The organism is Tamaricihabitans halophyticus, assembly GCF_004340875.1.
Taxonomy (GTDB): domain Bacteria; phylum Actinomycetota; class Actinomycetes; order Mycobacteriales; family Pseudonocardiaceae; genus Tamaricihabitans; species Tamaricihabitans halophyticus.
On the sequence record NZ_SLXQ01000003.1, the window covers coordinates 111,293 to 221,630 of the forward strand.

General features: G+C 66.4%; 118 protein-coding genes and 2 tRNA genes (1 of these 120 only partly in view). 60 read left to right on the forward strand and 60 right to left on the reverse strand.

Annotated features, from left to right (window positions below; translation table 11 throughout):
- Positions 1-270, forward strand: partial view of an amino acid deaminase/aldolase gene (locus EV191_RS10860; protein WP_132876854.1) — the 3' portion only. Its footprint begins 939 nt before the window's first position; the window shows 270 of its 1,209 coding nt (coding positions 940-1,209); the start codon falls outside the window, past its left edge; it ends in the stop codon at positions 268-270.
- On the opposite strand, the gene EV191_RS10865 is transcribed toward EV191_RS10860, so the two are convergent.
- Genes EV191_RS10865 through EV191_RS10875 form a run of 3 tightly spaced genes read right to left on the reverse strand, consistent with a single transcriptional unit; the run spans position 267 to position 1,805 of the window.
- Positions 267-908 (reverse strand): anti-sigma factor family protein, encoded by a 642-nt coding sequence (locus EV191_RS10865; RefSeq protein ID WP_132876855.1) that lies wholly within the window; start codon positions 906-908, stop codon positions 267-269. The genes EV191_RS10860 and EV191_RS10865 overlap by 4 nt on opposite strands.
- Positions 905-1,405: a sigma-70 family RNA polymerase sigma factor gene (locus EV191_RS10870; RefSeq protein ID WP_279388418.1), complete on the reverse strand. Its 501-nt coding sequence runs from the start codon at positions 1,403-1,405 to the stop codon at positions 905-907. Before EV191_RS10870 ends, EV191_RS10865 begins: the two co-directional genes overlap by 4 nt.
- Positions 1,406-1,418: 13 nt before the next feature.
- Positions 1,419-1,805, reverse strand: coding sequence for a hypothetical protein (locus EV191_RS10875; protein ID WP_132876857.1), 387 nt, complete (start codon positions 1,803-1,805; stop codon positions 1,419-1,421).
- A 106-nt stretch (positions 1,806-1,911) separates the two neighbouring features.
- On the opposite strand from EV191_RS10875, the gene EV191_RS10880 reads away from it, so the two are divergent.
- Complete coding sequence (locus EV191_RS10880) at positions 1,912-2,352, forward strand: QcrA and Rieske domain-containing protein (protein WP_132876858.1); 441 nt, start codon at positions 1,912-1,914, stop codon at positions 2,350-2,352.
- A gap of 40 nt (positions 2,353-2,392) precedes the next feature.
- On the opposite strand, the gene EV191_RS10885 is transcribed toward EV191_RS10880, so the two are convergent.
- The 4 genes from EV191_RS10885 to EV191_RS30955 form a co-directional block, all read right to left on the reverse strand.
- Complete coding sequence (locus EV191_RS10885) at positions 2,393-3,604, reverse strand: cytochrome P450 (RefSeq protein ID WP_165912910.1); 1,212 nt, start codon at positions 3,602-3,604, stop codon at positions 2,393-2,395.
- A 125-nt stretch (positions 3,605-3,729) separates the two neighbouring features.
- Positions 3,730-4,350, reverse strand: coding sequence for a TetR/AcrR family transcriptional regulator (locus tag EV191_RS10890; RefSeq protein WP_243658883.1), 621 nt, complete (start codon positions 4,348-4,350; stop codon positions 3,730-3,732).
- A 455-nt stretch (positions 4,351-4,805) separates the two neighbouring features.
- Entirely contained in the window at positions 4,806-5,180 is a 375-nt protein-coding gene (locus EV191_RS10895; protein WP_424565448.1) for a hypothetical protein, read from the reverse strand.
- The gene (locus EV191_RS30955) at positions 5,158-5,421 is read right to left on the reverse strand and encodes a hypothetical protein (protein ID WP_132877133.1); all 264 of its coding nucleotides are present in this window, start codon (positions 5,419-5,421) and stop codon (positions 5,158-5,160) included. Before EV191_RS30955 ends, EV191_RS10895 begins: the two co-directional genes overlap by 23 nt.
- A 444-nt stretch (positions 5,422-5,865) precedes the next feature.
- Between EV191_RS30955 and EV191_RS10905 the strand changes: the two genes are divergently transcribed.
- From EV191_RS10905 to EV191_RS10915, 3 genes are all read left to right on the forward strand, one after another.
- A complete protein-coding gene (locus EV191_RS10905; protein ID WP_132877134.1) occupies positions 5,866-7,179 on the forward strand; it encodes a helix-turn-helix domain-containing protein in 1,314 nt (437 codons plus the stop codon).
- Between the two features lie 32 nt (positions 7,180-7,211).
- A complete protein-coding gene (locus tag EV191_RS10910; protein ID WP_132876860.1) occupies positions 7,212-8,135 on the forward strand; it encodes a phosphotransferase family protein in 924 nt (307 codons plus the stop codon).
- 82 nt (positions 8,136-8,217) lie between these two features.
- The gene (locus tag EV191_RS10915; RefSeq protein WP_207894498.1) at positions 8,218-8,511 is read left to right on the forward strand and encodes a hypothetical protein; all 294 of its coding nucleotides are present in this window, start codon (positions 8,218-8,220) and stop codon (positions 8,509-8,511) included.
- Here EV191_RS10915 and EV191_RS10920 read toward each other — a convergent pair.
- The 4 genes from EV191_RS10920 to EV191_RS10935 form a co-directional block, all read right to left on the reverse strand.
- Positions 8,508-9,548: a copper resistance D family protein gene (locus EV191_RS10920; protein ID WP_132876861.1), complete on the reverse strand. Its 1,041-nt coding sequence runs from the start codon at positions 9,546-9,548 to the stop codon at positions 8,508-8,510. The genes EV191_RS10915 and EV191_RS10920 overlap by 4 nt on opposite strands.
- Positions 9,549-9,551: 3 nt before the next feature.
- Positions 9,552-10,109 (reverse strand): copper resistance CopC family protein, encoded by a 558-nt coding sequence (locus EV191_RS10925; RefSeq protein ID WP_132876862.1) that lies wholly within the window; start codon positions 10,107-10,109, stop codon positions 9,552-9,554.
- Positions 10,106-10,918, reverse strand: a complete 813-nt coding sequence (locus EV191_RS10930; RefSeq protein WP_132876863.1) for a YcnI family copper-binding membrane protein — start codon at positions 10,916-10,918, stop codon at positions 10,106-10,108. Before EV191_RS10930 ends, EV191_RS10925 begins: the two co-directional genes overlap by 4 nt.
- Before the next feature lie 64 nt (positions 10,919-10,982).
- Complete coding sequence (locus tag EV191_RS10935) at positions 10,983-11,525, reverse strand: hypothetical protein (protein WP_132876864.1); 543 nt, start codon at positions 11,523-11,525, stop codon at positions 10,983-10,985.
- A 411-nt stretch (positions 11,526-11,936) separates the two neighbouring features.
- Here EV191_RS10935 and EV191_RS10940 point away from each other — a divergent pair, with 411 nt between their 5' ends.
- The 4 genes from EV191_RS10940 to EV191_RS10955 are packed head-to-tail and all read left to right on the forward strand — an operon-like array spanning position 11,937 to position 15,508.
- The gene (locus EV191_RS10940; protein WP_132876865.1) at positions 11,937-12,584 is read left to right on the forward strand and encodes an ABC transporter permease; all 648 of its coding nucleotides are present in this window, start codon (positions 11,937-11,939) and stop codon (positions 12,582-12,584) included.
- The gene (locus tag EV191_RS10945; protein ID WP_424565449.1) at positions 12,577-13,770 is read left to right on the forward strand and encodes an ABC transporter ATP-binding protein; all 1,194 of its coding nucleotides are present in this window, start codon (positions 12,577-12,579) and stop codon (positions 13,768-13,770) included. The genes EV191_RS10940 and EV191_RS10945 overlap by 8 nt, the downstream gene beginning before the upstream one ends.
- Positions 13,767-14,528: an ABC transporter permease gene (locus EV191_RS10950; RefSeq protein WP_132876866.1), complete on the forward strand. Its 762-nt coding sequence runs from the start codon at positions 13,767-13,769 to the stop codon at positions 14,526-14,528. The genes EV191_RS10945 and EV191_RS10950 overlap by 4 nt, the downstream gene beginning before the upstream one ends.
- Positions 14,525-15,508 (forward strand): glycine betaine ABC transporter substrate-binding protein, encoded by a 984-nt coding sequence (locus tag EV191_RS10955; RefSeq protein WP_132876867.1) that lies wholly within the window; start codon positions 14,525-14,527, stop codon positions 15,506-15,508. The genes EV191_RS10950 and EV191_RS10955 overlap by 4 nt, the downstream gene beginning before the upstream one ends.
- Before the next feature lie 74 nt (positions 15,509-15,582).
- Here the strand turns inward: EV191_RS10955 and EV191_RS10960 are convergent, their stop codons facing one another.
- Positions 15,583-16,053 (reverse strand): DUF6474 family protein, encoded by a 471-nt coding sequence (locus EV191_RS10960; RefSeq protein WP_132876868.1) that lies wholly within the window; start codon positions 16,051-16,053, stop codon positions 15,583-15,585.
- A gap of 126 nt (positions 16,054-16,179) precedes the next feature.
- Here EV191_RS10960 and EV191_RS10965 point away from each other — a divergent pair, with 126 nt between their 5' ends.
- Positions 16,180-17,811, forward strand: a complete 1,632-nt coding sequence (locus EV191_RS10965) for a TM0106 family RecB-like putative nuclease (RefSeq protein ID WP_132876869.1) — start codon at positions 16,180-16,182, stop codon at positions 17,809-17,811.
- A gap of 44 nt (positions 17,812-17,855) precedes the next feature.
- On the opposite strand, the gene EV191_RS10970 is transcribed toward EV191_RS10965, so the two are convergent.
- Positions 17,856-18,995 carry an alpha/beta hydrolase family protein gene (locus EV191_RS10970; protein WP_132876870.1) on the reverse strand — a complete coding sequence of 380 codons (1,140 nt, stop codon included), beginning with the start codon at positions 18,993-18,995 and terminating at the stop codon, positions 17,856-17,858.
- A 53-nt stretch (positions 18,996-19,048) separates the two neighbouring features.
- The gene (locus EV191_RS10975) at positions 19,049-19,807 is read right to left on the reverse strand and encodes an SDR family NAD(P)-dependent oxidoreductase (protein ID WP_132876871.1); all 759 of its coding nucleotides are present in this window, start codon (positions 19,805-19,807) and stop codon (positions 19,049-19,051) included.
- 127 nt (positions 19,808-19,934) lie between these two features.
- Between EV191_RS10975 and EV191_RS10980 the strand changes: the two genes are divergently transcribed.
- Together EV191_RS10980 and EV191_RS10985 are read left to right on the forward strand one after the other, a co-directional pair.
- Positions 19,935-21,716 carry a gamma-glutamyltransferase family protein gene (locus EV191_RS10980; protein WP_132876872.1) on the forward strand — a complete coding sequence of 594 codons (1,782 nt, stop codon included), beginning with the start codon at positions 19,935-19,937 and terminating at the stop codon, positions 21,714-21,716.
- A gap of 23 nt (positions 21,717-21,739) precedes the next feature.
- The gene (locus EV191_RS10985) at positions 21,740-22,627 is read left to right on the forward strand and encodes an esterase/lipase family protein (RefSeq protein ID WP_132876873.1); all 888 of its coding nucleotides are present in this window, start codon (positions 21,740-21,742) and stop codon (positions 22,625-22,627) included.
- Between the two features lie 79 nt (positions 22,628-22,706).
- Here EV191_RS10985 and EV191_RS10990 read toward each other — a convergent pair whose 3' ends face one another.
- Positions 22,707-22,913, reverse strand: a complete 207-nt coding sequence (locus EV191_RS10990; protein WP_132876874.1) for an RGCVC family protein — start codon at positions 22,911-22,913, stop codon at positions 22,707-22,709.
- A 177-nt stretch (positions 22,914-23,090) separates the two neighbouring features.
- On the opposite strand from EV191_RS10990, the gene EV191_RS10995 reads away from it, so the two are divergent.
- The 5 genes from EV191_RS10995 to EV191_RS11015 are packed head-to-tail and all read left to right on the forward strand — an operon-like array spanning position 23,091 to position 27,258.
- A complete protein-coding gene (locus EV191_RS10995) occupies positions 23,091-23,660 on the forward strand; it encodes an RNA polymerase sigma factor (RefSeq protein ID WP_243658885.1) in 570 nt (189 codons plus the stop codon).
- Positions 23,657-24,451, forward strand: coding sequence for a cupin domain-containing protein (locus tag EV191_RS11000; protein WP_132876875.1), 795 nt, complete (start codon positions 23,657-23,659; stop codon positions 24,449-24,451). Before EV191_RS10995 ends, EV191_RS11000 begins: the two co-directional genes overlap by 4 nt.
- Before the next feature lie 28 nt (positions 24,452-24,479).
- A complete protein-coding gene (locus EV191_RS11005; RefSeq protein WP_132876876.1) occupies positions 24,480-25,274 on the forward strand; it encodes an ABC transporter ATP-binding protein in 795 nt (264 codons plus the stop codon).
- Positions 25,271-26,686: a hypothetical protein gene (locus EV191_RS11010; RefSeq protein WP_132876877.1), complete on the forward strand. Its 1,416-nt coding sequence runs from the start codon at positions 25,271-25,273 to the stop codon at positions 26,684-26,686. The genes EV191_RS11005 and EV191_RS11010 overlap by 4 nt, the downstream gene beginning before the upstream one ends.
- A complete protein-coding gene (locus tag EV191_RS11015; RefSeq protein ID WP_132876878.1) occupies positions 26,683-27,258 on the forward strand; it encodes a hypothetical protein in 576 nt (191 codons plus the stop codon). Before EV191_RS11010 ends, EV191_RS11015 begins: the two co-directional genes overlap by 4 nt.
- Here the strand turns inward: EV191_RS11015 and EV191_RS11020 are convergent.
- The 3 genes from EV191_RS11020 to EV191_RS11030 all read right to left on the reverse strand — a co-directional run bounded on the left by EV191_RS11020 (position 27,255) and on the right by EV191_RS11030 (position 29,777).
- Positions 27,255-28,070 carry a class I SAM-dependent methyltransferase gene (locus EV191_RS11020; protein WP_165912911.1) on the reverse strand — a complete coding sequence of 272 codons (816 nt, stop codon included), beginning with the start codon at positions 28,068-28,070 and terminating at the stop codon, positions 27,255-27,257. The genes EV191_RS11015 and EV191_RS11020 overlap by 4 nt on opposite strands.
- Positions 28,071-28,263: 193 nt before the next feature.
- Positions 28,264-29,226, reverse strand: coding sequence for an alpha/beta hydrolase (locus EV191_RS11025; protein WP_132876880.1), 963 nt, complete (start codon positions 29,224-29,226; stop codon positions 28,264-28,266).
- Positions 29,223-29,777, reverse strand: coding sequence for a TetR/AcrR family transcriptional regulator (locus EV191_RS11030; protein ID WP_132876881.1), 555 nt, complete (start codon positions 29,775-29,777; stop codon positions 29,223-29,225). Before EV191_RS11030 ends, EV191_RS11025 begins: the two co-directional genes overlap by 4 nt.
- 70 nt (positions 29,778-29,847) lie before the next feature.
- On the opposite strand from EV191_RS11030, the gene EV191_RS11035 reads away from it, so the two are divergent.
- Entirely contained in the window at positions 29,848-31,395 is a 1,548-nt protein-coding gene (locus tag EV191_RS11035) for an MFS transporter (protein WP_132876882.1), read from the forward strand.
- Positions 31,392-32,792, forward strand: coding sequence for an FAD-binding oxidoreductase (locus EV191_RS11040; RefSeq protein ID WP_132876883.1), 1,401 nt, complete (start codon positions 31,392-31,394; stop codon positions 32,790-32,792). The genes EV191_RS11035 and EV191_RS11040 overlap by 4 nt, the downstream gene beginning before the upstream one ends.
- 60 nt (positions 32,793-32,852) lie before the next feature.
- Here the strand turns inward: EV191_RS11040 and EV191_RS30825 are convergent, their stop codons facing one another.
- The 3 genes from EV191_RS30825 to EV191_RS11050 all read right to left on the reverse strand — a co-directional run bounded on the left by EV191_RS30825 (position 32,853) and on the right by EV191_RS11050 (position 34,568).
- Positions 32,853-32,984, reverse strand: coding sequence for a hypothetical protein (locus EV191_RS30825; protein ID WP_279388420.1), 132 nt, complete (start codon positions 32,982-32,984; stop codon positions 32,853-32,855).
- A gap of 46 nt (positions 32,985-33,030) precedes the next feature.
- Positions 33,031-33,675, reverse strand: coding sequence for a class I SAM-dependent methyltransferase (locus tag EV191_RS11045; protein ID WP_243658886.1), 645 nt, complete (start codon positions 33,673-33,675; stop codon positions 33,031-33,033).
- 71 nt (positions 33,676-33,746) lie between these two features.
- Positions 33,747-34,568 carry a class I SAM-dependent methyltransferase gene (locus tag EV191_RS11050; protein WP_132876884.1) on the reverse strand — a complete coding sequence of 274 codons (822 nt, stop codon included), beginning with the start codon at positions 34,566-34,568 and terminating at the stop codon, positions 33,747-33,749.
- 121 nt (positions 34,569-34,689) lie between these two features.
- Between EV191_RS11050 and EV191_RS11055 the strand changes: the two genes are divergently transcribed.
- Positions 34,690-36,423: an outer membrane protein assembly factor BamB family protein gene (locus tag EV191_RS11055; protein WP_165912912.1), complete on the forward strand. Its 1,734-nt coding sequence runs from the start codon at positions 34,690-34,692 to the stop codon at positions 36,421-36,423.
- On the opposite strand, the gene EV191_RS11060 is transcribed toward EV191_RS11055, so the two are convergent.
- Complete coding sequence (locus EV191_RS11060; protein WP_165912913.1) at positions 36,420-36,722, reverse strand: hypothetical protein; 303 nt, start codon at positions 36,720-36,722, stop codon at positions 36,420-36,422. The two genes, EV191_RS11055 and EV191_RS11060, sit on opposite strands and share 4 nt — an antisense overlap.
- A gap of 90 nt (positions 36,723-36,812) precedes the next feature.
- Here EV191_RS11060 and EV191_RS11065 point away from each other — a divergent pair, with 90 nt between their 5' ends.
- From EV191_RS11065 to EV191_RS11075, 3 genes are all read left to right on the forward strand, one after another.
- Entirely contained in the window at positions 36,813-37,664 is an 852-nt protein-coding gene (locus EV191_RS11065; RefSeq protein ID WP_165912914.1) for a helix-turn-helix domain-containing protein, read from the forward strand.
- A gap of 25 nt (positions 37,665-37,689) precedes the next feature.
- Entirely contained in the window at positions 37,690-37,872 is a 183-nt protein-coding gene (locus tag EV191_RS11070; protein WP_132876888.1) for a DUF397 domain-containing protein, read from the forward strand.
- 85 nt (positions 37,873-37,957) lie between these two features.
- On the forward strand, positions 37,958-38,557 hold the full coding sequence (locus EV191_RS11075; protein ID WP_132876889.1) for a dihydrofolate reductase family protein: 600 nt from the start codon (positions 37,958-37,960) through the stop codon (positions 38,555-38,557).
- Positions 38,558-38,588: 31 nt separating this feature from the next.
- Here EV191_RS11075 and EV191_RS11080 read toward each other — a convergent pair whose 3' ends face one another.
- From EV191_RS11080 to EV191_RS11095, 4 genes are all read right to left on the reverse strand, one after another.
- The gene (locus EV191_RS11080; protein WP_132876890.1) at positions 38,589-38,894 is read right to left on the reverse strand and encodes a hypothetical protein; all 306 of its coding nucleotides are present in this window, start codon (positions 38,892-38,894) and stop codon (positions 38,589-38,591) included.
- 22 nt (positions 38,895-38,916) lie between these two features.
- On the reverse strand, positions 38,917-39,567 hold the full coding sequence (locus EV191_RS11085; protein WP_132876891.1) for a DedA family protein: 651 nt from the start codon (positions 39,565-39,567) through the stop codon (positions 38,917-38,919).
- 61 nt (positions 39,568-39,628) lie between these two features.
- On the reverse strand, positions 39,629-40,786 hold the full coding sequence (gene nagA, locus EV191_RS11090; RefSeq protein WP_132876892.1) for an N-acetylglucosamine-6-phosphate deacetylase: 1,158 nt from the start codon (positions 40,784-40,786) through the stop codon (positions 39,629-39,631).
- A gap of 104 nt (positions 40,787-40,890) precedes the next feature.
- On the reverse strand, positions 40,891-41,517 hold the full coding sequence (locus tag EV191_RS11095) for an RNA polymerase sigma factor (protein ID WP_132876893.1): 627 nt from the start codon (positions 41,515-41,517) through the stop codon (positions 40,891-40,893).
- Between the two features lie 71 nt (positions 41,518-41,588).
- On the opposite strand from EV191_RS11095, the gene EV191_RS11100 reads away from it, so the two are divergent.
- Positions 41,589-41,870 (forward strand): YciI family protein, encoded by a 282-nt coding sequence (locus tag EV191_RS11100; protein ID WP_132876894.1) that lies wholly within the window; start codon positions 41,589-41,591, stop codon positions 41,868-41,870.
- Between the two features lie 11 nt (positions 41,871-41,881).
- Here the strand turns inward: EV191_RS11100 and mftF are convergent, their stop codons facing one another.
- The 12 genes from mftF to mftA are packed head-to-tail and all read right to left on the reverse strand — an operon-like array spanning position 41,882 to position 53,688.
- Entirely contained in the window at positions 41,882-43,333 is a 1,452-nt protein-coding gene (mftF, locus tag EV191_RS11105; RefSeq protein ID WP_132876895.1) for a mycofactocin biosynthesis glycosyltransferase MftF, read from the reverse strand.
- Positions 43,330-44,115 (reverse strand): mycofactocin-coupled SDR family oxidoreductase, encoded by a 786-nt coding sequence (locus tag EV191_RS11110; RefSeq protein ID WP_132876896.1) that lies wholly within the window; start codon positions 44,113-44,115, stop codon positions 43,330-43,332. The genes mftF and EV191_RS11110 overlap by 4 nt, the downstream gene beginning before the upstream one ends.
- Positions 44,112-44,789 carry a mycofactocin biosynthesis peptidyl-dipeptidase MftE gene (gene mftE, locus EV191_RS11115; protein ID WP_132876897.1) on the reverse strand — a complete coding sequence of 226 codons (678 nt, stop codon included), beginning with the start codon at positions 44,787-44,789 and terminating at the stop codon, positions 44,112-44,114. The genes EV191_RS11110 and mftE overlap by 4 nt, the downstream gene beginning before the upstream one ends.
- On the reverse strand, positions 44,786-45,625 hold the full coding sequence (locus tag EV191_RS11120) for a mycofactocin-associated electron transfer flavoprotein beta subunit (RefSeq protein ID WP_132876898.1): 840 nt from the start codon (positions 45,623-45,625) through the stop codon (positions 44,786-44,788). Before EV191_RS11120 ends, mftE begins: the two co-directional genes overlap by 4 nt.
- A gap of 4 nt (positions 45,626-45,629) precedes the next feature.
- Positions 45,630-45,923, reverse strand: coding sequence for a ferredoxin family protein (locus EV191_RS11125; protein WP_132877137.1), 294 nt, complete (start codon positions 45,921-45,923; stop codon positions 45,630-45,632).
- 4 nt (positions 45,924-45,927) lie between these two features.
- Complete coding sequence (locus EV191_RS11130) at positions 45,928-47,280, reverse strand: FAD-dependent oxidoreductase (RefSeq protein ID WP_132876899.1); 1,353 nt, start codon at positions 47,278-47,280, stop codon at positions 45,928-45,930.
- The gene (locus tag EV191_RS11135) at positions 47,273-48,196 is read right to left on the reverse strand and encodes a mycofactocin-associated electron transfer flavoprotein alpha subunit (RefSeq protein WP_132876900.1); all 924 of its coding nucleotides are present in this window, start codon (positions 48,194-48,196) and stop codon (positions 47,273-47,275) included. The genes EV191_RS11130 and EV191_RS11135 overlap by 8 nt, the downstream gene beginning before the upstream one ends.
- Positions 48,193-50,154 carry a mycofactocin system FadH/OYE family oxidoreductase 2 gene (locus EV191_RS11140; RefSeq protein ID WP_132876901.1) on the reverse strand — a complete coding sequence of 654 codons (1,962 nt, stop codon included), beginning with the start codon at positions 50,152-50,154 and terminating at the stop codon, positions 48,193-48,195. The genes EV191_RS11135 and EV191_RS11140 overlap by 4 nt, the downstream gene beginning before the upstream one ends.
- Complete coding sequence (locus EV191_RS11145; protein ID WP_132876902.1) at positions 50,151-52,103, reverse strand: mycofactocin system FadH/OYE family oxidoreductase 1; 1,953 nt, start codon at positions 52,101-52,103, stop codon at positions 50,151-50,153. Before EV191_RS11145 ends, EV191_RS11140 begins: the two co-directional genes overlap by 4 nt.
- Positions 52,100-53,290, reverse strand: coding sequence for a mycofactocin radical SAM maturase (gene mftC, locus EV191_RS11150; RefSeq protein WP_132876903.1), 1,191 nt, complete (start codon positions 53,288-53,290; stop codon positions 52,100-52,102). The genes EV191_RS11145 and mftC overlap by 4 nt, the downstream gene beginning before the upstream one ends.
- Entirely contained in the window at positions 53,287-53,568 is a 282-nt protein-coding gene (gene mftB, locus EV191_RS11155) for a mycofactocin biosynthesis chaperone MftB (protein ID WP_132876904.1), read from the reverse strand. Before mftB ends, mftC begins: the two co-directional genes overlap by 4 nt.
- A gap of 6 nt (positions 53,569-53,574) precedes the next feature.
- Complete coding sequence (gene mftA, locus EV191_RS11160; RefSeq protein ID WP_132876905.1) at positions 53,575-53,688, reverse strand: mycofactocin precursor MftA; 114 nt, start codon at positions 53,686-53,688, stop codon at positions 53,575-53,577.
- Positions 53,689-53,772: 84 nt separating this feature from the next.
- Between mftA and mftR the strand changes: the two genes are divergently transcribed.
- The gene (gene mftR, locus EV191_RS11165; RefSeq protein WP_132876906.1) at positions 53,773-54,372 is read left to right on the forward strand and encodes a mycofactocin system transcriptional regulator; all 600 of its coding nucleotides are present in this window, start codon (positions 53,773-53,775) and stop codon (positions 54,370-54,372) included.
- 9 nt (positions 54,373-54,381) lie between these two features.
- Here mftR and EV191_RS11170 read toward each other — a convergent pair whose 3' ends face one another.
- From EV191_RS11170 to EV191_RS11210, 9 genes are all read right to left on the reverse strand, one after another.
- On the reverse strand, positions 54,382-55,494 hold the full coding sequence (locus EV191_RS11170) for an NDMA-dependent alcohol dehydrogenase (RefSeq protein ID WP_132876907.1): 1,113 nt from the start codon (positions 55,492-55,494) through the stop codon (positions 54,382-54,384).
- Positions 55,495-55,620: 126 nt separating this feature from the next.
- The gene (locus EV191_RS11175) at positions 55,621-57,267 is read right to left on the reverse strand and encodes a sigma-54-dependent Fis family transcriptional regulator (protein ID WP_132876908.1); all 1,647 of its coding nucleotides are present in this window, start codon (positions 57,265-57,267) and stop codon (positions 55,621-55,623) included.
- A gap of 106 nt (positions 57,268-57,373) precedes the next feature.
- Positions 57,374-57,838: a pyridoxamine 5'-phosphate oxidase family protein gene (locus EV191_RS11180; protein WP_132876909.1), complete on the reverse strand. Its 465-nt coding sequence runs from the start codon at positions 57,836-57,838 to the stop codon at positions 57,374-57,376.
- 80 nt (positions 57,839-57,918) lie between these two features.
- Positions 57,919-59,082, reverse strand: coding sequence for a thiolase family protein (locus EV191_RS11185; protein ID WP_132876910.1), 1,164 nt, complete (start codon positions 59,080-59,082; stop codon positions 57,919-57,921).
- Positions 59,069-59,521, reverse strand: a complete 453-nt coding sequence (locus tag EV191_RS11190) for a Zn-ribbon domain-containing OB-fold protein (protein WP_132876911.1) — start codon at positions 59,519-59,521, stop codon at positions 59,069-59,071. Before EV191_RS11190 ends, EV191_RS11185 begins: the two co-directional genes overlap by 14 nt.
- Positions 59,521-59,892, reverse strand: coding sequence for a hypothetical protein (locus EV191_RS11195; RefSeq protein WP_132876912.1), 372 nt, complete (start codon positions 59,890-59,892; stop codon positions 59,521-59,523). Before EV191_RS11195 ends, EV191_RS11190 begins: the two co-directional genes overlap by 1 nt.
- Complete coding sequence (locus EV191_RS11200; protein ID WP_132876913.1) at positions 59,892-61,487, reverse strand: AMP-binding protein; 1,596 nt, start codon at positions 61,485-61,487, stop codon at positions 59,892-59,894. Before EV191_RS11200 ends, EV191_RS11195 begins: the two co-directional genes overlap by 1 nt.
- A gap of 257 nt (positions 61,488-61,744) precedes the next feature.
- Positions 61,745-63,595, reverse strand: coding sequence for a hydantoinase B/oxoprolinase family protein (locus tag EV191_RS11205; RefSeq protein WP_132876914.1), 1,851 nt, complete (start codon positions 63,593-63,595; stop codon positions 61,745-61,747).
- Positions 63,592-65,634, reverse strand: coding sequence for a hydantoinase/oxoprolinase family protein (locus EV191_RS11210; protein WP_165912915.1), 2,043 nt, complete (start codon positions 65,632-65,634; stop codon positions 63,592-63,594). Before EV191_RS11210 ends, EV191_RS11205 begins: the two co-directional genes overlap by 4 nt.
- A gap of 278 nt (positions 65,635-65,912) precedes the next feature.
- Between EV191_RS11210 and EV191_RS11215 the strand changes: the two genes are divergently transcribed.
- Positions 65,913-66,860 (forward strand): AraC family transcriptional regulator, encoded by a 948-nt coding sequence (locus tag EV191_RS11215; protein ID WP_132876916.1) that lies wholly within the window; start codon positions 65,913-65,915, stop codon positions 66,858-66,860.
- Positions 66,861-66,878: 18 nt separating this feature from the next.
- Here the strand turns inward: EV191_RS11215 and EV191_RS11220 are convergent, their stop codons facing one another.
- Positions 66,879-67,802 (reverse strand): short-chain dehydrogenase/reductase, encoded by a 924-nt coding sequence (locus tag EV191_RS11220; RefSeq protein WP_132876917.1) that lies wholly within the window; start codon positions 67,800-67,802, stop codon positions 66,879-66,881.
- A 134-nt stretch (positions 67,803-67,936) separates the two neighbouring features.
- On the opposite strand from EV191_RS11220, the gene EV191_RS11225 reads away from it, so the two are divergent.
- The 5 genes from EV191_RS11225 to EV191_RS11245 all read left to right on the forward strand — a co-directional run bounded on the left by EV191_RS11225 (position 67,937) and on the right by EV191_RS11245 (position 72,211).
- Entirely contained in the window at positions 67,937-68,812 is an 876-nt protein-coding gene (locus EV191_RS11225; RefSeq protein WP_243658888.1) for an LLM class F420-dependent oxidoreductase, read from the forward strand.
- Between the two features lie 70 nt (positions 68,813-68,882).
- The gene (gene fbaA, locus EV191_RS11230) at positions 68,883-69,914 is read left to right on the forward strand and encodes a class II fructose-bisphosphate aldolase (RefSeq protein ID WP_132876918.1); all 1,032 of its coding nucleotides are present in this window, start codon (positions 68,883-68,885) and stop codon (positions 69,912-69,914) included.
- 55 nt (positions 69,915-69,969) lie between these two features.
- Positions 69,970-70,794, forward strand: a complete 825-nt coding sequence (locus EV191_RS11235) for a hypothetical protein (RefSeq protein WP_132876919.1) — start codon at positions 69,970-69,972, stop codon at positions 70,792-70,794.
- 185 nt (positions 70,795-70,979) lie between these two features.
- Entirely contained in the window at positions 70,980-71,396 is a 417-nt protein-coding gene (locus EV191_RS11240) for a DUF3151 domain-containing protein (protein ID WP_132876920.1), read from the forward strand.
- A complete protein-coding gene (locus EV191_RS11245) occupies positions 71,393-72,211 on the forward strand; it encodes an alpha/beta fold hydrolase (RefSeq protein ID WP_243658889.1) in 819 nt (272 codons plus the stop codon). The genes EV191_RS11240 and EV191_RS11245 overlap by 4 nt, the downstream gene beginning before the upstream one ends.
- Here the strand turns inward: EV191_RS11245 and EV191_RS11250 are convergent.
- Entirely contained in the window at positions 72,208-72,846 is a 639-nt protein-coding gene (locus tag EV191_RS11250) for an HNH endonuclease family protein (protein ID WP_132876921.1), read from the reverse strand. The genes EV191_RS11245 and EV191_RS11250 overlap by 4 nt on opposite strands.
- 234 nt (positions 72,847-73,080) lie before the next feature.
- Entirely contained in the window at positions 73,081-73,755 is a 675-nt protein-coding gene (locus EV191_RS11255; RefSeq protein ID WP_424565450.1) for a hypothetical protein, read from the reverse strand.
- A gap of 145 nt (positions 73,756-73,900) precedes the next feature.
- Here EV191_RS11255 and EV191_RS11260 point away from each other — a divergent pair, with 145 nt between their 5' ends.
- Positions 73,901-75,187, forward strand: a complete 1,287-nt coding sequence (locus tag EV191_RS11260) for an adenylosuccinate synthase (protein ID WP_132876922.1) — start codon at positions 73,901-73,903, stop codon at positions 75,185-75,187.
- A gap of 16 nt (positions 75,188-75,203) precedes the next feature.
- Here EV191_RS11260 and EV191_RS11265 read toward each other — a convergent pair whose 3' ends face one another.
- Positions 75,204-75,854, reverse strand: a complete 651-nt coding sequence (locus EV191_RS11265; RefSeq protein WP_132876923.1) for a zf-HC2 domain-containing protein — start codon at positions 75,852-75,854, stop codon at positions 75,204-75,206.
- 74 nt (positions 75,855-75,928) lie between these two features.
- A complete protein-coding gene (locus EV191_RS11270) occupies positions 75,929-77,050 on the reverse strand; it encodes a glycerophosphodiester phosphodiesterase (RefSeq protein WP_132876924.1) in 1,122 nt (373 codons plus the stop codon).
- 235 nt (positions 77,051-77,285) lie between these two features.
- Between EV191_RS11270 and purD the strand changes: the two genes are divergently transcribed.
- The 14 genes from purD to EV191_RS30075 all read left to right on the forward strand — a co-directional run bounded on the left by purD (position 77,286) and on the right by EV191_RS30075 (position 89,293).
- Entirely contained in the window at positions 77,286-78,551 is a 1,266-nt protein-coding gene (gene purD / locus EV191_RS11275; RefSeq protein WP_132877141.1) for a phosphoribosylamine--glycine ligase, read from the forward strand.
- A gap of 146 nt (positions 78,552-78,697) precedes the next feature.
- Positions 78,698-79,159, forward strand: coding sequence for a hypothetical protein (locus tag EV191_RS11280; RefSeq protein ID WP_132876925.1), 462 nt, complete (start codon positions 78,698-78,700; stop codon positions 79,157-79,159).
- The gene (locus tag EV191_RS11285; protein ID WP_165912916.1) at positions 79,152-79,736 is read left to right on the forward strand and encodes a DUF3558 domain-containing protein; all 585 of its coding nucleotides are present in this window, start codon (positions 79,152-79,154) and stop codon (positions 79,734-79,736) included. The genes EV191_RS11280 and EV191_RS11285 overlap by 8 nt, the downstream gene beginning before the upstream one ends.
- Positions 79,737-79,744: 8 nt before the next feature.
- Complete coding sequence (locus tag EV191_RS11290) at positions 79,745-81,214, forward strand: hypothetical protein (protein WP_165912917.1); 1,470 nt, start codon at positions 79,745-79,747, stop codon at positions 81,212-81,214.
- A 2-nt stretch (positions 81,215-81,216) separates the two neighbouring features.
- Complete coding sequence (locus tag EV191_RS11295; protein WP_165912918.1) at positions 81,217-81,990, forward strand: ESX secretion-associated protein EspG; 774 nt, start codon at positions 81,217-81,219, stop codon at positions 81,988-81,990.
- 68 nt (positions 81,991-82,058) lie between these two features.
- Positions 82,059-82,814, forward strand: a complete 756-nt coding sequence (locus EV191_RS11300) for an ESX secretion-associated protein EspG (RefSeq protein ID WP_165912919.1) — start codon at positions 82,059-82,061, stop codon at positions 82,812-82,814.
- Positions 82,815-82,979: 165 nt separating this feature from the next.
- Positions 82,980-83,414: a hypothetical protein gene (locus EV191_RS11305; RefSeq protein WP_132876929.1), complete on the forward strand. Its 435-nt coding sequence runs from the start codon at positions 82,980-82,982 to the stop codon at positions 83,412-83,414.
- A 6-nt stretch (positions 83,415-83,420) separates the two neighbouring features.
- Positions 83,421-83,996 carry a DUF3558 domain-containing protein gene (locus EV191_RS11310; protein ID WP_132876930.1) on the forward strand — a complete coding sequence of 192 codons (576 nt, stop codon included), beginning with the start codon at positions 83,421-83,423 and terminating at the stop codon, positions 83,994-83,996.
- Positions 83,997-84,062: 66 nt separating this feature from the next.
- Positions 84,063-84,584, forward strand: coding sequence for a DUF3558 domain-containing protein (locus EV191_RS11315; RefSeq protein WP_279388425.1), 522 nt, complete (start codon positions 84,063-84,065; stop codon positions 84,582-84,584).
- On the forward strand, positions 84,584-86,242 hold the full coding sequence (locus EV191_RS11320) for a hypothetical protein (RefSeq protein ID WP_132876932.1): 1,659 nt from the start codon (positions 84,584-84,586) through the stop codon (positions 86,240-86,242). The genes EV191_RS11315 and EV191_RS11320 overlap by 1 nt, the downstream gene beginning before the upstream one ends.
- A gap of 76 nt (positions 86,243-86,318) precedes the next feature.
- Positions 86,319-86,624, forward strand: coding sequence for a hypothetical protein (locus EV191_RS11325; protein WP_132876933.1), 306 nt, complete (start codon positions 86,319-86,321; stop codon positions 86,622-86,624).
- 14 nt (positions 86,625-86,638) lie between these two features.
- Entirely contained in the window at positions 86,639-87,793 is a 1,155-nt protein-coding gene (locus tag EV191_RS11330) for a transglycosylase SLT domain-containing protein (protein WP_132876934.1), read from the forward strand.
- 34 nt (positions 87,794-87,827) lie between these two features.
- Positions 87,828-89,030 carry a pyridoxal phosphate-dependent aminotransferase gene (locus tag EV191_RS11335; RefSeq protein WP_132876935.1) on the forward strand — a complete coding sequence of 401 codons (1,203 nt, stop codon included), beginning with the start codon at positions 87,828-87,830 and terminating at the stop codon, positions 89,028-89,030.
- 86 nt (positions 89,031-89,116) lie between these two features.
- On the forward strand, positions 89,117-89,293 hold the full coding sequence (locus EV191_RS30075) for a hypothetical protein (RefSeq protein WP_165912920.1): 177 nt from the start codon (positions 89,117-89,119) through the stop codon (positions 89,291-89,293).
- Here the strand turns inward: EV191_RS30075 and EV191_RS11340 are convergent.
- On the reverse strand, positions 89,262-89,903 hold the full coding sequence (locus tag EV191_RS11340; RefSeq protein ID WP_132876936.1) for an HAD-IA family hydrolase: 642 nt from the start codon (positions 89,901-89,903) through the stop codon (positions 89,262-89,264). The two genes, EV191_RS30075 and EV191_RS11340, sit on opposite strands and share 32 nt — an antisense overlap.
- Before the next feature lies 1 nt (position 89,904).
- Positions 89,905-90,867 carry a GntG family PLP-dependent aldolase gene (locus tag EV191_RS11345; protein WP_132877143.1) on the reverse strand — a complete coding sequence of 321 codons (963 nt, stop codon included), beginning with the start codon at positions 90,865-90,867 and terminating at the stop codon, positions 89,905-89,907.
- A gap of 296 nt (positions 90,868-91,163) precedes the next feature.
- Here EV191_RS11345 and EV191_RS11350 point away from each other — a divergent pair, with 296 nt between their 5' ends.
- The 8 genes from EV191_RS11350 to EV191_RS11385 all read left to right on the forward strand — a co-directional run bounded on the left by EV191_RS11350 (position 91,164) and on the right by EV191_RS11385 (position 97,007).
- The gene (locus EV191_RS11350; RefSeq protein ID WP_132876937.1) at positions 91,164-91,688 is read left to right on the forward strand and encodes a SigE family RNA polymerase sigma factor; all 525 of its coding nucleotides are present in this window, start codon (positions 91,164-91,166) and stop codon (positions 91,686-91,688) included.
- 54 nt (positions 91,689-91,742) lie between these two features.
- Complete coding sequence (locus EV191_RS11355; RefSeq protein ID WP_132876938.1) at positions 91,743-92,462, forward strand: hypothetical protein; 720 nt, start codon at positions 91,743-91,745, stop codon at positions 92,460-92,462.
- A gap of 111 nt (positions 92,463-92,573) precedes the next feature.
- The gene (locus EV191_RS11360) at positions 92,574-92,897 is read left to right on the forward strand and encodes a DMT family transporter (protein WP_132876939.1); all 324 of its coding nucleotides are present in this window, start codon (positions 92,574-92,576) and stop codon (positions 92,895-92,897) included.
- 20 nt (positions 92,898-92,917) lie between these two features.
- A complete protein-coding gene (locus EV191_RS11365; RefSeq protein ID WP_132876940.1) occupies positions 92,918-93,517 on the forward strand; it encodes a TetR/AcrR family transcriptional regulator in 600 nt (199 codons plus the stop codon).
- A gap of 47 nt (positions 93,518-93,564) precedes the next feature.
- On the forward strand, positions 93,565-94,611 hold the full coding sequence (locus EV191_RS11370; RefSeq protein ID WP_132876941.1) for a tartrate dehydrogenase: 1,047 nt from the start codon (positions 93,565-93,567) through the stop codon (positions 94,609-94,611).
- Between the two features lie 97 nt (positions 94,612-94,708).
- Positions 94,709-96,682 (forward strand): acetoacetate--CoA ligase, encoded by a 1,974-nt coding sequence (locus tag EV191_RS11375; protein ID WP_424565451.1) that lies wholly within the window; start codon positions 94,709-94,711, stop codon positions 96,680-96,682.
- 78 nt (positions 96,683-96,760) lie between these two features.
- Positions 96,761-96,849, forward strand: a tRNA-Ser gene (locus EV191_RS11380).
- An 85-nt stretch (positions 96,850-96,934) separates the two neighbouring features.
- Positions 96,935-97,007: transfer RNA gene (locus EV191_RS11385), tRNA-Arg, on the forward strand.
- A gap of 418 nt (positions 97,008-97,425) precedes the next feature.
- Here the strand turns inward: EV191_RS11385 and EV191_RS11390 are convergent.
- Positions 97,426-97,803 (reverse strand): VOC family protein, encoded by a 378-nt coding sequence (locus tag EV191_RS11390; RefSeq protein ID WP_132876943.1) that lies wholly within the window; start codon positions 97,801-97,803, stop codon positions 97,426-97,428.
- 40 nt (positions 97,804-97,843) lie between these two features.
- Positions 97,844-98,410, reverse strand: a complete 567-nt coding sequence (locus tag EV191_RS11395; protein ID WP_132876944.1) for a TetR/AcrR family transcriptional regulator — start codon at positions 98,408-98,410, stop codon at positions 97,844-97,846.
- A gap of 71 nt (positions 98,411-98,481) precedes the next feature.
- Between EV191_RS11395 and EV191_RS11400 the strand changes: the two genes are divergently transcribed.
- A complete protein-coding gene (locus tag EV191_RS11400; protein WP_132876945.1) occupies positions 98,482-100,728 on the forward strand; it encodes a glycoside hydrolase family 2 protein in 2,247 nt (748 codons plus the stop codon).
- A 1-nt stretch (position 100,729) separates the two neighbouring features.
- Complete coding sequence (locus EV191_RS11405) at positions 100,730-102,082, forward strand: sugar porter family MFS transporter (protein ID WP_132876946.1); 1,353 nt, start codon at positions 100,730-100,732, stop codon at positions 102,080-102,082.
- Between the two features lie 24 nt (positions 102,083-102,106).
- Here the strand turns inward: EV191_RS11405 and EV191_RS11410 are convergent, their stop codons facing one another.
- Positions 102,107-102,577: a CD225/dispanin family protein gene (locus EV191_RS11410; RefSeq protein WP_132876947.1), complete on the reverse strand. Its 471-nt coding sequence runs from the start codon at positions 102,575-102,577 to the stop codon at positions 102,107-102,109.
- A gap of 342 nt (positions 102,578-102,919) precedes the next feature.
- Positions 102,920-103,447 carry a hypothetical protein gene (locus EV191_RS11415; RefSeq protein WP_132876948.1) on the reverse strand — a complete coding sequence of 176 codons (528 nt, stop codon included), beginning with the start codon at positions 103,445-103,447 and terminating at the stop codon, positions 102,920-102,922.
- 201 nt (positions 103,448-103,648) lie between these two features.
- Between EV191_RS11415 and EV191_RS11420 the strand changes: the two genes are divergently transcribed.
- The 4 genes from EV191_RS11420 (at position 103,649) to EV191_RS11435 (ending at position 109,202) form a co-directional block, all read left to right on the forward strand.
- Positions 103,649-105,496 carry a prolyl oligopeptidase family serine peptidase gene (locus tag EV191_RS11420; RefSeq protein WP_132876949.1) on the forward strand — a complete coding sequence of 616 codons (1,848 nt, stop codon included), beginning with the start codon at positions 103,649-103,651 and terminating at the stop codon, positions 105,494-105,496.
- Positions 105,497-105,614: 118 nt separating this feature from the next.
- Positions 105,615-106,439, forward strand: coding sequence for an MBL fold metallo-hydrolase (locus tag EV191_RS11425; protein ID WP_132877144.1), 825 nt, complete (start codon positions 105,615-105,617; stop codon positions 106,437-106,439).
- Positions 106,436-107,098 (forward strand): DedA family protein, encoded by a 663-nt coding sequence (locus EV191_RS11430; RefSeq protein ID WP_132876950.1) that lies wholly within the window; start codon positions 106,436-106,438, stop codon positions 107,096-107,098. The genes EV191_RS11425 and EV191_RS11430 overlap by 4 nt, the downstream gene beginning before the upstream one ends.
- Positions 107,085-109,202 (forward strand): phage holin family protein, encoded by a 2,118-nt coding sequence (locus EV191_RS11435; RefSeq protein ID WP_132876951.1) that lies wholly within the window; start codon positions 107,085-107,087, stop codon positions 109,200-109,202. The genes EV191_RS11430 and EV191_RS11435 overlap by 14 nt, the downstream gene beginning before the upstream one ends.
- Before the next feature lie 8 nt (positions 109,203-109,210).
- Here the strand turns inward: EV191_RS11435 and EV191_RS11440 are convergent, their stop codons facing one another.
- Complete coding sequence (locus EV191_RS11440) at positions 109,211-109,690, reverse strand: Dps family protein (RefSeq protein WP_132876952.1); 480 nt, start codon at positions 109,688-109,690, stop codon at positions 109,211-109,213.
- Between the two features lie 39 nt (positions 109,691-109,729).
- Entirely contained in the window at positions 109,730-110,290 is a 561-nt protein-coding gene (locus tag EV191_RS11445) for an NADPH-dependent FMN reductase (RefSeq protein ID WP_132876953.1), read from the reverse strand.
- Between the last annotated feature and the right edge of the window lie 48 nt (positions 110,291-110,338).

Genomic DNA, 110,338 nt, shown 5'->3' on the forward strand with positions numbered 1-110,338 from the left:
CTCGCCTCCGGGGTGGCGCGTGGCGACCGGCTGCCAGCGCCGTACCTGCCCGCTGGACTGCGGCTGACCGGCGCGGAAGGCGCGGGCGAGGTACAAACGCCGGTGCGCGGGACGGCGGCGCGTGGCTTACGGGTCGGCGATACGGTCTGGCTGCGGCACGCCAAGGCTGGCGAGCTGGCCGAACACTTCACCGACTACCACCTGGTGCGTGGCAACGAGATCATCCAGCGGGTGAGCACCTATCGCGGCGATGGGCAGTGTTTCGGCTAGGTATCGAGCGTGAGGACGGCGGCGCCGGTTGGCAGGCGTACTTCCAGGCGGTCGATATCCGCCTTGGCCAGCTTGGTGCCCAGTGCGATCCGTGCGGTATCGCCGGGGATCGCGTACCAGGTGGCCAGCGTCTGCTCGGTGCCATTGGTGCGGACCGCGACGAGCAGGTACTCGCCGCCGCCCCCGCCCGTGTAGCTACACGTCATGTCCACTTTGGTCATCCCGGCTCGCGTGTTGCTGATCGCCACCGCACCGGTAACCCGGGAAGTGTCCACACTGCTCATCGTGGCGCGGGCGACGCCGGGAATCTCCGTGGTGCCAAGGAGTGGACCAAGCAGCAGCACCGCGAGACAGGCGGCGGCCGCGGCAGCGACGGATGCGGCCAGCCGGGTACGGCGCCGGCGGGTTTTGCGCACCGTGGCGAGTAAACCGGTCAACAGTTCCGGTTCGGGTGCTTGCGGTAGCTGATCTGGTTGGGGCAGCTGGGAAAGCAAGCCCGGTAGCCCGGCAAGTTCACGGACCGCGGCGGTGCAGTCCGGGCAGCTTGGCAGGTGTTCCTCGTAGGCTTGCCGGTCTTCAGCGGAGAGCGCGCCGAGCACATAGGGGCCGTCAAAGTGGACGAACGGATCGGTACTCATACCACCACCCCGCGTTCTTCGAGGGCGATGCGCAGCGCGCGAAGTGCGTAGTGGGTGCGCGATTTGACTGTACCTTCCGCGACGCCGAGGCGGGCGGCGGCTTCGGCCACCGAATAGCCGTGGAAGAAGCACAACAGTACAACCTCGCGATGCCGGTCGGACAGCTCGGCGAGTGCATCGGCGACCAACCAGCCCTGCAGCGCGCGATCAGTCTCGTCCGCGACGGGCAGTTCGGGCGGCGCTTCGCTGGCTACTTCGCTACGCGCGGCCGCCGATCGCCAGCCATCGATGGCTACGTGTTTGGCCACCGTATACAGCCATGCCCTGCCTTGCGGCTCGGCCGTGTTCCGCAGCTGCCGCCAGGCGCGCAGCAGCGTTTCCTGCACGATGTCCTCCGCGCGCGCCCGATCTCCGCCGGTCAACCGCAGCGCATAGGACCACAGCGCCGCCGCGTGTTCCTCGTGCAGCGCGCGCATCAGGTGTTCCTCTGTGGTCACCGCCGGCCCAGGTTCATCGGCTGGCCACCCCGGCCCTTTCCGTGCTACGCAGCATCACCACCCCGGCGAGTCCGAAGACGATGCAACCGAGTTCGGCCACGGCGGCCAGGATCGGCTCGGCCTGCCAGTACAGTTCGTTCTGCATCCCGAACAGGCCGACCGTGACGGAGAGCAGGTAGCCGCCGAGGGTGGCTAGGCCGAAACCGACCGCGCCGAGCAATGGCAGCCAATGCCGCCACACCAGTACCGCGATCGCAAGCACCGCCCCGGCGATCACGTTCACCAGGAACAACGGGCCAATCGTGTCGATATCTCGATAGCCAAGCTGCCACAGGTCGAAGTGGATCCATGCGGAACCGAGTAGTCCCAGCACCACCAGCAGGCGAAGTACCGTTGCCATAGCTCACTCCCGTCGGCTCATCTATTACACGATGCATCGGGGTGCCTGGTTCAAAATTCTGCCGGGAAATGTGAACCGGCCGGCGCTCCGGCCCGTAGTACGAGGCATGACTGCCGAATTGACGAACCGACGTACCGCACTGGCGACGGGCGCGCTCGCGATCGGCGCGGTTGCCGCCGTGGCCGCCTGTGACACCGAGGACGGCGCCGATTCCGCGCCAGCTGGCACTACTGGCGCGGCTCCCGAACCGGGCGATGGCGCACTTGCGCAGCTGGGCGACATCGAGGTTGGCGGGGCGATCAAAACCGAGGGCGCGGACGGTGCGGAGATCATCATCTCCCGGCCGAGCGAGACCGAGGTGGTGGCGTTCAGCGCCACCTGTACCCACCAGGGCTGCAAGGTGCAACCCGAGGAGGCGGAGCTGCATTGCCCATGCCACGGATCCGCCTTCGACAAGCAGACCGGCGCGGTGCGCAACGGACCGGCGACCGAACCGCTACCGGAGGTCGCGGTCCGGATCGACGGCGAGCGCGTCGTCCCGGCCTAGCCGAAACCACGCTAACCCTGGAGAACGCGATCACCCGGCGTCACCATGCGATGGGCAGCGCGGCCAGCCCCCAGAAGTAGAAGGCGGGGTAGTGACTCAACTCCTCGGTCGCGGTACGCGGGAGCGGTAGCCGGGAGGTGAGTGCTTCCAGCGCCACCCGCCCTTCGGCCCTGGCCAGCGGGGCGCCCACACAGCGGTGGATGCCGTGGCCAAACGCGAGATGATCCCGCATGTTCTCCCGCTGGCCTGGCACGAACGCATCTGGATCGCCGAAGATCGCGGGATCCCGGTTGGCCGCCCCGAGCATCGGGAGCACCTTGGCGCCCGCCGGTAGCTCCACCCCGGCGAGCCGTACCGGCTCGGTCGTCACCCTGAGCAGGCCCCGGTGTGGCGCATCGCGTCGTAGCGTTTCCTCGAGCAGACCCCTTGCCATGGATGGGTTTTCCTTGGCCTCGGTCCAGTGCGTAGCGCTGCCCAGCAGCGCGAACACCGTGGAGGTGATCGCATCGCAGGTGGTGTGAATACCGCCCGCGTAAAGGCCTTTCACGAACATCCGAGCGTCCGGCTCGGGCAGCGGTGGGCCAGTGACCAGATCCGAGATCATGTCGTCGCCCGGATTGGCACGCTTTTCGGCAAGCAGTTCGCCGATCGCGAGCTCGTACTCGACGAACTTGTGTGCCGCGACCACCTTCTGCTCGAGCGTGGCTGTCGGTGTCATCAACAGCAGGAATGCCTCGTTGCCCTCGGCCATCAGCGGCGCGCGATCGTCGGGCACGCCCGCGATACTGGAGAGAACCGTTTGTACGTAGGGCAGTGCGAACTGGGCTACCAGGTCGGCCGTGCCGCTCGGCAGGAACTGATCGATCAGCTTGTCCGCCGTCTCGCGCATAAACGGGATCGTGTTGTTGATTCGTTTGCCGTGGAAAAGCCCCTGGGCGATCGAGCGCATTGCCGCGTGATCCGGCGGATCGGTTTGCACCACGTGATTGCCCGGTTCGCCCGATTTAATAAGAATTTGCAGAATTTCGGGTTCCAGTACCTTGTCGAGTGGCGGCGCGGCATAAGCGGAGGAGTACCGCGCAGGATCTTCCAGAACCTCGACACAGTCCGAATATCTAGTCAGCATCCAGGTATCGATTTCCGCTACATAACACACCGGCGCATCGTTGCGGAGCTGCGCAAACACCTCGAACGGATGCTCGCCAAGCAGGTCCGCGACTGGCACGCTCGTTTCGCCCGACTGCTGAATCACCATTGATCCTTCCGACTGAAAGCGGATTCAGCGCGCACAGTAAGGCCGGTGTGCAACCCATCCGGGATCGCGAATTCCGAGTTTCCGCGAACCGCAAGATCCCCAAAGAACGCGGTTACGGTGAGTTAGCCGGGTAGGCGGGCAGCCAGGTATCCCTTGATCATCGCTTTCGCTTCGTCCACTACGCGCTGATCACCCTGCGGATCGTGCCGGAAGGCGAACTTCAGCACGGCGTCGGCCGCTTCCACGGCTACCGCGATAGGCAGCTCGTACTCGCTCGGATCGATCTCCATCTTGCCGCGCAATAGCTCCCCGAGCTTGGCGGAGATCACCGCGTTGTTGTCCATCCGATCGTCAAGCAGCCGCAGATCAATGACATCGCCGAAGTGCAGCTGGCTGAACGCGGGCACGGTGCGGTGCATATCCAAGTAGATATCGAAGATCGCATCGGCCACCTGCCACCAGTGCTGTTCGTCCAGTGTGGTCAGCTGGGCATCGATGGCCCCGATGAAGTGATCAAGGTTGCGCTGGGTGATGGCCTGCGCGACCGCGCGCTTGTCCGGGAAAAACTGGTACAGCGAACCAACCGCGACGCCGGCGCGCTTCGCGATCATCGTCGTCGTCACGCCGTCGTAGCCATGTTCGTGGATCAGTTCCGCGCAGGCACTGAGCATCCGTTCGACCCGCGCCGCGCTGCGTTGCTGCACAGGAACACGGCGCAGCGGTGCTTGCCTTGCCCCGGTCACCTCGTTGCCTCCGCGGGCGCGTCAACGAACGGCACAGGACGGCGGGATCTCAACGGCTGCTCCTCGCGAATATGTGGGGTATGTCTATCTTGCCCGGAAAGCTTTCGTGGCACGCGGCGGGTAACCCAGTTGTGCCAATGTTGATCATTTTCGCACCGAAAGTAACCAAGCGAGGTTGCAACCGTCTAACGCCCTGGCAAGCAAATGGAGCGGCCCGGCCCCACCTGCGGGAGGAAGGTGGGACCGGGCCGTGTTGGGGCCGCGAGCCGATGCCGGTCGGGGGAGGGGATGCAACGGCACCGGCTCGCGGGGTTCTTGGGAGATGCATATGGAGTTGTAGGTCGCGGAGGTGAGTCCGTCGGGGTCGAACCCACCTCCGCGCTGGGCGAGTGGGGCCATCGGTGTCTCACACGGTCGGGGGAAGCGTGAGCGTCCTTGGCCTGGCCTCGCCGGTCTCAGTGGGCTTGGGCGACCGCTCCACGTGGCTCGCGGTTCTGCAGCATGTGCCTACCCTGCTGTTGCGGGGCGAGGGCGCCGGCGACCAGATGTTCGTGCGCGGCGCGCCAGACCGAACAGGGCGCCTTCTGTCGGCGCCACCTGGTCGAACAGCTCGGGCAGTCGCCCCGGTTGTCTGGCTCATGCTCGGTGAGCAGGCTCCGCCAGCCATCGGTGAGCTTGGGCAGCTCGGAGCGGGCAACGGAAACCAAGGACGGCGCGTCAGCGCGGTCCGCGAGTTCGGTCAGCATGTTCAGCCGTTCCCATACGGCATCGCGCAGAACTCGGCCGAGGATCTCGTCCACCGGACGTTCACCGCCACTCGGGTTGGTCATTGACCTTGCGGTCGTTCCTGGCGCCCTTGCTCGCTTCCCAGGCTTCGTTCAACGCGTGCCGTAGTTCACCGAGCTGGCCAGCGGACAGTCGCGCGGTTTCGCCGGGCGGGCCGACCAGGACGACGTTCCCATCTTCGACCAGCACGGTCAGGCACCGGTCGCGGTTGATCACATCGCCACACTGCACGCGCCAGACCTGCTGGTCCTTGGCTGCTGCCGGGCTACCGCTCGGCGAAGGCACCGCGGTGAGCCGGCTCGCCGCGCCCGCATGCGCCGCCGCGGCGGGATTCGTACGGTTCGCGTGTGGGCCGTCAAGGACAGCACTGCCAGCGACGCTGCCGACCCGGCCGGCATCACCCCTGCTGATGGTGCCGTCACTACCGGACTGCGTGAACTCCACGGCTGCTCCCCTCCGTGCTCGTACGCTTACTAAATCTAGATTGCGACGAGTTGGCCTCGAAGTGGGCGGTACAGCGGCGACCGGTAAGAGTTCCACGTTAAGCGGTCGCTGATGTTCACTAGGACCGATCAGGCTTATCGATCCGCACTTCTCGGGCGGGGTGGACTAGTCGTAGTCTCTTACTGACGCCCAGTGGACCGTTAGGGGGCGCAAGTGACTTTCACCGAGGACCAGGGCTCGGGCGCGACACCGGCCGTCCCAACCGAGGTATGGGACCGCTCGGAGATGCGTGCTGCCCTGGCCAACCGCGAAGTCAGCGCGGTGTACCGGCAACTTCGCAAGGTTGGTATCTCGCAGCGACAGATCGCCGCGATGACCGGCCAGTCGCAGTCCGAGGTATCCGAGATCCTCAAAGGCAGGCAGGTCATGGCCTATGACGTGCTCGCCCGCATCGCGGAGGGCCTCGGTGTCCCGAGGGGATACATGGGGCTCGCCTACGACCCGGCCACCGCGGTACAGGTGGCTGGCGCGGACAACGGCGCCCAAGCCGAGGAGGACGAGACGGCGAAGCGGCGGCGGTTCCTCTCGCACGCCGCTTCGGTGACCATGGGTGCCACCGTATTCGACGAGGACACCGGCGCATGGGCTGCTGGCCCGAGCCAGACCCCGGCGCCCGGCCGGATCGGGATGACCGATGTTCGCCAGGTGGAAGCGGCGACCAGGGCACTGCGCGCGCTCGACTACCAGTACGGCGGCGGCTTCTGCCGGGATGCGGTGGTCGCGCAGCTTTCCTGGGGTCAGCAGATGGTGCACTCCTCGGGGTCCGAGACGGTGAAGTCACGGCTCTACGTCGCGCTCGCGGATCTGCACAACCTCGCCGGCTGGACCTCCTTTGACGTGGGGCTGAACGATTCCGCCCGCGGGCATTTCGCGAAGGCGCTCGAGCTGGCCAAACAGGGCAACAGTGACCAGCTGGTCGCCAACGTGCTCTACCGGATGGGCCGCGTCTACCTGCACCAGGAAGAGGCGAACGACGCGCTGAAGCTGTTCCAGCTCGGCCAGCTTGCCGCGCAGGAGTCCGGCTCCGAGCTCGCGGTTGCCGTGTTGTGTGCGAACGAGGCCTGGGCCTACGCCTTGCTCGGCAAGGGCGAGCAGTCGATGAAGTTGCTCGGTAGGACGCGAGATGAGTTCGCCCGGGCCGATCTGGCCAGCGCCGAGGCATGGGTGCGGTTTTTCACCGATACCGATGTGTACGCGATGATCGGCACCGTGCACACCGTGCTCGCGCAGTCTGATCCGTCCCACACCAAGTACGCGATCCCCGCGCTGAGCAGGGCAATCGACTCCTATGGCGACGATATGTCGCGGAGCAAGTCGTTCAACCTCAGCGCATTGGCGACCAACCATTTGCTCGAAGGCGATATCGACCATGGTGCCCGGGTCGGCCGGCAGGCAATCGACCTTGCTGAGCAGGTGAAGTCCGGTCGGATCAAGCGGCGGATGGAGCCGCTGCGAGAGGAAGCCGAAAAGCGCAAGAACAACCCGGATGCGCGGGATCTCGCCGAACGTATCAACGAGTTCTACCTGTCCCTGCCCTGACCAGTCCCGGTAACTTGCCGCAGAACCATGCAATGAAAGCCCCATCGGCGCCGGCTGCCGGCAGATTCACCGAGCAGAGGTTGTGGACCGCGCTCGCCGAGCTCTGCGCCACGGTTGGCGTGGCGCACGAAGGTGCGCGGCTCCTGCGGTTCACCAACAACGCGGTCTATCGGCTCGCGCGGGATCCGATCGTGGTGCGGATCGTCGGCTCGCGGGCACTTCGGCATCGTGCGGACAAGGTCGTCTGGTTCGCCAACCGGCTCGCTGACCAAGAGGTTCCGGCCACCCGGTTGTTGCCGGGAATCGCCCAGCCAGTGCGGGTCGGCGAGTTCGTGGCCACGTTCTGGTTGGCCGAATCGAGCTTGCCGGGCAGGGCGCGAACCACGCAGCTGGCCGCCCTGTTGCGGCGGTTGCACGCGCTGCCGGTGCTGGACTCGGATGGCGGCAAGCTGCCCGACTGGGATCCGCTTGCCGATGTGCGCGCCAGGTTGGCCGATGCCGAGGAGGGCTTGGCCGACGCTGAGCTGCGCTACCTGGCCGAGGAGTGCGCGGAGCTGTCCGCGGCCCTCGCTGAGCTGGCTCTCCCACATCGCGGGTCCCTGGTGCACGGCGATGCGCACCTGGGTAACGTGATCAACAGTGCCGTTGGACCGGTGCTCTGTGATTTCGATTCGGCCTGTCTGGGGCCACCGGAGTGGGATCTGACCCCACTTGCGGTCGGGGTGCGGCGATTCGGCGAGTCACGGCGCGGGTACCGACGGTTTGTTCATGAGTACGGGTTCGATGTGACCGATTGGAACGGGTTTTCGGTGCTGCGCCGGGTGCGGGAACTGAAACTGACTACCAGTGTTTTGCCGATTCTGCGGAGTAAGCCAGAGGTCACGGGGGAGTTGCGGAGACGGTTGCGCGATCTACGCAAAGGTAACGATCGGGCACATTGGCGACGTTTCCGCTAACCGAATTGCTTTCACTCTATTCGGTGAGCAGTTACGCTGAGTGGATAGTTGTCCGCGGTGGAGGGGCGTCGGGGTGGTCGTCATGACGCGTATGAACCTTGCCCGCAGCCGGCGGCACGCCCGGCGCGCAGCCTGCGTACTCGACGAACTGGTGGAGTCGCAGGTCGAATTGCTGCCGAGGCTGCCGGAGCACCGGCGCGCGGTTGCGGCCGAGTATCTGGCCGAGTTGGCGATGCTCGCCGATGCATACCGTTACTACGGTCAGCGCTGGATTGACCGCGAGGAGTTGGAGCGCCGCGGGCATTCCGCCATCGATCGGCTGGACACCCTGCAGACCATGCAGGAACGCCAGCGCGAATACACCGACCTCGACTAGCTGAACGGGGTCCGGCTGAGCACGGTGGCCACGCCGAACGCCAGGCCGAGCACGGTCAGCTCGAGCGTGACCCAACCGGCAAGGGCGGTGCGCTTATGCCGTTCGATCGCGGGCAGCAGGCGGACCCGGATATTCGCCGCGAGTGCCGCGATCACCAGCACACAGCCGAGTTTCAGCAACACCAGCTGGCCGTAACCCGTGCCGAACAGCGCTGCCCAGAACTCCCGCGTTGGCGTGGTCAGCAGTTCGGTACCGCCGTTCACCACACCGGTGAGCGTGACCACGGCCAGGCAGGCGGCGGCCAGCCGGGAAAACCGCGGCAGGGTGTGCGCGAGCAACGTCCGGTTGTTGGCCAGGAACACCGCGACGGCAGCCAGCCCGCCGGCCCACGCCACCGCGGCGAGCACGTGTAGCTCGATGGACACGAGCGTGATGTCCTGCCATTCGGAGCTCGCGGCATGCCCGGTGACCGGCAGCGGCAGCAGCGCGAACACGCCAAGCCCAGCACGTAACTCGGCGGGTATCCGCTCGCCCCTGCGCACCGCGAGCACGCCAAGCACCGTATGCAGCAAGGCGAGCGCCACCACGGCAACCAGCGCCTTGCCTGCGTTCACCTCGGCTACATAGGTGCCGATCGCGGCAAGGTCGAGCTGGCTCGATCGGTAGAGCTCGGCCGCCTGCAGCACCAGCGTGATCAGCGCGGCGACCGCCCAGACCGCACTGGCCACGGCGGCGATCGGGCGGACCTTGCGCAGCACCGGTTCCGCCGCCTGCGCCCGGTCCAGGCCAATCAGCAGCGGTAGCAGGCTCAGCCCCACGGCGGCCACCGCGGCCGCATGCAGCACGGCGCTTGCCGCCGGCCGGCCGAAGTGCACCAGTGGCTCCGGCTCGAAAACCCCGCCGCTCGGGGCGATCGTCAGTGCGACGAACACCCCGAGCAGCACGGCGATCCCGAAGCCAAGCGAGACGGTGTAGCGGGGCGCCGGCGCGCCCCGCCCCGTGCCGCTGCCGCGAACCACGCCGTCCTCGTCGCTCATCGGCTAGTCATTGCTGGACCGGCCGCCGCGCAGCGCGAAGAACAGTCCGGCGCCGAGTAGCAACACCGCACCGCCGATCCACACCCACAGCGGCACGCCGCCACTTTCCTCCGTGTCACCCTCGCCGGCCGGTTGGGCATCCGGCGAATCGGCCGGAGCCTGCTGCGGCGCCGATGGCGCGGGCGTTCCGGTACCGGCCTTGGTCAGCTCGAAGCGCGTTTGCCCCTCAACCGGATGCCCGTCCGCGGACAGGATTCGATAGCCGATGGTGTACTCCCCGGCTGGGCCGAGCGAGAGCACCCTTGCGCTCACCTTGTTGCTGTCCACGGTGGCCGTACCGTCCACCCAGGAGTCGCCATCCGGACCGGTTACCGCGATCTGGTTGAAATCGCCCGGCTGTACTGGTTGGTCGAAGGTCAACGTCACCTCGGCCGGACTGCTCTGCACCGTGGCGCCGTCCGCCGGATCGCTTTCGATGAGCTGGTTATGCGCGAGCGCCGGGCCGGCCGAGCCGAGTAGTGCCAATCCGGTCAACATCGCGAGTACGAGCGCGCGCCTCATGCCGGGTTCTCCTTCGAGTCGTCGCCCGAACCGCCGGCTGGCGTGGCCGAGCTGGCCGTACCCGAACCGCTCGCGCGGCGAGCCCGCAGGGTGGCCCCGATGCCGAGGCCGAGGCCGAGCGCGCCAACCGCGAGCCCGGCGCCGCCGAGCCAGCGCGCGGTGTCATCCGTTCCGTCCGCGGTCGTCGAACCCGCTCCGGCGTCGCTGGCACCGCCGTGTTCACCGCCGTGCCCATCGCCGGTGGCGGCGACCAGGTCGACGGTCGGGGCCGGGTGCTGCGGTTCCTCTGGGCCGTCCGGCCGTGGCGGGGTGGTCCATTCGGCGACCACGTCGTTGTCGTAGTACTGCTTGGTGGGAAACACCATCAGGTCGGTGTTGTCCGGCATGGCCATCGAGACGTCGAACTCGCCGTACTCGTCCGGCCCGATGCCGGCGTTATCGCCAGCGGTCCAGACGATCCTGGTGACGGCTTCGGTGACCTTGGTGCCGTTTTCCAGCGTGACCGGTTCCGGTAGCTCGTCCTTCTCGACCTCGGCGCGCCAGCCCGGGACGGGTTTGGTCTGTGCCGAGCTCACCGGGGTGCCCTTGGGGAACTCGACCTCGAGCCGCACGGTGTCCGCGTCCTGTTCCTCATTGGGAACCCGGAAGGTGACCGCGGCATGCCCGCCGCGCTCGGCGGATTCGCCGCCGGTGTTCGCACTGACGTGCGCGCTCGCGGTGCCGGTGCCAACCAGCAGCAGTACCCCGCCCACCGCGGTGATCGTGCCTGCCCTGCGCAAGGCAGCGCGGGTAGATAGATTTGTCGACATATAGCTAAAGCTCCTGATCAGTAATCGCGGCTTGTTTCGGCTTCGCCGCGGGTGTCATTGCTGTTCAGGTGCTTAAAGGCGGTCCGCGCAGCGGGCAGACCGTGCGGAGCCGTGATATGACGCGCGCCGAAGTGCGGTCCACTCGGGGCAGTGCGGTGGCCGGCGCGTCTGGTACCGGCGCGGGTAGCCAGCTGATCGGCAGCAGCAGCCGGACCGTGGCGGCCGCGGCGAACAGCGCGTCCTCCGCGTGGGCAAGTACCACCGTGGTGAGCAGTGTCGCGCCGGTATGCGCGGCGAGCATCTGCCAGCCGCTGATCTGGCCAGGCGGGTACCCACTGTGCGGGTGGATCAGCAGGCCAAGCATCAGGTGCAGCACGAGCTGGGCACTACCGAGTACGGCGAGGATCGGCAGCGGACCCTGCACCCGATCCGCCAGTGCGGTGCCCAGCCAGGCGAGCAGGATGGTGAGCAGCACGGTCAGGCCGGTATCCGGCGCCCCGCCGCCGGCGAGCGCATGTGCGGATACCGCAAGACAAGATGCGGTCACTGCGAGTAGGCAGCCACGTAGCGCGCGTGCCGGCGTACCGGGCGTACTACGTCTGCTCACGGCCCGATCCTAGTGTTACCCGCGCCCGCGCCCAGAATTCGGGAATCCCTCGTCGTGGCCGACAAATCAAGAATGCGGATCTCAGCGATCAAAGATTGATATCTATTCACCCTCGCGCTATTTGAGCTTCCTAACAGAAAATTTGTCCGCAGTGACCGGGTTAACGTCCCGAACAGCCTCGTCACGGTGTGTTATCACGAAAGGTGGCTGGTTCGGTGCACACAGTTAGGTGGCTATCTGTGCACAATCAGCTGGCAGCGCTTGAGATTGCCAGCGAAATACGTAACGGTTATGCACCCGCAAGGGTGAGCGGTTCCACGGGTGAAACGTGAGGAAACAGTTGCAAGAAAGAACGTTGGGTAGCGCATCCAGGTGGCTCGGGGAACGGGCACGACCGCGGGAGCGACAACTATGAATCTGTTCGAGTACGTCGCGGACCGGTGGGGCAGCCTGTCCCTACAGGGCCTGTTGCACGCGAGCGCCGTTGTACAGTGCACGATCATCGCGGCGGTCATCGGAGTGCTCGTCGGCATTGCGGTTTACCGCAGCCCGCTGGGCTCTGCGCTGGCTACCGCGCTGGCGAGCGCGATTCTCACGGTGCCGTCGTTCGCGCTGATCGGGTTGCTGATCCCGATCCTCGGGCTCGGTGTCGAGCCGTCGGTCACCGCGCTGGTGCTTTACGGGCTGCTGCCGATCGTGCGAAACACCATCGTCGGGCTTGGCGGAGTCGATCCATCGATTACCGATGCCGCTAAGGGAATCGGAATGAGCCGGCTCGGCGTGCTGAGTCGAGTGGAGCTTCGGCTCGCCTGGCCAGCGATTCTCGCCGGAATGCGCGTCGCCACTCAGCTGATGATGGGAATTCTCGCGATCGCGGCCTATGCGAAAGGGCCCGGCCTCGGTTCCGAGATCTTCTCCGGGCTTGTTCGAGCGGGCAGCGCGAACTCGCTGAACCAAGCACTCGCCGGCACGCTCGGGGTCGTCATCCTCGCATTGCTGCTGGACGGCATCTACGCGTTGATCGGGCGCTACACGACTTCGAGGGGTATCCGTGGCTGAAAACGTAACCACCACACCACTGGACAATGCCGATGGCGACGCCGTCAGCGGGGTAGAGATCCAGCTCAACGAGGTAACCAAACGCTACTCAGGGCAACGGGAACCGGCCGTGGACAGCTTCACGATGACCGTTCCCGCGGGCAATATCGTGGTCTTCGTCGGTCCGTCCGGCTGCGGTAAGACCACCACGATGCGGATGATCAACCGGTTGATCGAACCAACCTCCGGAAAGATCACGATCGGTGGCGAGGACGCGCTTTCGCTCGATCCCGACCAGCTGCGCCGGCGGGTCGGCTACGCGATCCAGCAAGCAGGGTTGTTCCCGCATTTCACCGTCACGCAGAACATCGCGGTGGTTCCCGGGCTGCTTGGCTGGGACAAGAAGAAGATCAGCGACCGGGTCGAGGAGATGATGGACCTGGTCGGGCTAGACCCGAGCGTGTTCCGGGACCGCTTCCCGCGCCAGCTCTCCGGTGGCCAGCAGCAGCGCGTCGGGGTAGCAAGGGCGCTGGCGGCGGACCCGCCGGTGCTGCTGATGGACGAGCCGTTCGGCGCGGTTGACCCGATTACCCGAGGCAACCTGCAGGACGAGCTGCTTCGGCTGCAGGAGGAGCTGCACAAGACGATCGTGTTCGTCACGCACGACTTCGACGAGGCGGTCAAGCTCGGCGACCGGATCGCGGTGCTCGGCAACCAGTCCAAGATCCTGCAGTACGACACTCCCGACGCGATCCTGGCGAACCCCGCCGATGACACCGTCGCCGGCTTTGTTGGCGCGGGTGCCTCGCTGAAGCAGCTGACCCTGCTGCGGGTGCACGAGGTGGAGATGACCCAGGCGGTCACCGCCAAGACCTCGGAATCCGTCGAGGAGATGCGCAAGCGGATCGACGCACGCGGCGGCCGGCCGTTCGGTCTGGTACTCGACGAGCGCGGGCGCCCACTGCGCTGGGTGCACAAACGTGACCTCGCCAGCGGGCGCCGGCTTTCCGAGGCTGGGCGCCCGGTTGGCGACCTAGTCAGCAAGCAGTCCACGCTGCAGGACGCGTTGGAGGCGATGCTCACCGAGGGCGGCGGTGTCGCGGTGACCGGCGGGCGCGGCGAGTACGCCGGCGTGCTCGAGATGGAAACCGTGATGAACAAGATTCGGGAGCTGCGCGAAGAACACGGCGACGGGGCGGACGAATGAGCGCTTTTACCGCGGAATCCGGCTCGCGTTCGGCGGAGCGCGGCCGACTTTTCGCCCAGCCGGTCGCCGTGCTGCTCATCGTGGCCGCGGTACTGGTCTGGGCGTTTACCACTGATCTGGACACCGTTGAACAAGAGAGCATCAACGCCTCGTCGATCCTGACGTATACCTGGCAGCATCTGGTGCTTTCCGTGGTGATCACCATCCTCGTTCTGGTGATCGCGTTGCCGTTGGGCGTAATGCTCACCAGGCGCTGGGCAAAACCAGCCGCGCCGGTCTTCCTGGCGATCGCGAATATCGGGCAGGCCGCGCCGGCCGTCGGTGTACTGGTGCTGTTCTTCCTGTGGACCGGGCTGGAAGGGGTCGCGGCAGCCGCGCCGCCGATCGCCTTCTATGCCTTGCTTCCCGTGCTGCGCAACACGATCGTCGGCATCCAGCAGGTGGATCCGGCGCTTGTGGACGCTGGCAGGGGGATCGGCATGTCCTCCGGCGCGGTGTTGCGGCGAATCGAGCTACCACTGGCGATCCCGTTGATTCTGGCCGGTTTGCGGACCTCGTTGGTGCTCGCGGTGGGTACTGCCACGCTGGCGCAGTTCGTGAACGGCGGTGGACTCGGCGAGATGATCGACACCGGGTACAAGCTGGACCGGGTCTCGGTGCTCACCGTCGGCGCGGTGCTCGCCGTTGCGCTCGCATTGCTGGTGGACTGGCTGGGCGCGGTGGCCGAACGCTACTTTGGACCGAAGGGGATCGGATGAGGTTGCCACGACTGAAAACCCGGCTCGCGGCGCTCGCACTGGCCGGTTCGGCGTTCGCGGTGTCCGCCTGTGGACTCGAGGCCACCGCCGCGCTGCCGTTCTCCGTCGAGCCGGGCAGCATCAAGCATCAACCCGAGCTGGAAGGCGTGCAGATCACCGTGGCGTCCAAGGACTTCACGGAGCAGATAATCCTGTCGTACATCACGCAGCTGGCGCTGCAGGCCGCGGGCGCCGATGTGGTGGACTTCAGCAATATCGCCGGTTCGGCAAGTGCCCGGCAGGCGCTGGAAAAGGGCGAGGTCGACGTCACCTGGGAGTACACCGGCACCGGTTGGCTGAACTACCTTGGCCAGGACGAGCAGATCCCGGACGAGCAGGAGATGTACGACCGGGTCAAGGCAGCCGACCTGCGGGAGAACGGCATCGTCTGGCTGGACTATTCGGAACTGAACAACACCTACGCATTCGCGCTGAGCAAGAAGTCGGCGAAGCAGTTGGATGTGGACACGGTTTCCGAGTTGGCTGAGGAGCTGCGGAAGCGGCCGAATCAGGCGGTGTACTGCCTGGAGACGGAGTTCGCCTCCCGGCCGGACGGCATGCCGGGCGCGGTGAACACCTACGACCTGCCGGTCACCGAGACCAAGAACTTCGGGACCGGTGCGGTGTACGCGGCGCTCAACGATGGCAACTGCCAGGTCGGCGAGGTGTTCACCACCGACGGCCGGATCCTGGCGCTCGGGTTGAAGGTACTCGAGGACGACAAGCAGTTCTTCCCGCAGTACAACGCGGCGCCGACGCTGCGCGAGGACTTCTACCAGGAGAATCCGAAGATCGCCGAAGTGCTCAAACCGATCAGCGACGCGTTGAACAACGACGAGATGATCAAGATGGGTGCGCGGGTGGACGTGGACGGCGAGTCCGCGCCCGACGTGGCCAGGGACTGGCTGGTGGACAAGGGCTTCGTCACCAACCCCAGCTGAGTCAGGTCGGGCTCGCGCTACCGCGGCGCGAGCCCGACACTCTCGCTAACCTTAAAGAACGCGGTTACGGGGCGTTACTGCACGCCGAAACGGTGCAGCAGCTCCGACTCGAGCTCGTCGAGCTGCGCCGCTACCGCCCGGTGCGCCGCCTTACGGCGCGCCGTTGGCATCCGCTCCGCTGCCCGCACCGCGGCGGCCAACTGCCGCAACGTGGACGTGCGCTGGTCCACCAAGCCCGCATCGCTGTCCCGCAACACGGTCAGCGACTCACCGATCCCGGCGATCCGGGCATGTAGCGCCGCACCCCTTCCGGTGAACTCGGCCAGTCGCTCGACTGGCACGCCCAGCTGGTGCGCGCGGTAGCGGTCATACCGATCCCGCACCACGCCAGCGGCTTGCACGGCGAGCGGCGCGAGCACCGGAATTACCGCCGGTCCGAGCACCTTTGCGACTTTCAGGTAGTTCTTGGCCTTCGCCGGCGTGATCCGTGGCTCGTCCACCGCGTGCTCCGCAGCCTCGCTGGCAGCGCGCTTCTTCCTGGTCATCGCTGGTCTCCTCTGCCGCATGCGGGTACCCATGGAAACCTACTTGGCCGACGAATGCTCAGCATTATGGGCACCCTTCGGCTCGCCGGCGGCAAGGTTGTCGGCGATGGGTCGTACAGTTTGGCTGTGAACTCCGAGGTGCTGCTTGATGCCGGCGCGGTCACCCGTTGCCGGCGGCGAGTGCATTTGGAGCACGACCAGACCATGGTTGATGTCGAACTCGCGCCCCCAGACCCGGCCGGTGAACAGCGCAAAGCCGATGCCGCCGCGCACCGCAGGTCTGTTGCGGACGAGCTCGCGGCTGGCAGGGAAGGCTGGGTCGAGATCCCCAGCGCTCGGCCGGCCGAACGGGCCCGCGCCACCCTGGCCGCGCTCGCCGAGGGCGTCCCGTACATCTGGGGTGGCCTGCTGCCCGCCGACCGGGAGGACGGCCGCAAGGGCGGCGCCGAGCTACTGCTACGCACCGAACACGGTTACGTGCCGCTGATCGTGGTGCGACACAAGGTGTCCGATCCAGGGGAAGGCGCGAACACCAGCTCGCTCGCGGATCTGCACCCGGACAAGGCCGGCGTGGATGCCCAGCGCAAGGTTCGTCCGCAGCCGCGGGACCAGCTCAGGCTGGCGCATCTGTACCGCATGCTGGAGGCCTGCGGATACGCCGAACGGGGGAGGGGTGTCGGTGGCGCGATCGGGCAGGAGCGCGACGCTGTCATCTGGCATGACCTGACCGCGAACACCTGGCCGGGCGACCGCTGCGCGCTGGACGAGTACGACGCGCGGTTCGCGGACCGGATCGCGATCGCCAATGCCGCCGTAACCCAGGCGCAAGCGCTTGCCCAGCCGTCCAGGGTGGTGGAATGCCGGCGCTGCCCCTGGTGGCCGGTCTGCAGCGCCGACCTGCGGGCCAGCAGGGATGTCAGCCTGGTGGTGCGCGGCGAGGACGCGAGCGAGTTGCGCGCCGTCGGCGTGTCCACCGTGGACGCGCTCGCCACCGTCGATCCAGATGCCCCGGACGCGCCCGCGCTGAGCGGGCTCGCGCTGCACGACGCGGTGGCACTGGCGCGTGCCTGGCTGCATGACCTCACCGTGGTGCGCAAGGTGGAAGAGGTCGCCGTGCCGCGCGCCGATGTCGAGGTCGACGTGGATATGGAGAGCTTCGGTGACGGCGGCGCCTACCTGTGGGGCTGTTTGCTTTCCGGCGTGGATATCGGCGTGCCGCACGGTTATCACGCGTTCGCCACCTGGGAGCCGGTGCCGACCCCGGACGAGGGGCGCTCGTTCGCGGAGTTCTGGGCTTGGCTGACCGGGGTGCGGTCGCGGACCGCCGCGCGCGGGCTGAGCTTTCGCGCCTACTGCTACAACGAGATGGCGGAAAACCGCTGGATGCTTTCCTCGGCCGAGCGGTTCGCCGACCAGGCGGGGGTGCCGAGCAAAGCGGCGATCAACCAGTTCATCCGGTCGGCCGAATGGGTCGACCTGTTCCGCTCGGTGAACGACCAGTTCCTGTGCGCGCACGGTAAGGGGTTGAAGGTGGTCGCACCGGTCGCCGGATTCGCCTGGCGGGATGCCGAGGCCGGCGGGGAGAACTCGATGCGCTGGTACCGCGATGCGGTGGGGATGGACGGGGACAGTCCCGCGGCGGCCCAGCGCGAACGACTGTTGCAGTACAACGAGGACGACGTGCGTGCCACCTTCGCGCTGCGCGAATGGATGGACTCGCCCGAGGTGCACAACATCCCCTACGTCCGCGACCTCTAGTGTTACCCTCCGTAACCGCGTTCTTTAAGGTTAGCGGTGAGGGGCTAGAGCCAGCGGTCGAAGAAGCCGGCGATCCAGGCATGCTGGATGCGGATGGACACTGTCGGATCGATCGTGCCGATCTTGTCCTCGCGTTCGTCCGGTGGCAGGTCGAACTGCGGTACCACCGCCTGCGCATCGGTGAACGAGGAATGCGCCGAGCCGCGCAGCACACGTTCTTGCGTCCAGCCTTTCGTATTCTCGCGAAACGCCGTCCACCCCGGCCCGGTATCAGTGGGGCCACCCTGACCAAGGAGCAGCAGTGGCCGATCAAGGCCATCCTCGGCCACCGGCATCAGGCTGCCGTCCAGCCAGGTGAGATTGCCGTCCATATTGATGCCTGCGCGGATCCGCGGGTCGGCGTGCATCGCGGTGGCCGCGGTCGAGCCGCCCGCGGACTGGCCGAACATCCCGACCCTGGTCAGGTCCAACGTGCCAGCGAACCCGGCCGGTACGCCAGTCATCCTGGCGCCGTCGTTCAGCCGAGTCAGTTCGTCGAGCACGAAACTCGTGTCCGCGACCCGCACGTCAACCGCCTTCTTCAGGTACGCGTTCACGTCATCACCCGGCGGCAGCATCGTGATAAGCGAGCCGTCCGGGAACTCGACCTCGGGCGACTCGTAGGTGTTATCGATGGTGATCACGACGTAACCCCGACTGGCCAGCTCCGCGACCATGCCGGTGTTCCAGGTGCGTGGATCCCCGGCGCCCGGGGAGTAGAGCAGTACGGGCCGCTCGCCCGGGGCGACCGGCGCGCCCAGTACCGCATGGGTTTCGGTGCGGGCCCAGTCCACCTTCCCGCTCGGCAGCCCGCTGGTCTCCGCATCGAAATGCGCTGCGGCGCGAGGGCGCATATACGGTGCCGACGGGTAGCCAGCCGTCCGCGAAGCCGGGTAGAAAACGCTGACCATCAGCTCCCGGTCGACCTGGTCGCCAGGCCACGGGTTAGCCCGGGACTCGTCAACCAGGTGCAGTTCGGTGGTACCGACCGGATATGGCCCGGTGGGTTCCGGCAGGCTCAGCTGGGCCAGGTCCGAGGTTACCGCGCTTGCGGCGCTGACCGGAAGGGTGGCAGCCAGCATGCCAACGGCGGCCACCGCGCTCCCAGCGGCGATCCACCTGCCCAACTTATGGCTAGTTCGCATGCCGCCATCCTCGCCGGCTTCGGATGGCGGCACCATCGGGCAAACCCCCGAGATCAGCGGGGAGCCATCCGGAGCGCGCCGTCCATCCGGACCACCTCGCCGTTCAGGTAATCGTGGTCGATCAGCGAGACGGCGAGCTGCGCGTACTCCTCCGGCCGGCCCAGCCGCTGCGGGAACGGCACGCCTTCGGCCAGCTTCGCGCGGAACTCCTCGGCCACCCCTGCCAGCATTGGAGTGTCCACAATGCCCGGTGCGATGGTGAGCACCCGGATGCCGTACTGCGCGAGGTCGCGCGCGGCTGGCAGCGTCAACCCGACCACCCCGCTCTTCGACGACGCGTAGGCGGCCTGGCCGATCTGGCCCTCGAACGCCGCGACCGAGGCGGTGTTGATCACCACGCCGCGCTGCTCGTGTTCGAGCGGTTCGGTAGCCGCGATCGCCTCGGCGGCCAGCCGGAGCACGTTGAATGTGCCGATCAGATTGACCTCGATCACCTTGCGGTACAGGTCGAGATCGTGCGGCCCCTTCTTGGAAAGCACCCGCCCCGCCGTGCCGACGCCAGCGCAGTTCACCGCGACGCGCAGCGGGACCCCGGCCTGCGCTGCCTGCTGCACCGCGGACTGCACCTGCTCCACGTCGGTCACATCGGTCGGCAGGTAGCTCACCCCGGCGACCTCCGGAGCCTGCTCGATCGAGGCCGCGAGATCCAGGGCAAACACCGTGGCGCCGCGCTCGGCCAGTGCTGCCGCGGTCGCGCCGCCAAGTCCTGAAGCGCCGCCAGTGACGATCGCCGCCGTGTCGGTGAGCCGCATCCGTTCGTTCCTTTCGCCAGTTGTAGACGTTAGTAGTCGCTAACTTAGCCGATGTGCCCGGCGCGATAACCAACGCCGTCGTTAGCAGGGGTAACTATTTACCGATCTGGCCGCTACGCTCGGCCCCGTGTTCACCACGCGCCCTGAACTAGCTGGCATACATGGCATGGTCGCCTCCACGCACTGGCTCGCCTCGGCGGCGGGCATGGCGATGCTGGAGGACGGCGGCAACGCATTCGACGCGGCGGTTTCCGCCGGATTCGTACTCCAGGTCGTCGAGCCGCACCTGAACGGACCGGCCGGGCAGGTCCCGGCCATCTTCACCGAGGCCGGCTCCGCGCGGCCGCGGGTGCTCTGCGGCCAGGGCGTCGCACCGGCGGCGGCGAACCCGGAGCATTTCCGCGATCTCGGGCTTGACCTGATCCCGGGCAGCGGGCTGTTGCCGGCGACCGTGCCCGGCATGTGGGACGGCTGGTTGCTGTTGCTGCGCGACTACGGCACGAAAACGTTGCGCGAGGTGCTTGAACGCGCGATCGGCTACGCCGAGCAGGGCATTCCGGTACTGGATCGGATCACCAGCACCATCGACAATGTTGCCCAGCTGTTCACCGAGCACTGGCCGAGTTCCGCGCAGCTCTGGTTGCCAGGAGGGCGCTCGCCGCAGCCGCGCACCTTGCACCGCAATCCGGTACTGGCCCAGACCTGGCGACGGCTGCTCGCGGAGGCTGAAGCCGCTGGCTCCGATCGCGAGGCGCAGCTCGATGCTGGCCGGCGCGCCTGGTCCACCGGGTTTGTCGCCGAGGCAGTGGACCGGTTCTGCCGCAACGCATTCCGGGACGACTCGGGTCGGGAGCACGCCGGGTTGCTGACCGGTGCGGATATGGCCGGTTGGGAGGCCAGCTACGAGGATGCGCTCACCGTCCAACTTGGTGAGTGGACGCTGGTGAAATGCGGCAGGTGGACGCAGGGGCCGGCGCTTGCCCAGCAGCTGTTGCTGCTCGGCGGGCTGCGCGACGATCTGTCTTATGTGGATGGTGTACCGACCGAGCGGACCGTGCATCTTGCCGCGGAGTGCACCAAACTGGCGTTTGCCGACCGGGAAGCGTGGTACGGCGACACCGAGGTCCCGCTGGATGAACTGCTTTCCGCGGAGTACACCGATGCGCGGCGTGCATTGATCGACGAGCACGCGTCCTTGGAGCTACGGCCCGGTTCGCCGGGCGGGCGCCCGGCACGGCTGCCAGAGGTGCTGTCCAGTACCACGGAGCGGCCGGTCAGTGGCGCGGTCGGCGAGCCAACCGTTCGCGCGGACGGCACGATGCGCGGCGACACCGTGCATCTGGATGTGGTGGACGCGGCTGGCAACATGGTTTCGGCGACGCCTTCGGGTGGTTGGTTGCACTCCTCGCCGACGATCCCGGAGCTGGGGTTCTGCCTGGATACCCGCGCGCAGATGTTCTGGGTGGAGCCGGGACTGCCGAACACGATCGCACCGGGCAAGCGGCCGCGGATCACCCTTTCACCGTCCATGGCCCTGCGTGACGGAGTGCCGCGGATGGCCTTTGGCACGCCCGGTGGGGACCAGCAGGACCAGTGGCAGCTGGCGTTCTGGCTGGCACACACCGTGGGTGGGTTGAACCTGCAGGAGGCCATCGACTCGCCGATGTGGCATTCGGCCGCGTTTCCCAGCTCGTTCTATCCGCGTGAGATGCGTCTCGGCGAGTTGTGCGTCGAATCCAGACTGGGGGCGGCAACCATCGAAGCCTTGCGCGAGCGCGGGCATCTGGTCGTGGACCAGGGTCCGTGGTCGCTCGGCCGGATGTCGGCGGTGTCCAGGGATCCGGAAACTGGCATGCTGCGTGCCGCGGCGAACCCGCGAGGCATGCAAGGCTACGCGGTCGGCAGGTGACGGCCGCTGCACGGGAGGCAGCGATGGTAATGGGGAAGGCGGCGCGGTTACTGGCCACGGCGACGGCTGCGGTGTTGTTCGGTGGTGGTGCGTTGGTAGGTAGTGCGCAAGCCAGTACTACTGCGGACAATCCGGTGTTCTTCGTGCACGGGTACGGCTACGACGACGGTACGTCCGGTGGGAAGAACTGTGCGAACACCTGGGGTGACGCGGTCGACTACTTCGCCAAGCAGGGTTTGTCGGCAAGCTCGCTGAAGACCGTTGCCTACTACAAGGGCGATGTGAACTGCGATGTCCGGATTGGCAAGGCAACCTTGGACACCCGGATCAAGGACGTCGCGGCCAAGTTGGCGAACTATATCTATGACAAGCACACCAGCGATGGGCAGTCGGTCGATATCGTCGCGCATTCGATGGGCGGCCTGATTACCCGGGTTGCACTGCTCGGTTCCGCCAAGGGGTGGGCAGGGTTCCCGAAGAAGCTGGACGTCGGCGATGTGGTCACGCTGGGCACGCCGCATCAGGGGATCAGCAAACCGGACGCGAACGACGATACCCAGTGGAAATCGATGCGGCCGGGCTCAACCTTCCTGGATGTGTTGCAGGAGCCGAAGAATCAGCTGGGCGAGAAGTGGGCGTCTGGGACGGATTGGACACTCCTGGCATCCGATGAGGACGCGACGGTTTCCGGGGAGTCCGCAATGGACAAGGGCAACCACGCGGACCACAAGTTCCGGTACAAGACCGGCAACGACGGCAAGGTCTCGCATTCCGGGTTGCGCAAGTTGACCAGTGGAAAGTACGAGCTGCGTTACTGGCACGCCAGCGAGGGCACCTCGCACGACACCTCGAACGGTTGGGCGCCGGTCAAGGCCGCCTACAACGCCGTCGCCAAGAACACCGACTGGTGACTCTTCGTCGCCGCGATCACCGGGCGCGGTGGACGGGTGACATTCCGTGATCGCGTCCTTCAAGGTTAGCGCGGGTGGGCTAGCGGATAAGCCCGGTTAGCTCGTCGCGGTAGGTGGCGATCGTGGCGCACGAGCAGGCGCGCGGATTGCCGGTCCGTTCGGTGACCCTGCAGAATCGTGCGGCGATCGTGTCATGTGCGGACCATGGGTGCGGGCATACCGGACAGCCGTCCTCCACGGCCGGCGGGTCGGGCGTGGGTTGTTCCAGTGGTTCTGCCGATGTCATGGCAGATCTCCTGCCCCCGGCCGATGGGCCGGCGTGGAAACATCGGGACGCGCGGCGGCCCCGACGACGTTAACTGTACGCCCGTGGCACCCGTCCTTGGTGGCTCGTGATCGAGTGTCGCATTCGCGGCGCAATTGACGTGACGGGAGTCACCTTCGAGTGAAAACCGTGGGCAGGATGGCCCGCGTCTTGCTGGGTGTGCAGGGTAACCGGATGGTCGACGAGGCACAGCTCGTCCGCAGGGTCGCCAAGGGCGACCGGGCGGCGTTCGAGGAGCTGTACCGGCGCACCTCGCCGTGGCTGGCCACGCGGCTGCGCCGGCGCTGCGCGGACGAGCAGCTGGTCGCCGAGGTGATGCAGGAGACCTACCTCGCGGTCTGGCGAGCGGCCGGCTCCTTCGCGGGTGCCGCGCTGGACGGCAGTGCCGTCGGTTGGTTGTGGACGATCGCGGCCCGCCGCCTCGTCGACGCGTTTCGCCGCCGTGCGCGGCATGCCGAACAACCGATACCGCTGGCCGAAGCGGTGCCCTCACCCGAAGACGAGGTGCTGGCTGGCGTAGTGGGCGGGGAAGTCGGGGGCGCACTACGCCAGCTGGCACCCGAACTGCGGGACGTGCTGCGGGCACTGGTCCTGGACGGCCTCACCGTCCGGGAAACCGCCACGCTGCTCGGCCTACCCGAAGGAACGGTGAAAACCCGCGCGCGCCGGGCACGCGCCCAGCTGCGGGAAGCCTTGGAGCTGTCATGACCGAACACATCTCCGCGACCCTGCTACGGCGCTACGCTCAGGGCGCGGCACCCATCGAGACCGACACGCTGTGGACGGTGGAAGCACACCTGGAGTCCTGCGCGAACTGCCGCGCCACCCTGGCCAGCCAGTACGCCGGCAGCGCCGAATTGCTCGACGGTGTATGGGATCGGCTGAACTCGGAGATCGCGCGGAGCGTCCCCGCTCCTCGTCGCCGGCTCCGCTTCAGACTGGCACCGCCCGCGCTGCTGCCGTGGTTCGCGATGAGCGCACTGGTCATCGGTATGGCATTGGCCGCGGATCTGACCGCCCCGGCGGCGCTGGGCAGCTCCCCGCTTGTCGTGCTGCTGGCGCCGTTCCTACCGGTACTCGGGGTCGCGCTGAGCTGGTCGCGTGGGCTGGACCCGGCCCACGAGGTAGTGGTCGGCACGCCGATGGCCGGGCTACGGCTGGTGTTTCGGCGCACCCTCGCGGTGTTACTGCTCTGCCTGCCACTCGTCACCCTTGCTGGCTGGCTGGCGGCGGGAACACCGGTACTCGCCTTGCTTCCCGCGCTGGCCTTCACTATCGGCACGCTCGCGCTTGGCAGTGTCCTAGGTGTACAGCGGGCCGCACTGGCGCTCGGATTGGGCTGGCTGGCCCTGGTCGTACTGCCCAGCATCGCCCTCGGCGAGGTACTGCTCGTCCTACAGCCGGCGAGTGCCATTGGCTGGCTGCTTGCCGTACTCGGCTGCGGCGCGGTGCTACTCGCCCGCCCGAACTCATTTACCCAACTAGCAAGCCAACGCTAGGTCCATAGCAAGCGAAGGAGAACCCCGCATGGTTCGTGCGGTAGGCGCTGCTGAACTCGCGCCGACAAGCTACGCCGCCGAGGTTCGCGCCGAACGGCTCGACATCCGGGCCGGGCGCCGGATGGTGATCAAGGAACTGGATCTGTCCTTGAGCACCGGCGTGCACGGTGTGCTCGGCCCGAACGGCGCCGGCAAGACCACGCTGATCAGGGCGATGGCCACGGTGCAGCGGCCGGCCGGCGGAACCCTCGAATTACTTGGCGAAGCCATCGGCAACCGGCTCGACCTGCGTGCGGTGCGCCGCCAACTCGGCTACCTGCCCCAGGAATTCGGCTACTACAAGCGGTTCACCGTCCGCGAGTTCGTTGAATACCTTGCCTGGCTCAAGGAAGTACCGAAAGCGGGGGTGCCCGACGCGGTGCAACACGCCATCGAACGGGTGGGACTCGCTGACCGCGCGGACGATCGGCTGAAAACACTTTCCGGTGGGATGATCCGCCGGGTGGGGATCGCGCAGGCGATCGTGAACGACCCAAGGGTGCTGCTGCTTGATGAGCCAACCGTGGGGTTGGATCCGGCGCAACGGATGAGTTTCCGGGAACTACTACAGGATCTCGGCAAACAGTGCTGCGTGGTGGTCTCCACGCACCTGGTTGAGGATGTTGCGGCCGCGTGCACCGAAGTACTGCTTGTCGACGACGGCCGCCTGGTGTTTCAGGGCACCCCCGGCCAGCTCGCCGAAGCCGGCTCTGCCGAGGACGTCGGCGATAACCCGACCGAGCGCGGCTACACCGCACTGCTCGCGCGCGGGAGGTCCTGGTGAGCCTGCGAATCCTGCGTATCGAGCTGCGCCGGTCGATGGCGCGCGTAGTTGGCCCACTGTTCGTCGTGGCCGCATTGTTGCTCGGCTATCTGTTGACCCCGCTACTCTTCCGGGGCAGCGGCGCATGGGATCTACAGTGGAATGGATTGGTCATCCAGCCGCGACACCTGTTGACGTTCATCTGGGCGTTCATTGTCGGTTTCGGTGCGCTGCAAGGCATGCGGGACAAACGCAGCAAGGTCGGCGAGCTGTTCGATTCGACACCACGGCCGCAATGGCAACGCGCCGGACAGCTTGCGGGCGCGTTCTCGCTGTCCCTGCTCGGCGGCTACCTGGCCTTCCTGCTGGTCGGTGCGATCCAGGTGGCCACCAATGCGACCTACTTTCCCCTTGGCGTGCTGTTGATCGGCCTGGTCGGCGCGGCGATCATCGTGGCGGGTGGTTTGCTCGGCCTGGGGATCGGCCGGCTACTGCCATCGTTCCTTACCCCGCCGGCCGCCGCGATGCTCGGTATGGTGGCCCTGGCCTTCGTGGAGACCGAGCGGGAAAGTGGGTTCGCGCTACTCAGCCCATCCCTTGCGCGGATACATGACGTGCAGGCATTCCACACGCTGCTGCCAAGTGTTTCGGTGGCACAACTGGTGTGGTTCACCGCTATCGCGGCGACCGGCCTGCTGCTTTTCGTTGCTCGCCGGCGCTGGATTCGCGCGATCGCAGTCGTGCCGCCGCTCGTCGGCGTGTTGATCGCGGTGCCGCTGTTGCCCGGCGATCCCGGTAAGGCACTGGCTGTCGATCGAGGCGCCGTGGAACTGGTGTGCGCCGATGGGCAGCCTCGGGTATGCGTGACCAGGGTGCACGAGGCGAAGCTGGCCGAACTTGTTGAGCCGGCCAGGGAGGCGCTGGCTCTGCTTGGCAAGCTGCCCGATGCGCCAACGGCGGTAATGGAGAGCACGGCACAGGCCGAGGACGGGGTGCAGGAGTTTGTGCCCGAAGCCTCCGGGCCGGTCGAGTCGCGACCGGCGGATTTCGTGCCGATCAGCTACGACTCGCTCATTCCGGCGATCTCGCTGAACGATGCGGCTGGACCGGTAGACGAACGATTCTCGTTGCTGCTCGGCGCCGGAACACCCGCCTGCCGTCCGCACGACGAGGATCGGGAGCGGGAACTTGGCGCGCGCCAGGCCGTAGCGTCCTGGTTGGACGGTGAACTGCGCCTGAAGGACGCGTCGGATGTGGACTATGCCGCCGCTGTCCAGGAGATCGAATCGGCGAACAGCTGGGCGAAGCGTGCCTGGGCCGCGTTGCGCGAGTTGCCGGCTGATGTGCAGCTGGAACGCGTTGCCGCGTATCGCTCGGCCTCGCTTACCTGTTCCGGTGATCTGTATTCGGTGCTTGTGGACGGTGCACGGTGACTCGCTGGGCTGTGCTTTACCTCCGGAGCAGGCAGGTGCCCGGCGCCCTCGGGGTGCTCGTGTTGCTCACCGGGTTGATCGGGGGGCTTTCGTGGCTTTCCGCCGGCGACATCAGCCAGGGGCCGGGGGTGCTCGTACTCGCAATGGGCGTCGCCGTCATGTCCGTCACGCTCGGTCCGGTGGATATCGACCTGGAGCGCACCGCCGGGTTCGCCTGGTTGCCGCGCAGAGTAGTCCATGTGCTGCTTGCCGGGGCGATGACGATCGGGGTGACGGCGGCGATGTACCTGGCACTGGCCGATGCCGTGCCCGGTTCGTCGTTGCTGCGCAACGGGATCGGGTTGCTCGGCCTGGCGACCTTCGGGGTCGCCGTGCTTGGGGTGCGGTTCGGTTGGGCACTGCCGATCGGCTGGGCGATCCTCGCGGTGTTTGCTCCTGGCGATGCCGGGGCAGTGGTGCGCTGGCCGATGGAACCGGTGGACGCGCCGAGTGCCCTGGTGACCGCGCTGGTCTGTGGGCTGCTCGGCGCGGGAAGCTATGCCGTCAGCGGTGCGCGCCGCGTGCTCGCTTAGAAGCGGTAGCGGAGCAGCATGGCGGAGTTCCGCCGGGACGGCGAACGGCGGGTCAGCCGGGCAGCCAGCCGGGACCACAGCGGCAGTTTGTGCTGCCGGGGCATATCGCAACCGCTCAGCTGGTCAACCAGATCCAGCCTCGGGTGCAGCGATTCCAGCTCCTGCGGGTTGTCGATGGCCCAGCGCGGTGCCGCGTCCGTGCCACGGGTGGTGAAGTTGTGCTTGAACTGGCGTAGCCCACGCGTGTTGCACGCGCCAAGCAACAACTGTCCACTGAGGAAATGCGTGGTGAACCGCTGGATCAGCTGGCGACCCTCGTCCTCGGTCAGCAGCGCGGAGGCGTTGTCCATCACCAGGACAGCCGGCCGATCAGTCGGTAGCTTCTCCAGCCAGCCGTCCGCGCCCGGCTTGGTGCCGATGACCTTGCAGCCGTCCCGAGGCGAGTAAAGCTGTTTGCGTACCTCGACGATTTCCGGCAGGTCGACGTCGTGCCAGCGCACGATGGGCGCCGCGCCAAGCCGGAAGACCCGGGTGTCCAACCCGCAGCCCAGATTCACCACGGTGGCATCCGGGTACTCGGCGAGGAACTCGACGACCCAGTCGTCGAGCTGACGTGCGCGCATCGCCTCGCCGACCTGCTCAGCGTTGTTGATCTTCGTCTTACTGAAGTCGTAGTCGATGCGGTTCAACACGTCCGCCGCGATCCGATCACAGAGGATCGGGTCCTTGTCCCTGCTGTCGATCGCCCGGCCGTACAGGCTGGCTAACAGGGTCTCCTTGTCTTCGGAGAGGCGCACTTTTTCGGCGACCATGCTTCCGAAGCTACCTACCCACAACGACATTGCGTAGTTAAAAAAGTATCAACGCGAGGCGTGGGGTATTGCGTACCGTAGCTAACTGTCTGCGACACGTATTAGTGACGCCCTGATCTGCGAACTTCGTCCCGAATGTCGCACGAATTGGTGCAGCGGTCGCACTAAGTTATCGGTTCGGCTGTGCTCGGCGTTACACAGTCGCGGACAGGAAGTCACCGGTGTACCGGTTCGCGCTGCGCGCTTCCGGCAGGTTCGCCCAGGTCTGGAACACATGGATCTGCCCGGGCCACACCTGCAACTCCACGGAAATCCCGGCCGCACGCAACGAATCCGCCATCCGTGCGGCGTCCCCGCGTAGGCACTCCGCGCCGCCTGCCTGGATGAGCGTGCGCGGCCACCCGGCCTTCGGCGCGGCGAGCACGTCCAGCCGGGGATCGGTGCTGTCGACCGAACGCAGATAGGCGGCGCACACCCGCCGGCAGGCCACCGGCGGGATGAACGGATCACGGATGAGCCGGTCGAGCTCGTCCAGCTCCGCGCAGGTCAGGTCGAGCATCGGGGAGTAGAGCGCGAGCGCGTTCGGCATCGGCAGCCCCACCCGAGCAAGGTCCGCGATCAAGCCGGCGGCGAGCTGCCCGCCAGCCGAGTCGCCGACCACCCGAATGCGCTCGGCGGGAACACCGCGATCGAGCAACATCCGGTACGCGGCAAGACAATCATCGGGCGCGGCTGGATACGGATGCTCCGGTGCCCTGCGATAGTCCGGCAGGAACACCGGCATGCCACTCGCCTTGGACAGCTGGAAGGCCAGCGCCCGGTGCGAACGTGGCGAGCCGAAGACGAAGCCACCGCCGTGCAGATGCAGCAGTACGCCGTTGGCCGGATCGGCACCGTCCGTGCGCAACCAGTGCCCGCGCACTCTTCCATACTCCGCTGATCGAGCCTGGGCTGGCCAAACCTGGGCGCTACGTGGGAGCCGGATGAAACCGGCGGCATCGGCGCATTGCCGGAGCGCGAACAACTGGGCCCCGCGTGGTTGCCACAGCTCGGCGAGCGGACGGATATTGCGGCCGAAGAACTTCGCCAGCCGCATACTGGGCGCACTCGGCCGTTCCGGAACCGGCGAGGTCCGCGGCGAAACCAGCTCCGTCACGTCCGCTCTTCCTCCAGCACGTCGAGCCGGCTGAGCACCTCGTCGACATTGTCCTGGATAACGGTGGTTGGTACGCCGAGTACGGCGTTCAGGTAGATCCCGTCGCCGACCATCGCGACCAGCTCGGCGGTGAGTGGATCCGCGATATGTTCGCGAAGCAGCTCCCGCCAGGACTCGAACTGGTTGCGCAACGCCTCCGCTGCCCTGCTGTCGTGGGCCAGCATCTGGATTGCCGCGAGCACGCTGCGGTGCAGCTGGACTTCCTGGGTGACATCCGAGAACGAAGTGCGCAGGTAGTAACGCAGCACGCCATCCGGGCTGCTGCGCGCATTGGCCAGATCGCGCTCGTTCACCTCGGAAAGCCGGTCGAGTAAACCCTGAAGTAAGGCGTCCTTCGAGCCGAAGTGGTAGAGCAGTCCGCCCTTGGACACCCCTGCTCGTTTCGCGACGGCTTCCAGGGTGACCGCGGTCGGCCCGGACTCAACCAGCATCTCCTCGTAGGCGTTCAGGATCTGCTCGCGCGCGGTTGCGCGGGGAGTCGTCTCGGACATGGCTTGACTATACCGTCCAGACGGTCTACCTTCAAGCTGTACCGTCCGGACGGTTTATTGGAGGGAAACCGTGGCTACCCGTCGCGACTGGTTCGCGCTCGGCGTTCTTGTCCTGCCCGTACTGCTGATCAGCATCGATATGACGGTGCTTGGCTTCGCGCTGCCGTTCCTCGCGGAGGATCTGGCGCCGAGCAGTGCGCAGCAGTTGTGGATTGTGGACATTTATTCGTTCGTGCTCGCCGGGCTGCTCGTGTTGATGGGCACCGTTGGCGATCGGATCGGCCGGCGGCGGCTGCTGTACCTCGGCGCGCTCGCCTTCGGTATCGCTTCGGCGCTCGCCGCGTACTCGACCAGCGCCGAGATGCTGATCGTGGCGAGGGCGTTGCTCGGCCTCGGCGGCGCGACGCTGATGCCGTCCACGCTGTCGCTGATCCGGAACATCTTCACCGACCGGGCGCAGCGCCGGCTGGCGATCGGGATCTGGAGCGCGGCGTTTTCCGGCGGTATGGCGCTCGGCCCGGTGGTCGGCGGTTGGTTGCTCGAGCACTTCTGGTGGGGCTCGGTATTCCTGATCAACGTGCCGGTGATGGCCGTGTTGCTGATCGCGCTGGTTGCCGTGCCGGAATCGCGCGATCCGAAGCCAGGCAAGTTCGACCCACTTTCCGCGGTACTCTCGCTCGCCACCTTGTTGCCGGTGATCTACGGCGTGAAGAAGATGGCCGAGCAGCAGGCGGTTTCGCTGCTTCCGGCGCTCAGTATCGTGCTCGGCCTCGCGTTCGGCGCGGCTTTCGTACGCCGGCAGTGGTCGCTCGAGCAGCCGATGCTGGACCTGAACCTGTTCCGGGAGCGGCGGTTCAGCGTTTCGGTGCTGACCAACATGCTTGGCGTGTTCGCGATGATCGGGCTGCTGTTCCTGCTGCCGCAGTATCTACAGCTGGTGCTTGGGCTATCCCCGATGACCGCCGCGCTGTGGATCCTGCCGCAGGCGCTCGCGGCCGTGCTTGGCGCACTGCTCGCCGCCAGGCTCGCTCAGCGGTTCAGCGTGCCGGCGCTGGTCGGTATCGGTCTGCTGGTTGCCGCCGCTGGTTTTCTGGCGATCACCCAGCTCGGCGTGGATTCCGGGCTTGCCTACGTGGTCGTCGGCTTCGCGGTCGTCGGATTCGGCGTTGCGCTTTCCGAGACGCTGACCAACGACATGATCATCGCGACCGCGCCGCCGGCACGGGCCGGTGCCGCCTCGGCGATCTCGGAGACCGGTTTCGAGCTGGGCGGCGCGCTCGGCGTGGCGCTACTCGGCAGCCTGTCCTCGATGCTCTACCGGGCTGATCTTGGCGCACTCGACGGGCTGTCCGCCTCGGCGAGCGATGCCGCGCGGGAGACGCTTGGCGGCGCGGTTGCGGTCGCCGACGGGGTTTCCGGGCCGGCAGGTGCGGCACTGCACGCCTCGGCGAGTGGCGCGTTCGTGCACAGCGTGCAGCTGACCGCGCTGGTCGGGGCCGCGATCCTCGCGTACACGGGTATCCAGGCGATGGTCTTGCTCCGCAAGAAGAAGCAGACGGGTGCCGGCGGGGTAGGGGGTGACTCAACTACCCCCGATCGAACTACGGTGGAGGCATGACCGCTGCGCTGCTGGACCGGCCCGCGTTGGTGGAACGACTGCGGGCCGAGCTGGGTAAGGACGCCGTACTGACCGATGCGGATGTGACGGCCAGTTACGCCCGCGACATGATGCCGCTCGCGCCGGCAGGGACCCCGCTGGCGGTGGCCCTGCCGTCGAACACCGCGCAGGTGCAGGCGGTGGTGCGGGCGTGTGCGGCGGCGCGGGTGCCGGTCGTGCCGCGTGGCGCGGGCAGCGGGCTCTCTGGTGCGGCCAATGCGCTGGACGGTTGCGTGATGCTGGTGCTGACCAGGATGAACGAGATCGTGGACGTCGATCCGGACAACCGGCTCGCGGTGGTGCAACCGGGCGTGGTGAACCTGGACTTTCGCGGCGCGGTGGAAAAGCACGGGCTGTTCTATCCGCCGGATCCGTCGAGCTACGACTGGTGCACGATCGGCGGCAACCTCGCCACCAACGCCGGCGGGCTGTGTTGCGTGAAGTACGGCGTGACCACCGATTCCGTGCTCGGCCTCGAAGTGGTGCTCGCAGATGGGGAGGTGCTGCGCACCGGGCGTCGCACGGTGAAGGGCGTGGCCGGCTACGACCTGGCGAAGCTGTTCATCGGCAGTGAGGGCACGCTCGGGGTGATCACCGAGGCGACCGTGGCGTTGCGGCCGCTGCCGCAGGCGCCGGGGACGCTGGTCGCCGGGTTCAGTGATACCGAGGCAGCGGGTGAAGCGGTTGCCAAGGTGGTGCGCGAGGGGATCGTGCCCTCGTTGATGGAGATCATGGACGCGACCTCGATCAAGGCGGCCGAGGCTTACCTGAAGACCGAGCTCGGTGCCGGTTCGGATTGCCGCGCGCTGCTGCTCTGCCAGTCGGACTCCGGTGGCGAGGTGGCGCAGCGGGAGCTGACCGCGATCGAGCAGGTGTGCCAGGACGCCGGCGCGGATATGACCTTCGTGACCGATGACATCGCCGAGGGCAATATGTTGCTGCAGGCGCGGCGGGTGGTGCTGACCGCGCTCGAGCTGTACGGCGTGTGGCTGACCGACGATGTGTGCGTGCCGCGGACGCGGATTGCCGAGCTGATCCATGAATGCGAGCGGATCAGCGCGGAGGTGGGGCTGCGGATCGCGGTGGTCGGCCATGCCGGAGACGGCAATATGCACCCGACGATCGTGTACGACGGGTCCTCGGCCGAGGAGTTCGCGCGGGCGCAGCGGGCCTTCGACGATATTCTCGATGCGGGGATGCGCCTTGGCGGCACGATCACCGGCGAGCACGGCGTCGGCAAGATCAAGCGCGAATGGCTGGCCAAGGAGATCGGTCCGATCGGGCTACGGGTGCATCAGCAGATCAAGGCCGCGCTGGACCCGGACAACCTGTTCAACCCCGGCTCGATGTTCAGCTAGCGCTCACTTGCGCTCGCCTGGTGACCGCATTCTCCACGGATCTTGCGATTACCGGGAGTGTCAGAAGCGCAGGCGGATCAGCCGGTGGCAGGTGCGCAGGCCGGGTATGAGCGAGGCGACCTTGAGTGCGGTTTGGTGTGCCTTTGGGAGCTGCGCGTAGTCGGCGGCTTCTTTGCTCAGGGCGAGCAGCACGCCGCGTAGTCCCAGCTTTTCGTGTGCTGCGGTCAGGGCGAGTGGGTCATCGGCTCCCCAGTGCAGTGTCGAACCCCGAGTTACGCACCGCCGGCACCAGCTTCTGCATCCGAATGGCACCCCGGCTGTACATATCGAAGATCAGCTGCCCGCTGGGGAAGTGTTCGGCGACCCGGCTCAGCAGGCGCATGCCTTCGGGTTCGGTGAGGTACATGGTCAGTCCCTCGGCGACGACGAGAGTTGGCCGGTCGTTCGGCAGTTGCTCCAGCCAGTCGTCCGCGGTGACCGAGGTGCCCAGCGTCGTGTAGTTGTCCCGCTCGGGGAACAGCTTGCCGCGTAGTTCGATGACATCCGGATAGTCCACATCGAACCAGCGCACTCCGGGTCCCGGGTTGAGCCGCTGCGCGCGGGTGTCCAGCCCGCAGGCCAAGTGCAGCACGGTTGCGTTCGGGTGGCTGTCCAGGAACTCGGCAGTCCACCGGTCGAGCAACTTGGCGCGCAGCGCGACGCCCAAGGCGCTGCGCTCGTTGATCCGCATCTTGCTGAAGTCGTAGTCGATGCGTTCGACCGCGGCAGCGGCGGCGTCGTCGCCCAGAATCGGGCGTGGGTTCTTACTGTCCAGTGCCCTGCCGTACAGCGTGGCGAGCAGCGTCTCCCGCTCCCTGGTGAACTGCACTTTCTCGGTCTGCATGACCGAAATCTACAGCGACTTCATAAAGTTGTGAAGTTAAGGAAATGTCAGGACGGATTGACTCTTGCTGGCTAGAAGTTCAGGCGGACTGCCCGGTGCTGGTTGCGCATCCGCCGGAGAGTCGACGCCGCTTTCAGCGCGACCCTGCGCGTCCTCGGCAGGTGGGCGTCGTTTGCCACCAGTTGATTCAGCGTAGGGATCACCGAGCGGATGGCGAGCTTCGGATGGGCCCCGGTGAGCTCGAACGGATTACCGACTCCCCAGCGCATCCGCGCTCCGGTGGCGCGTAGCAAGTGCATATGGCCCTGCGTGCGAATCGTGTCTGGGCCACAGATATCGAGCAGTACCTGTCCGGTGTGGAAGTGTTCGGCGATCCGGTTCAGCAGGCGCATGCCTTCGTGCTCGGTGAGGTACATGGTCAGTCCCTCGGCGACGACGAGGGTGGGCCGGTCGTTCGGTAACTGTTCCAGCCAGTCGTCCTCGGTGACCGAGGTGGCCAGCATCGTGTACCGAGGGCGTGCCGGGAAGAGCTTGCCGCGCAGGTCAATGACTTCTGTCTGGTCCACATCGAACCAGCGCACTCGTTCGCCGGGATCGATCCGCTGCACGCGGGTGTCCAGCCCGCAGGCAAGATGCAGCACGGTCGCATCTGGATGGTCGGCAAGGAACTCGGCGGTCCAGCGATCCAGTAGTTTCGCGCGCAGGGCAACCCCCGAAGCGACCATCGTACTGACCCGCATCTTGCTGAAGTCGTAGTCGATGCGCTCGACGGTGGCCATGGCAGCGGAATCGCCAAGGATGGGTTCGGTTCGCTTACTGTCCATGGCTCGGCCGTACAGGGTGCCCAGCAGCGTTTCCTTCTCTTCGGTAAACGTTATCTTTTCGGTCTGCACATCTGAAACGTACGCTTTTCGATCGGTTGCGGGAACCGACTAAGGTTTATTACCTGCGGAAACTAAATGTCCGTTTCGTAATGTAAGCGCGACGAAAGCATGGTTCGCCAGAATGCTGGGTATGCGAAAGACCGGTCTGATCGTAGCCATCCTGTGTTGCCTTGGCCTGCTCGCCAGCGCATGTGGGGGAGCGGACTTCGAGTCCGGCACCGCGCCGGCGCCAAAGCCACTGCCGGATCGCGGGCCGGTGGCTGGCAGTTATCAGCAGGACTGGCAGATCGAGCCGGAGACCGGAACCGAGCGGGCCGGATTCCAGCTGATCGCCGGGCATCTGGTGGTGGCAAGCAAGACCGGGCTGCGCGCCTACGATGCCCGGACCGGCAAGCCAACCTGGCACTACCGCGAACCGGGCAGGCAACTGTGGTCCTGGGCTACCACCGACGACGCGATCGTGTATGGCAGCTACCGCGAGGAAGGCGACCAGATCCACGACCGGCAAATGACCGGTTTGGACGCGCGTACCGGCGAACCGCTCTGGGATGCGGCCGAGGAGTGGCAGGTGATGTCGGATGGGCGGGGCGGTAGCTCGTCGTCGCCGCCGGAGCCAGGGGATGCCGCCGCCGGTACCGTGCTTGTCCAAGATGGACCGCTGGCCCGGGCCGGCATCGATGCGCGTACCGGGGACGTCCGCTGGCGGATCGAGCAGGGCGACGTTACGGACGAATGCGCCGTTGGCAAGCCGTCGACCGGCAACGGTGACTCGTCGGGTGGCAAATTGCTGCTCGCTGAACTGAGTTGCAAGGTGCCGGACCAGATTCTCGCCGGGATCGATGCCGAGTCGGGGGAGATCCGATGGCATCGACCGATACCCCGGTTCAGTGCGAGCGGGGCAGTCATGCGCGGTGGGGTGACCTTGCTGGACGACGTGCGCGAGGATGGCCCGCCGGTGTTGCTCGGGCCGGACGGCAGCGAGATCTTTACCGGCCCTGATGGCACGAGTTGTAGCTGCGAGCTTCGCGAGGCTGGCGAGGATGTGCTGCTCAGCTACCGCGGCGAGGGTGAGGTCGAGCCGGGGCTGGTTCGGATAGATCCGCGTAGCGGTGACGTGCGCGAGGTGTCCAATTGGCCAGGCAGGTCGCTGTCCGAGGAGTCGGTGACGGTTGGCGATAGCCTCTATGAACTGGGCGATACTGCCTCGGGCGGTCAGGCGCTGCCGATGATGCTCAGTGTTACGGATACCGCGAAAGATCAGGCGAAGTTCGCGCATCTACCCCGTACCGGTGTGCAACCAACCGGCGACCTGGGCCAGGTGCAGCAAAGCTGGTTCGGCGTCGCCGGTGACCGGCTCTACCTGGCGGAACAACCGGTCGATCCGGAAACCGAGTCGAACAAGCCGCCGACGATCCGTGCCTACTCGGTCGCGGACGCCACGGAGCCGACCGCGCTCGGCGGCGTGCAGCCCAGCGATTGGCCGGACCCGTGCGCGGCGCTTGCCGGGGTGGTGCGTGGCGAGGACGTCAGCACGGAACCGGGCGGGTCGGTGGACATTGGCGATGTGACGATTCCAGCCGTCCAGTGCCGCAGTATCAGTGAACTGCGCAGCGTTGAACTACAGGTCTGGTGGATGTCCGGCGACGCCAAGCAGGCCAGGCAGCTGTTCGACCACATGGACGGTGCCGGTAAATCGACTGTCGGCGCGGACCGCGAGCTGACCACCGACGAACCGGACCAGGTCTGGCTGCAAGTTGGCCCGGCGATTGTTTCGGTCGGGATGGACGCGCTGGACAGTGGTTTCTCCACCAAAACTCGTGAGCAAGCTTTGCGCAAGATCGTCAGCAACTTGCGCAAGAGCTAACCGGGATTGAGTGGCTGCCAGCGCATCCGGATGGAGCCGCGCAGCGTGCGTGGGCCATCCGATGTCTCGCCGGTGTGGTAGACGGCGACAATCCAGGTGCCCGGGGTGGCACGGACGCGACCGAGGAAATCCCGCGCGCAGGCCTGCGTGTAGTAGGTGAAGTACTCCTCTTTGGACATACCACGGCGTTGCAGGACCCAGCCCTGATCCTCCACGACTTCGGTGTACTCGTGCAGGTAATGGCCCTTGCGCAGCACGCGGCGGTACTCGAGGCGGTGCCAGTAGTTCCAGGTCGGCATTGCCGGAAGGGTCCGGACGGAACGGCGCGGCGGAATTCCGTTGCGGTATTTCGCGGGGATGATGGGTACGCCGCGTTCCGGGAGGTAACCGTGGGTGAACATGACTCGCCGCCGTTCTGGCGGCGCAGACTTGGCAAGGTGCTGCGTGAGCTGCGGGAGAGCGCGCGAATTAGTCCGAGCGAGGCCTGTACCCGGCTGGATTTCTCGCCCGCGCGGTTGAGTCGAATGGAAAGCGGGCAGACCGCGCCCGAACCGGTGGTACTCAAGGCGATGCTGGACGTCTACGGGGTGCCTGCCAGTGACTGGACCTGGTATCTGGACCTGGGCAGGGAGGCACGAAAGAAGGGCTGGTGGCAGGCCTACGGCCTGTCCGCGATGGGTTATGTCGCGCTGGAGGAAGCGGCCAGCTCGGTACGCGACTTCGGGTTGGCCTACATCCCCGGCCTGCTCCAAACCGAGGACTACGTACGTGCTGTCCTTCGGGACTCGCCCGCACGGTTTACCAAGGTTCGGTTCGAGAACGAGGTCGATGTCCGACTGATCCGGCAGCGGCGGCTGGTATCCGACGCCGATGCGCTCGACCTGACTGCGTTCGTTGACGAAGGAGCGCTGCGGCGTCCCGTCGGCGGCCCCCAGGTCATGCGTACCCAACTGCATTGGTTGGTTGCGCGGGCCGAGCTGCCGAATGTCACGCTCCGCGTCGTTCCGACGGCGGTTGGCCAGCATGCCGGCATGATGAGCGCGTTCACCGTGCTCAGTTTCCCCAGTCTGCAGGACCCCGATATCGCCTACGTCGAGCACGCCGCTGGATCGGTGTTCTTGGAAAAAGCGGACGAGGTTCGCGCTTGTACACTGAGGTTCGATCGGTTGGATGCGCTGGCGCTGCCCGTCGATGAGTCGGTTGAACTGATCGAACGGATCGCCGCTGAAGGTAGTACGTGAGTCGAGGCGAGGTGCGTTGTCCACTATGGACTTTCTAGGTGCTCCGTGGCGGAAGAGCTCCTTTAGCGGAGACGGCGGCCAAGCCAACTGCGTCGAGGTCGCCCTGGCGCCGGGCGCAGTCGCTGTGCGTGATTCGAAGAACCCGCGTGGCCCGCACCTGCTCATCGCCCCGTCCAGCTGGCGCTCCTTCACCAACCGCATTCTTTAGCAATCTTGCGGAACCTTGCTTGTCGAAATCCGCGGTCGTCGTACGACGTACTGGTGTATCCCCGACAGCTAAGGAGACAACGCGAATGAGCAAGGTCATCACCGGCGCAACCATGTCGCTCGACGGTTACATCGCTGGCCCGGAAGAAAGCGGCTTTGACCTGCTGTTTCAGTGGTACGGCAACGGCGACGTTGAGCTCCCCTCGGCGAGTCCCGACGTACCGGCGCCGCAGATCTCGGCGGCTAGCGCGGAGCTGATCAAACCAGAGTGGGCGAACACCGGCGCGTTGGTCGTCGGCCGGTATCTCTACGACATGACGAAGGCCTGGGGTGGACGCCACCCGATGAACGTGACCACGGTTGTGCTCACCCATCGGCGCCCCGACGGCCGGCCGGCGGACGATGAAAACTTCGTCTTCGTCACCGAGGGCATCGAGGCGGCGGTGGCCAAGGCAAAGCAGCTCGCCGGGAACAAGGACGTGGTAGTCAACGGCGGGCAGATGGCCCGGCAGTGCCTGGAGGTAGGGCTACTCGACGAGGTTGGTGTCGAGTTGGTGCCGGTCGTACTTGGCGCAGGGAAGACGCTGTTCGGTGAGCTCAGTGCGACACCGGTGCAGTTCGATGGTCCGGTAACCGTGGTCCACGGCACTGGCGTCACTCACCTGCGTTACCGAGTCAAGCAGTAAAACCGCAATCCTTAGGAATCTTGCGGTTCTACTAGAGGAGCGTGGCGAGTGCGACGGCGGCGCCGGCGGCTAGGCCGAGCAGCAGCGCGCCAAGTAGCAGCCAGCCGCCGCCACTCGCGCGCCGAGGTGCCGTTCGCTCGGGCGTCGGTACCGCTCTGGTCGGTGCCACCGGTTCGGGAACCCCGACCTCGGCGCGCACCTCCGCGATGGTGTTCGCGTCCGCGCCGGAAAGCAGGCCGTAGGAGGCGCGTTGTGCCGGTGGCTCATGTGTCTGGTTCGCCTGTGCGCGCAGCGCCTCGGAAAGCAGTCGCTCCGGATCGCGCTCGGCCCTACCCATCTGCCCAGCGTATCGCGCCGACTCAGTCCGGCGGGCTCGCCGGCTGCCGCCGGTTCCGGGCGTACTCCACGACGATCGGCAGCACGGATATCACCACGATCAGCATGAAGATCGCTTCGACGTTGTTCTTGATGAACGGGATATCCCCAAGCAAGGCGCCAAGGATGATCAACCCGGTGGCCCACAGAATTCCGCCGAGAATTGTGTACGTAAGGTACTTTCGGGGCGACATCCGGCCAATTCCGGCAATCCAGGTGATAAATGTGCGCACAAACGGGACGAACCGAGCCAAAATCACCGCCTTTGGTCCATGCTTTTCCAGGAAGGCATGCGTCTTGTCCACGTATTCCTGTTTGAAGAATCGCGAATCCGGCCGGTTGAACAGCTTCGGGCCGATTTTCCAGCCTATGCCGTAACCAAGCACGTTACCGATGATCGCGGCCAGCGTAGCCAGCACGCAGGTCAACCACAGTGGTACATCGAGACTGCCGTTCGCGATGAACAGGCCCGCGGTGAACAGCAGGGAATCACCGGGAAGTACCGGGAAAATGCTGCTCTCCGCAAACAGGATCACGCAAAGTATGGTGATCACCGTCGGGCCAAGTCCGGACAACAGGTATTCCGGGTCAAGCCAACTTGGGAGTAATGCGAGGTTCGCGGTCGGATTCGCCACACGGCAACAGTACTCCGCCCGAATTCAGTTTCGGAAACCGCGTTCTTTAGGAATCTTGCGGTTACTGGATCCAGGATCCGTTGTGCAGTACGCGGGAAACCTGCAACTGATCGTCCAGCACCACCAGGTCGGCGGCCAGGCCAACGCGTAGCGCGCCCACTCGCTGGTCGAGCCCGAGTAGCCGAGCTGGTTGCGTCGCGGTCGCGGCCACCGCCTCGGTCATCCCCATCCCGACGTCCTGGACAAAATGCCGGAAGGCGCGATCCATGGTCAGGGTGCTGCCCGCGATCGCGCCCGCTGTGCCATCCGCACCAGCAAGCGTGGGTACGCCTTCTCGCACGGTGACCGCCAACCCGCCGATGTCGTAGTCACCATCGCCCGCGCCAGCGGCGGCAATCGCGTCGGTGATCAGCACCGTGCGCTGTGGCCCGGCATGTGTCGCCATCATCCGCACGATTTCCGGGTGCAGGTGCACCAGATCGCAGATCAGTTCCACGGTGACCCGCTCGTCCTGAATCAATGCGCCAATAGGGCCGGGCTCCCGGTGATGCAGCGGCCGCATCCCGTTGAACAGGTGCGTAGCCACGGTTGCCCCGGCCTCGATCGCGGCGCGCACCTGATCGTGCGTGGCATCGGTATGCCCGACCGCGGCGAGTACCCGGTGCTCCGCGAGCTGGCGAATCGCCGCCAATGCGCCATCCAGCTCGGGCGCCAAGGTGACCATCCGGACCGTGCCGCGCCCGGCATCAAGCAGGGTTTCGACATCCGCACGTGCCGGCGGCGCGAGCACCGCTGGGTCATGTGCGCCACAACGGGCCGAGGAGATGAACGGTCCCTCCAGATGTACTCCGGCGATCAGCCCGTCCTGGGTGAGCTCGGCAAGCGCCGCGGTTTGCTTGGCCAGCTCATCGACCGGTCGAGAGACCAGGCTGGCCAGCATCGTGGTGGTGCCGTGCGCGCGATGGGTGCGCACCCCGGTGGCCACGGTTTCCTGGTCGGCATGCCAGAAGGCCGCGCCCCCGCCGCCGTGACAGTGGATATCCACGAAACCAGGAACCAGCCACCCGGACACCGGAATCACCGGCACATCGGCTCCAGCGTCCGCGGGCTCGCCCGCCCCGACCTCGCTGATCACGCCGTCGGTCACGGCCAGCCAACCAGGATCCAGAACCCCGGAGTCGGTGACGACTTTCCCGCCCGTGAGGACGAATGTGCCCATCGAGATCCGCTCCACGTTGTCGCGTGCCGGTGCTTACCCCGTTCAGCGTATTGGTCTAAACCAGCGAAGGCATCCGGATGTGACGCGGGCGCCGTGTGTCGCGCTCAGCGCGAGGCGTTCAGGATCTGCTGGAGTGCTTCCAGTGCCCGGCTGGCCGTCGATTTCACGGTGCCCTTCGAGATGCCCGTGGCCTCGGCAATCTCGGCTTCGGTGAGGCCGCCGTAGTAGCGCAGCACCAGCACCTCGCGCTGCCGGGGCGGGAGCTGCCCGAGCGCGCCGACCACTGCCTGGTGCTCCGCGGACAACATCGCCAGGCTCTCCGCCGAGCGCGCGTTCACCTGGTGCGGCGGGTTGTACTCGCGGGCCGTTTTACGGCGGCGCAACACGCTGCGTGAGCCGTTCACCACCGCGGTGCGCAGGTAGCCAACCGCGGCGGCACCATCGCGCAGCTTGCCCCAGTTCCGGTACAGGCCAGCGAAAGCTTCCTGCACCACGTCCTCGGCGGTGGCCTGCTCGTCCACAAGCAAGATCGCCAGCCGGATCAGCCGCATCCGGTGCGCGCGGTACAGGTCCTCGAGGGTCAGCGGGGTTGGTTGGCTGGGCGCGGCTGGCGCATCCAGTTTGCGCAGCTGGCCAAGCGTCATCTCGACGCTGCGTTCTGCCTGCCGCTCGGGCTTCACCGGAATCTCCCGCTGTCTCGTCGGCTGACCGCTATGGCCACGGTCACGCATGGCAACCCTATCGGGTCTGCCGCCCGGCTAGGCTGCCCAGTGCAACGTGTGCGGTCGGACTTGGAGGACGGATGGCCTGGTACCTGGTGGAGATTCGGTACGTGCCGGAGAAGCTGGCCGAGGTGCGCCCGAAGCACCGCGCTTACCTAGCCGAACTGGCCGAACAGGGCGTGGTGGCGATGGCCGGCCCGCTCGCCGATGACACTGGCGGGATCCTGCTGATCCAGGCCGAGCAGGAGCAGGAGCTCTACGAGCGGCTGAACGCGGATCCGTACTACACCGAGGGCGTGATCGCCGAGCGCACCGTGCGCGGCTACCGTCCGCTGCTCGGCTCCTGGGTACCGGCCAGCTGAGCTCGCTAACCTCAAAGAACGCGATTACGGGCTGTCACCAGTCGGGGTCGCAGCGGGGCGCTGGTTCGGGCGCGCAGCGCGCCCAGCCACAGGCCGTAGCCGTAGCCGAGGTCGTCCAGCCGGTGCAACAGCAGGTAGCGCAGCGGGTCGGTGCCGGTGGCACCATCGCGATGCGTCAGCCAATCGACGATGCCTTCGGCAACCGCGGCGAACAGCAGCAGCCGGCGTAGCCGGCGAGACACCAGCGAGCCGAGCACGGCAAGCGGCCACCAGTGCCTGGTCAGCGCGTGCGCGGCCTGGGCGAGTGCGCCATTCGTCAACTGCGCGTTCAGCCGCAACGACAGGGCCATTGGCGCCGGCATGGACCGTAACGAGCGCGCCGTTCGTAGCACGTTCCCGCCGAGTAGCGCTGCCGCGCCGAGCGCGCCCCACCGCCGCTGCGTGCCCAGTAGTACACAGGCAAGTGCCGCCCATTCCGGCATGTTGACGGGTGGCACGGTCTGTGGATGGCGGAGCGCGAGTGCCGCCGCGCCCGTCCCGTAGAAAGCCTTCCGCGCCAACCATGGCCCGAACTCGGTGCGATGCTCATGGGCCACCCGCGCGGCCGGCTCGTAGCGCAGCCGCCAGCCGGCGGCGTGCAGCCGGCAGACCAGATCCACGTCCTCGGCCACCCGCAACTGTTCCGCGAACCCGTCAGCCACCGCAGCGGCTCGGACCACCATGGCCGCACTCGGCACATAGGAAACCGGGCTACGCGGCACGATCAGCGCCGGCCGCGCGCCGAGATCCAATGAGGACCGCAGCCGTTCGTACTCGGCGAGCGCACCAGGGGTGGCCGGCAGCGCGACGATCCGGGGTGCGGCGAGCGCGACCGAGGGATCGTCGAACTGCGCCAGCAGCGGGCCCAACCAGCCGGGCTCGGGCACCACGTCGGAGTCGAGGAAGGCGACGAACTCGTGCTTGGCGGCGGCAAGGCCGGTGTTGCGTGCCGCGGCCGGTCCCCTGCTGTGCGGATGCCGGAGCAGCAGCGCGCCGTGCGCGGCCGCGGCGATCGCGGCCGGCTCCGTTGAACCGTCGTCTACCACGATCAACTCCGCGGCCGCCGGCAGTTGCAGCGCGGCAAGCAGCCGGCGCAGTTCGGTCGGCCGGTCGCGAACCGGGATGACCACTGATACCGGACGTTCCAGCGACTCGGACGGTAACGGATGCGCCAGTCCGGCGTCCAGCAGCCGGCGGGCAAGCGCGGCGCCGCGCCGGTCCCGAACCACCAGCCGGTCCCCGGTGAACAGCGCGCGAGCGGTGGCGTGCAGCCGCAACACCCTCGGCGGGGAACCGCCGAGCACGGTGTCCTCGGCCAGCCGGCGTACCCGTTCGTCCAGCCGTACCGCGAAACCGAGCGGCAGCCGCGCATCCGGTGGCCCCGGCAACCCGGGCGGCGGCGTGAGATGGGCAGGGCGGGTCATCCGGTGAACCCACCGTCGGCGTGCACCACACTGCCGGTGAGTGCGGCCGATTCCGCGCCGCACAGCCAATGCAGGACCGCGGCGATCTCCTCGGGGTCGAGAATCCGCTCGATCAGCTGGTGCTGGGCGAACTCGGTCACCGACGGCAGGTCGTAGAGTCGCGCGGTGGCCGCGAGCATGGGCGTATCGGTGGAACCAGGGGATACCGCGACGGCGCACACCCCACTGCCACGTAGATCCGCCGCCAGCCCCTTGATCAGCCCGACCACGGCGTGTTTCGCCGCGCTGTACGCACCGAGGTGCCACAGTCCGCGATGCGCGGCGGCGGAAGCCAGTGCGATGAACCGGCCATATCCCGCGTCGAGCATGCCGGGCACCGTGGCACGTGCCAGGTTCGCCACCCCGCGCACGCCGATATCCAGTAGCGCGTCCCAATCGCCGTCGCTGGTTTCCCACACCGGCGTGCCACCGGCGATCACCGAAGCGGCGGCGATCGCCGCGGTTACTCCACCGAACTCGCGCTCGGCGAGCGCAACGGCGTCCCGGAGCGCCTCGGTGTCCCGCACATCCGCGGCCACATCCAGCACCACACCCGGCCAAGCCTCGGCAAGTGCGGTCAGTTCGGCCCTGCTGGCCAGTGGGTAGGACACGTTCGGATCGTCCGCGCACCGGTCCAGCGCAACCACCCGCCAGCCGGCACTGGCCAGCCGGGCCACGGTTGCCCGCCCGATACCGCGCGCCGCACCGGTCACCAGCGCCACGTTGCCGGTTTGCTCGGTCACCGCAACCTCCCGTGCTCGTCGAGTTCCCACCGCGTCACCGCGGCGCGTAGCCCATCGACCAGCTGGGCGAGCAGTTCGGCGCCCTCGGCCGCAGTCGCCCCAGCCGGATCGCCAAGTATCCCGTTTGGACTAAGCTCCCGCAGCCGCCCTGCGCGCAGTTGCGGTAGCAGCTCGGCGATCGGGGTCCGGTTACCAGGTTCCGCCCGACTCATGACCACCTGCTCCGGCGCGATGTGCCGGAGCAGCGCCGTCTCCGTGCGGCCGGCATGCGCGTCTACATTGGCCGAGCTCGTGCAGGCGAACCAGGCGAGCTCCCTACCTTCCGCGCGCAGCAGCCGTACGGCAGCGACCAGTGCACTGGCGTTACCGCCGTGCCCGTTGACGAACACCAACCTGCTTGCCCAGCGGGAAGCTGACCGGCCGTACTCCACCAGGACAGTGCGCAGCGCCTCGGTTCCGATCGACACCGTACCGGGAAACGCTTCGTGTTCCCCGGACGAGCCATAGGGGATCGCCGGTGCCACCGGGATCCCGGTGCCGTGCGCAACGGCGTTGGCGATCCGCGTGTCGGTGTCCAGCGGTAGATGCGGCCCGTGCTGCTCGCAGGAGCCCACCGGAACCAGCAGCGTGTGCCCTGGGTCCACCGCGGGCCAGGGTGTGTTGGCCAGCTTCATGGCAGGTAGCCGCGTTGCTCGAGGTAGTCGAGTAGTTCGCTGGCCGCCGCGGCGGCGTTCGCCGGGAAGACCAGCCTGGGTGGTTCGTGTTCCGTCAGTGCACCGGTTAACGCTCGCACTCGCTGCCCGGGCGCCGCGCCAGCTGGCGCGGCTATCGCTCGGGTGCGCGGCCGGTAGGCGGTTCGTGCCCGGCGCCGGATACGAGTGTCCACAAAGGACTCAGCAGGGCTGGCGACCGGGATCTCCGCCTCCCGCGCGGCAAGTAGACCGGGGAGCGAGGCCCGCCGTAGCCGCACGGTGCTCGGTTCCACTGAGCACACGGCGGGCAGTTCGATCGCGAGCCGTTCCCTGCGGCCGCAGTCCAGCCTGCGTTCGGCCCGCAGTCCACCGTTGTGGCTGGTCAGCTCCACCAGGCCGAGTGCCTGGCTGGCACCGAACCGAGCGGCGAGCAACGCAGGGGTGGCACCGGTGCCCCGATCCATCGAGTAGTCACCGCAGAGCAGTAACGCGGGATCGGCATACCGGGCGCGGATGGCCTCGGTGAGTAGCCGCGCGGTATGCCCTTCCGAGGCCGGCTCGCCAGCAACCCGCAGCGCTTCGGTCGCGCCGGCGGCAAGTGCGGTGCGCAGTACCTCGTCCGCCTCCTGCGGACCAACCGTGCAGGCAAGGCAGCGCGCGTCAAGGGATTCGGCCATCCGTAGGGCGTGTTCCAGTGCGCATTCGTCCGCCGTGCTCAGGCCGCCACGGGGCTGCGCGTACACGGTGCCGGTCAGCGGGTCCACGGTGGCGAACGGGTCCACCTGGCGCAGTGCCACCACGACTAATGCCTTGCCCATCGCGTCACCCCTTCCGGAAGGCGACGCCCGTGCCGCCGTCCGGGTAGCTCCAGCTGATCGCGCCCGCCTTGTTGCACAACAGATAGCAGCTGCCGCATTCGAAACACTGCTCGTAGTTGAACAGGATGCCGCCGTCGTTGGTGGGTACGAACAGGTTCGCCGGACAGGCGGTAACGCATTCCCTTGTCGTACAGGAACGGCAGATCTCGGTGTCCACTTCGATATGCGCGCGCTCGCCAACCCGGAAGTTCACCGTGGACATCCGGTCTTCGAAGGAGATCTCGTCGTAGCGCATCATCACCTCATCCGTACGAACGTATGCCGCTGATCGCATCCCTGGCCAGGTCGCGCAACCGGACACCATGCCGTTTCGCGCTGCGCAGCAGTAGTTTCCGGAATCCGGGTTTTGGTTGCGGGTTTGTCACCTGGAATACGCCCTCAACCAGATCGCAGAGCATCGCCGGGTACTTCCGCTGTACTCGCTCGGACATCAGCAGGCCCGGCGCGCCACGCAACTTGTGGTGATCGGCAAGGACGAAGGAGCTGGCCAACCGCTCACGGTAACCGGCAAGGCCACGCGTCGAGGTGTCCCCGGCGGCGAGCGCGGCGGCAGCGGCCCTGCCCGCATACATCCCGGAGCCGATCGCGAAGTTCACCCCCTCCAGCCAGATTCCCGCGGCCAGGCACATGGCGGCAGCGTCCCCAGCGATCAACAGTCCGTTTCCGGTCAGCGTGGGCATGCTGTGGTATCCGCCCTCGGGGATCAGATGCGCGGCGTATTCGACGATCTCGCCGCCACGCACCAGCGGCGCGATCGATGGATGCCGCTTCAGCTCAGCGATCAGTTCTTCCGGGCGCACCTTGGCTTTACCCAGCTCGGTCAAGTCGACGACGACGCCGATGCTCAGCGAGTCCAGATTGGTGTACAGGAAACCACCGCCGGGAATTCCCTTGGTGGCGCCGATCATCTCGATGTCCACCCCGTCGGTGCCGCGGACGCCGAACCGTTCCTCGATGGTTTCCCTTGGTAGCGCGAGGGTTTCCTTCACGCCGAGCGTGCTGTTTGCCAGCTGGTCCTCGGCGTAGAGCCCAGCCTGTTTGGCCAGAAACGAGTTGACCCCGTCCGCGGCGATCACCACCCCGGCATCCAGGTCACCGTCCGGGCGGTCCGTTCGCACCCCGACGATCCGGCCGCCCGGATCCGTGCGCAACGCGGTGACCAGTGTCGAGGTGAGTAGTTTCGCGCCTGCCTCTTCGGCTTTACCGGCCAGCCACGCGTCGAAGTCCGCGCGATGGGTGGTGGCTCCATTATATGGTGGCTTTCCCCAGTTTTCGGTGCGAAAGTCCACGGTGAGTGCCTGGCCGGGCGTGAGCAGCATGGTCTGCCTGCGGGTGACCCAGCGCTGGATCGGGGCTTCGGTCCACCAGTTCGGGATCAACTCATCGAGCACCCGGCCGTAAACCACGCCGCCGTAAACGTTCTTCGCGCCGGGAAAGCTGCCACGCTCCAGCAGCGCTACCCGGCGGCCGGCCCTGGCGAGCTCGATAGCCGCGGCCGAACCGGCCGGCCCAGCGCCGACGATCACCGCGTCGAAGCTCGCCACGCCACGTTCTCCCTCGGCCACCCGCACCGGGCTCGACATTGGACTAGTCATCCGTCGTCCCCTTCACGCCGAGCCGATCGGCAAGCTCGGCGAGCAGTGCTGCCGCATCGGTGACAATGCCGAGATCGGCCATGGTGGTCATCGGGCAGCTCGGATCCGTGTTCACGCTGACCAGATGGCGTGTCCCGGCAATCCCGCCGATATGTTGCGCCGCACCGGAAATCCCGAAGGCGATGTAGAGATCCGGGTGGATAACCACACCGGTGGTGCCGATCTGCCGTGCGTAGTCCGCGAAACCGGCATCGGTGACCACCCTGGTGGCGCCGACCGAGGCGCCAAGCATCTCGCCGACGGCCTGTAGCATGGCCACCGCCTCGGCTCCGGCCGGCGCGGTGCCCGTGGTGAGTCCGGCGCCGGCGCCAAGAATCCGTGGTGCCTCGGCAAGGTCAGCGGTCCGCGGATCAGGCGGCAGCACCGCGACGACCGTAGGATCGGCCGAATCCACAGGGGACCAGGCAAGTTCGGTGAGCCGCGGAGCATCGGGCGCTGGGCTCGCGGTACGGGTTCCCGGCAGCAGTGTCGCGACAAACGGCCCGGTGACGGCGAGATCGTCGATTACCCGGGATCCCCAGCGGGCGAGCGCCGCGCCCTCCTCGGTGACTTCGATCGCTCCGGCGAGCAGCGGCACATCGAGCTCATCGGCCAGCCGGGGAGCCAGATCGCGTCCATCGGGTGCGGCCGGTAGCACCACCACCTGGTCCCGGAGTAGATCGGCCAGGCCGGTCGCCCAGCCAGCCGGGGCGAAAGCGCCCGCTTCGATCAGCCGGCAGTCACGCAGGGCGCTGAGTTCGTCGGCGGCTTGCGCCGTGCCAGAACCGATCAGCACCGCATGCCCGGCGGCCTCGGCCACCGTCTCGTTGGCGCCGAGTGGCGCGGTTGCGTCCCGGACCGGGATGACCGCGATCATACCGCCACCCCCGCTCGATGCCCCTCGACCACCGCGGCATGCGCCCTGCGCGGGGTCAGGCAGTCGCCAATCCGGTGTACCGGTACGTCCAATGTAGCTAGTTCAGCGACCAGCTCATCGCACGGGCGCGGGTGCGTCGCGCAGACCACCCAGTCCGCGGCCAGCTCGGTCGCTTCTCCCGTGGTGTGCCGCAGGATCTGTAGCACTACCTGCTCACCAGCGGATTCCGCGCCGAGCACAACCAGGTCGGTGTCCTGCGCGATCTCCTTCGCATCCGCGCGGATCTGCCAGGTTTCCATATCCAGGGTTATCCCGAGATCCTGGCCAACAACCATTCCGGAGGTGATCACCCGAACCGTGCACCCCCGGTCCGCGAGCAGTTCGGCAACCGAAGTTGCCTGGTGAAAGCCGAGGTCATCCACGAGCACCACGGTCCCCTGTGGACTCGCCGCACCGGTGAGTACATCTCGGATATCCACCACTTTCGGAATATCGCCCGCCCACCACGGACGGTCCGCGATTGCCCCGGTGGCAAGTACCACCGCATCCGGTTTTTCCGCGCGTACCAGGTCGAGATCGCCAACCACCCCGGTACGGATCCGCACGCCGTAGCGCTGACATTCGGCGAGCAGATTGCGTGTGATGTCAAGGAATTCCGCCCTGCTTGGCACGCTGGCGGCCAGCGCGACCTGCCCGCCGGTCCGCTCCGCGCGTTCGACCAGTGTCACCAGCTGCCCGGACTGCGCGGCGGTGGACGCGGCCTGCAACCCCGCCGGGCCACCACCGATTACCAGTACCCGTTTCGGTCGTTGCGTGGGTACTGGCAGTGGCAGGCTGCTTTCCTTGCCGGTTCGCGGATTCTCGATACAACCAAGCCAGCGGTTCAGCCCCATCCGGCCAACGCACTCCTGGTTACAGGAAAGGCAGGTGCGGATATCCGTGGCGTGCCCGGCGCGTGCTTTGGCGGCGAAATCCGGGTCCGCGATCTGGCCGCGCACCACGCCAATCAGATCGCACTGGCCATCCGCGAGTGCCCGCTCGGCCTGCACCGGATCCTTGAACCGGCCGACCCCAACGACCGGTAGCCGCACGTTCTCCCGGATGGTGCTCGGGATGAACATCGCGTAGCCGGGCGGGATATGCATGGATGCTTCGATCATGAACAGCGTCGCGGTCGCCACGCCGATCGAGGTGTTCAGATAATCCACCTTGCCGGTTCGTTCCACCAGCTTGGCAACCTCGACGGCCTCGTCGATGGTGGTGCCGTGCTCGATCAGCTCATCCCCGCAGATCCGGACACCGAGCGCGGCGCGCGGGCCGATCGCCTCGCGTACCGCCCCGACGATCTCCAGCAGGATTCGTGCCCGGTTGGCGAGCGATCCGCCGTAGGCGTCGGTGCGGATGTTCGTCGCGGGGGACAGGAAACCGCGCACGATCGAGGAATGTGAGCACTGGAGTTCCACGCCGTCGAATCCGCCGGAGATACAGTGTTCCGCGACGGTCGCGTAGCCGCGCACGATCTCCGCGATCTCGTCGCTGGTCACGGCTTTCGGTACCTCGCGGAAGAGCGGGTCGGCCACCGCGCTCGGCGCCCATACCGGCAACCGCGAGTACATACTGGACGCCTGACCGCCGTTGTGGTTGAGCTGCGCGAGGATCGGCACATCATGCGCGTGTACCGCCTCGGTGATCCGGCGGTAGCCGGGCACAACCGAGGGATTGAAGCCATGGATCAGTTTCTCGTACGGCCAGTCGGTCGGATGGGTGGAGTGTTCCTCGGTGATGATCAGCCCGGCGCCGCCGGCCGCGCGTGCCGCGTAGTAGGCCGCGTGCTGCTCGCTCGGCAAACCGTCTTCTGCGTAGTTCGTCAGATGCGCGGCGAACACCACGCGGTTGCGCAGGGTCAGTGGGCCCAGCCGGAGCGGGCTGAACAGGTACCGGTACCGGCCGCCCGTCATACCGTGCTCACCGGCAGCTGGTGCGATGTCATGAGGGCAAGCGCGGCACGCCTGCCCTCGAGTACCGCCTCGTGCACGGTACGTGGCGCGACGCAGTCGCCTGCCTTCGGCAGCTCCGGGCGCTCGCCGGCGAGGGTTTCCTCGGGCAGCCGGTGTCCACAGTGCAGTACGGCCGCGCAGTCGATCTCCCGTGTTGCTCCAGTAAACCGGTTCTCCAGGACGGCTCGATCCGGGGACACCTCGCGAAGCAGGGTGCCCTTGTGCAGGACCACGCCGGCTCGCTGTAGCCGGGCGTTTGCCTCCGCCAGATCCCCGGTGATCGCCAGCTGGGTGCCAACCACCTGATCCGGGGTGACGATCGCGGTGGGTAGCCCGTGGCTGGCCAGCAACTCGGCGGTGCCGACGCCGACTGGACCGCCAACCGGATCATGCACCAGGATCGACCCGGACGGCAGCAGCTCCCGTGGTTCATACCCGGCCAGTATCCGGGTATAGAACTCGGCGTCGTCGAGCACGACCGCATCCGCGAGCGCGGTGAACTCCCTACGTCCAGGTGAGCTGCCGGTTGCCAGCAACACCAGCTCAGCATTGTCCACATCAGACAATGTTGCTTCAGTTCCGGTGTGGATCTCGACGCCCAGTTCGGTGACCCGATCAACCAGCCAGTCGGCGAAGCCGGCAAGTCGAGCGCGCCCGCCGACCAGGGCGGCGAGTCGTAGTGCCCCGCCAAGCTGGCCGGTACGCTCAACCAACCGGACGCGGTGCCCGGCCGTTGCGAGTACCCGCGCGGCCTCCAGCCCGGCCGGCCCGCCGCCAACCACCAGCGCCTCAGTCGCTTGCGCCGGCACGACAGGCTCTGGGTCGACGGTCTCGTAGCCGGTGCGCGGTTCCACCGCACAGCTGATGATCGGGTTGCGGTTATCCCGTACCAGGCATTTCGCGTTGCTCAACCCGCACGGCCGTGGCTGGATCCCGGCGCGGGTTTTGCGCACCAGGTCCGGATCGGCGAGCTGCGCGCGGGTCATCTCGACCAGATCGGCCACACCGTCATCCAGGGCCCATTGCGCCTGACCGGGATCGACCACACTGCCCTGTAGTACGACTGGAACGGTGTTGCCGACCGCCGCACGCAGTTGGCGGCACAGCTCGATATTGAAGCCCGGTTCGGTGTGCAGATCCGGCCGGGTGGCCGAACCGGCCATCGCCGAGCCGCGCACCACAACGAGATAATCGATCGAGTCAGCGAGCTCGCGCACCTGATCGACCGCGTGTTCCGGGGTTATCCCGGCCCACGGGGCCAGCTCGTCACCGCAGAACCGGAGCCCGAGCAGTCGATCACCGAGCCGGTGGCGTACCGCGCCGATCACCTCGCGGAGCAGCTTGAGTTTGTCCGTCCCCCATTCGTCGCCGCGCAGGTTGGTGAGACCGGAGCCGAACTGCCGCAGCAAGCTGTGCTGTCCCGCGTTCAGTTCCACCCCGTCCATGCCCGCCTCGACGGCGATCGCGGCTGCCGAACCGAAACCGCCGATCAGCGCGGTGATCTCGGTGCCAGTGAGCTCCATCGGCAGCTCGCGGCTCGCCACATCGGGCACTCTGGACGGTGCCCAGAGCGCGGACTGGGAGTATGCCGATGATCCCTGCGAGCCGGTGTGGCCGAGGCCGGCGATCGCCAGGCTGCCGTGCTCATGGACCGCCTGCGCGATCTCCGCCCAACCAGGGCCACATCCGGCGGCGAGCGGCGCTCGCTCGTAGGGCCAGTCGGATGCGTGCACGCTGGCCGTCTCGGTGACGATAACGCCACAGCCACCTGCGGCGCGTCGCAGGTAGTAAGCGGTATGCCGGCCGGAGAACGCCCGGCCACGCCCGAGGTTCGTCTCGTGTGGACCGAACAGTACCCTGCTCGGCGCGCTCCGGTCGCCGATAGTGCAGGGCTCGACAAGGGAGTTCACCGCAGGTCCGCGAGGGGGCTCTCGTCGCAGGCTCGGTCCGGCATGCGCATCGATGGCAAGCCGAGCGAGACGGGTTTACGCTTACCGGTCCGCGAGTGGTCCTGGCTCGGCCTCGGCAGCGCCGTCGAATCCCTAGTGGACAGTCCGTGCTCGCCGTGGCCCTTGACACACTCCGGATCGGGGCCGTCCAGTGGCAGGCCGGTGAAGAACTTCGCCGCCATGCAGCCACCCTGGCAACTGTCATAGGCAGGGCAGGCGGTGCACACCCCACCGGTCTGTGGTTGGCGCAGCTCCTGGAACAGCTCTGATTCCCGCCACACCTTCGCGAATCCAGCTGTGCGGACGTTTCCCGCCTTGAACAGGTCATGGATGGTGAACGGGCAGGCGTAGACATCACCGACCGGATCAATCAGACACACCACGCGTCCCGCTCCGCAGAGGTTCAGTCCGGGCAGGGTTTCCGTGCCCATCGCATTGAGATGGAAGAACGAGTCGCCGGTGAGTACTCCCTCGCCGTGCGCGAGCAACCATTGGTAGAGCACGCGCTGCTGCTCGACGGTCGGATGCAGCTCGTCCCAGACGTCCGCGCCACGGCCGGACGGGCGGAGCCTGGTGATCCGCAACTGCGCGCCGAACGAGTCCGCGATGCGTTTGAACTCGTCGAGCTGGCCGATGTTCTGCCTGGTCAGCACCACGGAGATCTTGGCGTCCCGGAATCCGGCTTCGGCAAGATTGGCCAACGCGCGCATTGCCATCTCGTAGGAACCCGGCCCGCGGATCGCGTCATTGACTTCGGGCGTGGCCCCGTCAAGGGAAACCTGTACGTCCACATAGTCGGTTGCCGCGAGCTGCCTGGCACGCTCTTGGGTGATCCGCACGCCGTTGGTGGAGAACTTCACGCCAACCCGGTGCGCGATGGCGTACTCGAGCAGTTCCCAGAAGTCCGCGCGTACCGTGGGTTCGCCGCCGCCCACGTTGACATAGAACACCTGCATGCGTTCCAGCTCGTCGATGATTCGCTTCATCTCTACTGTGGACAGCTCGTTTGGATCGCGTTTTCCCGATGAGGAAAGGCAATGCGTGCAAGCGAGATTGCAGGCATAGGTCCATTCCCAGGTCAGGCAGATCGGCGCGTCGAGCCCGTACTTGAACTGCTCGACCAGCGACGGCACGGTTGCGGTGGTCATGGATCCTGCTCCACGATCATGTCGGTGGCTGCGAGTGAGTTGAGCGCGCGCAGATAGTTCGCGCGGGTCCGCTCCGGCAGGCCGGCCAGCGCCGCGCCGAGGCTGGGGTGGGAACCGAGCTCCCGGACGAAGGTGACCAGCTCCGGGGCCTTCAGGAAAGACAGCCTCCGGTTGCCGAAATGGTAGGCGAGCGCGCCGAACGGCTCGGGGCGTAGCGCCACACTCGGGTTGAGTTGATATGGCCGATCGAGGTGGAGATCGGTGCCAGTGGCGGGCATCGGAGATCAGTACACGCCGCACATGCCGTCGATCGACACCTCTTCGACCAGCAGCTCATCGGCATCGTCCACGTTCGCGGTATCGTCGGTCGCCCGCTCGACGGTGATGTCCTGCGCCATGGTGAACCTCCTCGTTGAGATTTGCCGCTGGTTATTCTCAAGGTAATGGCACTCGGTGTCGATTGGAAGGGGTGAGCGCGAATCGTGGCCGAAAGCAGTAACGTCGCGGTGCGCCGCGGCGGCCGCCGGCGCAGTACTTCCCGTGCCGCACTGGAACATCTGGCCTTCGAACTGTTCGACGAGCGCGGTTTCGAGGACACCACGATCGAGGACATCGCGGCCGCTGCCGGGATCGGCCGGCGAACCTTTTTCCGCTACTTCCCGTCCAAAAATGACGTTCCGTGGGGCAGCTTCGACGAGCAGCTCGACGTGATGCGCGCGCGTTTCGCCGCCTGTCCAGCGGAGATGCCGTTGCTGGACGCGGTAAGGGAAGTCGTCGTTGACTTCAATCGGGTGGACCAAGCCGAGGTTCCCTGGCTGCGCCGGCGGATGCGATTCATCCTCACCGTGCCCGCGCTGCAGGCGCATTCCACGCTGCGCTACGCGGATTGGCGCCTGGTGGTCGCCGAGTTCGTTGGCGAACGCCTTGGTGAACCGGCGGATGCGCTACGCCCGCAGGCGATCGCACACGCCACCCTCGGCGTGGCGATCGCCGCATACCAGCAGTGGTTGGCCGACCCCACGGTCGAGCTGACCCAGCTGCTGGATACCGCGCTGCGCGCGCTGTCCACCGGCTTCGCCTAAGAGCCCGTATCAGCTGTCGTGCACGATCACGCCGCGGATGTTCTTGCCATCGCGTAGATCCTGGTAGCCCTGGTTGACCTGCTCGAGCGTGTACTTGTTGGTCACCAGTTCATCCAGCTTGAGCTGGCCGGCGTCGTAGAGCCGGAGCAGTCGCACGATGTCGTACTGCGGGTTCGCCGAACCGAACAGGGTGCCCTTGATCGTCTTCTCGAACAGCGTCATCGCGCCGCCGGAGACGTGCACGGTCAACTTCTCCGGATTCGCCAACCCGGTGATCACGACCGTGCCGCCCTTGCCGATCGCGTCGAACGCCGCGCTCACCACGGCTTCCTCCACGATGCCCACCGTGACCAGCGCCTGATCGGCGCCCTGGCCCCAGGTCAGCTCCTCCACCTTCGCGGCGGCTTCCTCGGCCGACTGGAATGCGTGCGTGGCACCGAGTTTCAGTGCGGTGTCCAGTTTGAACTGCACGGGATCGACAGCAACCACGTGCTTGGCGCCCGCATGTGCCGCGCCCTGTACGGCGTTGATGCCGATACCGCCGATGCCATAGATGATCGCGGTGTCCCCGGCGCGCACGCCGCCCGCGTAGTTCGCCGTCGCCCAACCAGTCGGTACCCCGCAGCCGACAAGCACCGCCGTCTCCAGCGGCAGCCAATCGTCCACTTTCACCACCGAGTGCTGGGAGATCGTGGCGCGCTCGGAGAACGTACCGAGCATGCACATCGCGCCGTAGTCCGTGCCGTTCGCGGAGAACCGGAAGGACCCGTCCGGCATGAACCCGTCCAGTATCGTCGCGCCCATATCGCACAGGTTCTGCCGGCCGGTCGAGCAGTACCGGCAGGTGCCGCAGTTCGGGATGAAGCTGCAGACCACGTGATCGCCCGGCTTGACCTTGGTGACCCCGGGGCCAACATCCTCGATGATCCCCGCGCCTTCGTGCCCACCAACGCAGGGGAAGCGCGGCACGAGGTCGCCATCGGTCAGGTGCAGATCGGAGTGGCACAGCCCCGCCGCGGTGTATTTGATCAACACTTCGCCCGCACGTGGACCTTCCAGATCCAGCTCGACGAGCTCGAACGGCTGGTTCGCCCCGTAAAGCACCGCTGCCTTCGTCTTCACTACCGCCACCTCCTGTGCGCTGACCCACTTGGTTATCGCTCATTGTGAGCCGGCGCACAGTTGGCTAAGTGTGCAAATCCTGGACAGTGCCCTGCGACCTCCTTCGTCAGGTATTGATGCCCATCCTCAGGTGTTAATGCCCAGTGTGCGAATGCGGTTGTACAGGGTGGATCGGCTGATTCCCAGGTCGCGGGCGGCGTGCACCTTGTTGCCGCGGGCAGCCCGCAGCGCACGGGTGATCGCGTCGTATTCGGCCTGTTCCCAGCCGGTACGCGGGTGTATCGCCGCCTGCTGATACGCGGGCGGCAGATCGCGCGGGGTGATATCGCCAGCCGAGCGGCGTTCGACGCATTGCCGTAGTACCGCCGAAAGCTCCCGGAGATTGCCCGGCCATGGCTGCGTCGCGAGTATCTCCAGTGCACTCGGGGTGAGTCGCAGGGACCGGCCCGGCGCCATTGTGGACAGCATCGTTCTGGCAAGCGCCGGCAGTTCAGCGCGCCGGGTCCGCAGCGGGGGTAATTCAACCCGGTGTGGCAGCCGGGCGAGTAGCGCGGCAAGTTCACCCGTTTGCCCCGGCTCAGTGTGTTCGGGTGTGCCGGTCAGGGCCAGCCAGGCATCCGTGCTGTCCAGCAGGTGGCTCAGCCGGGTGGCGAGCATCCTCGGCAACAGGTGCACGTCCTCCACCACGACTAATCCCGGATGGGTAGCGATGAGCGTGTCCAGCCGGGCGCACCAGGCGGAGGCCCCAAGCGTGGGTAGGTCCGCGCCGGGCAGCCAGGCGAGCGGTGCCGCGCCGGCCAGCAGCGCCGCGGTGCTGCTGCGCCCGGTACCTGGCTCACCGGCGATCAGTACCCGGTCCCTGTTCCGCGTGTACCTGGCGATGTCCTGCTCGATCTGGCTGGGCAGCAGCCGGGTATCGGTGCGGCCACGGGGGATGGCCTCGGCGGTTTCGGTCAGTGGCGTCAGGGTGAACAGGGTGCCGACCTCGCTGCCGATCGGTTCGGCGCAGACTCGCACGCTGGTGCCGCCAGCTAGTCGCAGCCGTTTCGCGCTCGGTGACGGGCGTCTGGCCAGTTCCCGAAACAGGGCGTGATCCGTTGGATCGACCAGATCGATCGCCGCGGTGTTGGCGAACACCACGCCTGGTCCGAGCGCGAGTAATGCACTAGTACGGTGTTGCGCGGCTTGAAACGCGGCGAGTAGCAGCCGCTCGCCGTCCGCGGCGGAGGCGCACAGGCGCTGCTCGATATCCGCCACGGCGCGCACCACGAACGGGGCAAGCAACGGGTTGTCGTCCTTGGTGAGCCCGGTGATGTCCAGCACCCCGGCCAGCTGCTTGCTGACCGGATGGAAGATCGGCTGGCCGTAGCAGGTGAACTGTTTGAAGCTGTGCAGAAAGTGTTCCGCGCCGTGAATCGCGACGCCCCTGCGTAGCACGAACGGCGTAGCGATGGCATTTGTCCCGGTGCTCGCCTCGTCGAACTTGCTCCCCGGCAGTGCGCCGATCGAATCCAGTGCCTGTTCCACGTTTCGGCCGCCGAAACGCCTTGCCACGATATGGCAGTCCCGGTCGGCGAGCGCGACACAGTAACCGGTGTCCGCGAGGTGTCGTGCCATCTCGTCGAGCACCGGGCGCGCGGCGCGCACCAGCTCGGTGTCCTGGTCGATATCGTGCACCGGTAGCCGGTCGGTGCCGGCGGCTGGATCTAGCCCGCTGCGTTCCGATCGACGCCAGGAGTCCGCAATCTCGGTGCGCAGGCTGGCCTCGGTCACATCACACTCCTCGTTGAGTGGCTGTGAGCCTGTCGGGATCCCGAACACCCATCATGGCAGCGCGCGGCCGAACTATGAAGCCCCGCGCATATGTCTGGTTCGCGGTTCAGTACACCCCGGCGAGCTTGCGGTGATCCCAGCTCACCACTTTGGTCGGGGTGCACACCAGGCCAACGCGCTTGCTCGCCTGCGCGCGCAGGAACTCCTGGGCATCGCCGTTGCCGGCGCCGAGCCCGGAATAGCGCTCGGTGAGCCCGGTGCCGATCGCCAGCACCTCAGCAGGGTCTTCGATGATCGACACATCGCATTCCATCGATACGCCGGTGAGCCGCTCGTAGCTGTCGCCGTCCTCGACAAGCACGGTGGCCTGGGCAAGCCGGCGTAGGTTCGCCACCTTCTGGGAGCTGCCGTAGGTCCAGGTGGCCAGGCCGGTATCGCGCGGTACGTACCAGACCGGCGCCAGATGCGGACGGCCGTTCGGTCCGATCGTGGCGATATTGGCTACCCGCTGTTCGGCAAGGTAGGCAACTACTTCGTCTGGCGTCATCTTGATTTGCGCCCGTCGGGACACCGTGCCTCCCGTATGCGTTATCTGGATCTCCTCGTGTCCGAGGCTACGTCAGGAACGTACGCGTACTGGCCCAACTGGTTTCAGGATTTTGCCAGCACGGTGCATGCCGCGACGCCTGGAGCGCCGTAGACCTGGGTGAAGCCGACCTGGGGATCGTTCGGTACCTGGCGTTGGCCAGCCTGTCCGCGAAGTTGGAGTACGGTCTCGTGTACCTGTCGAAGGCCGTTGGCGCCAACTGGTTCGCCGTTAGCGATCAGCCCACCGTCGGTGTTCACCGGGAGTGAGCCGTCGAGCTCGGTCTGGCCTTGCTGAATCAACTCCTCCTGCGCGCCGTGTGCGCACAGGCCGGTCTCGGCCATGCCCATCACCTCGGCACCTGCCTCGCCGTCGGACAGTTGTGCGATGTCCACATCCGTCGGGGTCAGTCCTGCCTGGGCAAAGGCCGCCTCGGCCGCGGGCGTCGTTGGTGGCGGCGTGTCCGCGAGTGACACCGAGGTGCCGAACACTTCGAGCGAACCGTACGAACGGGTGCGAAGTGCGACACTGCGCAGGTAGATCGGTTCGACGCCGAGCTCGGCAGCCTTGCGCTCGGTCGCGAGGACGGCGGCGACCGCACCTTCGTCGGGCGAGCAGTACATGTACTGGGTCAGTGGCGGGGTGATCATGGCTGAGGAAGCGATATGTCGCTCACTCATGGGTGTCCGCCGGAACGCTGTCGGGTTGAGTGCGCCGTTCCGGTACGCCTTCGCGGCCACCTTGGCCAAGGTGCTGGCGCTGATTCCGTAATCGTGCATGTAGCGCTGGATTTTCATGGCGAAGAACTGCGGGGTGAGCATGAGTCCCTGTGCCGCGTACCAGTCAGCGACGCCCAGCAACTCCGGCGGCGCGCTGAAGGCGCCACGTTCGTGCTTGTCGTAGCCGACTACGACCGCGAGTTCGGCGTCTCCCGCGCGCAACGCCGTACTGGCGGCCAGCAGGGTCGAAGCGCCGGTTGCGCATGCATTGCGGACGTTGATGAACGGCACGCCGGTGAGGCCGAGATCGCCAACGACACTGTCCGGCATACCCGAAACCATCGAACCGCCTGCCGCGAACTCGATCTCGCCCCAGGTCACGCCGGCGTCGGCGAGTGCCTTCCGGATGGCATCGATACCCATCGTGGCCGCCGAAACACCCGGGTGCCGGCCGTGTGGGTAGATGCCGATGCCAATTATTGCGACCCTGTCGCCGTCACTGCGCGGCATGACTGTCATCTCCTTCGTAGATTGGCTGGAAGGCATAGGTGATGAGCTCGTGGTCGCCATCTCGCCAGAGCGGCACGGTGGTGAGCTCCATGGGCATGCCGATGGCGAGTCGGGCTGAGTCTGACTCGGTAAGCCGTGCTTCGACCCGAGTCTGTCCGGCCAGTTCGATATACCCAACACCGAACGGTTCGAAGTGTTGCTGTTCCGGCAGTCCGAACGGCGGTTTGGGGCGGAAGCCCTGTATGGTCCAGGTCCACAGGGTGCCGCGGGTGGCGAGTAGGTGCTGCTCAACGTCCATCCCCATACAGCGCGGGCAGGTCGTACGCGCGGGGAAGACGATCTCGGCGCACCCGGCGCACCGCGAACCGATGAGCTGTGGTTGGTCGGCTGGCCAGGTGAACAGCCCTGGCTCGATCGGTCGTTGCGGCAGGATCGTCATTAGGGTTCCCCTCGCGCATCGGATTCGCTGTCATTGCCGGCACTGGCCGGCTCCGTCCGCCGCTTACGGTTTTCGGCCATGCCCCGTAGTAGCGCCCACGCCAGGTTGTCCTCCGTCACGTAGAAGACTCGCCTGATCGACTGGATGCCGGGATGATCCCGGAGGTACTCGGCGAGTTCGTGCTCGTCTGGGGCGGACATCAGCATGTGCCATTCTTTACGTTCCAGATCCGCGCAGCCCCACAGCCACTGCACCGTCGCTGATTCGGGGTCGAGTAACTGGTCGGCCAGTGCCGCCGCGCCGGGCTCGAGGTGGTCCTCCACGACCTTGCCGCCCTCGGGCAGCATCTGGTGGACGAGATATTTAGGCATTACTTCGCTCCGTCCGCGACAGGTTCGGCATCCTCGATGCCCTGGCATTTGAGCTCGACCTTCCGGACCTTTCCGGTCGCCGTTTTGGGTAGCTCGGGCACGAAGCGCAGGTAGGTCGGCACGGCGAAACGCGGCAGCGTGTCGGCGCATTCGCGGATGATCTCGGTGGCGGTGAGGTCGACGTCGGGCCGGCGGACGATGGCGACCGCCACCTCGTCCTCGCCGTGTGCCGACGGAACCGCGTAGGCAGCAGATTCGAGTACGCCGTCGATCGCGTTCACGGCGGATTCAACTTGTGTTGCCGATATGTTCTCGCCTCGACGACGGATGACGTCCTTGATCCGGTCGACGAACCACAGGTACCCGTTCTCGTCGGCATACGCGGCGTCGCCGGTATGGAAACCGAAATTGCGCAGCGCTTCGACGGTGTCCCGTTGTCGACCCCAATAGCCGGTGAACATGGACCACGGTTCGTCGCAGGCGACAACCAACTCGCCTACCTCGCCCGGCCGAAGTGGCTGGTCGTGTTGATCGACGATCCAGGCGCGGTACGGCGGCGTCGGGCGCCCCATGGAATCGATCGGGCCGTCCTGGTTGAGCATCGGCAGGTTTGCCTCGGTACTGCCGTAGCCGCCGACGGTCGCCGTGCCGAACCGGCTGGCGAACGCATCGGCGGTATCGCGGGTCGGCGGCCCGATGATGCCCCGGCTAACCCGATGGTCGCGGTCGAGTGGAGATGGCTCCTGGGCGAGGATGAAGTGTGCCATCGCGAGCACGATGTGAAAGCCCGTCGCTTCGTGGTCGCGAGCTTGCTGCCAGAACGATCCTGGGCTGAACCGGCGGATGAGCACGCAACAGCTGCCGGTGAGCAGGCAGCTGATCAGATCCATGCCGCGACCGCCGACGTGAAACAGCGGCAGGGTCGTGAGTAGCCGGTCCGCGCTGGTCAGCCCCAGCGCAGTGGTGGTCCGTTCGCCGTACCGGATGAGATGCCGGTGGGGCAGGATGGCCCCTTTGGGCAGCCCAGTCGTGCCCGAGGTGTACATAATCGCCGCGGTGTCGCTGCCGGAGGCGACCGTGTCGACATCCCCGGTCGGTCGAGCGAGCAGTTCGTCCAGACTGACCTCGCCGGTTGCCCCACCGCCGGCCACGCTTGACACGATGGTTACCAGTTGAGTGCCGCTGGGCACGGCCGCGGTGAGGCTGTCGAGTAGTGAACTATCCACAATGGCTGCTCGCGGCTCAACCTCGGCGAGTACCTGAGTCAGACTCGAACCCACCAGTGCCGGATTGACCGGGACCTCGACGGCGCCCAGCTTGCTCAAGGCCGTTGCGGCATAGACGACGCGAAACCCGTTATCAGCGAATAACGTGATCACTCGATCACCCGAGCCGATACCGTGCTCGCGCAGCCCGGCGGCGAGCGCATTGGCGCGTTGATTGAGCTGCGCATAGCTGAGCTTCGTGCCGTCCTCGCTAACCGCGCATTCTCGGTCGGGCGAGTGCTCGGTCCAACGCTCGATCACCGTGCTGAGCACGTAGTCCTTGGCCGCCAACTCGAACGGTGGGCCGTCGGCCGGGCTGGCAGATCGCATAACTGACTCCGGGTGATTTCATGGATGGACTGGGACAGGTTTTAGCTCGCCTCATCGGCAAGTGCCGGCGAGGCGATCGGCTCGCTTGATGTGATCCAGAGACATTCCCGGCATTTCGTCACCCGAAGCCACCCGCGCCAGCCGACGGCGGTGTATCGCGACAGATATGCCGCTTCGCACCGCTCACATGCTTGGTCAACCTGCTCGACTGGTTCTGCCACGGTGGTAGTTGTGGGCTGGGGATAAAGCATTGGCCACTACCTTCCGTCATGTCCGTAGGTCGTACGCGCCGTTTCCGAGGTGAGGATCTCGTTGCGCACGTCCGCGCGGACGGCTTCGGGGTCCCGTGCGGACGGATCACCGCAGCCCGCGCCGCCGGCAACCTGGTACAGCACGAGATCTCGCGCTTGGAAACGCACGCCGGCACGTTTACTCAGTCGGAACTCGGCGCCGGGTTCGTCCTCCGAGTCGGTAAGCCTTCCGCTGGCGTCCGCGATGCCGGCGAGTACTTCCGGGTCGCCGAGTTCGCGTCCGGCCAGCCAGTCATCGAGCCCGTTTCGGTGGACGGTAATAGCTGCTTTCGCGCCGCCTGTGCCGCCGAGAACGCCAATGGTCTCCTGTCTACATTGGTCTAGTTGGTAGAAGCTTTCCGCGTCGACGAGCGGGCTCAACAACACCCTCGTGGCTGGCCCGCCTCGATGCTTTCCAGCGCCCGCGGTATCCGTGACGAACTCGCGGGCCAGTTGCAGAATGGGGTAGGTTTCCTCATCCAGCTCGACCGATGGCTCGACGCAATTGCCGCCCTCCACGAACATGTACCCGCAGCCGTCCCCTTCGGCATGTCCGCCGAACGGGCCCATGAAGATACGTAGATAGACAAAAGGTGTGGGCATGCCAGCCCGGTCGTCGACGCCAGCGAAGCTGAACAGTGCGACATCGTCGTAGTGCTCGGCCACGGCGAGTTCGGGCATCGCCTTGGCGAAGGCCGCCTTCGTGACGCTGATGGCTTTCTGGCCGAACATCACGTGCCCTGCGTTGGTCGACATTGGCGGCAGGGCGTGCAGGCAGTTGCCCGCCGGGGTGACGACCTGCACCGGCCGGTATGCGCCAGCGTTGGCACTGATGGTCTCCGGCACGACTACCTGTAGGCCGAGGTGTGCTGCGGTAACCGCGTCCGACCAGGTGCAGGCGTAACCACCCCATTCCTCGCGGGAGGAGCCGGAGAAGTCCACCTCGACTTCCATGCCGCGTTTGCGGACGGTGCAACGTATCGGCATCGGGTCGCCGTCCATGTTGTTGTCGAGCTGGTCTTCGGCCGTATAGTCGCCATCCGGGATCCGAGCAAGCGCCAGCCGCATGGCTCGCTCGTTGTAGTCCAATGTGTACCGAATTGCGCCGGTGTAGGCGGCCGGTCCGTAACGCCGGACGTAGCCGGAGATCATGTCCACGCCCATCGCGAGCGCAGCCTTGATCACCTGTAGGTCGTTGACGCTGATGTCCGGTATCCGGGTTTGTGTAGTGAACAGTTCCAACGTCTCGCGGACCAGCTCGCCTTCTTGATACAGCAATCGCGGCGAGATACGCAGACCCTCGGCGTACATATCGTGTTGTACGCCGGGCCCGAAACCGGTGGGGACCGGGCCGCCGATGTCCAGCCAATGCGTGATCGCGGCGGCGAATCCCATCAGCGCGCCATCGACGAAGATCGGCATCACCGTGCCGACATCATTGATGTGACTACCGCCGCGGAACGGGTCGTTGTAGAGCAACACATCGCCAGGTCTGAACCGCTCCGCACCCCAGTGCTCGATCGCCATCCTGGCGTAGAACTGGTTGATCACGTAATGGCCCGGCGCGGCCGTACCCATCGCGATCGCGTCGAAGTCCAGATCGGCCGCTTCGTCACGGGGCGCGAGCAGGCCGATGCCGAAGTCGTTCATCTCACTGAGCGCCGGGCTCAGCGAACCAGTGTTGATCTTGATCTGCATCTGCACGGCGATGTGTTCCAGTGCGTGCCGGATCACCTCGGCGGTGGTGCGGTCGGTACCGTAGTGCTCCTGAATTTCCGTTGCGCTCAGTGCTGCGGAGCGGGACACGGTGCTGCTCATGCTTGCCCCCTGGTATCGATCACGATGTCGCCAACTTCGGTCACGCTGGCCACGTCGCCTGGGACGAGTGTTGTTGTCGAGGTCGGCGCCGCGATGATTCCGGGGCCGGTGAGGACTTGACCGGGTGTCAGTTTGTCGGCTTGGTAGATGGGCGTGTCGACGTGCCGTTTGCCGGCGATCGTCACGTCCCGGTGCTGGATATGGCTATCCCCGTCGTTCGACGACGGCAGTGGTGGCGGCAGCAGTTCTCGGTTGTCGCTGGCTATCGCCCGAACGCGCAACGTCTGCACGTAGATCGGCGCCGGCAGTCGGTAGCCGTACTGTCGTTGGTGTGCGGCGCCGAAGGCGTCGGCCAGGTGCTTCATCGGATCGTCGTGGCCGGGATCGACCAGCGCGGCCAGTTCCCAGCGCTGACCCAGGTAGGTCGCATCCACATGGCATTCGATGTGGATCTCACCGTTGGTGCGGTTCCTGAGCTGGTCACTGAGCCGGTGTGCACGGGCCTTGGCGCGCGCGAAGATGTCCCTGGCCAGCTCCTCCGTCACGATCGACATGATCGGCGTGACGTCCTCTTCGAAGGCGACGGCGGAAAGCAGGCCGTAGGCGGAGAACACGCCGGAAAGCGCCGGAATCACCACTTGGGGGATTTCCAGTGTCCGAGCAACTTGGGTGGCGACGAGGCCGCCGGCGGCGCCGTAGGCGAGTAGGCCGAACTCACGTGGATCGACACCGCGATAGATCGTCAGCCGTCGTACCGCTTCCGCCATATTGTGCACGGCGATATCGACTACGGTCCCAGCCAGTTCGGTCGGGCTGGCGTCGATCGCGGTGGCCAGCGTGGCGAAGACGCCTTCGGCCGCCGCCAGATCGGGTTCGATTTCCCCACCGATCGCGGCCGTTGGGTCGAGCATGCCGAGCAGCAGAAAGGCGTCGGTCACCGTCGGTTGCGTACCGCCACGGCCGTAGCAGGCCGGCCCCGGGTTGCTACCCGCGCTGTGCGGGCCGACGCTGAGTCCGCCAGCCTCGTCGATAGTGGCGATACTTCCGCCGCCGGCGCCGATGCTGTGCAGTTCCAGTACGGGCAGACTCACGATCAGGTCATGCTCGAGTTCGAGTTCGCGGTTGACCGATAGCCGGTTGTCGACGACCAGCCCCACGTCGGTACTCGTGCCGCCCATGTCAAAGCCGACCAGATGCGGCATCTGTAGCCGCTGCGCGTAAGCCTGCACGCCCATCAGGCCGCCGACGGGTCCACTGTTGAGTGTCGTGACTGGACGCGTGGTGACCTCGGCTGGGGAACTCAGGCCGCCGTCGTTTGTCATAAAGGTCAATGGCGCGTCCCGGCCAGTCGCGCGAAGACTTTCTTCGACCGTCGTCGTGTAGCCGGCCATCTCGGGTTGTACGTAGGCGTTCAGTGCACAGGTGGAGAACCGGTTGTACTCCCTGGGAAACGGCGCGATCTCGGCCGAAGAGCTCACGCTCACGTCCGGGAAGTGTTGGCGGACGAGTTCGACGGCGCGCTGCTCGTGCCGGGGGTGCTTGTATGAATGGAGGAAGCCGATCGCGATGCTCCGACACCCATCCGCGACCAGGCGCCGAACCTGGTCAAGTAGGTCCTGTTCGTTGAGTTCGATGAGGGTTTCGCCGGTTGCCGTGACTCGTTCGTGGACGGTCCGGCGGCGAGCACGTTCCACGATCGGTCGCAGTTCGTGTGGCCGTCGCCAGCGCGCGTCGATCAGTGACTCGGCTGGTCGCCAACCTCGTGCCATATCAAGAAGGTCACGGAATCCGGTCGTGGTTACGAAGCCCACGTCCGCGCCGCGGCGCGTCAAGATGGCATTGAGCGCGACAGTGGTGCCATGCACGATCTCATCGATCCGCTGTCCTTCGGTCGTCGTCTTGTCGAGTGCCCGAAGTAATCCGTTGGCGAGTTCCCCGTGTGTTGTGGTGGATTTCGCGGCGGCTCGGACGCGGTTGCCCTCGGCGACAACAACGTCGGTGAAGGTCCCGCCGGTATCGATTCCCACTCGAAGGTTCATAACTCGAGCTCCAGTACTCGCCGTCATCGGCGCTTGCCCTACTGCGGATGACCGACCTCGGTCTTGCCGACGGATGTTTCCCGGTGAAGACCTGCGAGTGGGACGGCTACGGCCGCACCTGGCGCATCAGCACAAGCGGTGGGCGCATGAGGCGAAGGGGATTTGTGGCATGGGCTATTCTCGCGGGAAGGTGGCGATGCAACGGCGCACGCTGACTGAGTGGTGCGCGCGAAAGGCTCGTCGATCTGACTAGCGGCGACATCGGAGGTGTGCCCGCGTTGTCCAGCGAAACCTACCTAGTTGATCGGGCTGCCACGGACGAGGTCGCGCCCCGTGACCGCCCCGAGTTCTGGAGTGAGTCGACCGCTGCCTATCAGTGCCGAGCCAGTCACCGGTACATCCGGCCGCATGAGTTCACGGCACGGGCTACGCGACAGCGCACGACCAGTTACCAGCTTGTCGAATGGGAGGTTGACCAGCCTGAATGGGTCTACCGCACCCGTTTGCAGGTTAGGCAGGACTGCGACGAGAACTATCGGCTCATGTTGCCGGTCTCCGGGACGATGCAGATTTTCGGTCAGCGGGGCGAGCTTGCCACGCCAGTCGGCCACGGTGCGGTATTCACGGTTGATACACCCTTTCGAATGATGCTTGGGCCTGCCAACCGTGGTGTCATCCTGACCTTCTCGCGTCAGGAGTTGGAGCGCAAGTTGAACCGATCGGCGCCACCGATAGCGCTGCTGAACCTGCGCCTTGGCTTGGGCGGCGTTCTCGCTGACATGCTCACCAGGCTTGCCACCGAGCGCGAACACCTTGGCAGTTGGCAATTCGACGCGGTCTGCGAGCGGATCGTGGAGATACTGAGTCTGCTCGTACTTGGCGACGATAGGCCGAGCGTGACCAGCTACTCAGTCGAGATTGAGCACGCGGTGCGGCGGTATGTTCGGGAGCATGCGGGCGATCGGTTGTTGACCGGGAGCAAGATCGCGATGGCGCTTGGCTGGTCCCTGCGCCACGTGCAGCGGTCTTTGCAGGAGGTTGGCACCACTCCGCAAGAGGTGATCAGGCAAGAGCGATTGGGCTTGGCGATGCGTATGGTGCAGGCTCCGAAAGACCGGTGCATGACGCTTACCGAGATCGCCAATCGTTGTGGCTTTACCTCGTTGAGTACGTTCAGTACCCAGTTCCGGCAGCAGTACGGCGCGGCGCCGCGGGAGTTTCGCTGAACGGACCTCGGGAGGGTGTCACGTATTTCGGTCGGAACCCATTCCCGCGGCGCCGCCGGGACCAACCGGTTGGGAAGCGGCCGCGCCCCTGGTGGCGATATCGGCAAGTGCCTCGCGATCGGCACGCGGAATCAACGGGCGGCTGCCCAGTTCGATGATCGCCGGGAGTGTCGATCTGATCAGCTTGAGCACGCCGACGATCCCCGGGGTGTGCACGGCGCGGGCGCGGTGCCGGATGCCGCGCGCCAGGTCGTCGACCACAGCGGACACCGGATGGGTTTTGCCGAGTGGGCCCGGCATGGCGGCCCGGAGCCTACCGAAGACCGGGTGCTCGTCCGCGCCGGTGACCAGGTCCGTGCGAATCCACGATGGATGCGCGACCCCGACCGCGACGCCGAGGTGTCGGACCTCGGCGCGCAGGCTGTTCGCGAAGGCTTCCACGCCGGCTTTGGCCGCAGCGTAGGGCGCCATTCCCGGCGCGTGCGCGATTGCCGCGAGCGAGGAGATCGCGAGCAGGTACCCGCGCGCTTCGATGACATGCGGCAGGGCGACCCGGAAGGTGCGCCAGACGCCAAGCAGGTCGATCTCCACGGTGCGCTCAAACGCGGCTGGATCGATCGAGCGGACGAAACCAGTGGCGGCCACGCCCGCGTTGGCCACCACCACGTCCAGCCGGCCGAACCTCGCCACCGCCGCCTCGACGGCCGCCTCCAGTTCCGACCAGCTGGTGACATCCGCTTCCCAGGCCGCGGCCTCGGCGCCGCATTGCTTGGCCACCGCGCGCAGTTGTTCGCCCTCGAGGCCAACCAGCGCCAGCCGCGCGCCGTCCGCGGCGAGCCGTTTGGCGAGCTCCGCGCCGATCCCCCGTGCTGCCCCGGTGAGCAGCACAACCTTGCCGGCCATGCTGGGCGTCCTGCGCGGTAGGCGGAAAGGTGAACGCATGGCTACCTCCTCGGTCGCCGAAGCTAACTTACTAGTAGTAACCTACCAATAGTAAGGTATCTGCTCGCTCGATGGAATGCATGCTTCGCGTGCGGTGTTCTTGCTGCGCGTAGGCCTACGTCGAGGAGGTGCCGGTGACATCCGCAATGCAGCGATATGACCTGGGACGGGTGGGGATCTGGAGCGGTGCACCGGATTGGAGTCGCCCGGAGGCCGCCGATGTCGCCGCGGAGCTCGACGAACTCGGCTTCGGCGCGCTCTGGCTCGGCCTGTCCCGCGCCGATCTCGCGGTGCACGAGCGGTTGCTCGCGGCCACCAGCAGGCTGACTCTGGCCACCGGGATCGTGAACATCTGGACCGAACCGAGCGCGCAGGTCGTCGGGAGCTATCACCGGGTGGTCACGGCGTATCCGGATCGGCTGCTGCTCGGGCTCGGTTCGGGGCACAAGGTGATGGTCGAGGCGATGACCTCGTACACCTACGAGCGCCCCTACTCCGCGCTTGCTTCCTATGTGGACGAGTTGGACAGCGCGGAAACGCCAGTCCCCAAGGAGAATCGGGTACTGGCCGCACTTGGTCCGCGCACATTGCGGTTGGCGGGGGCGCGCTCAGCCGGGGCCCACCCTTATCTGAGTACTGCCGAGCACACCCGAACGGCGCGGGAGATTCTTGGGCCCGAGCCGTTGCTCGCCCCGGAGTTGAAAGTGGTGCTGGATGCCGATCCGACCCGGGCAAGGGCGACCGCGCGGGCAGGCGTCGGTCCTTACCTCCAGCTGCCGAACTATACGAATAACCTGCTGCGGCTTGGTTTCTCGGTCGATGACTTCGCGGACGGTGGCAGCGATCGGTTGATCGACGCGTTGGTCGGTTGGGGTAAACCGGATGCGGTGCGCGCGAAGATCGCCGAGCACCACGATGCCGGCGCCGATCACGTCTGTGTCCAGGTGCTCAGTGACTCGGCGGGGCCGCCGGTCGCCGGGTACCGCGCTCTGGCCGAAGCGCTGGCCTGACCGGCCATCCGGCTCGGGTAGTCTTCGCGGCATTCAGGTCAACGGCGCCTGCCGGGAGGAAGGACACCCTATGCCCATCGCTACTCCAGACGTTTACGCCGAGATGCTGGACCGCGCGAAGGCGAATGAGTTCGCCTATCCCGCGATCAACGTCACATCGTCGGAAACGCTGAACGCCGCGCTGCGTGGTTTCGCGGAGGCGGAAAGCGACGGGATCATCCAGGTGTCCACCGGCGGCGCCGAGTTCGCCTCCGGCGGCAAGGTCAAGGACATGGTCACCGGTTCGGTGGCGCTTGCCGAGTTCGCGCACGTGGTCGCGGACAAGTACCCGGTCAACATCGCGCTGCACACCGACCACTGCCCGAAGGACAAGCTGGACGGCTTTGTGCGCCCGCTGATCGCGATCTCCCAGGATCGGGTGAACAGCGGCAAGAACCCGCTTTTCCAGTCGCATATGTGGGACGGCTCGGCGATTGATCTGGACGAGAACCTGTCCATCGCGACCGAACTGCTTGCCGCCGCCGCGGCCGCGAAGATCATCCTCGAAGTGGAAATCGGCGTCGTCGGTGGCGAAGAAGACGGCGTCGCCAACGACATCAACGAGAAGCTCTACACCGCCGAGGGCGACTTCACCAAGACCGTGGACGCGCTCGGTTCCGGTGAGCAGGGGCGCTATCTGCTTGCCGCGACCTTCGGCAACGTGCACGGCGTGTACAAGCCGGGCAATGTGCAGCTGCGGCCGGATGTGCTCAAGCGTGGGCAGGCTGTTGCCGCCGAGAAGCTGGGGCTGCCGGCCGACGCGAAGCCGTTCGAGCTGGTTTTCCACGGTGGTTCCGGATCACTGCTCGAGGAGATCCACGAAGCGGTCTCCTACGGCGTGATCAAGATGAACATCGACACCGATACGCAGTACGCGTTCACCCGGCCGATCGCCGGGCATATGTTCAGCAACTACGACGGCGTGCTCAAGGTCGACGGCGAGGTCGGTAACAAGAAGACCTATGACCCGCGCAGTTACCTCAAGGTTGCCGAGCAGGCGATGGCCGAGCGCGTGGTCGGGGCCTGCAAGGACCTCAAGTCCGCCGGCCGCAAGATGGCCTAGCCCTCGGGCATCCCGGCTTCGGCCGGGGCTTGCCTGGCAGAGACACCATGCGGTCATGAGTACGCCGCATGACGGATTGCCGCAGCACGAGTACCGGTCCGGGCAGCGCCAGGAATTCCAGGGCGCCAACGAGATGACGATCGAACTCGTCGATGCGGCTACCGGTGAGGTCGCCAAGCGGATCCTGTGGCGAGTGCTCGGTGGCGCTGTCGTGATATTCCTGGCGAGCGTGGCCGCGGCGTTTGTCGCCGAAGACGTTCCGGTCCTGAACATGCTGACCGAGGGGCTTGTCATCGCTGCCCCGGTCGCGTGGGTTTGTCTCGCGTTACTCGTGCCGAAGACCGAAGCGCTCGGTGACTGGCAGTCGTCGTTGGCCGACCGGGCAGGGAGCGCGGATACCGTGTTCGGCGTGACCTATCGGTCGCTGCTGGATCACCACGCGGTGCCGGCCACGGTGCAGGCGCGCCGGGTTCGGACCGGTCCGCCGGTCCCTGGCGTACACAACGTGTTGTACACCAGGATTGGCACGTACCACGTGCTGATCCTGGCCTGCGCGTTCGGCAACGACCTCTACGCCGGTTGGACGCTCTGGCGGCGGCAAGTCCCGCTGCTTGTTGTGGCGCGCGGATTGCGCACCCTGCTGCGGGCCGATCGCCAGCTCGGCGGGCTGGTCGAGATGGCACCGGTCAAGGCGCTTCGCGCGGCGGTCCACGATGCGGTGCGGCAGGGCATTGCGGTGGCTGCCGTCGAGGAGGTCCCGATGTCTCAAACCTTCGGTCATGACGTCGATACTGTGGATGTGCGGAACCTGTCGGTCCTGACCAGGAAGCCACGAGTCGGGGGTCCGGCGCACTACCCGTTTCGTCACACGAACGGGTAGCGCGGCCTGGTCAGTTTGCTGTTGACCACCTGGGCCGGGCATCCTCTGCGGCGTGAGATCCAAACGTGCGGTCGCGGTGGTCCTGATCTTTGCCCTGGTGCTTGGCGGGGCGAGCATGCTTGCCGCGGTGCTGATCTGACGCCCGCTCGACGGCCGCCCCGCCGACTTACGGCAGGATTGGGGTCATGAGCTTGCACGAGAACCTGCTTGGCCCTGAGCCGACCCAGCTACCGGAGCGTCCTGAACCGCAGGCAGCGCTGGCCGCCGGCACCGATCCCGCCGAGGTGGTTACCAAACATCCGGACTTCAGTGCCGGCTGGGCCACGCTTGCCGAGGTCGCGCTGGCCGCCGGTGAGTACGTCGCCGCGTACGCCTACGCGCGCACCGGTTACCACCGCGGGCTCGACCAGCTGCGCCGTGCGGGGTGGAAGGGGCACGGCCCCGTTCCGTGGGCGCACGAGCCGAACCAGGGCGTGCTGCGCGCGATCGGAGCGCTGGCCAAGGCCGCGCGGGCGATCGGTGAGTCCGCGGAGTTCGACCGCTGCGTTCAGCTGCTCAACGACTCCGATCCGGCCGCGACCGCCGCGCTCGAGTTGGCGTGACGGACGTCGCTGCGCAACCGCGGCAGATCAGCCTGCCTGCCGGCGAGTACGCCTATCTGGACGTCGGCGAAGGGCAGCCGATTGTCGCGCTGCACGGGCATTTCGGCCGGGCAAGTATCTTCGCGCCGGTTGCCGTGGACATCGGCTGCCGGATACTCGCACTCGATCAGCGTGGGCACGGGCATAGCCCGAGCGACGGTGACTTCCGCCTTGATTCCTATGTGGACGATGCGGCGGCGTTTATTGCCGCGCTGGACCTTGCGCCGGTGCCGGTGCTCGGCCATTCGATGGGTGGGCTGGTGGCATACCGGCTCGCCGCGCGTTATCCGGAGCTGGTGCGGGTACTGCTGATCGAGGACGCCACGGTGCGCAACGATGCGCCGACCGTGCCGAACCCGGTGCTGGACCTCTCGGACTGGCCGCGCCGCGCGCCTACGCGGGACGCGCTCGCCACGGCGATCGAAGAGCGCGGTATCCCTTCCGGTTACTTCATGCACAGTGCGGCGGAGTTCGCCGACGGGTGGGGTTTGCTCTTCGACTACGCGGACATGGTCGACTCGCAGCGCGCGCACCTCGGCGACTACTGGTCCGACTGGCTTGCCTCGAGCTGCCCGGCGCTATTGCTGCACGGCAAGCACAGCACGATTCTGGCCAGCGAACTCGCGCGCGAGATGGCCGGTGCGCGACCGAACACGACGCTGCGCGAGTTCGCTGACTGCGGGCACTGGATCCACGACGACGACCCGGCTGGGTTCGCCGCCGCGATCCGCGACTATCTGGGTACCGACTGTCTGGACAGCGTTGCCGCGTCCTAACAGGTACCCAACATCTCCTCCAGCGCGCCCTTTTCGGCTTCGTTGACGGTGAGTTGCCACTTGTCCTTTACCGCGATCCAGCTCTTGCCGTAATCGCACCAGTGCTCGCGCACCTCGGGCTTCCATTCGTCCGGCGAGGAGTCGCCCTTCGCTCCGTTTGACTCCGGGGTGACCGCGATCAGTTGCGGATCGTCCAGATCGTTGGCGAACTGCTCGCGCTTGTCGCGGGTCCATTCGGCCGCGCCAGTGCGCCATGCGTTGGCCAGCGGGACCATGTGGTCGATGCTGATATCGGACGGCTCGGACCTCGTTTCGCCGTCGAACGGGCTGAACCAGCTGCCGCTCGTCGGGTAGCAGTCCTCGCCGACCTCAACGCCTTCGCCATCGCGTTTGAGCACTTCCTCGCGAGTGTTGCAGTTGTCGGAAACAGTGCTCCAGTGCGGGAACTCGTCCCGGTCGTAGCCGTCCATCGAACCGTCTGGGGCGACTTCCAGCTCGGTGAGCATCGTCTGCGCCGTTTCGGTATCGGGGATATTCGGCGGGACGGCGCTCGCGGCAGGAGCGAGGCCGAGCACCAGACCGCCGGATAACGCGACAACGGTGAGTGCGGAGCGGAGGGTGCGGGATGTGGACATATCGCCTCCGAGGCAGTTAGTTCGTGGGGACTTCACGACCTCCTCTGGACTTTGACGGATGAAGGTGACGAGAGCAACGCCTTCGGGTGGCGAGTTACTGACTGAACGTGAATTTGGCTCAACGAAAGATCGACGCTCTACCGTGCGTAGATCGGGTAGCCGGCCGAATGGGTGATAGTGTGGTTACTGATCGTTTCAGTAATCCGCTCCGTGTGGCCAGCTCGGCCAGTGCGCTTAGCGCAGTCCGCGAACCAGTCGGAGGTCGCTGGTATGCCGGTACCAGGTCCATCTGGTTACCGCGCGTGGATGCGGCACGCCGTCCGAGCGCGGCACCGTTTCGAAACAGCCGAGTTGGAAGGCGCGCCCGACGGCCGTCTGGCTGCGGCCAAGCAAACCGGTACGGGTTACTCGCACCGCAAGGCCCTCGCCCGGCTGTGGACTGACCACGATCCGCGCCGTTTTGGCCGGCAGTACCCGCTGGTCATCGCAGTAGCCGACGCCGCGCACCGGGCCGATCTCGCCGCGACCGACCAGCACTCCGCCTACGTCGTCGCGGATCAGCGGTACCGGATCGACATCGCCGCCGATGGCGAGGTCAAACGCGGCGGCCGGGTTGGTTGGCAGCCCCCAGAGCGCGGCCGTAGCCGAGTCGCGGTCCGTGGGCACGAAGCCGACCTGGGTATCGGCCAACCGTTCGGTACGCAGCAACCGCAGTACTACCGCGGCAAGATCGGCGTCGGTGCCGTGCACGATCAACCTGCGGTCGGCGAGTTCGGCCAGCACCGGCGCGAGCTCGGCTTTACCTGGCCGCGCGGGCACCGATCGAGTGGAGACGTCGTCGCGTTCGGTGAGTTCTCCGAACTCACCGTTATCGAGTGCATTACCGCACACCAACACGACTGCGCCCACCGCCGCCTCCTCAGCTACCCTCGTGCACCGGCAATATCGACGTGCCGCCGCTGCCGCGGTGACAATTGTTCGAAGAGGCATCCATCGTCGCAGTGGCGGTATGTCTCGACGACTTCAGCCCGTCCCATTACCAGGGGAGTTTCACATGCCGGCCATCGTGCTCATCGGCGCCCAGTGGGGTGACGAAGGTAAGGGCAAGGCCACCGATCTGCTCGGTGAGCGGGTCCAATGGGTAGTGCGCTACCAGGGAGGTAACAACGCGGGACATACCGTGGTGTTGCCGGATGGGCAGAACTTCGCCTTGCACCTGATCCCGTCCGGAATCCTTACCCCTGGGGTAACGAACGTGATCGGCAACGGTGTGGTGGTCGATCCCGAGGTGCTGCTCGATGAGCTGTCCGGCCTCGAGGAGCGCGGCGTGGACACCGATCGTCTGATGATCTCCGCGGACGCGCATCTGATCATGCCGTACCACGTGGCCATCGACAAAGTCACCGAGCGCTACCTTGGTGCTCGCAAGATCGGCACCACCGGGCGTGGGATCGGACCGTGCTATCAGGACAAGGTGGCGCGCGTCGGGGTGCGGGTACAGGACGTGCTCGACGAGAAGATCCTGCGGCAGAAGGTCGAGGCCGCACTCGAACTGAAGAACCAGATCCTGGTGAAGGTGTACAACCGCAAGGCCCTGGATCCGGACGAGGTCACCGATACCGTGCTCGCCGCGGGTGAGCGTTTCGCGCACCGGATCGCCGATACCCGACTGCTGCTGAACCGGGCGTTGGAAGGCGGCGAAACCGTACTGCTCGAGGGCTCCCAGGGCACCCTGCTCGATGTGGACCACGGCACCTACCCGTTCGTCACCTCGTCCAGCCCGACCTCCGGCGGTGCCTGCGCCGGATCGGGCATCGGGCCGGGCCGGATCGGCACGGTGATCGGCATCCTGAAGGCCTACACCACCCGGGTTGGCGCCGGTCCGTTCCCTACCGAGCTGCACGACGAGTCCGGTGAAACGCTGCGCAAGGCCGGCGGTGAATTCGGCGTGACGACCGGCCGTTCGCGGCGTACCGGCTGGTTCGACGCGGTGATCGCGCGCTATGCGGCACGGGTGAACGGGATCACCGATTTCTTCCTCACCAAGCTGGATGTGCTGTCCGGATTGGAATCGGTGCCGGTCTGCGTCGGATACGAAGTGGACGGTTTCCGGTTTGACGATATGCCGATGACGCAGACCGATATCCACCATGCGGTGCCGATCTACGAGGAACTGCCCGGCTGGTGGGAAGACCTTTCGGAATGCCGGAGTTTCGAGGATCTCCCGGCGAACGCGCGACGCTACGTCGAGCGGTTGGAGGAGTTGTCCGGGGCGCGGATGTCTGCGATCGGTGTTGGGCCGGGCCGGGAGCAGACGATCGTGCGGCACGCCTTCGGCTGAGCGGCCTCGGCGCGACTCAGGCGTTCCGCGAGGTGACCGTGGTCTGGCTGCGATACCTGGCTTCGACCTCGGCCTCGGCCGCGTCTCGCCGGTGCAACATGGCGAGTGCGGCGACGGTCACCAGACCGATGAGCGCGACGCTATGCACCGCCAGCTGGCCGGACAGTGCGCGGCCGGTAAGCAGATCGTTCACGCTCAACAAGGTGAGGATGGCAAGGCAACCGGTCAGCGTTGGCAGCAGACCGGTTGCCCGATCGGTCCGGTAGGTAATCCAGGCGAAGCCGATGCCAAGCCCGATATTCCACGCCGCGTTCATGTTTCCGGCATGTGCGAATGCGGTATGGCCGGGCTCGCCAGGTGGCGCTTCGCCAAACACGATTTGCAGCGTGCCGATCACCAACTGGCCAACGGCCAGTACCGCGAGCAGTACCCGGAGTAGTAGCCGCAGGCGTTCCCTGCCCGGGTTTGGTGGCGCGAGAGTGTCGAGCCGCGGTACCGACTGCTCGGAGCTGGCTCTGGTGATCCGCGTGATCCGCGCTATCTGTTCCGTCCACTGCCGACAGTCACGACAAGTGTCCAGATGTAGCTCCACGTCAATGGCGAAGGCGAACTCGTCCTCGCCATCCAAGCGCGCGGAAAGGTGTTCCCGGCATTCGGCGCATCCCACCTACCCATAGTGATACCAGTGCCGGACCGTTTCCAGGGTTTCCGGGAATTTGCCGCGAATCTCGGCTGCCCGGGTTACCGCTGGTCCGCCCGCGCCTCCACCGCGGTGTCCGGATTGTCACTGAACACGCCATCGATCCCGGTGTCGATAAACCGCTGGTACTCCGCGAATGCGTCGCCATACGCGGCGGGATCGGTTGAGGAGACGTAGTCCGCCGGCAGGTACTCGTTCTCGTTGCGGAAGGTGAACGGCACGACTTCCAGTCCGGCGGCGTGCGCGTCATCGACAAGGCTGGTCGGTTCGGTCAGCGCGCCCTGCGCGTCCCGAGGAATGATCTGGTCCTTTTCCGGGCCGACCGAATCGGCGTAGCCGGCCATCTCGCGTAACCCCTGCGGGGTAACCAGATCGGCGTAGGTGCGCGGATCGCCGGAAGCCACGAAGTCGTAGGGCGCGCCATCGGCGAGGGTCAGCTGGACCATGTTCACGTTCAGCCATTCGTCCAGTGCCTGTAGATTGCCCACCTCGAAGGACTGCACGAGAACCTTTGACTCCGCGGTGTTCAACCCGTACTCGTTCAGCGCGGCGACCATCCCGGGTTCGATTGGCACCCCAAGTTCCCTGAAGTAGGTCGGATGCTTGGTTTCTGGCGCGATCCCGATCTCCCTGCCGAGGTCGTTGGACAGTCCTTCGCGCAGCTGCAGGATCTCGTCGAACGTTGGCACCTCGTAACGGCCGTTGTACATCGTGTTGTTCGGACGGATGTCCGGAACCCGCTCGATTGCCCGCAGCGTTTTCAGCTCGGCGAGCGTGAAGTCCTCGGTGAACCAGCCGGTCAGTTGCTGACCATCCACCGTTTTGGTGGTCTTGCGGTCGGCGAACTCGGGTCGTTCGGCGACATCGGTGGTCTCGCTGATCTCGTTTTCATGGCGGGCCACGAGTTCGCCGTCCTTGGTTGGTACCAGGTCGACTTCGATGTAGTCGGCGCCCATTCGGGCGGCAAGCGCGTAGGCGACAAGGGTGTGCTCCGGGCGGTAACCGGATGCGCCGCGGTGGCCGTAGATATCCACATCCGCCGCGCGGACCGTCGCGGGGTCGCCGTCACCCTGCTCGGCCGCGGCTGCCGGCCCGAAGGCGCCGAGCATGCCTAACCCCACGAATCCGGCGGCAGCCAATGCGGTGAGCCGCTTTGCTGTCATGGAACCTCCTCGATCTGCGAACATGAGCGACGCGGGCAACCTTTGCCGTGCCGAGCAACTAGCTGGCGACCGGAGCCGGTACGGCTGGCGACGCCACGATTAACGCGGGCATACGCTACCCGCGTGGCCGGCCCGATATGGGTGGAATCACACAGTTGCCGTAACGTGCTGGGTACCCCGGGTTAGCTGCCCCTCGCCGTGTCTGGTTGGGCCGGTACGGGTTAATCTGATGTCTGTGCGCGTCCTGGTAATTGGGTCCGGAGCCCGGGAGCATGCCCTCGTCCTTGCGCTTTCGCGGGACCCGGCGGTCACTGACCTGGCCTGTGCGCCAGGCAATGCCGGGATCGCGCGGATCGCCGAATCACTGACGGTCGACGTCGCCGATCCAGCCGCGGTTGCCGCCACGGCCACCGCATGGCGTGCGGACCTGGTGGTGATCGGGCCGGAGAAGCCGCTTGTCGTGGGTGCGGCTGATGCGGTGCGCAAGGCCGGCATCGCCTGCTTCGGTCCGTCCGCGGCCGCCGCGCGGATCGAGGGTTCCAAGGCCTTCGCCAAGGATGTGATGACCGCTGCCGGCGTGCCTACCGCGCACAGCGAGCTGGTGGACAATCCGGCGAAACTGGATGCCGCGCTGAGCAGGTTCGGCCCCCGGTTCGTGGTCAAGGACGATGGTCTGGCCGCGGGCAAAGGTGTGGTGGTTACCGATGACCACGAGTACGCCCGAAAGCACGCGATCACCTTGCTCGACGGTGGCCACCCGGTCATCTTGGAATCCTTTTTGGATGGACCAGAGGCTTCGCTGTTCTGTCTGGTGGACGGGCAAACGGTCGTCCCACTGTTGCCGGCGCAGGACTTCAAGCGGGTTGGTGACGGGGATACCGGGCCGAATACCGGTGGCATGGGCGCTTACGCGCCGCTGCCCTGGGCGGATCCGGAGCTGGCCGATCAGGTCGTCAAGCGGATCGTGCAGCCGGTGGTGGCGGAACTCGCCGAGCGTGGCGCCCCGTTCACCGGGCTGCTGTATGCGGGCCTGGCGCTGACCTCGCAGGGGCCGCAGGTGATCGAGTTCAACTGCCGCTTCGGTGATCCGGAGACACAGGCGGTACTGCCGCTGCTGACCACGCCATTTGGCGGGCTGTTGCACGCCGCGGCAACCGGAACGCTCGCCGAGCAGCCGCCGCTGAGCTGGGTGGACGGGGCCGCGGTCACCGTGGTCATCGCGGCCGACGGGTATCCGGGCCCGCCGCATACCGGCGATGTGATTACCGGCGGCGATGTGGAGGGCGTGCTGCACGGCGGCACCAAGCGCAGGGATGACGGGGCGATTGTCTCGACCGGTGGTCGGGTGCTTTCCGTGACCGCCACCGGTGCTGACCTCGCTGACGCGCGGGACCAGGCCTATGCCCTGGTGGACGCCGTGCACCTGCCCGGCGCGCATTTCCGCACCGATATCGCCTTGCAGGCCGCCCGCGGCGAGGTCGGCGCACCCGCTGGTCACTAGCCTACGGCGGCCTCAGCCGCAAGGTTCTTGAAGACTGCGGAACCGGGAGCGCCGGCGCTACGTCTAAGTTCAGTTCGCCCTTACCCGCAGGTTGGTAAGCTGCGAACTGAGACCGAGCGGTTACCGTACGTATCGGGGGTGCGCCCGTGGTCAACAAGCCGGGAAACGAAGGCACATGGTTCGCCGATGCGGACCAAGGCGGCGGGGATCTGCTCACCACCATCGCCGCGATGGTTGCCGCCGCGGTCGCGCAATCGCAGGTACCGCAGCGCGATGCGGCGCCGAACGCAACAAAGGTCGAGGTCAATCCGGAGAACGTACTTGCCGCGGGCAAGGTCATCCAGGAACAAACCGAGCAGCTGCGGGCGAAACTCGAATCATTGACCGGCCGGCTGCAGATTCGCCAGTCCGGGATGGACCCGGTCAGCGTGGAGGCGGCCAGCGCATGGAACTGGCGGCTGGTGAACGCTGAGGATTCACATGTGGCCAGGGTCGAACAGTACGTGGTGAACCTGGCGAACCTTTCCGGGCAACTGCGGGAAGCCGCCGCGCAGTACGGCTACAACGACGAGGAAATCGCGACTGGCTTCGGGGAACGGCGTGGTTGACCAGCGGATCGCGGGCGTGCTGCTCGCGGTCGGCGCGACGGCGCTGCTCGTGTCGTGCACTGAAACGACCACGGGTACGGCAGGTGCGCCCGCCGGTTCCACCGAGGCATCCGCGCCCGCGTTGCCAGAGCGTCCAGGGGATCTGCCGGTGGCGGGGATCGAACCGTGTGCCTTGATCACCGAACAGCAGGCGAACGAGTTGCAGATGGACCGTATCGCCGCAGGAACCGAGCGGATCAAGGAGTTCGGTACCCGCGCCTGCCGGGTGGTCAAGGATCGGGAGCAGCCCTACTACAGCTATCTGATCATGCCGGTGCCGAGCTCCGGCGCGGACCAGGTGCTGCAAAACAACCCGGAGACCCAGCTGACCGAGGTTGGTGGGTTCCCCACCGTAGCGACCAGACCCGTCGGGGTTTCCGATGTGGCCTGCGATATGGCCGTTGATGTCGCGGATGGACAGATGGTCTACGTGATGATCGATCCCATCAGCGACAACACCTTCGATCAGAACCAGTTGTGCGATATGGCGAAAGCGGCGGCCGAAGCGGCGGTCGCGACGCTGAAGACGTTGAGATGAGGCCCGCGATGGATTGGTTTGGCAGCGATAGCGATCCCGCTAGCAGCACCGGAGCCACTGAGATCGGCGACTATCGCTGGGAGGGCTACAGCAACGCCGAACTGGCCGATGTGCTCACCCAGCTGGGCCAGGGTGCTGGCGCGGAAGCGCTCGACGATTCCGTACAGGCGCTGCGCGAACTGGCCGGTGCGCTCACCGAAACGGATCGCACCTTGCGTACCGAGTTGGGCAAGCTGGGTATCGATTGGCAGAGCAACGCGGCCGAGATGGCCTCGGTGATCATGTCGGATTCGGCGGATTACGGCGATGATGCGAGCCAACGATCCCAGCAATCCTCCGATGTGGTCAGTGAACAGGGCGATGTGTACAACCGGGCACGCAACTCCTCGCCCGAACCGCAAACCTTGCGTGGCAGCACCCAGACCGGCTTGCTCGACAATGCACTTGGCCTGCTTGGCCACGAAACGGACCGCGCAAGGGAAGTGCGCCAGACCAACGCCGCGCGGGAGAGCGCGATCGACTCGATGAACCAGTACACCGAGTCGACCAAGCAGAACCTGGCTGGCTACCGGCCCTTGCCGGAACCGCCGGGAATCGAGTTGAACACGGCGCCGTCCACGGGCGCGACCACGACGCAGAGCATTGGTTCCATCGGCACGTCTGGATCCGTGCCGGCTCCGAACGCGCCCGGGGGTGCCGTTGGGGTGGCACCAGTATCCGGTGGGGCGACTTCCTACACGGTCGGCGGGCCGAGTGGCGGTAGCTTCATCGTCGGTGGCCCGGCAGGCGGTTCAGTAACCGGCGGTCCGGTCGCTGGTGGGCCCGTGGTCGGCGCGCCCGTGACTGGTGGTCCGGTGACCGGTGGCCCCGTGACCGGTGGCCCGGTGACTGGTGGTCCAGTGACGGGCGGACCCGGTGCCGGTGGTGCGACTGGCGGTCCGGTATCCGGTGGGCCGCCAGCTGGTGGCCTCGGTGGTGGGGCGAAGCTTCCCGGCCCGGTTACCGGGTTGGCGCCGATTTCCGGGGTCGGTCCGGTTGGTTCGGGCGGTGCGCTTGGTGGGGTAACCGGGTTTCGGCCGGATGCCGGGCTGGCCGCCGGTGCGATCGCCGCGGGCGCTGGTGTCGCGGGCGGGGCCACCGCAACGCCGGCACGGGAACCGAGGGCGCCGCGCGGCGCGGCGACTGGTTCGCGTGGGACCGCTACACCGCTCGGGAACGCATCGCCCGGGCAGGCGGCCGCGGCGCGGAGCGCGGAGCGAATCGCGGGATCGAGTGGGCGAGGTGGCGCATCAATGATGCAGCCGGCTACCGGTCCGGCCCGCGGCCAGTCGGGTACGGACGACGCCGAGCATGTGCGCAAGTTCGGTATGGAAAGCGATGACGTGTTCGGCGACGAGCGGATGGTGGCGCCGAGCGTGTTCGGTGATTCCGAGGGTGAGCGCATTGGGCCGGCGAACACCGAAGGCTCGGCGGAGTAGCCGTGGGCGCAAGTGGGAACTTGGTGCTTTCCGCACTCGAGTTCGATGTGCTGTGGGAATCCGAAGGCCTACCAGCCCGGCATGTGGTCTTGGAGCTGCCAAGCCCGGGAACTACCCACGCCGAGCGAGCGAAACTGGCCGCGCAAGCCTGGGACATGCTCGCCGAACGCGGCCTGCTGCATCGCGGCAAGGTGCTGCCGGAGCTGGCCGACCGGCTGCATCTGCTCGCGCGCCCGCGAATCGGCATTGACGTTTGGGTGTGGACGGATCGGGAGATCCGCGCGCTGGCGGCGGCAACCGGCAGCGACGCGGAGGTCTGCGTGGTCGATGGCGACGAGGTGTGGCTGGTGCCAGCTAGGCAGAGTTCGCTTGCCGATGCGGCGGTTTCGGTCGCCGGCGATGTGTCGCCTGGCGTTGGCTGCTCGGTGAGCGTGCCGTTCGAGACGCTGCGGGAGGCCGACGCCGAGGCCGAGGGTGATCCGCACCGACTGGTGCATGCCTTGCAGCGCAGGCGGATGCCGACGGGCGAGGCGCAGGAGCTCGCCGGCATGTTCCTCGGTATGCACACCAGGGGGCAGTTTGGCGTGGAGCGGATCACCCGCGATCAGCAGGCGCACCGGGCAGAGCGGGTCGTCGCGTTCCACGACACGGACGCGGGGCGGTATCTGTATCTGGTCGCGCCGGACAGATCGGGGCGGCTGTGGGCGACCGTGACACCCGCGGACAACCAGCTACTCGCTACCCGGCTGTGGGAACTGGTGCGCGAAGTCTCCTGAGTTACCTGCGCTGGTCGGCTCTGTCCGGATAAGGTGATCCGCGGAGGTTGCGGGGAGGAGTCGGCGGCGTGGGGTATCAGTTCGAGTTGTCCACTGCGGGTCTGGACATTCTTGCCGAGGACTTGGGTTTTACCGGCACACGCTTTCCGTTCGAGATCCGGAGTGTCGGGGCGACGCTTGACGAACGTGCCGGCATTCGCGAAGCGCTGTGGCAACAGCTGAACTCGATCGGCCTCGCGCGTGGCTACCGGCTGGAGCCGGAGGTCGAGCAGGGGCTGCGGCTGTACGGGCACGCTTCGATGGAGGCGGTACTGGTTGCCGGCGGCACCGATGGGTTCCGGCTGCGGGCGCGGGCAGGGGCGGGACGCGAGGCCGCGGTACTTGCCGTGGGCGCCGGCGAACAGCTCCGGTTCGAGTTGCTGCGGTCAACCGAGGTGGCTGCCGCGTTGGTGCGACTGTTGCCGGCCGCGCCAGCAGGGTCTGGTCAGCCGGTCACGGTGCCCGTCGGCGGGCCGCCGAGCCCGGCGAGCCCGGAGGATCAGCAGACGATGCTGGTTGGCGTGCGCCCGACCGCGTCGCAAACGGCGGTGCGGGCCGCGCAGGAGCTTTTCGCGAGTCCCCGGCCGCGTTATGGGCAGTTCAGTGTGTCCGGTGCGGGCGCTGCCGCCGAGGTGCTGCCCTGGTTCGATACCGCGAGCGGGCGGTACCTGGCGGTGACCGGTTCGGACGGGATGGGTCAGGAAACCGTCACCTATCAGCCGGTGGATGGCCACCGGCTGTTGCGCGAGCTGAACCAGCGGGTAACCGCCATCCTTGAACCCTGAACAGTCCCTCCCCAATGTGGGTGAGGTGGGGAACCAGCGCTGCCCTGCGGTGCGTCCCAGTTCTGTGGTGAAACGGGTCTCGGATAATGCGTGGTCCGGTAACCTGCAAGGTATTACCCGCTGGTGTGTGGCTGGACACGCTGGGTTGGCCTGCGAGGAGGGGTTATGACGGCGCCCGATGCTGGTGGTGCGGCTGGGCCGGTCAACGAGGCCGGGATCATGCAGAACATCAAGGACATCAGTTCGAGCATGCAGGGTTTTGCCCAGGCTGCCGCCGAGGGCAAGTTCGCGGTCAATGAGACCGGTGGTCAGGCGCTGATCAACGCCTTGGACAGGGTGGAACAGGGCCTGGCCGAGGCACTTCAAGACGTCGATTTGATCACGATGGAGCCGGCGATTGGGGATACGCCGGTGGCGAAGGTGTTGAAGCCGTTTATGCAGGAGACGGCGATTGGTACGGAACAGTCGTTTCTGCCGAATATTAAGAAGTTTCAAGAAGAGGTGATTCCGCAGGCGCGGGAGGCGATCAAGAAGGCGATGGAGAACTATCAGAGTTCGGATAGTGATAACGCGCAGGGTCTTGGTGGCCAGGAGGTCTAGTCGCAGATGAGCAGGGTGCGTTTCGGTCGCGTGTGGCTGCCGGTCTTGGCCGTGGTGGCTTTGGGCTTAGTGGGCTGCTCGGAGCAGACGCCTGGTCAGGCGAGCGCTGGAGATACGGCGACGCAGGCGCCGGGTTCGTCGACGTCTGCGGCGCCGTCGGAGTCCAACTCCGGTGGGGATCCATTGGCGGAGTTTGATTACTGCACCCTGTTGTCTGACGGTGATCTTGATCAGTTGGAGTTGCGGGCGGGCGCGCCGGCAGACGCGACGGATCGGCCGAACTGTCGGTGGAAGACCAAACAAGCCGCCGGCGGGTACGTCATTGGCGTGGTCTATCTGGACAACACGGGTGTCGATGAGATTCCGAATGCTGATGATGAGCCGGTGCCGACGACGGTGGGCGAGCATGAGGGTGTGAAGTTTCGTTCGGCAGCTGGCGGGAATTCGGTGATTGCGCTGGAGATCACTGATTCTTCGTATGTGCGCATCCTTGCTACGACAAGTTTGGGTGTCGAGAAACAGGATGCGCTTGCTGAGCAGTATGCGCAGCTTTTTGAGCAGCGTTTGCCTGAGGGGGGCTGACATTTGAGCATAGCGCTTTCCAGTCGGGTGTCGCTGCCGGCCTTGGCTGTCGTTGCCGCGGGGTTGGTGGGGTGCTCGGAGCAGATGCCCGGTCAGGCCAGTGCTGGTGATACGGCGACGCGTGGGCCCGGTTCGTCGACGCCTGCGGCGCCGTCGGAGTCTAACCCCGGTGGGGATGTGTTGGCGGAGTTTGACTACTGCTCCTTGCTGGATGATGGCGAATTGTCAGACCTAGGGTTGGTGGCCGGCGAGCTGCTGGATGCTGACGTGACCAATCGGCCGAATTGCACTTGGAAGACAAAACGGGCCGCAGGTGGCTACGACATCACTGTGTTCTATATCGACAATATGGGCATTGATGAGGTTAATAATGCTGATGCTGAGCCGGTGCTGACGACAGTCGGTGAGCATCAGGCGGTCAAGTTCCAGTCCTGGGGCGGCGGGAATTCGGCGATCGCGCTGAAGATTAGCGATTCGTCGAGGGTCGAGATTGTGGCTACCGGTAGTGGCGGCGGGGAGACACAGGACGCTCTCGCTGAGCAATACGCGAAGCTATTTGAGCAGAAATTACCGAAGGGGGATGGCTGATGGCCCCGAGACAACCGCAGCCGGGACAGGGGCAAGACCCGGCGAGCGACGTACAGCAGGCAGCCGCCGAGGACTACGGCCTCGAGGAGTACGACACGGCGGAAACCCGCGAGGACGCCGAGCGCGATGCGCGCGACAATATCGAGCAGGAGGCCGACGAGCGCTGGGGCGAGGACCCGAACTTCTTGGAGCAGATCGGTCGCACGGTCGACGATATGACCGCGGGTTGGCGTGCCGGACAGCGTGCGAACGACCGTATGAGAGAGCAGCAGGAGCAGCTCGGCGAGGAAGTCGAGCGCCGTCCCTCCCCCGCGATGGCCGCGGCCAACTACATGAGTTACGACCACCCGCAGCTCAAACAGATGGTGCAGCAGATAGACGCTGGCCAGGTCGGCAATTCCGGAAGTTCCTGGACCAAGATCGGTAACGCGCTTGTTGGTTTCCGTGATGACGTGGCGAACGGGATCAACAACAGCGAGTCGGACTGGCAGGGCAGCGCGGGGGACAATGCGCGCAAGTACATGGCCGACATTGGCAACTGGGTTGGTCGGAGCGGTCAGGGCGCGCAGTTGGCCGGTACGTCGTCCGCGCGGCAATCCGAAGCCGCCTCGACCGCGGCGAATTCCATGCCGGAACCGGTCGATTTCGACCTCAACGAGCGGATGGACCAGCTGGGGAAAACCACGAACCCGTTCGACTTCGTCAAGGAAGCGGCCAAACTTCAGTTCGACTTCGCACGTAAGCAGGCCGCGCACGAGGAAGCGGCCAGGGTGGTTTCCACCTACGACGGCAACGCGCCCAGTGGTGGGGGACTACAGCCGGCCTTTGCCAAGCCGCCAGAGCAGGTCACCGGCGACGGCAGGGATGACATCTCGAACCGGCCAACCCCAGCGAACCGTGATCCGCGGGACCTACGCATACCGCCGGGCGGCGATCCCGACGGTGGTGATCCGTCACAGCCACCTGGTCCTGGCCCCGGCCCGGGCCCTGGGCCTGGTCCCGGTCCCGATGGCGGCCCTGGTCCCGGACCCGGCCCGGACGGTGGCCCTGGTCCCGGTCCCGATGGCGGTCCTGGTCCCGGTCCGGGCCCGGACGGTGGTCCCTGGCCCGACGGTGGTGACCGCTATCCGACCGACCCGTACGAGCCCGGTCCAACGACCGATTCCAGTACCACGCCAAGCACCACGGTTCCCGGTTCCGCCGGTGGCGGTGGCTATAACCCGACCACCTCTGGTGGCGGCGGCTCGCTCGGCGCAGGTGCCGGGATGGCCGGAATGCCGATGATGGGCGGGATGGCCGGCGCGGGCGCCGGCGGAGACAGCGAGCGCAGCGGCGGCCGGTACGGCAGTGGCGCGGGTGGCCTTGGCGCTGGCGGCAGCGGCGCGGGCGGTCCGGGTAGTCCCGGCGGCCGGACGGGTTCGATCGCCGGCGGCATGGGCAGCGGCGCGGGCGCGGCAGGCACCGCTGGTGCGGTGGGCGCGGCCGGCGCGGCTGGCAGCGGGATGCGTGGCGGCGCGATGCCCATGGGCGCCGGCGCGGGCCGTGGACAGGGCGGCGACGACGAGGACCACGAGCGCGCCTCGTTCCTCGTCGAGGACGACCCGTACGGGATCTTCGGTACAGACGAGAAAACGGCACCGCCGGTGATCGGCGAGTAAGGCAAACGGTGAGGCGGGACTGGCCGTACGGCCCATCCGCCTCGACCCGAGGGAGAACACGAGGGGTGGTGGCACGGTGCCGGAGTACGACGTAGCGGCAATCAACGAGTGCCGGGCGGCTTTAGAAGGCGTCAAAGGGAAGTTCGGCCAGAGCGGCGACGGGCTCAGCGCGCCGGATGCCGCGATGTTCGGCCAGCTCAGTGCTTCCGGCACCATCGCCGCCGCGGTCGAGAAAGTGTGCTCGACCGTGAGCGAGGAACTGGGTAAGGCCGAGCAGAAGGCGGGGGAGGCCGCACGTGCGCTGGACGCGACCGCGAGGTCAGCGCAGGACGACGACGATGCCAATGCCGAGCTGCTCAAGCCCGATACTCAGTTCGTTTAGGTGGGGAGACAAGGATGAGCGCGGCGGAGGAGTTAGCCGGTGAGCCGGGTGGCGAGGGAGTCACGGCGCACTGGAACAAGATCAAGCAGGCGAATCCGGGGGAGATCAACGCTCTCGCGAGTAAACTCGCCAGCTCGGCGGAGGAAAACGAGGCGAACGGCAACACGGTCTCCCAGGCGGTGAGCACGCTCGATGGTGCATGGGAGGGCCCTGCCGCGGACGGCTTCGCCAGCTATATGACCAAGTTCCGCAAGGCCGGCGCCGATACCGGAGAGGCGCTGGCGAAAGCCGGGCAAGCCCTGCAGAACGTTTCCCGGGTCCTCGAATCCACAAAATCCGGGATCGAGCGAATCTGCGCGGACGCGATGCAAGAGATCAACAGCATGCGGAAAGGCGCGGGCGAAGAAACCAAACCGGAAGAACTGGAAGCCAAGATCCGCCCCATCGCACAAGCCGCCGTGCAGGCGGTCGGCGAGAAAATCAGCAGCGCGGAGAGTGAACTCCAAGGTGCGGTCGGCAAACTGAACGAAGCGCAGACGCCGGGCAGCAAGTTCTCCGAGCTTCCCACGCCGGACTTTGGATCCCCACCGGCGCAAACCACGCCCGCCGGCACCGAGCAGGTGTCTGCCCCCAGTCCAGGGAGTGGCTCGAGCGGCGCTGTTGGTGGCGCGCCAAGCGGCGGCTCGGCCGGAGCTGTCAGTGGCGGAGTCGGCGCTGTTGGCGGCGCGGCCGGTGGTGGGGGTTCAGCTGGTGGTGGCGGCGGTATGACCAGTTACGGGTCGAGCGGCGCACCGCCGAGCACCACCCCGCCGGGCAACGTCGAGCAGTGGATCAAGGAAGCCATCAAGATCCTCAAGGAGAACGGCGTTCCGGTCACCGAGGAGAACATCGACGAGATCTGGACGATCATCGAGAAGGAGTCCGGCGGCGACCCGAACGCCATCAACGACTGGGACTCGAACGCGGCGAAGGGCACGCCGTCCAAGGGTCTGATGCAATGCATCGACCCCACCTTCGACGCGCATAAGCTGCCCGGTCACGACAACATCTACGACCCGGTGGACAACATCATCGCCGGCGTCCGGTACACCTTCGACCGTTACGGCGGCTTCGAAGGTCACCCCGGTCTTGCCTCGATGGCCGGCGGTGGCGGTTACCAGGGCTACTAGCCACCCGGCGGGACGCGCGGCTTAGGCTTCCGGGATGGTCGACGTGCACACCACGGATGTCCTGCCGGGGCCAGCCGCGCGGGCGCAGATACCGCCGTTTCACGTGATGGACGTGTTGTCCGCGGCCCAGGCCAGGCAGGCCAGCCACGGCGACATGATCTCGCTGGCCGCCGGTCAGCCCGCACAGGGCGCCCCGACGCCGGTGCGCGAAGCCGCCCAGCGGGCAGTCTGGGAGCAGAGCCTCGGCTACACGGTGCAGCTCGGTATCCCCGAGTTGCGGGAGGCGATCGCCGGGCACTACGCGCGCGAGTACGCGCTCGACGTGCACCCGGACGAGGTAATCGTGACCACGGGCTCCTCGGGCGGCTTCCTGCTTGCCTTCCTCGGCGCCTTCTCCCCGGGGGACCGGGTGGCACTGGCGCGGCCGGGCTATCCCGCCTACCGCAACATCCTGACCGCGCTCGGCTGCACGGTCGTGGAGCTGCCCTGCGGTCCGGACACGCGTTTCCAGCCGACCGTGGCGCAACTGGATGAGCTGGTCGCGACGGATGGCCCGATCGCTGGGCTGATCGTGGCCAGCCCGGCCAACCCCACCGGAACGGTTCTCGCGCCAGGGGAACTCGCCGCGATCAGCGGTTGGTGCGCTGCCCGCGGCGTGCAGCTGATCAGCGACGAGATCTACCACGGCATCGCCTTCAGCGGGGGCCAACAGAGCGCGTGGCAGAGCAACCGGGAAGCGCTGGTGATCAACTCCTTCTCGAAGTACTTCGGGATGACCGGCTGGCGCCTCGGCTGGATGTTGGTACCCCGCCGGCTGCATCGCGCGGTGGACTGCCTCACCGGGAACTTCAATATCTGCGCGCCGGCCATCGCCCAGCACGCCGCGATCGCCGCGTTCAGTCAGGAAGCCAGGGCCGAGTTGGATGAGCATGTCCAGCGCTACCGGGTGAACCGCGATCTGCTACTCGGTGGATTGCGCGAACTCGGGTTCGACAAACTCGCGCCGGCCGACGGGGCCTTCTACGCCTGGGCGGATATCAGCCACCTCGGTGAGGACTCGATGAGCTTCTGCCAGCGGTTGCTCGCCGACACCGGGGTGGCCATCGTGCCCGGGATCGATTTCGACCCGCAGGAAGGGCCACACTACGTTCGGTTGTCCTTCGCGGGCGCCACCGAGGATGTGCGTGCGGCGCTGCGGCGGCTCGGTGCCTGGCTGCCCGCTCGGGGTAGACCCTGAGCTTTCCCTGGTTCAACCGGTCAAGGGCAGCGCGGGCAGTCCGATTCGTGGCAATCTCGTAGTAGACGTTCGTAGCGGAGGTAGACATGATTCTGAAGATCATCGGTGCGGTGATCGCCATTTGGCTGGCATTCGCCCTGCTGGGCGTGCTGTTCAGCGCGCTGAAGGTGCTGCTGATCGTCGCCGGTGTGGTCACCATTGGGGTGCTCGGCTACGGCGCGATCAAGACGATCAGTGGCGGTTCGCAGAAGCAGATCCGCTAGCCGGCAGCACGCCGAGCGAGGCCAGCCAGCGATGCGCATCGCTGGCATCGGTCCATCGTCGTGCCCGCATTCCGGCGGTGCGGGCGGCGTCGACGTTCTCCTGCCGGTCGTCCAGGAAGACGCAGTTGCCGGGCGCGGCATCGAGCCGGGCGAACAGCTCACGCCAGATCCGCTCGCCCGGTTTCACCATGCCGAGCTCGCCGGAAAACAGCAGCTGCCGGAAATGCCGCGGCCAGGCCTGCGCGGGCAGGGCGCGCACCCGCCTGGCGAAACTCGCCGGTGCGTTGGAAAGCAGGGCAAGAGCGGCGCCGGACTCGCCGAGCTGATCCAGCAGCGCCACGGTCTGTGCCTCCGGCCGCAGCCAACCATCCGCGTCCAGTGCAGCTACCCGGTCGGCAAGCCGTTGATCCACCGGGACGCCGAGCCGGTCGCCGATCGCGCCCCAGTAGGCCAGGTCCGTACACCCGGCGTCGTAGCCGGCGCGCTCCGCCCAGTACGCGGCGGTGAACTCGGCAACGGGCACGCCATAGCACTCGGCGAGCGCGGGCAGCGCGTTGGTGCGCTGGCTGATCACCTCGCCGTAGTCGAAAACCACCCAGTAATCGCCCATCTCAGCCCGCCGTCTTGATCCGGTAGATAGCCTCGGTCACGTCGTTCGTGGTCACATCGCGGTGCAGGACGAACCGGACCTTTCCGCCCATCGGGGTGGCCAGGATGCCCAGCTTGGCCAGGCCATCCAGGGTGAGCCGCAGATCCGGCACCCTCGCGAGGACGATATTGGTCTCCGGTTCGGCGACATCCCAGCCGAGTTCGATCAGCCCGGCCGCCAGGGCCGCCGCGTTCGCGTGATCCTTGGCCAGGTCATCAATCCGGCCGAGGGCGAGCAGACCCGCGGCGGCGAGTACACCAGCCTGGCGCATCCCACCGCCGAGCATCTGGCGTACCCGCCGTGCGCGTTCCACGAACTCCACACTGCTGGCGAGCACGGAACCGGCCGGTGCGCCAAGACCCTTGCTGAGACAGGCGGAGACGGTGTCCACCCCGACCGTCAGCGCGCCGGGTGGCACATCGAGCGCGACCGCGGCATGCCAGAGCCGCGCACCGTCCAGGTGCACGCGCAGGCCGGCACCGCGCGCCGCGGCGGCCAGCCGGGCGTGCTCATGCGGCGCGGTCACGGTGCCGCCGGCCGCGTTATGCGTGTTCTCCAGGCAGAGCAGCGAGGTACGCAGGGCGTAATACGGACGGTTGGGTGGATCGGCCGCCGATCTCACCGATTCGGGTGAAACTCGGCCAGGCCCGGCATCCCAATCGAGTGGCGCCGGCATCCCGCCGGCCAGCCAGGCGGCCGTGCCCAACTCGTTATTCAACACATGCGCGCCATGCGGTGCGAGAAACCGGTCACCGCGTTCCAGATGCACGGTCAGTGCGACAAGGTTCGCCATCGTGCCGCTTGGCGTCCAGAGTGCCGCTGGTGCACTGAGTAATTCCGCCGCGCGTTCCTCCAGCTCACGAACGGTTGGATCGTGATCCAGCACGTTGTCGCCGACTTCGGCCTGTGACATCGCCACCCGCATCTCATTGTCCGGGCGGGTCACGGTGTCCGAACGAAAGTCCAGCGGGCGGTGCGTGCTCGTGGCGGAACGGTGGGCAATCCCCGACAGAAAGGTCACGGTTAGATCACATCACATCCCGGCGATGGCCGAAAAGGGCCGCCCGGCGGAAGGTCGCCCGCCGTACACCCGGTCGGGGGTCTGGTGTAAAAACGTCCGACATCGCGAGCAACCCCGGACCGGGGATATCGCGTCTTCTGGGTAGCTGTCTGCCAGATAACAGACCCCAATAACGGACCCAACGAGTCGAAAGAGCTCGCGTGGATGAGCGCGATGAACATGAGTTCGCGGAGTACTTCACGGCACGGCGCGACGCCGTACGGCGCTCCGCCTACCTGTTGTGCGGTGACTGGCACCGCGCGGACGATCTCGCGCAGGCTGCCTTCGTCGCGTTGCACCGCAGGTGGCGCAAGATCCGCGCGCGGGGCGCACTGGACGCCTATGTCCGGCGCACGCTGGTGCGCGGGGCGATCGACGAGTCCCGCCGGCCGTGGCGGCGGGAACAGCACGTCGACCAGTTGCCGGAGCCGCGCAATGCCGGTGCTGGTGCCGGCGTGGACGAGGAGGTGGCAACGAGGCAGGCGCTGATCGCGGGGTTGCGTCAGGTGCCGCCACGGCAGCGGGCGGTGCTGGTGCTGCGCTACTTCGAGGGCCTGGATGTGTCGGCCGCTGCCGAGGCCCTTGGCTGCAGCGCCGGCACGGTGAAAAGCCAGACCGCACGTGGCCTCGCGGCGCTGCGCGAAGCCCTTGGGGACGCGGTGGACGATCTGCGGTCTGCCTCATGAGGCAGCGCTGGCACGGACGCGATCGTTCGAAGATGTCGTTTGGAGGTGTACGCGGTGGACGACCGGCAGGTCACTGAGCTTATGCGAGACGCCGCGCAGGACACCCCGCCGGCATCCTTCGACGTGCCCGAGGTGCTTGCCGCCTCGGCCAGGGCGCGGGCGCGGCAACGAGCCAGGGTGTTCGGCGGTGCCACGGTCGGGGTCGTTCTGCTCGCGGGTGGTGTGTTCGTTGGCTCGACCGTGTTCACTGGAACCGACCAGGAAATCGCGGGCAGTGCGGCGCAGCCGGCCGAGCAGGAGGCAGGGCAGGCGCCATATGCGGAACAGCCACGCCAGGAAAACGTCCCGACTCCATCGCCCAAGCAGGGGGGCGAAGGGTCGGGCGATGTCGGTCCACGGACCGGCGGCACACCCGATGGGTGTGCACAGGTGGACCGGGAGCTCGCCGTCGCCCTCGCTGGCGAGCTCCCGGCCACCCCCGGAGCAGCCGAACGCGGCTCGCTGCGCTGTGTGGCCGAGGATCGCGTGGCTGGCTTCGAGATCAGCGATGGTGCCGCGAAGGGCACGATCTCGGTGTTGTTGCGGCCGGCCGAGGTGGCCGACCAGGACAGTCCACCGTGGAGCGCCGCGCCCGAGGCGGCTGCGCATGTACAGCGCGCCACCGCGAACGGCGACACGCTGGTCGTGCTGACCGAGCCGGCGCAGGGGAGTGCCGGCCCGCCACTGGCCGATCAGCTCGAGTCGCTTGCCGCCCGACTGGCGGCTAAATTCTGAGCGTGCTGCCCGTGCCGCAGTAGTTTCCCGCGTTGGTGAGCTCGCCCACCATTCTGGTACGGTCGTGCAATTTATTTAGTACAGTCGTGTCAGAAAGGTTGGGTGATGATCATGGCGTGGTTGGTACTGGTCGTTTCGGGGATTCTCGAGGCCGGTTGGGCGATCGCGTTGAAGATGTCGAACGGGTTCAGCAGGCTGGTGCCGACAGTGGTGTTCGGGGTGCTGGCCGCGTTGAGCTTCGCCGGCTTGGCCTGGGCGATGAAGCAGCTTCCAGTGGGTACCGCCTACGCGGTGTGGGTCGGTATCGGTGCGTCGTTGACGGCGATCATCGGCATGGTGTGGCTGAACGACGGCGCCTCGGTCGGCAAGATCCTGTCGCTGGTGTTGATCGTGGCCGGCGTGATCGGACTCAACCTGGCGGGTGGTGCGCACTGAGTCTGGCACGATTGTCCGGTATGACGTCCGCGAGTACGCCGAAGGGCGAGCGACGCCGTAATGAGCTGATTGACGCGGCCGCGGCGTTGCTCGCCGAGGGCGGGTTCGACGCGGTACGACACCGTGCGGTGTCCGAGCGCGCCGGTTTGCCGCTTGCTTCCACCACCTACTACTTCGACTCGCTCGATGAGTTGATCACCGCGGCGGTGGAGCGGCATGGCCGGAACGAACTCGACGCGGGTGCCCGCCGGCTGGACGAGCTGGCCGCTCGACACCGCGGCGTGGACACCGTGGTCGAGTTGATGCTCGAGCAGTTGCTGGGGCCGGAGCCAGCGGACAGCGCGGCCGATCTGGATGGGGTGCTGCTCCGCTACGAGCGGCTGGTCGGTACCGGGCGGCGGCCGTACCTGCGGTCGCTTTCCGTCGCGATGTCCGACGAGATGGATGCACTGCTGCTGGAAATCTGTGAACGCTCCGGGATGCCGGTAAGCCTGCACCGGCTCAAACAGCTGATTGCCCTCGTGGACGGCGCCGTGGTGAACGCGCTTGTCGAGGTGAACCCGGAACCGAGGGCGGCGGCCCGCAAGATGCTCAGCGAGGCGCTGCAGCCGACGGCCTGATGTCCCGAGGCTTGTCGAGCTGGCGCGTGACTCGGTAGACAGGTGCCATGGCGACCCGTGCTGAATACCGGATCGATGTGATCGCTGGCGACGGAATCGGCCGCGAGGTGGTGCCTGCCGCGATCAGCTGTATCGACACGCTGGCGGACAAACACGAGTTTCGCGTGCATTGGCAGCACCGGGACTGGGGCTCCGACTATTACCGCGCGCACGGCAGGATGATGCCGACCGACGGCCTGGACCAGCTGGCCAAGGGCGACGGTGTCTTCCTTGGCGCGGTCGGCGTGCCGGATATTCCGGACACCGAAACGCTGTGGGGGCTGCTGATCCCCATCCGGCGCAGCTTTCACCAGTACGTGAACCTGCGCCCGGTGCGGACCCTGCCCGGGGTGCGGAGCCCGCTTCGGGGCGGCGATGAGCTGGATCTGGTGATAGTCCGGGAGAACGTGGAGGGTGAGTACTCCGAGGTAGGCGGACGGCTTTACCAGGGTCGGCCGGAGGAGGCCGCCGTGCAAGAGTCGATCTTCACCCGGGCCGGAGTGGCGCGGATCGCGCGCTATGCGGCTCAGCTGGCCGCGAGCCGGAAGGGCGTGCTCACCTCGGCGACCAAATCCAACGGGATCGTGCACACCATGCCGTTCTGGGACGAGGTGGTCGCCGAGCACGCCGGCGAGGTGCGATTGGACAGTGTGCTGATCGATGCGCTTGCGGCCCGCCTGGTACTCCAGCCGAGCAGCGTGGACGTGATCGTGGCTTCCAACCTGTTCGGGGACATTCTGTCCGATCTGGCCGCTGGGGTGGCCGGTTCGATCGGGGTGGCGCCGAGCGGGAACATCAATCCGGAGCGGGAGTTTCCTTCCATGTTCGAGCCGGTGCACGGATCGGCGCCGGATATCGCCGGGCAGGGCGTCGCGAACCCAACCGGCCAGTTGTGGGCTGGCGCGATGATGCTGGAACATCTCGGCCAGCCGGCCGCGGCCGCCCAGCTGGAGCGGGCCTTCGCCGCGGCGCTCGCGGACGGCGTGCGCACGGCCGATCTCGGTGGCGAAGCCGGAACCGAGGAGTTCACCGCAGCCGTGCTCGACCGCCTCTGACCGCACGAGCCCTGAAGAACCCTGAAGAACGCGGTCACGGTCGGCGCGGCTGTGGCGCTGGTATCCCTGGCGCGGCGCGGGGGTCATGCGTTAGGAAATGGACATGACCGACGCTCCTGAACTGCTGTGGCAGCCGGATCCCGAGTACCCGAACACCAGCCAAGCCTTCCGGGAGTGGCTCAGCGCACAGCGCGGTCTGGATTTCGCGGACTACGCGCAGCTGTGGGAATTCTCCACGACGCGGTTGGCTGAGTTCTGGAGCGCGGTCGCGGAGTTCTTCGGGGTGCGGTGGCGTACCGAACCGCGCGAGGTGCTTGCCGAGGAGGTGATGCCGGGCGCCCGGTGGTTCCCCGGCGGCACGCTGAACTACGCCGAGCATGCGCTCACCTTTGACGACGAGCGGACCGCGGAGGAAACCGCGGTGATCTTCGCGCGGGAGGACGGCCTGCGCGCCGAACTCAGCTACGGCCAGCTGCGCGAACAGGTCGCGGCGGCCCGCGCGGCCCTTGTGGAGCTCGGTGTTGGCAAGGGGGACCGGGTGGTGGCGCTGGCGCCGAACTGCCCGAGCACCCTGGTCGCGTTCCTGGCGACGGCAAGTATTGGCGCGGTGTGGTCGTCCTGCTCTCCGGACTTTGGCATGCGCGCGATCGCCGACCGGTTCGAGCAGATCGAGCCGACCGTGCTGATTGCCGTGGACGGGTACTCGTACAACGGACGCCTGCTCGATGTGCGGCCCAACGTCGAGCAGTTGCGGGGGAGCATCGCGTCGCTGCGTGCCACGGTGCTGGTGGATTACGTCGGCACCGGCGGGCTGGACGGCACGTTGGACTGGGATGCGTTGCTGGCCAAGCACGCGGGCGCGGAGTTGACGTTTGAGCCGGTGGAGTTCGACCACCCGCTGTGGGTGTTGTACTCCTCGGGCACGACCGGGTTGCCGAAGGGCATCGTGCACGGGCACGGCGGCATCGTGCTGGAACACCTGAAGATGCTCGGGTTGCACTGCGACCTCGGTCCGGGGGAAACGTTCTTCTGGTTCACCACCACCGGCTGGATGATGTGGAACTTCCTGATATCCGGCCTGCTGGTGGGGTCGACGATCGTGCTCTACGACGGTAACCCCGGGTATCCGGATCTGAACGCGCTATGGCGGCTGGCACAGGACGAAGGGGTGAACTACTTCGGTACCTCCGCGCCATTCGTGCAGAGCTGTATGAAGAAGGAACTGCGGCCGGGCAACGAGTTCGACCTGTCCGCGCTGCGCATGATCGGCTCGACCGGTTCACCGCTTTCGCCCGAGGCCTTCCGCTGGATCGCCAGCGAGGTCAGCCCGAAGGCGCAGATCTGCTCGGTGTCCGGCGGTACGGACCTGTGTACCGCGTTCGTGGGAGCTTCGCCGGAAGTGCCGGTGTGGCTTGGTGAGCTGTCCTGCGCCTGCCTCGGCTCCGCGGCCGCGGCGTTCGACGATGCGGGTAAGCCGGTGCTGGACGAGGTGGGTGAGCTGGTGATCACCAAACCGATGCCGTCCATGCCGGTGTTCTTCTGGAATGACCCGGACGGCGAGCGACTGCACGAGGCCTACTTCGCGGACTTCCCCGGGGTGTGGCGGCATGGCGACTGGGTTCGGTTCACGCCACGCGGGTCCGCGGTGATCTACGGGCGAAGCGATTCGACGCTGAACCGGGGTGGGGTCCGGATGGGCACCGCGGAGTTCTATCGCGTGGTCGAAGGATTCGAGGAGATCGCGGACTCTCTGGTGATCGACACGACGAGCGTCGCGGAGCAGGAGGGCGAGCTGCTTTGTTTCGTGGTGCTCGCGCCGGGGGCGGATCTGGCGGATGTGGAGCCTCGGCTGCGCGCCGAGCTACGTGGCGCACTGTCTCCCCGGCATGTGCCGAACCGGTTCGTGGTGGTGGATGAGGTGCCGCGCACGCTGAACGGGAAGAAGTGCGAGGTTCCGGTGAAGAAGATCCTCGCGGGCACCGCGCCGGACCGGGCGGTGAGCAGGGATGCGCTGGCCAATCCGGATGCGTTGCGGCCGTTTCTGGAGCTCGCGCGGGCCGAGAAGCACTAGCAGGTGTTTCATGGCAAGGGGGGTTTCATGGCGTAGTCGGCCACTGTGTAGGCTATGCGGGCAGTGGCCAACAGCCTGGGAGGCTTCGCCTAGTCTGGTCTATGGCGCCGCACTGCTAATGCGGTTGGGGTTCACGCCCCTCCCGGGTTCAAATCCCGGAGCCTCCGCTGGGTGCTCGGTACGCCGGGCGTCCGCTGGCCGGTTTTACGCCGGTTGGCAAAACGACTAGCCTGCTAGTCGACAACTGAACATGCGCCCGTAGCTCAACGGATAGAGCATCTGACTACGGATCAGAAGGTTAGGGGTTCGAATCCCTTCGGGCGCGCGCTGGTTGAGACAGCAAAACCAAGAGACCCGCTGGTCACAGCGGGTCTCTTGCTATTCAGGGATGATCTTGAGCGAAGCCTAGTCAAGATCAACACCACGCGAGACCAACACTTTCTGACACGTCTTTTTCAGCTTTGTCGATCATGCTCAAGAGCTGCGTCGCTTCCGGCCGGTGTCACCACGGCCAAAGTACGTGTCTTGTGTCATGCTGACGCGCTTGTCTCCGAGCTGGTTCGAGATATCGATATCGTCCATCCACGGGGGTTAATGGCCGAAGCCATCGCGCGGCAGTTCGTCGCGCTCCGTGTTCATGACCATTGTTCTACGGTATGTGTGCTCGGGCGCCAGTCAGCCGGAACCGCGTGTTAATACACGGCGAGAGGTCCGTTCCGTTGCCCGGTCGACTGAGGAACCGCTCAGTCGGTGGACCAAACACCGAGCTCGTTGCCGTCTGGATCCTGGAAGTGGAACCGGCGTCCGCCGGGAAACTCGTACGGCCCCTCGGTCACCGTTCCACCGGCATCGCGCACCGCTTGTTCGCTCGCGGCGAGGTCGGTCGAGTACAGCAGCACGAATGGCCCGCCCGTGCTGACCCGGTCCTCGCGCCGGAAACCGCCGACTTCGGCGCCACCCGCGCCCGCCCCTTGAATTCCGACGTATGCGGGCCCCGGCCCGTAGTCGGTGAACTGCCAGCCGAAAGCCTTGCCGTAGAACGCTTTTGCCGCGTCGAAATCGGTGACGCCGAGCTCCACGTAGTCCAGGGCGTGATGGGTTTTGGTCGCGAAATCTGCCATGCGTCGCATCCTGCCAGCCGACCCCGACAGGAAAGGCGTACTACCCAGGCCGCATACCGTTTTCCAGCGCGCGTAGCACCATGCTCGCCGCCTCGGGCCTGGCCAGTTCGCCCGCTTCCACCGCCTGCCAACCAGCCCCGAGCACGGTCCAGAACACCCTGGTCAGCCACGCGGCGCTGGGCTCGGGGTCGAACACCCCTTCATCCTGCCCCCTGCGCATCAGCGCCGCGATCTCCCGATCACCCGCCGAAGTGGCCCGCTCCCATCCATCGCCGTACCGGAAGACAACCCGATCGCCCAGATCAAACAGCGCGGGCACCAACCGCTCGATCGCCTGCGACGGGGTACCCCGATCCGGCTCCGCCGTCGCGATCACCGCGTCGAGCACCCGTACCGAGTCCGCGTAAACCGCGGTGAGCAGCGCTTCCCGGTCGGGAAAATAGCGCTGTAGGGTGCTGCGACCAACGTCCGCGGACTGCGCGATATCCGCGAGCGTGGCCGCGCGATCCCTGGTCAGTACCGAGACGGCCGCGGACAGGATGGCTCTTTGGGTCCGCGACCGAACCCCGGAAGGGCTTCCGCCAGCGCCGGGGTCGCTCCTAGGCATAACGTCAAGATTATCAGTGGGCCACCCGTTCCAACTGGTTACCCGAGCCAATCGCGCGCAGAATCGCGGTTATGGGGCGCACCTCGCTAAACCCGGAATGGCAGTTCACCGGACCAATCCTGAACCCGCTGGAAGCGACCAAGTACACCGGTCGCTTCGAGCTGATCAACCTGCCGCATACCGTGACACCGTTGTCCTGGCACGACTGGAATCCGGCAAGCTGGGAAGGATTCTGGCTCTACCGCAAGGAATTCGACCTTAGTGAGCCGGCTCGCCGGCAGTTACTGCGGTTCGCCGGCGCGATGACCGGCATCCGGCCGTTTCTGAACAGTGTTCCGCTCAGCCCGCATATCGGCGGTTACCTTCCGGCTGAGTACGAGATCACCAACCTGGTTAGGGAAACAGGTAACCGTCTCGACGTCGTCGTGGATGGTCGCTGGGCGCAGAACGTACCGCCGAACCGGCCTGGGCGCGGGCCGGCATCGATCGACCTCTGGCAACCAGCCGGGCTCTACCGGGACGTCACACTGGAGTCGCTGCCCGCGAACTATCTCGCCGACGTTTTCGCGCGCCCGCGCGATGTGCTCGATCCGGTCAAGCGTTGCCTCGAGGTCACCACGACCATCGATGTCACGGAACCGGAAACCGAGGCGGAACTGATTTTTGAACTGCGCGCGGACGACGGGCCGGTCCTCCGACACACCGAAAAGCTCGCGCTGCCCACGCCCGGAACGCGAACCGTCCGGCATACCCTGCGCGGCCTGCCTGGCGATCTCGCATTGTGGAGCCCGGATCGACCGGCACTGCACCACCTGAGCGTCACCCTGCGCGGCGCGAGCTCGCACACCAGCTCCCGGACGATCGGCTTCCGCCAGGTCGAGTTCACCGCAACCGGTTGCTACGTGAACGGGGAACGCCTGCAGATCCGTGGCAGCGGGCGGCATCACTACTTCCCGTTCACCGGTTCGGCGATGCCCGCACGGGTGCAGCGCAGGGACGCGCTGATCCTCAAGGAACACGGGCACAATATGGTGCGCTGCACTGTTTACCCGCAGGATGAGTCGTTTCTGGACGCTTGCGACGAGCTCGGTCTGCTGGTGTACGCGGAGGCGCCCGGCTGGGGATACCTCGGCGACGTGCAGTGGCAGGACCGTTCCGCGCGCGATGTGCACGACATGATCCGCCGTGACCGGAACCATCCGTCCATTGTGCTCTGGGGTGTCCGGCTGAACGAGACCAGGAACGACACCGAGTTCTACACCAGAACCCAACGTATAGCCAGAGAACTCGACGATTCCAGGCAGACCACCGGCGCCATCATCGCGCCGATGCACGACATCTCGGATTTCCAGCAGGATGTGTTCAGCTACAACGATTATCACCGAGGCAAGGACGGCTATCCGGAGCTGCGCGCGCCACGCACCGAATGGCCATACCTGGTATCCGAAGCCGTTGGCACCCTTTCCGGGCCGGCCAAGTTCTACCGGCGCACCGACCCGGTTGCCGACCAGCAGGTGCAGGCGGTATGCCACGCGATGGTGCACGACCAGGCGCTCGCCGACGAACGCTACTGCGGCGTGCTTGGCTGGGCCACCTTCGACTACCAGTCCGGCAACGGTAACCAGCGCGACGGGATCAAATCGCCGGGGATCTTCGACATGTTCCGCGAGCCCAAACTCGGTGCGGCGATCTACACCGCGCAGGTCGACCCTGCGCACCGGCTGGTGATCCAACCGGCCTGCTACTGGGACTTCGGCACGCGCTTCGGCGTAGCCGCGCTCGATGGCGAGGCGGTGATCTGCTCGAACGCCGAACAACTCGAGCTGTTCCTGGATGATGAGCCATACCGATTGCTGCACCCTGCGCGAGACAGGTACCCGAACCTGCCGTATCCGCCGTTTCTCGTCGATCTACGGGAGCTGGCCGACGCCGGCTGTCCCGAACTGCGCATCGACGCCTATCGCGCCGGCGAGTTTGTTGGCAGCCGAACCTTCAGCGCGGACCGGGAGCAGGACCAGTTCTACCTGGCCGCCGACGACGCCGAGCTGTCCGCCGATGGTTCGGACGCCACCAGAATTGTTCTGCGCATAGTGGACAAATACGGCGGGACCGCGCCACCGCGAGCCGGTTTGGTCCGGTTTTCCCTTGACGGGCCGGCGATTCTGTTAGGGGATCACCCATTCCCGTTGGGTGACACGGGCGGCGTTGGTGCCGTTTGGTTGCGCAGCCAGTATCGCCAATCCGGCGTTGCGGTGCTGCGTGCCGAGCACGACACCCTTGGCGCGCGGACGGTGCGAGTGCATCTGAGGGGAGCCTGACATGACTGGCAGCGGCTCGGCGTCCCGGTTTGCGACCTACTTCTTCGGTGCCCTTGGCGGCCTGCTCTTCGGCTACGACCTCGGTGTCGTTGCCGGTGCGCTGTTGTTGATCGAGCCGCAGTTCGGCCTTTCCCCGCTGCAGACCGGTTTCGTCACGAGTTCACTACTGGTCGGCGGCATGATTGGTGCGTTGACCGCTGGCCGGCTCGCCGATCGGCAGGGCAGGCGCGGGCTGGTTCTCCTCGCCGGCGGTGTGTTCACGGTTGGCTGCCTGGTAGCCGCGTTGGCGAACAGTTTCGAACTGATCGTGACCGGTAGGTTCGTCATGGGTCTCGCGGTCGGGGCGTTGGCCGCCACGGTCCCGATCTACCTTGCCGAGCTCGCCCCCGCCCGCCATCGAGGCGCCCTTTCCGGTCTGAACCAGTTGATGATCTCGACCGGCATCCTGGTGGCCTACCTGGTGAACCTGGCCTTCGACGACGGCTCCGGGTGGCGCTGGTCGTTCGGCATCGCCGTGGTGCCGGCCGTCGTCCTGTTGATTGGTGTCTATCTGCAGCCGGAAAGCCCGCGTTGGCTGGTCAAGGCCGGCAGGGCGGAGGAAGCACGGGCGATCCTGGCGAGCAGAGGGAACGAGCACGAGTTCGCGGAGCTCGAACAGCTCGCCGCCAGCCACGGCGTACGCACCAAGGCGATGGAACTGCTCCGTGATCGCCGGCTGCGCCGGATACTCGTGATCGGCGTCGGCGTCGCCTTCCTGCAGCAGATCCTCGGGATCAACACGATTATCTACTACGCCCCGACCATCCTGGTCGACCTCGGTTTCGAAGACTCGGCCGCACTCCTGGCCAACGCCGGACTCGGGCTGCTGACCGTGATTGTCACCGTGGTCATGCTGCTGCTTGTGGACCGGATCGGCCGGCGCCGCCCGCTGATCTTCGGCGCGGTCGGGATGAGCGGCTGTATGGCCACGCTCGGTCTTGTCTATTTCACCGGCGGAATCACCGGCGGCGGGGCCGCCGGTTGGCTGGCTTTCGGGAGCCTCGCGCTGTTCAAGGTGTTCTTCTCGCTCAGCTGGGGCGGCATGGTGTGGATCCTGCTCGGCGAGATCTTCCCGCTGCGCGTGCGCGAACCGGCGATGGGTATCGCTACCTTCATGAACTGGACCGGGAACCTGCTTGTTGGCCTGTTCTTCCCGGTACTGCTCGCGATCGGCACCGGCGGGGTGTTCTTCCTCTTCGCCGCCGTCGGCGTGCTGTGCTGCGTGTTCGCCATCGGCATGGTGCCGGAGACCAAGGGCAAAACGCTCGAACAGATCGAGCGGGAACAGACCCGGGCCTCCGCACCGCAACACTGAACCGACCGGAAGCGTCCGTGACGGCTAGTAGTACACGTACGAGGGCGCCGTCGAGACAAGAATGATTCCGACGATGATCCCGATCACCCAGCCGGCGGCGCCGATGATTGTCGCGATCAGACACATCGTGCGGGTGCTGTCCGAGGCCTGCTTGGCCATCGCGAAGTTGCCCTGCATCTTGTAGGTCTGCACTTCGTTGGACTTCATGATCGCGAAGATCGCCAGAATCCAGAACAGGAAGATGCAGCCGATCGCCCAGCCCTTGTAATCTGGGATATCGTGCCCGCCGGGCTGCCCGGGTGGCATACCCGGACCACCGAATCCAGGCTGGGGCTGGCCGTACGGTGCCTGCATCGGTCCACTGGGTGGCATCCCGCCTGGCGGCATCCCACCGGGTGGCGGGGCGCCATACGGCGCGGGCATACCGCCGGACGGTGGGCCGTAACCCGGCTGCTGCGGCTGACCATACGGCTGCTGGCCATGCGGGTATGTCATGACTGTCCCCTCGAACCCCTCGTAACTTCTTGCCGCCTGTGGACACCTGGATATGCCCGCCCCGCAGAGTACCCGGTCCGGTAATCCGGCGCGGTGTGACTCGCAGACTGGACAGGGGACAATGGCGAACGGGGCAGCCAGTCCACACTAGCTGCCCCGCGCCCGGTTGTCTCGAATCGCTGAACGGCGTTACCCCGTGCGGGCTTATGACGGCACGGAAGCGCCGCGAAAGCGAAGGTGTTGTAGCCCACGATTACGACGCCGCCGATTATTGCGTCGATAATGGCATATTTTCGCGCGGAATTCTGGGATGGTTTCCAAGCTAGGCTTTACGCGGGCGATCTAGCTACCGCAGCCGCCCATCTCGTTGGCATTCAAGCCGTAGTCGGTGACGAAGCCCGCGTCCGAGAAGGCGAACCGGTAGTGCGCATTCGGATTCCCCGGCGCCGCTGCGGTGTAGATCCATTCTGGATCACCGATGGAGGTCAAATCCGGATATGCGGCGCGAACCTCGTCGATCGAATCCCCGAAACCGACGCCCTCGGACGTTTGGATCTGGTCCGTTCCGCCGATCATCACGACGCCTTCCTTCGCGGAAACGAAGACTCCGCCGCCAGGATTGGGCTTTCCTTCACTGGGTTGCAAATAGTAGAACCGGCAGTCGTCCGCCACCTGCCGATCGGTGAGCAGTCCGGTGGCCATTGCCTGCTCTTCCGGCATGTTCAGCGTGAGATCCTTGTACCCGCTCGGGCCGACGCGAGCCTGCTCGGCGTCGGTGGCGCTCGCCGCCGTCGCTCCACCAACCAACAGGGTTGCCGTGGCGACACCGGCCAGCAAGGTTTGCACCATCCCGCTGCTGCGTTTGCTCATCACACACTCCCCGACTTGACCGGCATGGGCGAGTAACGACCCACGCCGTTAATTTCCTTCCCGATCTACTCAACAGACGCAAGACAATGACCAAAGGTTGTCCGCTGGCCCTCTCCGAGTTGCCCGCGCGCTTGCACGTGCAGCCGCACGGGCAGCGAATCCGCTGCACACAAGGCCTTTCCGATAGGGCAGTATCGGAGGGTGCCCACATCCCAAAAACTCAGACACCCCGCAGCAGAAGTCCCCGAAACGCTCTTCGTCGACGACGAGGCCGAGCAACGCTGGCGTGCCAGGTTCCACGCCGCGCGGGTCTCGGTGCCCAGCTGGGCGATAACCGCACCCGACCGCAACGTGTACTCCTCGAACGCCAGTGGCGTATGGGAGATCTATGCCTGGGATCGCGCCGCAGGCACACATCGCCGGGTGACCAATCGGCCGAATGGCACGGTACACGGCACGATCAGCCCAGCGGGCGAGTGGATCTGGTGGTTCGCCGATACCGACGGCGACGAGTTCGGCTCCTGGGTGCGCGAGCCGTTCACCGGATTGGCCGAAGGTGAACAGGCGCGGCCGGCGGTTCCCGGCGTGCCGGACGGATACCCCGCCGGCTTGGATATCGGTGCCACGGTCACCGCGATTGGCGTATCCAGCGATAAGGGCAGCACGCTCTACCTGTACCGCGATGGGCGCGCCGAGGTCAGCTACGAGCATGAACAGGACGCCGGGATCGGCGGCCTGTCCAGGGATGAACGCCTACTTGCGATATCCCATTCAGAACATGGTGACGCCCGGCATCCTGCACTCCGCGTGCTGTCCACAGTGGATAACTCGGTGATCGCGGAGCTCGACGACGGTCCGGGGAAGGGTCTCGTCGCGCTCGGGTTCAGTCCGGTAGCCGGCGATTCCCGGCTACTGGTACTGCATGAGCGCAGGGGCAGGGAAGAACTGCTGATCTGGGACCCGGTAAACGGCACCGAGCAACTGATCGAACTCGATCTGCCGGGTGAACTGGAGGCGGACTGGTATCCGGATGGTTCCGCATTGCTCGTGGTGCACTGCTACCGAGCCCGGAATACCTTGCATACCTACCATATCGCCGACGGCACGTTGACCACTGTGGATACCCCGAAGGGCACGATTGGCGGTGCTACGGCTCGTCCGGATGGCACTGTGGAGTACGGATGGACGGCCGCACATCACCCTTCGGTGATCCGCAGCACCACCTCAGCTGGAACCAGCTCGGTACTGCTCGAGCCGCCCGGCGCCAAGCCGCCCGGTTCGGTGCCCGTGGACGACGCCTTCGTGCCCGGCGAGACCGGTGAGGTGCATGCGCTGATCTCCAGGCCGGAGCACGCATCCGACGGCCCGCTGCCAACGGTATTCAGCTTGCACGGCGGGCCGCATCACGCGGACGAGGATCGCTTCTCGGCGTATCGCGCGGTATGGCTGGATGCCGGCTTTGCCGTTGTCGAGGTCAACTACCGGGGCTCGACGGGATACGGCTCGGCGTGGCGGGACGCGATTGAGGGACGACCGGGACTTACCGAGCTGGCCGATGTCGCTTCGGTGCATGACTGGGCACTGCGCAGCGGGCTGTCCGATCCAGACCGGTGCGTGGTGAACGGGGCATCCTGGGGCGGTTACCTGAGCCTGCTCGCGCTCGGTACCCAGCCGGAGCGCTGGGCCGCGGGGATCGCCGCGGTGCCGGTCGCGGATTACGTCGCCGCATACGAGGACGAGATGGAGCAGCTGCGGTCCTTCGACCGTGCACTGTTCGGCGGGGACCCGGATGAGGTTCCCGAGGTTTACCGCGAGTGCTCGCCCTTGACCTATGTGGACAATGTGCGGGCGCCAGTGCTGGTTCTCGCGGGAGAGAACGACCCACGGTGCCCGATCAGGCAAGTCGACAACTATCTGGCAAGGCTCGCCGAGCGGGGCGCCGACTACGAGGTGTACCGGTACGACGCGGGTCATGGCTCGCTGGTGGTTGCCGAAACCGTCCGGCAGACCAGTATCGAGGTGCGGTTCGCGCAACGGGTGCTGGCCTAGCGGAAGGGCACGGCCCAGGAACACGATCTAGACTCGACGCGAATGTGCTGGCACGAGCGTCGAGTGGGTACAAGGCATGCGGACACCCGGAGGCCGGACAGTGACCGCGGGTGACCGCATGCTGCGGTTTGCCGGCCATGCCACGGTGAGTTTCCGGCTGGGCGGCAAAACCGTGCTCACCGATCCGGTGCTCACCAGCAGGGTCGGGCCGCTGGCCAGGGTGCGCGCCCCGCTGGATCCGGCGGAGTGGACGGGGGCCGATCTCGTGGTGATCTCGCATCAGCATCTCGACCACCTCCATCTGCCCTCGTTGCGGCTGCTCGGCAGGCGGACGCCGATCGTGGTGCCGCATGGCGTTGGGCCGTGGCTTCGCCAGCGCGGTTTTACCGAGGTGCATGAGTTGGACGTCGGCGAGCAGTTGGTCGATGGTGGGCTACGGGTCACCGCCACCTCGGCCAGACATTCGGGGCACCGCTGGGGGCCACGCCTGCGGCACGGCCCGCAGGCACCGGCGCTTGGCTATCTGCTCGAGGGCGACGGGTTACGCGCGTACTTCGCGGGGGACACCGATCTGTTCGCCGGTATGGCCGAACTCGCGCCGGTGGACCTGGCGCTGCTGCCGGTGTGGGGCTGGGGCCTTGACCTCGGGCCAGGGCATCTGGATCCGGGAAGGGCGGCCCGCGCGGTCGGGCTGCTGCGCGCGCGGCTGGCCGTACCGGTGCACTGGGGCACGCTCGCGATGGCTGGGTTGACTCGCGGTAAGGGGCGGCTCGCGGAGCGCATGCGCCGGCTGCTGGTGGAACCCCCACACCTGTTCGCCCGTGCGGTGGCCGCGGCCGGGCACGACACGGTGGTGCCGGTACTGCGACCAGGTAGCGCCCTGACCCATGACTTTCGGAAGACCCGTACCGCCCAGCAAACCGAGCGGCGGGCCGTCGATTGAGCGGCACTTACGGGCTGGCGCTCGACTGGTCGGATAGCTCGACGATCGGCTATCCCACGTTGTTCGGCGGCGTGCTGCTCGGCTCGATCGTGCCCATCGTGCCGACCGGCGCGGTTGTTGGCGCCGCTGCTGCGGTAGCGGTGACGACCTCGCATCTATCCCTGCCGGTAGTGCTGTTGCTTTCGGTGCTCGGAGCGCTTGTCGGGGATGTGGCGACCTATCTGATCGCCAGGTTGGGCACCGAACCGGTGCAGCGCTGGCTGCGTAAGGGCAGCCATCCGGAGCGGCTGGCCAACGGGCGCGCCCAGTTCGCCAAACACGGCTGGCAGATCATCGTGCTCGGCAGGTTGCTGCCGGCAGGGCGGATTCCGGTACTGATCGCGGCGGCGGCAACCGGCTACCCGTGGCGGCGGCTGTTACCGAGCATGCTGGCCGCCTGCACCGTCTGGGCGTGTGCCTACGCCGTGCTCGGCGTGGCAAGCGGCGGAGTGTCGGACTCGCCGCTGATCGCCGTACTGGTGGCCACCGTGCTGGTGCTGCTGATTACCGTGGTCACGAATCTGGTCAGCCGGCACCGGCGGGCGCGGCGGCTAGCCAAGCAACCTCAGCAGCACTACGGAGGCGCCGCCATGACGGAGAATCAGCATGACGCGGGCTAAGCGCGAGCATCATGGCCGGCTGTTTCGTCGGGGGCGCACCGCGGCTCGCACCCTGCTTATCTGGTGGTCGCTGACCGTCGCCTTGCATGTGCTGAGCAATATCCTGCCCGGCTTCAGCATGCAGCGGTGGTGGCAGCCAACCGTCTGCGCGCTGCTGCTCGGCGTGCTGATCGCGGTTGTCTGGCCGCTGGTGCTGCGGGTCGCGCTACCGATCGCGGTGTTCACCCTCGGCGCGGGCAGTTTCCTGCTGCTCGGCGCGGGCACGCTGGCGATCTTCTACGCGGTGCCCGGGGTGCGGATCACCGACCTGCGTACAGCCGTGATCGTGGTGGTGGCCGTTTCCGCGGTGGCCGCGGTGATCAGCAGCCTGCTCGCGGTGGACGAGGACGAGATCTTCTTCCGGCGCGCGGCGCGGCGCAGCCGCAAGAGTTCCGCTGGACAGCGGGAGCTACCACCCGGCGTGCTCTTCCTGCAGGTGGATGGGCTTGGCTACAACGTTGTCCGGCGCGCGGTGCGCGATGGCGATATGCCGACGCTTGCCGCCTGGCTCGCCGAGGACACCCACGGATTGCGGATGTGGCACACCGACTGGAGCTCGCAGACCGGGGCGAGTGTTTGCGGCATCCTGCATGGCGACAACCACGATGTGATCGGCTTCCGCTGGTACGAGAAGGACACCGGGCAGGTCATGGCCTGCTCGGCGCCGCGCAGTGCGGCAGAGATCGAACGCCGGCACTCGACGGGCGAAGGGCTACTCGCGCACGGCGGTTCGAGCAGGGGGAACCTGTTCACCGGTGATGCGCCACAGGTCAGCCTCACCATGAGCGCCGCGCCGGTAGTTCTGTCCAAACAGGAGCGTCGGGTGCGCGGGAAGCGGAAGGCCGGCGCGGGTTACTACGCGTACTTCGCGAATCCGATCAACGCCTTGCGCACCTTCGGTTCGGCGATTGTCGATGTGTTCAGGGAACTGCTCGCGGCCGCGAAGCAACGCAGGGCGAACGTGCAGCCAAGGGTCAATCGCGGCGGGTTCTACCCGCTCGCGCGGGTGGGCACCACGGTACTCGCGCGCGATGTGGTGGTCTCGGCGATCCTGGAGGACATCATCGCCGGTCGGCCGGTGGTGTATGCGGATTTCCTCGGTTACGACGAGGTGGCGCACCACTCGGGGATCGAGCGGTTCGACACCCTCGCCGTGCTGCGCACCATCGATCAGCAGATCGGCAGGCTGCACCGGGCAAGCCGGCTTGGCCCGCGCGAGTACCACCTTGTGGTGCTCTCCGATCATGGCCAGACGCAGGGACGGGCCTTCGCTGACCGGTTCGGCGAGTCGATCGAGCAGCTGGTCGCCCGGTTGTGTGGCTGCCCGACGGCCGATCGCGCGCATCGGGAGGCCAAGCGCAGCGCACGCAAGATCACCGAAGGCTGGCAGCATGGCGCGGGTCTCGCGGAAGCAGCCGCCGGTGGTGGTTTCGTGGCACGCCGACTTCGCGCCAGAGTGGACGGTGCGGATTCCGGCGAGGGCGAAACCGCAAGTACCACCGCGCCGGGCCTGGTAGTGCTGCCGTCCGGACATCTGGCGATGGTGTCGTTCACCGAGCATCCCGGCCGGGTTCCACTCGAGACGATCGAGCGGATGCACCCCCGGCTGCTGCCCGCGCTTGTCGATCACCCTGGAGTGGGTTTCCTGCTGGTACACAGCGAGCAGCACGGTCCGGTGGTGCTTGGCAGGGATGGTCTGCACCGGCTGGCCACCGGCAAGATCATCGGTGCGGACCCGCTTGTCGATTACGGGCCGCATGCCGCTGATCTGATCCGCAGGGTGACCGAGTTCCCGCACTGCGCGGACATCATGATCAACAGTCGCTATGACCCGGAGACCGGGAACGCTTCGGCCTTTGAAGCGCATATCGGCTCGCACGGCGGGCTTGGCGGGGAGCAGAACCTCGGGTTCGTGGTGTACCCGAAGCAGCTGACCGCACCCGGCGACATCGTTGGCGCGGAACAGCTGCACCAGCTCTTCCGCGGCTGGCTGATCGAACTCGGGCAGTTGGCGCCCGTCCAGGATCCGGTTGAGTCACCCACTGCCGCGCACGTCTCCCAGTGATCCCGAGGTCAGTTGGCCAGCTGGGCTTGCCACATCCAGTGGGCCTTCTCCAGCTCCTTGGTGATCTCGATCAGCAGGTCCTGGGTGACCAGGTCGGTCTTGTCGGTTTCCTCGATGCGTGCCCGCAGTCGCTCGATAAGTGCCTCGAGCGCGGCAACGATCGCCGTGATCGTGTCTATATCGGACTGCCAGTTGTCCGGGAACTCCGGGACACCACTGCTCGCGACCACGGTTCGCGCTTTGCCATTCGGTGAGATGCCGATCGCGTTGCTACGTTCTGCTACCTCATCGGCATAGTTGCGCGCCGTATCGGTCAACTCATCCAGCTGCGTATGCACACTTGTGAAGTGTCGGCCGACCACGTTCCAGTGCGCCTGCTTGGCGGTCAACGACAGGTCGATCAGATCGACAAGCGTTGCCTGTAGGGCATTTCCGGTCGCGGTCCGTTCACCGTCGCCGAGCGGGCTCGTTATCGGTGCCCTGCTCACTGCGCATCATCTCCTTCGAGACGCTGGCACCATGACGACTCAAGTGTGCCGTGCCTGCGCGAACTCGGCCACTTGCCGCCCGATCGTGCGAAGCGATTCCTCCACCTGTGGGTCAGAGCAGTGCCCGTCCGCATCGAAGTGGACGTGCGCGGAGTTCACCGCCGCGCCGAGTGGCGTCGGCCAGCCGCGCAGCGCATGCACGATCTGGCGCAACGCGGTGAGCGTGGTTACCGCCGCCTGCCAGCCGTGCGCGGTCGCCACGCAGCCCACCGCGCGCCCGTCCAGGTACGGGTAGGCATCCGAACGCAGGTCTTCCACGTAGTCCAGTGCGTTTTTCACCAGGCCGGACACCGTGCCGTGGTATCCGGGGGAGACCAGTACCACCCCGTCGGCCGCGCGCAGCTCGTCGACCAGCCGGCTGGCTACCGGTGTGCGCTCAGGAACCGCAGGATCGTAGAACGGCAGCACGAGATCGTCGCCGACGAAGCTCGTTGTCTTCGCGCCGGCGTCGGCAAGCCCGCTGAGCACGATGCGCAGGGCGCGTTCGGACTGCGAGTCCGCGCGAAGCGAGCCACCCAGCCCTACTACGGTGATCGTCATCGAATTCGGCCCCGCCGATTCGCCTGCCTCGGGCGCTGGGTGGTCGTA

What these genes read in the sequence shown, in the direction of transcription:
- EV191_RS10865 (WP_132876855.1), bottom strand. Translation starts at nt 908, where the DNA reads ATGAGTACCGATCCGTTCGTCCACTTTGACGGCCCCTATGTGCTCGGC.
- EV191_RS10875 (WP_132876857.1), bottom strand. Translation starts at nt 1,805, where the DNA reads ATGGCAACGGTACTTCGCCTGCTGGTGGTGCTGGGACTACTCGGTTCC.
- EV191_RS10880 (WP_132876858.1), top strand. Translation starts at nt 1,912, where the DNA reads ATGACTGCCGAATTGACGAACCGACGTACCGCACTGGCGACGGGCGCG.
- EV191_RS10895 (WP_424565448.1), bottom strand. Translation starts at nt 5,180, where the DNA reads ATGACCAACCCGAGTGGCGGTGAACGTCCGGTGGACGAGATCCTCGGC.
- EV191_RS10905 (WP_132877134.1), top strand. Translation starts at nt 5,866, where the DNA reads ATGCGTGCTGCCCTGGCCAACCGCGAAGTCAGCGCGGTGTACCGGCAA.
- EV191_RS10910 (WP_132876860.1), top strand. Translation starts at nt 7,212, where the DNA reads ATGAAAGCCCCATCGGCGCCGGCTGCCGGCAGATTCACCGAGCAGAGG.
- EV191_RS10915 (WP_207894498.1), top strand. Translation starts at nt 8,218, where the DNA reads ATGACGCGTATGAACCTTGCCCGCAGCCGGCGGCACGCCCGGCGCGCA.
- EV191_RS10920 (WP_132876861.1), bottom strand. Translation starts at nt 9,548, where the DNA reads ATGAGCGACGAGGACGGCGTGGTTCGCGGCAGCGGCACGGGGCGGGGC.
- EV191_RS10925 (WP_132876862.1), bottom strand. Translation starts at nt 10,109, where the DNA reads ATGAGGCGCGCGCTCGTACTCGCGATGTTGACCGGATTGGCACTACTC.
- EV191_RS10930 (WP_132876863.1), bottom strand. Translation starts at nt 10,918, where the DNA reads ATGTCGACAAATCTATCTACCCGCGCTGCCTTGCGCAGGGCAGGCACG.
- EV191_RS10940 (WP_132876865.1), top strand. Translation starts at nt 11,937, where the DNA reads ATGAATCTGTTCGAGTACGTCGCGGACCGGTGGGGCAGCCTGTCCCTA.
- EV191_RS10950 (WP_132876866.1), top strand. Translation starts at nt 13,767, where the DNA reads ATGAGCGCTTTTACCGCGGAATCCGGCTCGCGTTCGGCGGAGCGCGGC.
- EV191_RS10955 (WP_132876867.1), top strand. Translation starts at nt 14,525, where the DNA reads ATGAGGTTGCCACGACTGAAAACCCGGCTCGCGGCGCTCGCACTGGCC.
- EV191_RS10960 (WP_132876868.1), bottom strand. Translation starts at nt 16,053, where the DNA reads ATGACCAGGAAGAAGCGCGCTGCCAGCGAGGCTGCGGAGCACGCGGTG.
- EV191_RS10970 (WP_132876870.1), bottom strand. Translation starts at nt 18,995, where the DNA reads ATGCGAACTAGCCATAAGTTGGGCAGGTGGATCGCCGCTGGGAGCGCG.
- EV191_RS10975 (WP_132876871.1), bottom strand. Translation starts at nt 19,807, where the DNA reads ATGCGGCTCACCGACACGGCGGCGATCGTCACTGGCGGCGCTTCAGGA.
- EV191_RS10985 (WP_132876873.1), top strand. Translation starts at nt 21,740, where the DNA reads ATGGTAATGGGGAAGGCGGCGCGGTTACTGGCCACGGCGACGGCTGCG.
- EV191_RS10990 (WP_132876874.1), bottom strand. Translation starts at nt 22,913, where the DNA reads ATGACATCGGCAGAACCACTGGAACAACCCACGCCCGACCCGCCGGCC.
- EV191_RS10995 (WP_243658885.1), top strand. Translation starts at nt 23,091, where the DNA reads ATGGCCCGCGTCTTGCTGGGTGTGCAGGGTAACCGGATGGTCGACGAG.
- EV191_RS11000 (WP_132876875.1), top strand. Translation starts at nt 23,657, where the DNA reads ATGACCGAACACATCTCCGCGACCCTGCTACGGCGCTACGCTCAGGGC.
- EV191_RS11005 (WP_132876876.1), top strand. Translation starts at nt 24,480, where the DNA reads ATGGTTCGTGCGGTAGGCGCTGCTGAACTCGCGCCGACAAGCTACGCC.
- EV191_RS11020 (WP_165912911.1), bottom strand. Translation starts at nt 28,070, where the DNA reads ATGGTCGCCGAAAAAGTGCGCCTCTCCGAAGACAAGGAGACCCTGTTA.
- EV191_RS11030 (WP_132876881.1), bottom strand. Translation starts at nt 29,777, where the DNA reads ATGTCCGAGACGACTCCCCGCGCAACCGCGCGCGAGCAGATCCTGAAC.
- EV191_RS11040 (WP_132876883.1), top strand. Translation starts at nt 31,392, where the DNA reads ATGACCGCTGCGCTGCTGGACCGGCCCGCGTTGGTGGAACGACTGCGG.
- EV191_RS11045 (WP_243658886.1), bottom strand. Translation starts at nt 33,675, where the DNA reads ATGCAGACCGAGAAAGTGCAGTTCACCAGGGAGCGGGAGACGCTGCTC.
- EV191_RS11055 (WP_165912912.1), top strand. Translation starts at nt 34,690, where the DNA reads ATGCGAAAGACCGGTCTGATCGTAGCCATCCTGTGTTGCCTTGGCCTG.
- EV191_RS11060 (WP_165912913.1), bottom strand. Translation starts at nt 36,722, where the DNA reads ATGCCGACCTGGAACTACTGGCACCGCCTCGAGTACCGCCGCGTGCTG.
- EV191_RS11070 (WP_132876888.1), top strand. Translation starts at nt 37,690, where the DNA reads ATGGACTTTCTAGGTGCTCCGTGGCGGAAGAGCTCCTTTAGCGGAGAC.
- EV191_RS11075 (WP_132876889.1), top strand. Translation starts at nt 37,958, where the DNA reads ATGAGCAAGGTCATCACCGGCGCAACCATGTCGCTCGACGGTTACATC.
- EV191_RS11080 (WP_132876890.1), bottom strand. Translation starts at nt 38,894, where the DNA reads ATGGGTAGGGCCGAGCGCGATCCGGAGCGACTGCTTTCCGAGGCGCTG.
- nagA (WP_132876892.1), bottom strand. Translation starts at nt 40,786, where the DNA reads ATGGGCACATTCGTCCTCACGGGCGGGAAAGTCGTCACCGACTCCGGG.
- EV191_RS11095 (WP_132876893.1), bottom strand. Translation starts at nt 41,517, where the DNA reads ATGCGTGACCGTGGCCATAGCGGTCAGCCGACGAGACAGCGGGAGATT.
- EV191_RS11100 (WP_132876894.1), top strand. Translation starts at nt 41,589, where the DNA reads ATGGCCTGGTACCTGGTGGAGATTCGGTACGTGCCGGAGAAGCTGGCC.
- mftF (WP_132876895.1), bottom strand. Translation starts at nt 43,333, where the DNA reads ATGACCCGCCCTGCCCATCTCACGCCGCCGCCCGGGTTGCCGGGGCCA.
- mftE (WP_132876897.1), bottom strand. Translation starts at nt 44,789, where the DNA reads ATGAAGCTGGCCAACACACCCTGGCCCGCGGTGGACCCAGGGCACACG.
- EV191_RS11120 (WP_132876898.1), bottom strand. Translation starts at nt 45,625, where the DNA reads ATGGGCAAGGCATTAGTCGTGGTGGCACTGCGCCAGGTGGACCCGTTC.
- EV191_RS11125 (WP_132877137.1), bottom strand. Translation starts at nt 45,923, where the DNA reads ATGATGCGCTACGACGAGATCTCCTTCGAAGACCGGATGTCCACGGTG.
- EV191_RS11130 (WP_132876899.1), bottom strand. Translation starts at nt 47,280, where the DNA reads ATGACTAGTCCAATGTCGAGCCCGGTGCGGGTGGCCGAGGGAGAACGT.
- EV191_RS11135 (WP_132876900.1), bottom strand. Translation starts at nt 48,196, where the DNA reads ATGATCGCGGTCATCCCGGTCCGGGACGCAACCGCGCCACTCGGCGCC.
- EV191_RS11140 (WP_132876901.1), bottom strand. Translation starts at nt 50,154, where the DNA reads ATGACGGGCGGCCGGTACCGGTACCTGTTCAGCCCGCTCCGGCTGGGC.
- mftC (WP_132876903.1), bottom strand. Translation starts at nt 53,290, where the DNA reads ATGACCACCGCAACCGTGCCGTCGCTGGTCGAGCAGTTCAAGTACGGG.
- mftB (WP_132876904.1), bottom strand. Translation starts at nt 53,568, where the DNA reads ATGCCCGCCACTGGCACCGATCTCCACCTCGATCGGCCATATCAACTC.
- mftA (WP_132876905.1), bottom strand. Translation starts at nt 53,688, where the DNA reads ATGGCGCAGGACATCACCGTCGAGCGGGCGACCGACGATACCGCGAAC.
- EV191_RS11185 (WP_132876910.1), bottom strand. Translation starts at nt 59,082, where the DNA reads ATGCCGCGCAGTGACGGCGACAGGGTCGCAATAATTGGCATCGGCATC.
- EV191_RS11190 (WP_132876911.1), bottom strand. Translation starts at nt 59,521, where the DNA reads ATGACGATCCTGCCGCAACGACCGATCGAGCCAGGGCTGTTCACCTGG.
- EV191_RS11195 (WP_132876912.1), bottom strand. Translation starts at nt 59,892, where the DNA reads ATGCCTAAATATCTCGTCCACCAGATGCTGCCCGAGGGCGGCAAGGTC.
- EV191_RS11200 (WP_132876913.1), bottom strand. Translation starts at nt 61,487, where the DNA reads ATGCGATCTGCCAGCCCGGCCGACGGCCCACCGTTCGAGTTGGCGGCC.
- EV191_RS11205 (WP_132876914.1), bottom strand. Translation starts at nt 63,595, where the DNA reads ATGAGCAGCACCGTGTCCCGCTCCGCAGCACTGAGCGCAACGGAAATT.
- EV191_RS11210 (WP_165912915.1), bottom strand. Translation starts at nt 65,634, where the DNA reads ATGAACCTTCGAGTGGGAATCGATACCGGCGGGACCTTCACCGACGTT.
- EV191_RS11220 (WP_132876917.1), bottom strand. Translation starts at nt 67,802, where the DNA reads ATGCGTTCACCTTTCCGCCTACCGCGCAGGACGCCCAGCATGGCCGGC.
- fbaA (WP_132876918.1), top strand. Translation starts at nt 68,883, where the DNA reads ATGCCCATCGCTACTCCAGACGTTTACGCCGAGATGCTGGACCGCGCG.
- EV191_RS11235 (WP_132876919.1), top strand. Translation starts at nt 69,970, where the DNA reads ATGAGTACGCCGCATGACGGATTGCCGCAGCACGAGTACCGGTCCGGG.
- EV191_RS11240 (WP_132876920.1), top strand. Translation starts at nt 70,980, where the DNA reads ATGAGCTTGCACGAGAACCTGCTTGGCCCTGAGCCGACCCAGCTACCG.
- EV191_RS11250 (WP_132876921.1), bottom strand. Translation starts at nt 72,846, where the DNA reads ATGTCCACATCCCGCACCCTCCGCTCCGCACTCACCGTTGTCGCGTTA.
- EV191_RS11260 (WP_132876922.1), top strand. Translation starts at nt 73,901, where the DNA reads ATGCCGGCCATCGTGCTCATCGGCGCCCAGTGGGGTGACGAAGGTAAG.
- EV191_RS11270 (WP_132876924.1), bottom strand. Translation starts at nt 77,050, where the DNA reads ATGACAGCAAAGCGGCTCACCGCATTGGCTGCCGCCGGATTCGTGGGG.
- EV191_RS11290 (WP_165912917.1), top strand. Translation starts at nt 79,745, where the DNA reads ATGGATTGGTTTGGCAGCGATAGCGATCCCGCTAGCAGCACCGGAGCC.
- EV191_RS11305 (WP_132876929.1), top strand. Translation starts at nt 82,980, where the DNA reads ATGACGGCGCCCGATGCTGGTGGTGCGGCTGGGCCGGTCAACGAGGCC.
- EV191_RS11310 (WP_132876930.1), top strand. Translation starts at nt 83,421, where the DNA reads ATGAGCAGGGTGCGTTTCGGTCGCGTGTGGCTGCCGGTCTTGGCCGTG.
- EV191_RS11320 (WP_132876932.1), top strand. Translation starts at nt 84,584, where the DNA reads ATGGCCCCGAGACAACCGCAGCCGGGACAGGGGCAAGACCCGGCGAGC.
- EV191_RS11330 (WP_132876934.1), top strand. Translation starts at nt 86,639, where the DNA reads ATGAGCGCGGCGGAGGAGTTAGCCGGTGAGCCGGGTGGCGAGGGAGTC.
- EV191_RS11335 (WP_132876935.1), top strand. Translation starts at nt 87,828, where the DNA reads ATGGTCGACGTGCACACCACGGATGTCCTGCCGGGGCCAGCCGCGCGG.
- EV191_RS30075 (WP_165912920.1), top strand. Translation starts at nt 89,117, where the DNA reads ATGATTCTGAAGATCATCGGTGCGGTGATCGCCATTTGGCTGGCATTC.
- EV191_RS11340 (WP_132876936.1), bottom strand. Translation starts at nt 89,903, where the DNA reads ATGGGCGATTACTGGGTGGTTTTCGACTACGGCGAGGTGATCAGCCAG.
- EV191_RS11345 (WP_132877143.1), bottom strand. Translation starts at nt 90,867, where the DNA reads ATGCGGGTGGCGATGTCACAGGCCGAAGTCGGCGACAACGTGCTGGAT.
- EV191_RS11360 (WP_132876939.1), top strand. Translation starts at nt 92,574, where the DNA reads ATGGCGTGGTTGGTACTGGTCGTTTCGGGGATTCTCGAGGCCGGTTGG.
- EV191_RS11365 (WP_132876940.1), top strand. Translation starts at nt 92,918, where the DNA reads ATGACGTCCGCGAGTACGCCGAAGGGCGAGCGACGCCGTAATGAGCTG.
- EV191_RS11370 (WP_132876941.1), top strand. Translation starts at nt 93,565, where the DNA reads ATGGCGACCCGTGCTGAATACCGGATCGATGTGATCGCTGGCGACGGA.
- EV191_RS11375 (WP_424565451.1), top strand. Translation starts at nt 94,709, where the DNA reads ATGGACATGACCGACGCTCCTGAACTGCTGTGGCAGCCGGATCCCGAG.
- EV191_RS11390 (WP_132876943.1), bottom strand. Translation starts at nt 97,803, where the DNA reads ATGGCAGATTTCGCGACCAAAACCCATCACGCCCTGGACTACGTGGAG.
- EV191_RS11395 (WP_132876944.1), bottom strand. Translation starts at nt 98,410, where the DNA reads ATGCCTAGGAGCGACCCCGGCGCTGGCGGAAGCCCTTCCGGGGTTCGG.
- EV191_RS11400 (WP_132876945.1), top strand. Translation starts at nt 98,482, where the DNA reads ATGGGGCGCACCTCGCTAAACCCGGAATGGCAGTTCACCGGACCAATC.
- EV191_RS11405 (WP_132876946.1), top strand. Translation starts at nt 100,730, where the DNA reads ATGACTGGCAGCGGCTCGGCGTCCCGGTTTGCGACCTACTTCTTCGGT.
- EV191_RS11410 (WP_132876947.1), bottom strand. Translation starts at nt 102,577, where the DNA reads ATGACATACCCGCATGGCCAGCAGCCGTATGGTCAGCCGCAGCAGCCG.
- EV191_RS11415 (WP_132876948.1), bottom strand. Translation starts at nt 103,447, where the DNA reads ATGAGCAAACGCAGCAGCGGGATGGTGCAAACCTTGCTGGCCGGTGTC.
- EV191_RS11425 (WP_132877144.1), top strand. Translation starts at nt 105,615, where the DNA reads ATGCTGCGGTTTGCCGGCCATGCCACGGTGAGTTTCCGGCTGGGCGGC.
- EV191_RS11435 (WP_132876951.1), top strand. Translation starts at nt 107,085, where the DNA reads ATGACGCGGGCTAAGCGCGAGCATCATGGCCGGCTGTTTCGTCGGGGG.
- EV191_RS11445 (WP_132876953.1), bottom strand. Translation starts at nt 110,290, where the DNA reads ATGACGATCACCGTAGTAGGGCTGGGTGGCTCGCTTCGCGCGGACTCG.